The organism is Pseudomonas sp. LLC-1 (assembly GCF_002992185.1).
Classification (GTDB): Bacteria; Pseudomonadota; Gammaproteobacteria; order Pseudomonadales; family Pseudomonadaceae; genus Aquipseudomonas; species Aquipseudomonas monteilii.
In genome coordinates this window covers 54,589-167,495 of the sequence record NZ_LUVY01000004.1, presented here as the reverse complement: position 1 = coordinate 167,495, position 112,907 = coordinate 54,589, and the positions used below count along the sequence as shown (strand labels likewise).

Here is a 112,907-nt window from a genome sequence, read left to right as displayed (position 1 = left end):
CGCATGGCTTGAGTGCGATTCGGTCGGTGTGGGAGCTGGCTTGCCGGCGATGGGCTGCGCAGCAGCCCTGATTGGCTTAACTGACTGGCATTAACCCGCTACCCCGCTTTTGACCGGCTAACCAAAAAATTGCCAGCAAACGAAGTCTTTTGTGGGAGCGGGTTCACCCGCGAAGAGGCCAGCACAGGCAAAAACCGCCCGCTAAACCCCATGCATCCGCAGCGCCCGCTGCGCACACTCCCGCCAACTCAATTTGCGTTTCTCAACCAACCCCGGCAACTCCACTTCCCCCGCCAGCACCACTGGCATATCCCGCATCCTCACCCAAGGCTCACTCTGCCAATACAGCAAAGTCGCGCTCCGCCCACCAGGCCAGCACATCTGCCCCAGCCGCGGCGCATCGTCTACCCCGTCAGCCTGAGCATCACGCAGCACCGCCACCACCTCATGCGTCAACCACCAGCGCAAATGGCGGTTCTCCGGCACATGGTGATGCGCCAACAAGGTATAGGCCCCGGACTCACTGACCATGGTGGTCTGCTGGTACTTGCCATAGCGCAGCAGCGGCACAGTGCGGTACTGGTCCGGGTCGAGCTTGCGCATGCAGTGTTCGTCGAAGAAGTGACCGCTCAGCCGGCCGAGTTCGTGGGCGCAGAACCAGGCTTGGGTTTCGAGCCAGAGGGTGTGGAGAGGGCGGTTATAGCGGGTGAAGAGCGTAGGTTTATTGAGACTGTCCATGTTTGGCCATCCTGATTTGGAGAGCCGTTTCTAACGGGAACGGGATTCCGCTGCGTGAGCGTTCTTAAGCGCCAACAGACGTTATCGCGATGCTAAAAAAGTGACAATGAAAAACCTTGTAGGAAGGGTCCTGTTCGCCTTTCCCCTGCCAATAAAAAAGGCTGCCAATTGGCAGCCTTCTCGATACTCAGCCCGGACAATCAGTCCCAGCTCAGTGCCCCGCCGGTCTGATACTCAATCACGCGCGTCTCAAAGAAGTTCTTCTCCTTCTTCAAGTCCATGATCTCGCTCATCCATGGGAACGGGTTGGTAGTCCCCGGATACTCTTCTTTCAAACCAATCTGAGTCAAACGACGGTTAGCAATGAACTTGAGGTAATCCTCCATCATCGCCGCGTTCATGCCCAGCACGCCGCGTGGCATGGTGTCACGGGCGTATTCGATCTCCAGCTGGGTCCCTTGCAGGATCATCTGGGTCGCTTCTTCCTTCATCGCCGCGTCCCACAGGTGTGGGTTCTCGATCTTGATCTGGTTGATCACGTCGATACCGAAGTTCAGGTGCATCGACTCGTCACGCAGGATGTACTGGAACTGCTCGGCCACGCCGGTCATCTTGTTGCGGCGGCCCATGGACAGGATCTGGGTGAAGCCGCAGTAGAAGAAGATGCCTTCCAGTACGCAGTAGTAGGCGATCAGGTTGCGCAGCAGCTCTTTGTCGGTTTCGACGGTGCCGGTGTTGAATTCCGGGTCGGAGATGGCGCGGGTGTACTTCAGGCCCCAGGCGGCTTTTTTAGCGACCGACGGGATCTCGTGGTACATGTTGAAGATCTCGCCTTCATCCATGCCCAGCGACTCGATGCAGTACTGGTAGGCGTGGGTGTGGATCGCCTCTTCGAAGGCCTGGCGCAGGATGTACTGGCGGCACTCCGGGTTGGTGATCAGGCGGTACACGGCCAGGGCCAGGTTGTTGGCAACCAGCGAGTCGGCGGTGGAGAAGAAGCCCAGGTTGCGCATGACGATGCGGCGCTCGTCTTCGGTCAGGCCGTCCTGGCTCTTCCACAGGGCGATGTCGGCGGTCATGTTGACCTCTTGCGGCATCCAGTGGTTGGCGCAGCCGTCCAGGTACTTCTGCCAGGCCCAGTCGTACTTGAACGGTACCAGCTGGTTCAGGTCGGCGCGGCAGTTGATCATGCGCTTTTCGTCTACCGCAACGCGGGCAGAGGAACCTTCCAGCTCGGCCAGGCCTTCGGCAATGTCGAGGGCGTCGAGGGCGGCCTTGGCACGTTTGACGGCTTCGGAGTCAGAGGCGGTGGCCGCGCGGGCTTCCAGGGCGGCGGCACCACCGGCGCTGTCGAGCTTGTCGAGGGTGGCGGCGGCAGCGGCCTGCGCAGGGGTGTTGCCTTTGGCGGCTACTTCGCCGTCTTCCTTGTCGAATTCGTCCCAGCTCAGCATGGTGATTGGCTCCTGCTTGAGGGTCGCCCGGGGGCAACCGGTTGGATTTTAAGAATGTGATGCCTGACGCACGGCCAATGGGCAAATGATCAGCTCGAGAGGCTGACTCTCGTTTACATCTGAATGTGTTCTGGCTTGTACCTGGCCAGGCCTCGGGGAGGGGCCAGGACAATTGAATGGTGCTCTTTTCAGAGGGCGCAAAGTATACCGGAATTCACCTTCGATCGGGGCGCGTGTGTTGCCGGCGAGGGTAACTTTTTCGACCGGTTTTGCGTGCGTCCGTTCACGAAAAGGCTGTGTTCTGCTACGGGGGGAGAGTGTAGCGCCAACCTATATGTTGTGCCAGTTTAAATTTCGAGACACATCATATGGTGTTTTTGTCAAAGGGCGTGTTAGCCGAACGGGCCTCAGCGCGGGCTTGCCGGCGATGAGGCCCGGCAACACTAGCTGCGGTGGGTATGCAGCGTTTCGACAATGTGCGTCTTGGGCTGCTTGCGTGCTGCTTCGACCGAGGTGAAGCGGCCGGTTTCTGCGTTACGGCCAATCTTGCGAGTTGCCACTTTTTTCCGCGCCATGGGCTTGCGTCCTTTTTAGAGAGGTCCAGTCCTTTTACCGAACCGCATACGCAGCGGGAAAAGGGCAGGGCTTCTCAGTGACGCAGATACAAAAATGCCGCGCGGGGCGCCCTTGGGCACCCCGCGCGGCATTCAGGCCTTACTGGCAGGCTTCGCAGTCAGGCTCGTCGATCGCGCAGGCCTTCGGCACTGGCGCTGGGCCGGCTGCCTGGACCGGGGCGCTGTCGCCACCGCTGGAAACGGCGTTGAGCTTACCGGTGTTGATGGTCGACTTCTCGGTGCTGGTCGCGGCCAGGGCACGGAGGTAGTAGGTGGTTTTCAGGCCACGGTACCAGGCCATGCGGTAGGTCACGTCCAGCTTCTTGCCCGAGGCGCCAGCGATGTACAGGTTCAGCGACTGAGCCTGGTCGATCCACTTCTGGCGACGCGAGGCAGCATCGACAATCCACTTGGTTTCCACTTCGAACGCAGTGGCGTACAGGTCTTTCAGCTCTTGCGGAATACGCTCGATCTGCTGCACCGAACCGTCGTAGTACTTCAGGTCGTTGATCATGACCGAGTCCCACAGGCCACGGGCCTTCAGGTCGCGGACCAGGTACGGGTTGATCACGGTGAACTCGCCCGACAGGTTCGATTTCACGTACAGGTTCTGATAGGTCGGCTCGATCGACTGCGACACGCCGGTGATGTTGGCGATGGTCGCGGTTGGCGCGATGGCCATGATGTTCGAGTTACGAATACCTTTTTGTACGCGGGCACGTACCGGAGCCCAGTCCAGGGTCTCGTTCAGGTCGACGTCGATGTACTTCTGGCCACGGGCTTCGATCAGGATCTGTTGCGAATCCAGTGGCAGGATGCCCTTGGACCACAGCGAACCCTGGAAGGTCTCGTACGCACCGCGCTCATCGGCCAGGTCGCAAGAAGCCTGGATGGCGAAGTAGCTGACCGCTTCCATCGACTTGTCGGCGAACTCGACCGCAGCATCGGAACCGTAGGCAATGTGCTGCAGGTACAGAGCGTCCTGGAAGCCCATGATGCCCAGGCCGACCGGGCGGTGCTTGAGGTTCGAGTTACGCGCTTGTGGCACCGAGTAGTAGTTGATGTCGATCACGTTGTCGAGCATGCGCACGGCGGTGTTCACGGTGCGTTGCAGCTTGGCGGTGTCCAGCTTGCCGTCGACGATGTGGTTCGGCAGGTTGATCGAGCCCAGGTTGCAGACCGCGATCTCGTCCTTGTTGGTGTTCAGGGTGATCTCGGTGCACAGGTTCGAGCTGTGGACCACGCCCACGTGCTGCTGCGGCGAACGCAGGTTGCACGGGTCCTTGAAGGTCAGCCACGGGTGGCCGGTCTCGAACAGCATCGACAGCATCTTGCGCCACAGGTCTTTGGCCTGAATGGTCTTGAACACCTTGATCTTGTTGTACTCGGTCAGGGCTTCGTAGTACTCGTAGCGCTCTTCGAAGGCCTTGCCGGTCAGGTCGTGCAGGTCTGGCACTTCCGAAGGCGAGAACAGGGTCCACTTGCCGTCATCGAAGACGCGCTTCATGAACAGGTCAGGGATCCAGTTGGCGGTGTTCATGTCGTGGGTACGACGGCGGTCATCACCGGTGTTTTTACGCAGCTCGATGAATTCTTCGATGTCCAGGTGCCAGGTTTCCAGGTAGGCACACACGGCGCCCTTGCGCTTGCCACCCTGGTTCACGGCAACGGCGGTGTCGTTGACCACTTTCAGGAACGGTACAACACCCTGGGACTTGCCGTTGGTGCCCTTGATGTAGGAGCCCAGTGCACGTACAGGGGTCCAGTCGTTGCCCAGGCCACCGGCGAATTTCGACAGCATGGCGTTGTCGTGGATCGCGTGGTAGATGCCCGACAGGTCGTCCGGCACGGTGGTCAGGTAGCAGCTGGACAGCTGCGGGCGCAGGGTGCCGGCGTTGAACAGGGTCGGGGTCGAGGCCATGTAGTCGAAGGACGACAACAGGTTGTAGAACTCGATCGCGCGGGCCTCCTTGTCTTTCTCTTCCAGCGCCAGGCCCATGGCCACACGCATGAAGAACACCTGCGGCAGCTCGAAGCGCACGCCATCCTTGTGGATGAAGTAGCGGTCGTACAGGGTCTGCAGGCCCAGGTAGGTGAACTGCTGGTCGCGCTCGTGGTTGATCGCCTTGCCCAGTTTTTCCAGGTCGAAGTCAGCCAGGGCAGGGTTCAGCAGCTCGAACTCGATACCTTTGGCGACGTAGGCCGGCAGGGCCTTGGCGTACAGGTCGGCCATTTCGTGGTGGGTGGCGCTGTCGGCTACATTCAGGAAGCCCAGGCCTTCGGCGCGCAGGGTGTCCATCAGCAGGCGGGCGGTGACGAACGAGTAGTTCGGCTCGCGCTCTACCAGGGTACGGGCGGTCATCACCAGGGCGGTGTTGACGTCCTTGATGGCCACGCCGTCGTACAGGTTCTTCAGGGTTTCGCGCTGGATCAGGTCGCCATCGACTTCGGCCAGGCCTTCGCAGGCTTCGCTGATGATGGTGTTCAGGCGGGCCATGTCGAGCGGCGCCAGGCTGCCGTCGGCCAGGGTGATGCGGATGGACGGGTGCGGCTCGACCACGGCATCGGTGTTGGCGCGGGTGGCACGCTCCTTGGCGCGCTGGTCGCGGTAGATCACGTAGTCACGGGCGACTTTCTGCTCGCCGGCGCGCATCAGGGCCAGTTCGACCTGGTCCTGGATTTCTTCGATGTGGATGGTGCCACCCGATGGCATGCGACGTTTGAACGTGGCGGTAACCTGCTCGGTCAGGCGCGCGACGGTGTCGTGGATGCGCGACGAAGCGGCAGCGGTGCCGCCTTCAACTGCGAGGAACGCCTTGGTGATGGCCACGGTGATCTTGTCGTCGGTGTAAGGGACGACAGTGCCGTTGCGCTTGATCACGCGCAGTTGGCCAGGGGCGGTGGCGGCCAGATCCTGGTTGGAATCGGCAGCTTGCGGCACCTTGGCTTGCGGGTTCTCGCGAGTTGTGTCGGTTTGCATGGGTGGGTGTCTCCACAGTTTCTATAGTGTTCAGGCGCCTTTTGGGCGCCCACCGTTCCGTCCACTTGCTCGATGCCCCGGCGGGGATGCGCAATGCATGCGCATCCGCCCGCGCGGGCGTACCGACTTCGGGACAGACTCAGGAATAAGGGCAATAGCTCGCCGCTCCCTGGCCGAAGTCAAAGGTTCTGGGCTGAGCCCAAAATCTGTTGCTGATGAGTGTCAGGCCTGGCCTGCAACACCCATACCCGAACAAGGCCCTGGAAGGGCTTGCCTCGGTCGCCTCCGCAGGAGCGGTTTGGCTGCTGAAATCACTTGAAGTTCCGCCCGGAAAATCGCTCGATTTTGCGGGTTGACTTTTGTGTGTGATTTTGCAAGAACCCCAACATCTAGTGGTTCGCTGCGATCGGGATACAAGATAATGCGGTATTGGGGCCTTTGCAAGGCGAGCGCCTGTGGATAACTTGTGCGTACTTTGTGTGTGAATGGTGGGTATTCGCTGTAGGCCTTGTGCCAAGTGGTTTGCAGTATTTTTCTGCGCCTTGCTGCCCCGGGGCAGTTTTTTTCGGGCGCGAACCCTATCACAAAAAACGGTTCAGTCGAGGGGGCTGTGAGTGGCTTGGCAGTGCCGGGGGCGGGACGTAGTATCCGAGGCAGATGTTGCCTTTTGGTTAAAGGGGTATGTTGCCTGTGCCGGCCTCTTCGCGGGCACAGGCAAAAGAAAACAACAAGCGAAGGCCTAAGCCATGGACCATCCCACCCCCCGCATCCTCATTGTCGAAGACGACCAGCGCCTGGCCGAGCTCACCGCCGAATACTTGCAAGCCAACGGCTACGAGGTCGCGGTGGAGGGCGACGGCGCCCGCGCCGCACGGCGCATCGTCGACAGCCAGCCCGACGTGGTCATCCTTGACCTTATGCTGCCCGGCGAGGACGGCCTGAGCATCTGCCGCCGTGTGCGCAGCCAGTATCCCGGCCCGATCCTGATGCTCACTGCCCGCAGCGACGAACTCGACCAGGTCCAGGGCCTGGACCTGGGGGCCGACGACTACGTGTGCAAGCCGGTACGCCCACGCCTGCTGCTGGCGCGTATCCAGGCCCTGCTGCGCCGCAGCGAGGCCGTGGACAACAAGCGCCAGGACCTGGCCTTCGGCGCCCTGCGTATCGACAACCGCTTGCGCGAGGCGCGCTTGGGCGAAACGCTGATCGAGCTGACCGGCGCCGAATTCGACCTCCTCTGGCTGCTGGCCAGCAACGCCGGCCGCGTGCTGACCCGCGAGCAGATCTTCACCGCGCTGCGCGGTGTGGGCTACGACGGCCAGGACCGCTCCATCGACATCCGCATTTCAAAAATCCGCCCCAAGATCGGCGATGATCCGCTCCAGCCCCGCTTGATCAAGACCCTGCGCAGCAAGGGCTACCTGTTTGTCGGCGAGGCGCCATGAACAACTCGATCTTCCTGCGTATCTACGGCGGCATGCTGGCTGTGCTGGTGCTGGTGGCCCTGCTTGGCATACTCAGCCTGCATCTGGTCAACGAAGTGCGCGCCGCCCAGCACCGCGAAGGCCTGGCCCAGGGCACCTTCAGCCTGATGGCCGACAACCTCGCACAGCAGAATGACACCGAACGCAAACGCTCGCTGCTGATCTGGGAGCGCCTGCTGGGTGTGCCGCTGGCGTTGCAGCCCATGACTGCGCGCACCCTCGACGGCGGCCAGCGGGCGCGCCTGTACCGTGGCCTGGTGGTGGTCGAAAAGACCGGCCCGCATGCGGCACAAGTGCTTCGCAAGGTTGGCCAGGAAGACCTGATGCTGGTCGCGCAGATCAAACAGATAAGCGAGCAGTTGGCGCGCGCCACCCTTTATCTGCTGGCCGATGAACTGGTGCGTTACCCGATCACCGAACAGCAGCAGCGGTTGGCGCAGATCAAGCAGGAAAAGGGCTTCGGTTTTGGCGTCGCCCTGCAGCGCATCGAGCGGGTAAGCCTGGACGATGACCAGCGGCGCCGGGTCGAGGAGGGCGACACCGTGATGGCGCTGGGCAGGGATGGCGACTCGATCCGTGTGTTTGCCGGGCTGTCAGGTTCGCCCTGGGTGCTGGAAATCGGCCCGTTGTACCAGCTCAACCCGTATCCGCCGCAGTTGCTGATATTGATCGCCTTCCTTGGCCTGTGCCTGATCGGCCTGGTGGTCTACCTGCTGGTACGCCAGCTGGAGCGCCGTGTGTCGGGCCTGGAAGTTGCCGCCACTCGCATTGCTCAAGGCAGCCTGGACACCCGCGTGCCTGCCGGTGACGCCGACTCGGTCGGGCGCCTGGCCGCTGCCTTCAACGGCATGGCCGAGCACCTGCAGCGCTCGCTGACCATGCAGCGTGAGCTGGTGCGGGCGGTGTCCCACGAGCTGCGCACGCCGGTTGCGCGCCTGCGTTTTGGCCTGGAGATGATTGAAAGCGCCACCACCGAACAGGCACGGGCCAAGCACCTGGCGGGCATGGACGGGGATATCCAGGACCTCGACAAGCTGGTTGACGAGATGCTGACCTATGCCCGCCTGGAGCAGGGTGCGCCGGCCTTGAAGTTCCAGCGGGTAGACCTGGATGCCTTGCTCGACCGTGTGATCGAAGAGCTGGCACCGTTGCGTGCCGAGGTGCGGGTGGTGCGTGGCGACTGCCAGGGCGCGGATGCCGACGGCGCCTGGGTCGAGGCCGAGCCGCGTTACCTGCACCGGGCCCTGCAGAACCTGGTCGGCAATGCCATGCGCCATGCCGAGCGCGAAGTGCGCCTGAGCTACCAGCTGGGGCAGCAACGCTGCCGCATTGATGTGGAAGATGACGGCCCAGGTATACCCGAGGGCTTCTGGGACCGCATTTTCACCCCGTTCACCCGCCTCGACGACAGCCGTACACGGGCCTCGGGTGGGCATGGCCTGGGCCTGTCGATCGTGCGGCGGATCATCTACTGGCACGCAGGCCGGGCCACGGTGGGGCGCAGCGAGGCGCTGGGCGGCGCCTGCTTCAGCCTGAACTGGCCGCGCCAGCAGGCCCCTTTGTAAAGGTCAGACGCTGACCAGGCTGAGCAGGTGGCCGTCCTGCAGGCTGAACTGGCCCTGCAATTCTGCGCCGTGCTGCCATTGTGGCGACAGGTCGGTGAGCAGGCGCAGACGCGCCAGGCCATCGGCGCACCATTCCAGCACTTCGGCGTGCTCGAAATAGAAGCGTTGGCGGGTCAGCGGGTAGAGGGTCTTGAACAGGCTTTCTTTCAGCGAGAAGGTCAGGGTGACCGTCAGGCCGAGCTGGCGACGGTCCAGGCGTTCGAGTTCGGGCGGGGTAAGGATTTCGCCCATCAGCCGTTCGGCGCGTTCGTCATCCAGCAGGGACTCCTGATCCAGCCCAAGGCCTTGGCAGCTGCCCTGGGCCGCGACCACGGCGGCGGCCCAGCCTTTGCCATGGGTGATCGAACCGAGGATACCTGCCGGCCAGATCGGTGAGCGGTCCTCGTGGGTGCCGGGCACGTAATTGCGGCCATCCAGGCGTTGCAGTGCAGCACGGGCGCATACGCGGCCGGCCAGGTACTCGGCCTGGCGCTTGGCCACCGAGCGTTGCAGGCTGGCACTGGGCACGATGCCGGCGCGCTGGAAGTCATCGGGGCCCAGGAGGGCGGGGTCAAAGGCGCAACTGACCAGCACCGCGCCGGGGAGCGGGCGGGGCAAGGGCCAGTGGTGCTGGAGTGGGGAACAGCAGGTGGGGAGTGTGTTCATGGCGAGTATTGTGCCAGCAGAGTAGGCACTGTCACATCCCTGTGGGAGCGGCCTTGTGTCGCGAAAGGGGCGCGCAGCGTCCCCAGAATCTCAGCCATCCTGCAAAATTGCCGGGGCCGCTACGCGCCCCTTTCGCGACACAAGGCCGCTCCCACATCGGGCCCGTGCAAGCGGCTATTTGAACACCTTCTTGAAGAACGCCTGCATATCCGCCCAAGAGCTTTCATCCGCCGCTTTGTTATAGCCAATGTCCGGCCCGCCATGCTCGCCGTGGCTCAGCCGGTCGGCATCCGGGTTGGTAAACCCGTGCTTGGCCCCCTCAATACTGACGAATTCATAGTTGACCTTGGCCGCCTCCATTTCTGCCTTGAACGCATCCACCTGCTGCTGGGTGACCATGCTGTCCGCCGCCCCGTGCTCGACCAGGATATCGGCCCGCACCACGCCCGGTTTTGCCGGTGTCTGGGTGGCCAGCGCGCCATGGAAGCTCACCACGCCGTCCAGCTTCTCGCCCCGGCGCGCGGCATCGAGCACCACCTTGCCGCCGAAGCAGTAACCGACAGCGCCCAGTTGATGCTTGTTGGTGTTCGGTTGCAGCTTCAACAGTTCAAGGCCGGCGTCGAAGCGTGCTGCCGCCGCTGCCGGGTCTTTCATTGCGGCAGCCATGAACGCCTGGGCGTCCTGCGGGTGTTCGGTGTGCTTGCCGTCGCCATACATGTCGATGGCCAGCGCGTTGTACCCCAGCGCCGCCAGGTCGCGGGCGCGGCGTTTGGCGTAGTCGTTCAGCCCCCACCATTCATGCACCACGACAATGCCGGGGCGCTTGCCCTCGATGGCGTCGTCGTAGGCGTAATAGCCGACCAGGCGGTTGCCATCGGCGTCCTGGTAAGGGATTTCACGGGTTTGTACCGCCGCTTGGGCTAAGGCGGCGCTGCACATCAGGGTCAGGGCCAGCAGGGCACGCATGGTTACTACTCCTTGTCTTGCAGACAGTTCGTTCAGCCGGTGTTCAGCCAGGGTTCAGTCGCGGTTCAGGGTGCCCTGCTTACTCTAGCTTCCAGACCGAAACAGCGCACCCAACTGGAGTATCCAGCCATGAAAACCTTCAACACCCTGCTTGCCGCCATGGCCGTCTGCGCCGCTGGCATCACCACCGCCCAGGCCGCCGACGACAACTTCGCCAGCCTGACCTACGGCCAGACCAGCGACAAGGTTCGCAAGTCCGGCCTGCTGCAGCGCAACACCGACCACCTCAACGCCGATGGCATCATCGGCAAAGACGACACCTGGGGCGTGCGTCTGGGCAAGATCAATGACCAAGGCCGCTACTACATGACCTATGACAACGTCTCGGGCGACCACAGCGGCCTCAAGCTGCGCCAGGAAAACCTGCTGGGCAGCTATGACCTGTTCCTGCCGGTGGGCGATACCACCAAGCTGTTTGGTGGTGGCAGCCTGGGCGTGACCAAGCTGACCCAGGACTCGCCAGGTGCCAGCCGCGATACCGACTACGGTTATGCCTATGGCCTGCAGGCGGGTGTGATCCAGGACATTACCGACAAAGCCTCGGTTGAACTGGGCTACCGTTACCTGCGCACCAATGCCGCGACCGAAGTGGGCGAGCGTGGCGGGCCGAAGGACGGCACCCTGCGCCTGACCAGCAGTGCGCAGACCTACCTGGCTGCAAGCTACAAGTTCTGACGGGCGAGCCGCGTTATCCTGTACCGGCCTCTTCGCGGCTTTAGCCGCGAAGAGGCCGGTACAGGCAATAAATTAAGGAGCTGCACATGAAACTGCTGGTGGTCGAGGACGAAGCCCTGCTTCGCCATCACCTCTACACCCGACTGGGCGAAAGCGGCCATGTGGTCGAGGCCGTCGCCGACGCCGAAGAGGCCCTGTACCAGGCCGGGCAATACCACTTCGACCTGGCCATCATCGACCTGGGCCTGCCCGGCATCAGTGGCCTGGAGCTGATCACGCGCCTGCGCAGCCAGGACAAGACCTTCCCCATCCTCATCCTCACCGCCCGTGGCAACTGGCAGGACAAGGTCGAAGGCCTGGCGGCCGGTGCTGACGACTACCTGGTCAAGCCGTTCCAGTTCGAAGAGCTGGAGGCTCGCCTGAATGCCCTGTTGCGCCGCTCCAGCGGCTTCACCCAGTCGACCATCGCCGCCGGCCCGCTGGTGCTCGACCTCAACCGCAAACAGGCCACCCTCGACGACCACCCACTGGCGCTGACGGCCTACGAATACCGCATTCTCGAATACCTCATGCGCCATCATCAGCAGGTCGTGGCCAAGGAGCGCCTGATGGAGCAGCTGTACCCGGGGGACGAGGAGCGCGACCCCAATGTCATCGAGGTGCTGGTCGGCCGCCTGCGCCGCAAGCTTGAGGGCGAGCACGGCTTCAAACCCATCGACACCGTGCGCGGCCTGGGCTATCTGTTCACCGAGCGCTGCCGATGATCCGCTCCCTGCGGGTACGCCTGATGTTGGCCGCCGCCGTGCTGGCGCTGCTGTTCATGCTGGCGCTGCTGCCGGCCTTGCAGAAAGCCTTCAGCCTGGCCCTGCAGGAGTCGATCGAGCAGCGGCTGGCCTCGGATGTGACCACACTGATTTCCGCCGCGCGCATCGAGCATGGCCAACTGCAGATGCCGACGCTGTTGCCGGACGAGCGTTACAACCTGCCGTATACCGGCCTGCTGGGCTACATCTTCGACCGCGACGGCAACCTGGTCTGGCAGTCGCGGGCCACTGCCGACCGGCACATCAATTACAGCCCGCGCTACGACGGGCGGGGTAACGAGTTTGCCCGCATTCACCAGTCCGATGGCGAAGAGTTCTTCGTTTACGACGTCGAGATCAAGCTGCTGGGCGGCCAAAGCGCCGCTTACAGCATTGTCGCCCTGCAGCCGGTGAGCGAATACAAGGCCACCCTCAATGGCCTGCGAGAAAAGCTCTACCTGGGCTTTGGTGCTGCCTTGTTGGCATTGATGGTGCTGTTATGGGCGGGCTTGACCTGGGGGCTGCGTTCGTTGCGGCGGCTCAGCCACGAGCTGGATGAGGTGGAATCGGGCGCACGCGACGGCCTGAGCGGCGAGCACCCTCGCGAGTTGCTGCGCTTGACCCGTTCGCTCAACCGCCTGCTACGCAGTGAGCGCGAGCAACGCACACGCTATCGCGATTCGCTGGATGACCTGGCCCACAGCCTGAAGACGCCGCTGGCGGTGTTGCAAGGTGTGGGCGAGAGCCTGCAGCAGCGCAGCGGCGAGCGCGAGCAGGCGCGGGTGCTGCAAAGCCAGATCGAGCGCATGAGCCAACAGATCGACTACCAGCTGCAACGCGCCAGCCTGCGCAAGAGCGGCCTGGTGCGCCACAGCGTGAGGCTGCTGCCGTTGCTCGACAGTTTGTGCAGCACGCTGGCCAAGGTTTACCGGGACAAACAGGTGAACGTGGCCCTGGAGGTGCCTGATGCGGCGCAGGTGCCGATGGAGCAGGGCGCCTTGCTGGAGATGCTCGGCAACCTGCTGGAAAATGCCTACCGGCTGAGCCTGGGCCAGGTGCGGGTAAGCCTGGAGCAGGCGCCCGGGCAGTTGACCTTGTGTATCGAGGACGATGGGCCGGGGGTGCCGGCCGATCAGCGTGAGCGCATCCTGGAGCGGGGGGAGCGGCTGGACAGCCAGCACCCGGGGCAGGGTATCGGGCTGGCGGTGGTCAAGGACATTGTCGACAGCTATGACGCCGTGTTGAGCCTTGGCGATTCCCCGTTGGGTGGCGCGGCGTTCAGGATCACCTTCAATTTGGAATGAACCGTCGCCTGTACTGGCCTCTTCGCGGGCTTGCCCGCTCCCACAGGTACTGCGCACGAGCTGAATGCAGTGCGGTCCCTGTGGGAGCGGGCGAGCCCGCGAAAGGGCCGGCATAGGAAAACTGCAATGGGCGGATTCCCGCCAACGCCCCTGTACAAATCCCGCCACCGGGCGGAAATCCGCCAGCCTTCCTCAGGCAAATCGCCCCGTCGTTGGGCATTTATCCCTAGCAAATACGGCCTTTGCACCCTTCATGGGCATTTTGGCACCACCCTTGCTATTGATCCCTTCAGAGGCCTGCCCAGGCAGCTCGAACACAACGACAAATCCCTCCGGGTGCAGGAGGGTTAGCGATTCAGGTGCCCCATCACCCTGGGAAGGGTGGGCCGGCACACTTGAGGAAAATGAGCCATGACGACACGTCAGCCGCTGTACAAATCCCTGTATGTCCAGGTGTTGGTCGCCATCACCATCGGTATTCTGCTCGGCCACTACTACCCGGAAACGGGCGTCGCCCTCAAACCTTTGGGTGACGGCTTCGTCAAACTGATCAAGATGGTCATCGCCCCGATCATCTTCTGCACCGTGGTCAGCGGCATCGCCGGCATGCAGAGCATGAAGTCGGTCGGCAAGACCGGCGGCTACGCGCTGCTGTACTTTGAAATCGTCTCCACCATCGCCCTGATCATCGGCCTCGTCGTCGTCAACGTGGTCAAGCCAGGCGCTGGCATGCACATCGACGTCAGCACCCTGAACGCCAGCAGCGTGGCTGCCTACGCCGCCGCCGGCGCGCAGCAGACCACCGTCGGCTTCCTGCTCAACGTCATCCCCAACACCGTGGTCGGCGCCTTCGCCAACGGCGACATCCTGCAAGTGCTGATGTTCTCGGTGCTGTTCGGCTTCGCCTTGCACCGCCTGGGCAGCTATGGCAAGCCGGTGCTGGACATGATCGACCGCTTTGCCCATGTCATGTTCAACATCATCAACATGATCATGAAGCTGGCCCCGATCGGTGCCTTCGGCGCCATGGCCTTCACCATTGGCCAGTACGGCGTTGGCTCGCTGGTGCAACTGGGCTACCTGATGGCCTGCTTCTACATCACCTGCCTGCTGTTCGTGCTGGTGGTGCTGGGCGGTATCTGCCGCGCCCACGGCTTCAGCGTGCTCAAGCTGATCCGCTACATCCGTGAAGAGCTGCTGATCGTGCTGGGTACTTCTTCGTCGGAATCGGCACTGCCACGCATGCTGGCCAAGATGGAGCGCCTGGGTGCCAAGAAGTCGGTTGTCGGCCTGGTGATCCCGACCGGTTACTCGTTCAACCTGGATGGCACCTCGATCTACCTGACCATGGCCGCGGTGTTCATCGCCCAGGCCACCGACACCACCATGGACATCACTCACCAGATCACCTTGCTGCTGGTGCTGCTGGTGGCCTCCAAAGGTGCTGCCGGCGTTACCGGTTCGGGCTTCATCGTGCTGGCCGCCACCCTGTCGGCTGTTGGCCACTTGCCAGTTGCCGGCCTGGCGCTGATCCTCGGCATCGACCGCTTCATGTCTGAAGCCCGCGCCCTGACCAACTTGGTAGGTAACGCCGTTGCTACCGTGGTGGTTGCCAAGTGGGTCAAGGAAATGGACAACGACAAGCTCGCTTCGGAGCTGGCTTCCGGTGGTGCTCCGCTGGTCGATACCCGTCCTACCGATGACCTGGGCGTGGCCGAAGGCCCGGCTCGCTGATCGCGGGATGGTTAAATGAAAAAGGCGACCCTTGAGGTCGCCTTTTTCATGTTCGTGCCGCGTTCAGGCCAGCACCACTTCCAGCACCCGGATCACCTCCGGCTGCGGGTAATGCCACCTCACTTGCACATCCCAGAACTTCACCCCATACACCCGCTCGGCCGGTGGTATCTGATAGGCCGGTCGTGGGTCCTGGGCCAGGCACTGCTCGATCAGCTCTACCAGTGGCTCAGCCAGGCGTAGTGCGTGCTCGCGAGCCTGGGGCAGGGCGTTTTCCCCCCACTGCACGGCAATCGCAGCGGGTGCTTCACTGGCCATCTGGTTGCTGGCGCCCGCGATGCTGTCGGCGTAGGGCACATAGGGCTTGATGTCCAGTACCGGCGTGCCATCGAGCAGGTCGATCCCGGACAGCAACAGGCGGCCAGGCTCTACCCCCTCCAGGCGCACCACTGACTGGCCGATGCCGTTGGGCCTGTGGGTGGCGCGGGTGGCGAACACGCCCATGCTCTTGTTGCCGCCCAGGCGCGGTGGCCGCACTTTCAGGCGGGGTTTGTCTTCCAGGGCCTGGTGGAACAGGAACAGCAGCCAGACATGGCTGACCTGCTCCAGGCCTTCGACCGCATCACCCTGGTCGAACGGCGGCAGCAGTTCGAGCACGCCGCGCGCCGCAGGCGCCAGCTGCGGCTGGCGCGGGATGGCGAACTTCTCCTTGAAGCAGGAGCGCACAATACCGACCGGGGCAACCGTGTGCTGCATGGCCACTCAGCCGCGCACGCGCAGGGTCAGGCCCTTGAGGAAGTTGCGCAGCAGCTGGTCACCGCACGGGCGGTAGTTGTCGTGGCCGGCCTTGCGGAACAGCGCGCTGAGCTCCGGCTTGCTGACCGGGAAGTTGACCGACTTGAGGATCGCGTGCAGGTCGTCTTCCTTGAGCTCGAAGGCCACCCGCAGCTTCTTGAGGATGAGGTTGTTGGTCACCGGCAGCTCGACCGGCTGCGGTGGGCGGCTGTCATCCTTGCCACGGCGGTGAATCACCAGGCCGTCGAGGAAGTGCGCCATCACCCGTTCAGGGCAACGTACGAAACCTTCCTCTTCTTCTTTCTTCAGGTAGGTGGCCAGCACCAGAGGATGCACTTCGAGGCCGGAAAGCCCGATGATTTCGGCCATCTTGGCGTCGTTCACCTTGAGCATGTAGCGCAGGCTGCGCAGGACATCGTTGTGGTTCATTGCTGCAGAATCCTGTTCAGGTGCCACGCGTGTGCGTGGCGTATTGCTTAGAAACGTTCGGTAGTGGCCAGGTAGCGCCATTGGCCTAGCGGCAGTTTGCCCATCGATACGCCACCCAGGCGAATACGGCGCATGCTTACCAGCTCCAGGCGCAGGTAGGCGCACAGCTCGGAAATTTGCCCGGGCTGCGGGTTTTTCAGCACCATGCGCAGGTGGGTCTCGTTTTGCCAACTGGCTTTGGTCTTAGGCAGTTCGCGATCATTGCGCGTGGCCCCGCGCGCCAGGCGTTCCAGCGCCTGGGGCGTGGTTTCGCCGCGCACTTCGACGATGAACTCCTGCTCCAGGCGGCGCAGGTCGGCGTTGATCTTGCGCGTTACCCGCCAGTCCTGGGTGAATACCTGCAGGCCGGTGGCGCCGCGCTCCAGCGGCGCCACGCAGTCCTGCCGGGCAAAATGCCCGTGCAGGGCGCGCACGCCTTCGCGGTGAGCCTCGCTGAGGTTGCCCATGTTCATGCTGGCGCGGGCGGTTTCACTGTCGATACCGGCGGGTTGGTTCATCAGCAAGGTCACCGGTTCCAGCGTTTCGGCGCGGGCGCCCGGCAACAGTTCGACGCGCTGTTGCTCAACCTTGAACTGCGGCTGCTCGACGACCACGCCATCGACCGTCACCCAGCCACCTTCGATATACAACTCGGCCTCGCGACGGGAGCAACCCAGCTGCTCGATAAGGCGTTTGGACAGGCGGACGGGTTCAGACATGACGGTAATTCGCAAAGGCAGGGAAAGACCCGCATTGTACCTGCCTGCGCGGCGCAGGGGCTGGGAATCTGTGTCATTTACGCCGTTTTGCGCAGGCGCATGTGCAGCAGCGGGTAGGGCTGGCCCAGGCCATCGGTGTCTGAACGGCCGAACACTTCGAAACCTTCATGCATGTAGAAGCCCAAGGCTTGCGGGTTCTGTTCGTTGACGTCCAGGCGTTCGGCGTTCAGTTCGTCGATCGCATAGTGCAGCAGGCGCTTGCCAACCCCTTGGCCGCGGTAGTCAGGTGCGACGAAGAGCATGTCCACGCGCCCGTTGGCGACCCCGGCGAAGCCACAGATACGTTGCCGGTCCTTGCAGCAGACCAGCATCACCGCATCCAGGTAGCGGTGCAGCACGTGGTCGCGCAGCAGCACGATGTAGCCCTCTGGCAGGAAGTGATGGGTGGCGCGTACCGAGTCCTCCCACACCTGTACCAGCTCGCTGTAGTCGCTCAAGCGCGGCGTTTGCAACGTCAGTGGCGCAGGCATGCCGGTGGTCCTCCATGGCGATAGGGAAAACATAGCAGCCCAACCACCGGTCGGCTTGTCTGTGTAGCGCTTGAACGGCGGGGGGTAGAGGTCTATTAATTAAGCGTGGGAAAAAATCCCACGCAAAGAAAAACTAAAACTGACAACAAGACTTTTACTGATTTTGCGTTCTCGTGGCGACGACCTGGAGACGGACTATGCAAATCCACCTGCTGTTCAAGAAGGCCTTACTGGCGGTTGCCGTAGCTGGCGTGCTTTCGACGTCCATTGTGTTGATCCCTGACACGATTTCTCACGGCTCCAGCGCCTATGCCAAAGATGGTGGCGGTGGCGGTGGTGGTGGTGGTCACGGCGGCGGTGGAGGCGGCGGTCACGGTGGTGGTGGAAGTGGCGGTGGCGGCGGAGGCCACGGCGGTGGTGGAAGTGGTGGCGGAGGCGGAGGCGGAGGCCACGGCGGTGGAAGTGGTGGTGGCGGAAGTGGCGGTGGTGGCGGCCACGGTGGTGGCAGCGGAAGTGGCGGTGGTGGCCATGGCAGTGGCGGAGACGGTGGCGGCCATGCCGGCAACAGTGGCAGCGGCCACGACGGTAATTCAAACGCTGGTCGCAGCAGCAACCATGCTGAAGCGGGTGACGATCATGGCAATCACGTGGGTGGTGAGCCCGGTGACGATCACGGCAATCACGTTGGCGGTGAGCCCGGTGACGATCATGGCAACCATGTTGGCGGTGAGCCCGGGGATGATCATGGTAATCATGTCGGCGGCGAGCCTGGCGATGATCACGGCAATCACGTGGGTGGTGAACCTGGTGACGATCGCGGCAACCATGTGGGTGGCGAACCGGGTGATGACAACAGCAGGAGCTGACAGGCGTTGATCAGCCCAACTTCTCCCCCTTCGATGTTAAGCGCACTGCGGCGTGTCATGCGTCCGCTGGTGCGCTTGATGTTGCGCAAGGGGGTGACCTACACGATGTTCGCCGACCTTCTCAAGGACGTGTTCGTCGACGTAGCCCATCGCGAGTTTCGCCTGGACGGCACCCCGCCCACCGACAGCCGTATCAGCCTGCTCACAGGCGTACACCGCAAGGACGTCCGGCGGATTCGCAGTGAAGGCGGCACAGCGCTCGCAGCCCTGCCGGCAAACATCACCCTGGGTGCACAGCTGGTCAATGTATGGACCACCAGCCCGCCGTTCTGCTCGGCACCTGGCCAGGCGCTGGCACTGCCGCGTTTGGCCAGTGTCGGCGGCGACTGTTCATTCGATGCCCTGGTGGCCAAGGTCAGCACCGATATCCGTGGCCGGGTTGTGCTGGATGAGTGGTTACGCCTTGGCATCGTCCGGCTCGACGAGCAGGATCGTGTGCACCTGGAGGCCCAGGCATTCGTGCCGCAGACGGGTTTCGATGAAAAAGCCGCCTACTTTGGCCACAACCTGCATGACCATGCCTGCGCAGCGGTGCACAACCTCAGTGGCGAAGGTCAGCCGTTCTTTGAGCGCAGCGTTCACTATGATGCCTTGAGCCTGGCCAGCGTCGAACACGTGCGTGAAGTGGTTTCCACGGATGGCATGCAGACGCTGCTTGCTTTCAGCCGGCTTGCAGCAGAGCTGGAGGGCGCTGATGAGCCCGCCGTCGAGCAACGTCAGCGCATCACCGTAGGGCTTTATTTCTACACTGAAGCTACCCAACCCGATTTGTCGAAGACGCCCGGCCCATGACTTCTCTTGCGCGCTGCCTCAGTGCCATCACGCTCGCCCTGGTTTTCGGGTTGAACCTGATGGCGCCTGCCGAGGTGGCCGCAGCGCCGGTGTGTGTCAGCCGTGATGAAGTGGGGATGGCCGGTGCCGCAGGCATGCAGTTTCCGGGAGGGACGGGCGGCACCGGTGTGCGCAGTGAAAACGGTGGCGTTGGCGGCACTGGCGCACCGCATCCGCAGCGCCCCGGTGGCACAGGCGGTACGGGTGCAGTGGCCGAGGGTGTGGACGGCACCTACTTCGATCACAGCAGTGGCGGTGTTGGCGGTACCGGTGCGCCAATCCTGCGCCCGGGCGGTACTGGTGGTACCGGCATTGTCGGCACCATCACCGGGTTTGCCTCGATCTGCGTCAATGGCATGGAAGTGCACTATGGCAAAGACGTACCGGTGAGTCAGAACGGTGCACCGGCCAGCAGTGCTCACCTGGCCATCGGGCAGGTTGTGGCGGTGGAGGCCATTGCCACCCAGCGCGGCCTGCAGGCTGGGCGTATCTCGATCCTCAACGCCTACGAAGGGCCGCTGACGGCGCTCCCCAGCGCTTCGGCCCCGCTGCGGGTGATGGGGCAGCCGGTGCGCCTTGCCGCAGGCGCGCGGGTGGCGGAAGGGCTGCGCCCGGGCGAGCCGGTCCGGGTCAGCGGCTTGCGCGATGCCAGGGGCGAAGTGGTGGCGACCCGTATCGAACGGGCCCCGGGGCTGCGAGAGGCCAGTGCCATTGGGGCGATTGATCGCCCTGGTAGCCTTCAAGGGCTGCAACTGGGTACCCGCGTAGCCCCGGCACGGGAACTGCTGGTGCGCGGCCAGTGGACCGGGCGTCAACTGGAAGTGGCGCAAACCCGCCCTGACCCTAGCCTGCCGTTTGCTGGCCGTGTGCAGCAGGCGGTGGTCGAAGGGCTGGTGCAGCGCGCGCAGGCTCGGCAACTGGTGGTTGCAGGCATCAATGTGACGCTGGGGCAGGGCACCGTGATCGTTGGTAAACCGGCGGCGGCGTTGGCGCTCGATCAGCGTGTGCGGGTGAGTGGTGTACTCAATGGCGCTCACGAATTGCGGGCAACGCGTGTGGAGTTCCAGGATGACCGCGCCGACAACCCGGACAGAGGCCATTCGGGGCGTGGCAGCGAGCACGGCAGCAGTGATTCCGGCAGTTCAGGCAACAGTGGCCATGGCACACGCGAAGCGACCGCTGTTGGCACCGAAGGCCGTGAGGATCACAGCGGTGGCAGCGACATTGAGGACGCCAGCGGGCACGGCAAGTCAGACAGCGTGGACAAGTCTGGCAAGACAGAGCATGTCGAAACGGTGGAGCAGCCTGAAAGCAGCAACAGCGGCCGTTCTGACCGGGTAGAGCGGGTCGAAGTCGAAAAGGTAGAAAAGGCCGAGAAGGTTGAGAAGGTTGAGAAGGTTGAGAAGGTTGAGAAGGTTGAGAAGGTCGAAAAAGTAGAGAAAGTCGAAAAGGTGGAGAAAGTCGAGAAGCCTGAAAAGGTCGAGAAGGTTGAAAAAGTCGAGAAGGTAGAGAAGGTCGAAAAGCCCGAAAAAGTAGAGAAAGTCGAAAAGGTGGAGAAAGTCGAAAAGCCTGAAAAGGTCGAGAAGGTTGAAAAAGTCGAGAAAGTCGAAAAGCCGGAGAAGATAGAGACCGCCGAAAAAGTCGAGCATCCGGAGCGTTCCGGGCGTTAGGCAACTAGGCTGGGTATGTCCGCTCACACTTCCCGACGGGATTCCGAGGTGCCGATGAGACCGACCCTCCCGCTTCTCGCCTGCCTGCTGTCATGCACCAGCGCATCAACCTTGGCTGACACCTTCAGCGCGGCCATCGGCATGGACTATTCAAGCGGCGACTATGGCACGGGTACCACGTCGGAAATCTGGTACGTGCCCGTGGTCGGCAAGTATGAAACCGGCCCCATGACCTACAAGGTCACCGTGCCCTGGTTACGCATCACCAACCCGGAAGTCGGCCCGAATGGTGACCCCTTGCCCGGCGGTTGCCGGGATGTGGAGAGCGGGCTGGGCGACACGGTTGCCAGTGCCGGGTACGCCCTGCTCGATGGCAGTGACGGCGGCCTGATGCTGGACCTGATCGGCAAGGTCAAATTCCCCACTGCCGATGAAGACCAGTGCCTGGGTACCGGCGAATACGACTACACCGCCCAGGTCGACATCACCAAGGGCTTTGGCCCGGTCACCGGCTTCGCGACACTGGGCTGGAAGAAATTCGGCGACCCACCCGACAGCGATTTCGACGACCCGGTATTCGCCAGCCTCGGCTTTGCCATACCTGTGGCTACTGGCACGTCGGCGGGCGCGTCCTACGACTGGCGGCAGAAGGTGGTCTCGACAGGGTCGCAGATCAAGGAACTGACCTTGTTCCTGACCCACAAGCTCAACCCGCAATGGAAAGTGCAACTGTATGCGGTCAAAGGCTTTTCGGACGCCAGCCCGGATGCAGAGGGGGGGCTGATGCTGTTTCACACGTTCTGACAAAAAAGCCCCTGCGCCGGATTACCGGGGCAGGGGCTTTTCAGTGTTTCAGCCGCTTTAGATAGGCTCGGCCCACATGTCGTACTCGTCGGCATCCACCACACGGCAGCGCACTTTGTCGCCTGGCTTGAAGCCATGATCGCCGTCGATGAACACGCTGCCGTCGATTTCCGGGGCATCGAAGAAGCTGCGGCCAACCGAACCTTGCTCCTCGACTTCGTCGATCAGCACGTCGATTTCCTTGCCGATGCGCAGTTGCAGGCGGGCGGCGCTGATGGCCTGCTGGTGGGCCATGAAGCGGTCCCAGCGGTCCTGCTTGATGTCGTCCGGCACTTCTTCCAGGCCCAGGTCGTTGGCCGGTGCGCCTTCTACCGGCGAGTACTGGAAGCAGCCCACGCGGTCCAGCTGGGCTTCGGTCAGCCAGTCCAGCAGGTACTGGAAGTCTTCCTCGGTTTCGCCCGGGAAGCCGACGATGAAGGTGGAACGGATCACCAGCTCGGGGCACTGTTCGCGCCAGTTCTTGATGCGCGCCAGGGTGCGGTCTTCGAAGGCCGGGCGCTTCATCGACTTGAGCACTTTCGGGCTGGCGTGCTGGAACGGGATGTCCAGGTACGGCAGGATCTTGCCGGCGGCCATCAGCGGGATCACGTCGTCGACGTTCGGGTACGGGTACACGTAGTGCAGGCGTACCCAGGCGCCCAGGCTGCTCAGTGCTTCGCACAATTCGAGCATGCGGGTCTTGACCGGGCGGCCGTTCCAGAAGTCGGTCTTGTACTTGACGTCGACGCCATAGGCGCTGGTGTCCTGGGAAATCACCAGGATCTCCTTCACCCCGGCCTTGACCAGGCGCTCGGCCTCGCTCAGCACTTCACCTACCGGGCGGCTGACCAGCTTGCCACGCATCGACGGGATGATGCAGAAGCTGCAGCTGTGGTTGCAGCCTTCGGAAATTTTCAGGTACGCGTAGTGGCGCGGGGTCAGCTTGACGCCCTGAGGCGGCACCAGGTCGATCAGCGGGTTGTGGTCCTGGCGTGGCGGTACCACTTCGTGCACGGCGTTGACCACCTGCTCGTACTGCTGCGGGCCGGTGACCGACAGCACGCTCGGGTGCACATCACGGATGCTGCCTTCTTCGACACCCATGCAGCCGGTGACGATGACCTTGCCGTTTTCCTTGATCGCTTCGCCGATCACTTCCAGCGATTCTGCCTTGGCGCTGTCGATGAAGCCGCAGGTGTTGACCACCACCACGTCGGCGTCCTCGTAGGTGGGCACGACTTCATAGCCTTCCATGCGCAGCTGGGTCAGGATGCGCTCGGAATCGACCAGGGCTTTAGGGCAACCCAGGCTTACGAAACCTACCTTGGGGGTGGCGGGCGTGGTGGACATGACTAACCTCGGTATTGAATGCAGGTCGCCCGGCCGGAATCGGGGGCGATCTTGACGGGCGCTTTGGGCGCCTCTGATCAAAAAGTGCGCAATTCTAGCGAGCGTAACGTCGCTTGACCAGCAGAAATACGACGAACGCTGCGCTATGCAAGCCAACCGGACTGTGCACGACTGGTAAAACCTCGAAACACAGCCAGGCAATGCCTCCCCTTGAACCGATGAGCTCCTGTCATCACCCTCTTTCACGCCTATGAAACCTTTTCTTGAGCTTATTCAATTCTTATGGTTTTCTTATAAGACTGGCGTGGATATGAATACGATCAACTGGTCACGCAAAGCAGTGAAGCAACTCAGGAAAATCGACAAGGTTGATCAACCCAAGGTCTACGACGCCGTTCAGGCGTTGGCGCACATGCCGCACGCTCAAAGCGTCAAGGCGCTGGTCAACCACCATTATGGTTACCGGCTAAGGGTAGGTAACTACCGGGTTCTGTTCGACTGGGATGGAGGCGTGAAAATTGTCAGCATCGAGGAGGTCAAGAAGCGCGATGAGCACACCTACTAATGTACAGATCATCAATGGCGCCGACGGTCGTCCTGCCTTCGTCGTGTTGCCCTATGCCGATTACATCGCCAGCCGTCCCCAACCGGACCTGGTGCCCAACGAGGTGGTTGGCTATATGGTGAAGGACGGCATGACCGCCATCGCCGCCTGGCGTCGGCATCTGGACCTTACTCAGGCTGAAGTTGCCCAGCGCCTGGGGATCTCGCAGTCAGCCTATGCCCAGCAAGAAACAGCAGAGCGCCCGCGTAAGGCTACTCGCGAAAAGATTGCCGCTGCCTTGGGCATACCCATGCAGTGTCTGGACCTTTAGTGTTGGCCGCCATCTTGCTCTGACAGAGGCGGACCAGCAGAAAATCGACGAACGCTGCGCTATGCTTCGCGCCATTGCGTCCGGGGTGTCAGTGTTACTTCGGCGCAGGTGAGAATTCTACTGGCCTATAAGGCCGTCTGCGGGAGTGGTCGATGGTTCAGGCAAGCAGTCACGCCGAGGGCGGGCACGAGGGGAAGCAGGGCGCGGCGCGGTCGCTGGGCCTGCTCGTGGCGGCGGTCGGGGTGGTTTATGGCGATATCGGCACCAGCCCGTTGTACACCCTGAAGGAAGTCTTCACCGGCGGTTACGGGGTGCCGGTCAACCACGATGGCGTGTTGGGGATCCTGTCGTTGATCCTGTGGTCGCTGTTGTGGGTGGTGTCGTTCAAGTACGTGATGTTCATCCTGCGCGCCGACAACCAGGGCGAGGGCGGCACCATGGCCCTGACCGCACTGGCACGGCGGGCCACGGCGGCCTACCCGCGGTTGCGCACGCTGATGGTGATCTGCGGCCTGATCGGCGCTTCGCTGTTCTATGGCGACAGCATGATCACCCCGGCGGTGTCGGTGCTGTCGGCGGTAGAGGGCATGGGCCTGGCGTTTGACGGTATCGACCACTGGGTGGTGCCGATTTCGCTGGTGGTGCTGGTGGCATTGTTCCTGGTGCAGAAGCACGGTACCGAGAAGATCGGCAAGCTGTTTGGCCCGATCATGGTCACCTGGTTCGTGGTACTGGGGGCGCTGGGTGTGCATGGCATCTCGCAGAGCCCGGAAGTGCTCAAGGCCTTCAACCCGGGTTGGGCGATCAACTTCTTCGTGGTGCACCCCGGCATGGGCGTGGCCATTCTCGGCGCAGTGGTGCTGGCGTTGACCGGCGCCGAGGCGCTGTACGCTGACATGGGCCACTTTGGCCGCAAGCCGATCGCCCGGGCCTGGTTCATCCTGGTGCTGCCCGCGTTGGTGCTGAACTATTTCGGCCAGGGGGCACTGCTGCTGCAAAACCCGGACGCAGCCCGCAACCCGTTCTACCTGCTGGCACCGGGCTGGGCATTGCTGCCGTTGGTCGGGTTGGCGACCATGGCCACGGTGATCGCCTCGCAAGCGGTAATCTCGGGGGCGTTCTCCCTGACCCGCCAGGCCATCCAGCTGGGCTACATTCCACGTATGCAGATCCAGCACACCTCCAGCGACGAGCAGGGGCAGATCTACATTGGGGCGGTGAACTGGACGCTGATGGTCGGCGTGGTGCTGCTGGTGATCGGTTTCGAGTCGTCCGGCGCCCTGGCGGCGGCCTACGGTGTGGCGGTGACCGGCACCATGCTGATGACCACTATTCTGGTGTCGGCCGTCATGTTGCTGCTGTGGAAATGGCCGCCTGTGCTGGCGGTACCGATCCTGGTGGGCTTCTTGTTCGTCGACGGGCTGTTCTTCGCTGCCAACGTGCCGAAAATCGTCCAGGGCGGTGCCTTCCCGGTGTTGGCGGGTGGTGTGCTGTTCCTGTTGATGAGTACCTGGAAGCGCGGCAAGCAGATTCTGGTCGAGCGTATCGACGAAGGCGCGCTGCCGCTGCAGCTGTTCATCAGCAGTATCCGTATTCAGCCGCCACATCGGGTCGAAGGCACGGCGGTGTTCCTCACCGCACGGGCCGACGCAGTGCCTCATGCGCTGTTGCACAACATGCTGCACAACCAGGTGCTGCACAGCCAGGTGGTACTGCTGACGGTCGTCAGCGAAGACCGGCCGCGCGTGCCGGAGCAGGAGCGCTTCGAGGTGGAGGCATACGGTGATGGGTTCTTCCGTGTGCTGCTGCACTTTGGCTTCATGGACGAACCGGACGTGCCGGCGGCATTGAAACTGTGCCACCTGGACGACCTGGATTTCACCCCGATGCGCACCACCTACTTCCTCAGCCGCGAAACGGTGATTGCTTCACGGCTGGAGGGGATGTCGCGCTGGCGGGGCAACCTGTTTGCGTTCCTGTTGAAGAATGCCAACGGTAACCTGCGCTTCTTCAACCTGCCGCTGAACCGGGTGATCGAGCTGGGGACCCAGGTCGAGATCTGATTGCCAAGGGGCTGCTTTGCAGCCCATCGCCGGCAAGCCAGGCTCCCACAGGGACCGCGCAATGCTGAAGGTCTGCGCAGTACTTGTGGGAGCCTGGCTTGCCAGCGATGGGCCGCAGAGCGGCCCCAGTCATTGTCAGTTCTGTTCGGCGACGCTCGATTTACCTTGGCGGGTCTCGATCTCACCAATCAAGCGCTTGGCCAGCGCCGGGTAGTTCTCGTCGAAATGGTGCCCGCCAGGCAGCTTCAGGCGCTCACCCACCGCCGTCTTTTCCGTGCAACCGCTTTCATCGGTCTCTTCAACGCCATACACACACACCACCTTGGACGCCGGCAGCCTGGCCATCTCTGGCCCGGTAGGCGCTTCCTGGCCTTCTTTGCCCAACCAGCCCTCGACCTCGATCTCGAAGCTGCCACTGCGGGCAAACGCCAGCAGCATCACGGCATCGATACGCTGTTGGTCCTCTGCCGGCAGGCGGTTATAGATGGCTGGCAGCACATCGGCGCCGAACGAATAGCCTGTCAGCACGAAGCGCTTGGTGCCCCATTTCTGCCGGTAATGCTGCATCAGCTCGGACAGATCGGCGGCGCTTTGCTCCGGAGTCTTGTGCTGCCAGTAGTAGCGCAGCGTGTCGATGCCTACCACCGGGTAGCCCAGCTTGGCCATTTCCCCGGCCACATCACGGTCCAGGTCGCGCCAGCCACCATCACCGGAGAGGAACAGGGTGACCGTGTCGGTCGTCTGCCCGGCCGGTACCTCGACCACTGGAATAGCCAAGGCGTTGCCGTCACGGCCAACCAGGGCCTGGGTCAACTGGGCCTTGAGCACCTGGGGCAAGTGGATGTCGTAGTCGCTGATGCTGGTTTCGGCGTTGGCCTGGTCACGTACGAAAGCGGCGCTGGCGTCATCCGGGTTGTCGTTCCAGGCGACGTTCCAGTGGCCATGAGGTGCCGCCTTGGGCAGCGGGGCCTGACAGCCGGGTTGCTCCAGGCTGAAGTCCACTGAAATGGCCCGCGCCTTGTCATCGCTCTGGCTTGCCAGCCAACGCCAGGCCTGGGCGGCGCCAGGGCCTATGCCGGCGACCAGCGTCGGCTTTTCCGACAGCTCTGCCAGGGCCTGGTCCATGGCCTGCTGCTGTTTGCTACAGTCGTTCGGCGGCAGCACCACCTGCACCAGCTGGGCTTCGCCGGCCTGGCTCAGGTCCAGCAGTTGCTTGTCGGTCAATGCCTGGTCCTGCGGTACGCCAATGGCCACCCTGGCCTTGGGGTGCACGCCAGGTGTTACCCGGGTGATGTGGGTGTCATTGATGCTCAGTTGCTCCAGGCGCGCCTCGGGGGCCGGGCGCGTCCACAGCCAGAACGCCAGCGCGCCACCCAGGGCAGCCAGCAGCAGGGGAACCAGCAGGTACAGCCAATAGCGTCGGGTCATCAACGTTTCACCAATCCAGTCAGGCCGCCTGCAATCAGGGCGGCGGTGTCGGCCAGTGCTACCAGCGGGTCGAGCCCGGCCGGCACGGCCATGTAGCGGGGTTCCCAGTCCGGTTGGAATTTGTCCTTGAAGCGGCGAAGCCCCTGGAAGTTGTACAACTGCTCGCCCCGGCGGAACACCATCGAACCCAGGCGCTGGGTCAAGGGCGCACCTCGCCGCGGTTGCAAGCCGGAAAGCGGCACCATGCCAAGGCTGAAGCGGGCGTAGTCATGGCTTTTGTAGTGCAGGATCAAGCCGATCATCATGAACTCCATGGTCAGCTTGGGGGCCTCGGGGTGCGCACGCATCAGGTCGAGGCTTGCCAGTTCGTTGCCATGGGTTTCCAGCAGGTTGGCGAAGGCTACCGGGCGGCCCTGAAAGCGAATCAGCGCGATGCGGAAGTGTTGCAGGTAGTCCGGGCTGAAGCGCCCCAACGAAAAGCCTTTCTCGCGCACGTTCTTGCCGCCGAGCCAGGCATCGGAAATTTCCTTCAGCTCTGCCAGCGGGGCGTGGCCGGGTTCATGGATTTCCAGGCTCAGGCCGTCGCGACCACCGCGATTCCAGGTGTAGCGCAGGTCTTTCATCTCCTTGCCCTTGGCTTCCAGATCGAAGCGGCGCAGGTCGACACGGGCTTCTTCACCCAGCTTCAGCGCTGTCAGGCCAATATCCATGTAGAACGGCAGGTTCTCGGCACGTACCTGGTAGAACACCGGGCGAGCGTGGTGCAGGTCGCACAGGTCGCGGAACTGCCAGATCATCTCGGCGCGTTCCTGGGCCGGGCCGATGGGGTCGTACAGGGCCACCAGGCTGCGGCCACGCCGCGTGTACATGAGGAAGGCATTGTCACGCGGGTGGAACAGCAACGCTTTGTCGCCCGTCAGGGCCAGGCCGCCGTCGGGCTGGTCGGACGCCAGCAAGATACGGTTGGCGCGCTGCAGTTCCGCTTCGTCGGGCAGGTGGATCACAGGAGGGGCGGTGCGCAGCAGCCAGGTCAGCGCCACGGCAGCCAGCAGCAAGGCGCTGCCCATGGCGGCGCGCAGGCCGCGTGGGGCATCGGCATCGAGGGTGAACTGCCACCACAGCTGATGGCTGTAGGGCACATCCTGGTAGGCGAACAGCAGCAGCCATACCGAAGCGCCGACTGCACAGGCACTGGCCACCAGGAACACCGGCGAGAAGGGCAACTCCAGCAGGCGGCTGGGGCGGTAGAACGAGCGACGGAACAGGGCAAGCAGGGTAGCGGTGAAGGTCAGCAGGCACGCTTCTTCCCAGTCAAACCCCTTGAGCAGCGACAGCAGGGCGCCCACCAACAACAGCACGGTAGTCAGCAACCAGGCGGCGGACAGGCGCCGACGCAGGCCCTGGGCCAGCAGCAGGCACAGCACGCCGATCAGGCTGGCGCCGAAGTGGGAGGCATCGATAAGCCGGTGCGGCACCAGGAAGCCCATGTGTTCCAGACGCGTGTCGATTTCGGGTGTGGCGCCCGAGAACAGCAGCACCACACCGGACAGGAATACCAGAATCGACAGGATCGGTGCGGCCAGCCCGGAAGCTGCCTTGATGGCCTGCTGGGCGAACAGCAGGCGCCGGGCTTCGTTGGCCAGCAACAGTACGCAGGCCAGCAGCAATGGCAGTACCACGTAGATCAGCCGGTACAGCAGCAGGGCGGCCGCCAGCGGTGCAGCACCGAGCTGGTCGGCAAAGGCTGCCAGCAGGATCGCTTCGAACACCCCGACGCCGCCCGGCACATGGCTGAGTACGCCAGCGGCCAACGCCAGCAGGTACACCAGCACGAATGCCCCGAAAGGTGGTGCTTCGGGCAGCAGCAGATACAGGACAGTGGCGGCTGCTGCCACATCCAGCGCGGTGATCAGCAGTTGCAGGGCCGCCAACCGTGTGCCTGGCAGGCGTAGCGTGCGGCGGCCCACCTGTACCAGCAGGTTGTTCGCCAGCGGTTGCTCGGCCAGGCGCCGGCGGTACAAGCCGAACACCAGCAGGCCAGATGCCACCAGCACGGCGGTGGCGATGCCTGCCAGCAGGCCCGGCGTCAACCCCAATGCAGCCGAGGCTGCCGGCAGGTCGCTCAAGGTCGCCAAGGCTGCCAGGGGAGGCAGCGCGCAGCCCAGCGACAAGCTGGCAAACACCGTCATGCGGGCGACTTCGCCAGCCCCCAGCCCTTGGCGTGCATAGAGCCGGTAGCGCACCGATCCGCCTGACAGCATCGACAGCCCGATGGCATTGCCGATGGCAAAGGCGCTGAAGCCGCCCAGCACCAGGCTGTGCACTGGCAACTTCACCCCGGCATAGCGGCTGGCCGACCACTCGTAACCCAGCAGGATCACGAAGCCCACCACCGTCGCCACAAAGGCGCCCAGCAACGACTGGGTCGGCACACTGAGCATGGCGTCGTGCAAGGCATAGATATCCAGCTCGCTCAGCAGGTGGCGGCAGGCAATCAAAGCCATGGTGAACAGCACCAAGGTCACTGCCAGGCCGATGGGCTGGCGGTAGCGGCTCAGGCGTTCGAGCAAGGGCAGGCGTTGCACGGCACCGGGCAGTGCCGAGGCGAGCGGCACCGGAGGTTCGGGGTTATGGGAAGTCATGAGTTGCCCCGGGCATGCTGCGCGAGGTAGAGGGAAGGTGCGGCCAAGTGAAAGTCCCTTAGGAAAACGTATCCAATATTACTCCGGCCTCTGGCGCTTTCAGCGGCCTGGCAGGGTTAAAGATAGTTCATCCGGGGGACGATGCCTCAAGCCTGCGGGATGGCTGGAGGGGCGGGGAAAATGAAGCGATGAAATGCAGGGGCGTAGAAACAACAAACCCCGCGCTGCTGTTAAACAGGCGGGGTTTGTTCTGACGAATATGGTTGCGGGAGCCGGATTTGAACCGACGACCTTCGGGTTATGAGCCCGACGAGCTACCAGGCTGCTCCATCCCGCGTCAGAGGGGCGCATTCTACAGTCTGCCAATTGAATGTCAAGCATTCGGCTTCGGTTTGAGCGTTTTTATTCGCTGTGCTTTTTAGCGAGCAAAGAAAAAGGCCACTGTGTTAACAGTGGCCTTTTCTTGAATCTGGTTGCGGGAGCCGGATTTGAACCGACGACCTTCGGGTTATGAGCCCGACGAGCTACCAGGCTGCTCCATCCCGCGTCAGTGGGGCGAATTCTACAGTTTGTAATGTGTATGTCAAGCGCTACGCTTTGATTTTTCGAGCTTTTTTGAAATTGCCTTTCAGCAGGCAAAGAAAAAGGCCACTGCGTTAACAGTGGCCTTTTCTCGAATCTGGTTGCGGGAGCCGGATTTGAACCGACGACCTTCGGGTTATGAGCCCGACGAGCTACCAGGCTGCTCCATCCCGCGCCTGTGAGATCGAATTCTACGGATTTACTTCCTGCTGTCAAGCAAATATTCAGGAAAAACCTTTTTTGTTCAAACCCTTAGCACTCGTCGGCAAGATGCAGCTCAGGCGCGGCGCGGCTTTCAGGCCAATTGTCGAATGCTGGCGCGGGTAGCTGTTTCAGGGCAGGGCGCATGCGATACTATCTGTATGAATTTACAGTGCTGACGGTCATCCATGTCCTTGCGCAAGATCATCCACGTCGACTGCGATTGCTTCTACGCTGCAATCGAGATGCGTGACGACCCGCGTCTGGCCGGGCGCCCCATGGCGGTGGGAGGTTCACCCGACCACCGTGGGGTGATCGCCACCTGTAACTATGAGGCGCGTGCCTATGGTGTGCGCTCGGCCATGTCGTCGCGCCATGCACTTAAACTGTGCCCCGACTTGCTGATCGTCAAGCCGCGCTTCGAGGCTTACCGGGAGGCCTCGCGCGAAATCCATAGCATTTTCCGCGACTACACCGAGTTGATCGAGCCGTTGTCGCTGGACGAAGCCTATCTGGACGTGAGCGATAGCCAGTGGTACTCGGGCAGCGCCACGCGTATTGCCGAGGATATTCGCCGGCGGGTCGCCCGTACCTTGCATATCACCGTATCGGCGGGGGTGGCGCCAAACAAGTTCCTGGCCAAGATTGCCAGCGACTGGCGCAAGCCCAATGGCCTGTTCGTGATTACCCCGGGTGAAGTGGAGGCTTTCGTGGCAGCCTTGCCGGTGGCCAGGCTGCACGGGGTGGGCAAGGTAACGGCAGACAAACTGGCACGGCTGGGTATCGAAACCTGTCTGGAACTGCGCGAATGGTCGCGCCTTGCGCTGGTGCGCGAGTTTGGCAGTTTTGGCGAGCGCTTGTGGGGGCTTGCGCGGGGGATCGACGAGCGTGCGGTGCACAACGACAGCCGTCGACAGTCGGTGAGTGTGGAAAACACCTACGACACCGACCTTCCAGACTTGGCCAGCTGCCTGGCGCGGCTGCCCGAGCTGCTGGAAAGCCTGAATGAGCGCATCGCCCGCATGGACAGCAGTTACCGGCCGGACAAACCCTTCGTCAAGGTCAAGTTCCACGACTTCAGCCAGACAACCATGGAGCAGGCCGGGGCGGGCAGAGACCTGGAAAGCTATCGACAGTTGCTGGGGCAGGCCTTCGCCCGTGGAGGCAAGCCGGTACGCTTGCTGGGGGTGGGGGTGAGGTTGCGCGATTTGCGCGGGGCGCATGAGCAGTTGGAACTGTTCCCGCCCAAATGAAAGGGGCCGCGACGCGGCCCCAGTGTGTTATTGCGCGCCCGGATCAGCCACCAAACGGCCAGTGGCCTTGGTCAGCGACTGCAGAAACTCCTGCTGCAGCTCCGGATCGTTGCGGGTCAGCTCGATCAGGCTTTGTTCCATTTCACTGGCTTCTTCTTCAAGGCCCAGCTCGGACAGGCGCTTGACCCGGTGGACCCATTGGCCGACATCGTCATCTTCGAGGTCATCGAAGATCAGCTCATGGGCTTCGAGCAGCTTGTTGCGCAGGGTGGCGCTGACCAGCAGGCTGGCATCGCCACGCACCGCGTTGTCCTCGTCGAGTACCTGCAGGTGCAGGGTGCCGATGTGGTTGAGGTTCTGCTCCGAGAACGGGCTGTCGAGCAGGTTCAGGCGCAGCACGCCGTTCCTGTCGGTAGTCAGTTCGTGGGTCATCTTGCCAGCCTTGACCTCGACCAGGCGTTCGCTCCAGGGCACGCTGGTCGATTCTTCGCGTTTGCCTTTCTGCACCTCGCTGATCCCGGCCAGGTTCTGCTGGGCGCGGCCGTTGGACGGCACGTTCATGAACGGGTTGAGCCCGTCCACGCCGTAGCTGAGCCAGTCGTGAGTGATGCTTTCCGGCAGGTTGCCCAAGGCGAAGACGTTGACCACGTTGGCCCCGACGCCCGCCACCACGGCCACTGCACCCAGCGGGATCTCGTAGATCTCCCGCCAGGGCTGGTACGGCGTGTAGCGGTCGTAACGACGGGTAACTTCGAACTCGGTGACTTCGAAGCGCTTCTGCTCATGCACACGCACACGTCGTTGCGGAAGCTCCATCACCTTCGGCTCGCCGACATCGATCTGCAGGGTGTGCTCGAGCAATTTGCGCTCGACGCGCTCCTCATGGTCGCTGCGCTGGGACATCTGGTTGGCGCAGCCGCTGACGAGCAGGGCACCGCACAGTGCGGCGCCCCCCAGGGTAAAGGTACTTCGCTTGAACATGATCACTCGTGCATTGGTTATCAGCGGCGAACGCGGGCCTGCAGGAAGCTCAGCACTTCATTGAGCGGCAACGCCTGGGCGTCCTGCTCGGTGCGGTGCTTGTACTCAAGGTTGCCTTCGGCCAGGCCGCGATCGCTGACGACGATGCGGTGCGGGATGCCGATCAGCTCCATGTCGGCAAACTTGATGCCTGGGCTGGTTTTCTTGTCGCGGTCGTCCAGCAGCACTTCAAAGCCGGCGGCGGTCAGTTCGGCATACAGCTTGTCGGTTGCCTCGCGGACCACGTCGGTTTCGTAGCGCAGCGGTACCAGGGCGATCTGGAACGGAGCCAGGGCGTCGTTCCAGATGATGCCTTTGTCGTCATAGCTCTGCTCGATGGCAGCGGCGACCACGCGGGACACGCCGATGCCGTAGCAGCCCATGGACAGGGTTACCGGCTTGCCGTTCTCGCCCAGTACCTGGCACTTCAGCGCTTCGCTGTACTTGGTGCCCAGCTGGAAGATGTGGCCCACTTCGATGCCGCGCTTGATCACCAGGGTACCCTGGCCGTCCGGGCTTGGGTCGCCTTCGACCACGTTGCGCAGGTCGGCAACTTGTGGAACTGGCAGGTCGCGCTCCCAGTTGACGCCGAAGTAGTGCTTGTCGTCGATGTTGGCGCCGATGCCGAAGTCGCTCATCAGGGCAACCGAACGGTCGATGATGCATTCCAGCGGCAGGTTCAGCGGGCCGAGCGAGCCGGCACCGGCGCCAATGGCGTCGCGCAGTTCGGCTTCGGTGGCCATGACCAGCGGGTCGGCAACCTGTTCCAGCTTGGTGGCCTTGATTTCGTTCAGCTCGTGGTCACCACGAACGACCAGGGCAATCAGCTTGCCTTCTTCGGCGCCACGCACGATCAGGGTCTTGACGGTTTTTTCGATGGCCAGGCCGAAGTTTTCCACCAGCTGGGCGATGGTTTTGGCGTTTGGCGTGTCGACCAGGCGCAGCTCCTCGGTAGGGGCAGGGCGCACGGTTTCACGCGGGATGGCCTCGGCCTTCTCGATGTTGGCGGCGTAGTCGGAGCTGTCGCTGAAGATCACGTCGTCTTCGCCGGACTCGGCCAGTACGTGGAATTCGTGCGAATAGCTGCCACCGATCGAGCCGGTGTCGGCCTGCACTGGGCGGAAGTCCAGGCCCAGGCGGGTGAACACGTTGCTGTACGCCTGGTGCATGCGGTCGTAGGTTTCCTGCAGGGAAGCCTGGTCGGCATGGAACGAGTAGGCGTCCTTCATGATGAACTCGCGGCCACGCATCAGGCCGAAGCGCGGGCGGATCTCGTCACGGAATTTGGTCTGGATCTGGTACATGTTGAGCGGCAGCTGTTTATAGCTGGACAGCTCGTTACGGGCCAGGTCGGTGATGACTTCTTCGTGGGTCGGGCCAACGCAGAAATCACGCTGGTGGCGGTCCTTCAGGCGCAGCAGCTCAGGGCCGTACTGTTCCCAGCGGCCGGACTCCTGCCACAACTCGGCGGGCTGAATGCTTGGCATCAGCACTTCCAGGGCGCCGGCGGCGTTCATTTCCTCGCGTACCACGGCCTCGACCTTGCGCATTACCCGCAGGCCCATCGGCAGCCAGGTGTACAGGCCGGAGGCCAGTTTGCGGATCATGCCGGCGCGCAGCATGAGCTGATGGCTGATGACCACTGCGTCGGCAGGGGTTTCTTTCTGGGTGGCGAGCAAATATTGACTGGTGCGCATGGTTAGCCGTGTCGATTGCCTAAGACGTTGAAATAGCCCCGCATTGTACGGGGGTGAAACGAAGGCGTACAGGATGCCCCAGGGCGTGACGCTTGTCAGCCAAGAAAAAGCCCGGCGTGATCGCCGGGCTTTTTCAGGTGCGGGGCACTGCAAGCCAGGGCTTACAGGATGCTCAGCGGGTACTCCACGATCAGGCGCAGTTCGTCGATCGAGCTCGAACCGTAGTAAACGCCGTCTGCGGAACGGTAGGTGGCCTGACGTACGCGGAAGCTCAGGTCTTTGGCCGGGCCGCTTTGCAGCACGTACTTGACGTCTACGTCGCGTTCCCATTCCTTACCGTTGTTGGTGCTTTCGGTAGTGGCACCGGAACCGCGCACATAGCGGGTCATGAAGGTCAGGCCAGGTACGCCGTATTCGGCGAAGTTCAGGTCGTAGCGAGCCTGCCAGGACTTCTCGTCTTCGGCGTTGAAGTCGGAGCGGGCAACGGAGTTGGCCAGGAAGATGGTGCCGCCACCGTCGACGCCGTAGGCGTAGTCGCCGTCGCCGCTGACTTTCTGGTAAGCCAGGGTGAAGGTGTGGGCGCCAATGTTGTAGGCGGCCGAGAGGCTGGCTGCGATGTTGTCCAGTTCGTTGCTGCCGTCAGCCTTGCTGACGAAGGCGCCGGTCAGGTTGTCGCCGATGGACTTGGTGTCATAGATGTTGAAGTCGAACACCAGGCCTTGCTTGTCGCTGATCGGCAGCGCCCAGTTGATGTTGCCGTACCACTTGCGGAAGTGATCTTCGACGCGCGAGTAGTAGACGCTGGTGCTGAGGTTTTCGTTGATGGCATAGGTGCCACCGAAGACGTTGGCCTCGGTCAGGCGCAGGCTGTCGTGGTAAGTCTGCGCCTGCGCGTTCAGGGCAGTGAAGTGACCGGCGTGCAGGGTCAGGCCATCGATTTCGTTGCTGGTGATCAGGCCACCTTCAGCAACTTCAGGCAGCAGTCGGCTGTCGTCGGTGGCGAATACCGGCAGGGCGGTGAATTGGTCACCGAACTTCAGCACGGTGTTGGAGACGCGCAGTTTTACCGCACCGCCGCCTTCGGAGTAATCATCTTGCGAACGGCCGTCGGAACCGGTCGGGAACAGGCCGGTGCCGGCGCGGCCTTTGCCGCTGTCCAGTTTCAGGCCCAGCATGCCGATGGCGTCAACGCCGAAGCCCACGGTGCCTTGGGTGAAGCCCGACTCGAAGGTACCCAGGAAGCCCAGGCCGGTTTCTTCGACGCGGCTCTTGCCGCTGTCGTTGTTACGGAAGTCACGGCTGAAGTACAGCATGCGGGTTTTTACGTTCAGCTTGCTGTCTTCGAGGAAACCTTTGGACTCGTCTTGTGCCGAGGCCATTGCCAACTGCGAGGTCCCTGCCGCAACGGCCAGGGCGATCATGCTCCACTTCATCACGCGCATCGTGATTTGCTCCTTTGGTTTTTAGGAAGAGTACCGCTGCATCCATGTGTTTTAGTTATATGGAGCAGCTCTTTCTTGTTATGTCGGCGAAAATGTATAGCACGCTGACTGTTGTTGGCGATATGGCTATAAGCACTCTTTTCGGAACTTTTTCACCCTGTCGCTTTTAGGTATTTCCATGTCGCAAATCACGCCCCGGTTTAAGGGCCGTACAACGCCAGCGCTGTTCCTGTCACCGTAACAAACCTGTAACTACCGGTTCCGGTTAGGGGAACTCCCTGGTAACCAATGCCGCTGTTGTTATTTGTCGCGTTCACCTGCCATTGCAGATGTCGTGCCGACTTGGCGTGAAGGGAATGCAACAAGCGTGCTCAAAATTCGCAACACTTCATGAAATTTTCACAAAACCTGCTACCGAGGGTCGGAAAGTCCCGTAAACACGGGGTGAGGCCGGCTCGCGCACAGGTTGGAGTCGAGAATCATTAAAATTTAAAAAGCTGTCATTAAAGTCAATGTGTTACCGCAACTTGTTCATCCAGAGTCGTTTGTGGGGTGACAGGTGTGGAGAGTGTGGACAGAAGGCCTCATTTTGGTGCGAAAAGTAGCGCTGTGTTACCGGGAGTGTGCAAGGTATCCTTGCAGGCCTGATTTCCGCTTGAAGCGGGTTGGTTTTGCCTGAAGGAGATATGCCGTGTTCGTCCTCGATTCGCGTTTGCAGCAGGATTCCCTGGTGCTGGGGGAGTTTGCACTGTGCCAGTTGCTGCTGAGCAAGGATGCCAACTACCCATGGTTCATCCTGGTGCCCAAGCGCGCCGGCATCAGCGAACTGTTCGAGCTGGAAGCGGCGGAGCAGCAGCAGTTGTGGCAGGAAACAACGCTGTTGGCTGAGGCGCTGAAAGCCAGCTACAGCGCCGACAAGATGAACGTGGCCACCTTGGGTAACGTGGTCAGCCAGTTGCATATGCACGTGATTGTGCGCCAGCGTGACGACGCTGCCTGGCCGGCACCGGTGTGGGGCAAGTGCCCGGCGGTGGCCTACAGCGACGATCAGTTGAATGCCATTCGCCAACGCCTGCGTGGGCTGCAACTTGCTGGTTATCAGGAGGCCTGAGATGTCGCTGGAGTTACGTATTGTCGAACTGGAAACCCGCCAGGCGTTCCAGGATGACACTATCCAGGCGTTGAATGACGTGGTGGTCGAGCAGGCGCGGGTGATCGAGCGGCTGCAGTCGCAGATGGCCGAGCTGATCAAGCGTTATGAAGAGATGGTCGGCCAGTACGGCAGCGAAGGGGAGGAGGCGCCACCGCCTCATTATTGATGCGTCGCAGAGGCATATTCACCGGCATGCCGGTAAATATGCCTCTGGATGAAGCGGCAATCAGCGGCGGGTGACCGCAACCACATCTTCGGCCTGCAGGCCTTTGTCGCGGTGCATTACCGAAAACTCAACGCGCTGGCCTTCGACCAGAATGCGATGGCCTTCGCCGCGAATGGCGCGAAAGTGCACGAAGATGTCATCACCCGAATCGCGGGAAATGAAGCCAAAGCCTTTCGACGTGTTGAACCACTTGACGGTGCCGGTATCGCGGTTGCCGGCATCCTGAGCGGCATGCTGGCTGTTGCGTGCCCTGCGCGGGCTGCGGGCAAAACCCACGGCCAGGTGCAGCGCCACTGCCAGTGCCGCGCAGACCAGTGCCGCGAGGTTGCCCATTTCCGGGCGGGCCAGCAATGTCAGGGTTTGCAGCACCACCGCCACCACCAGCAGGGCGCAGGCAAGGTGCTGCAACTGCTGCCGCGCGCCGCGGTAGTACAGGGGCACGACCGGGGCCAGGACCAGATTGAGCAGGCCGAGGAGTGTCAGGTAGACCGCGTCAGGTTGTTGCAGGAAGGGTGTCGCGTCGGTTTTCAGGCTGGGTATGAGCGATAGCAGCAAGGCTGCCACGCCCGTCACCAGATGGACGATCTTGAACATGGGGTTGGCTCACAGTTGATAAGGCCGATCACAGGAAGAGCGGGCAGCACGGTGCGCATGAGGTGTAGAGCGCGAACACGTGGCAGGCCAGCCTATGCACCCGGCAATGACAGTCCGCACGGGTGGCACGGTGCCTATTTAACAGTAAAGCCGTAGGCTACTCAAACCGCAGGCCGCCCGGCGGGCAATGTGTTGCGCCATGTCACATGCGGCAGGGGGGAAGTGTTGCTACAGTGGTCCACGTCCGCTTGAGTCTCAAGCCTTATGGAAAGGGGAGCTTCATGGCAATCGATATCGGTATCAGCGAAGAAGATCGCAAGTCCATCGTCGATGGGCTGTCCCGCCTGTTGTCGGATACTTACGTGTTGTATCTGAAAACCCATAACTTTCACTGGAACGTCACCGGCCCGTCGTTCCGCACCCTGCACCTGATGTTCGAAGAGCAGTACAACGAGCTGGCGCTGGCGGTCGACTCCATCGCCGAGCGTATCCGGGCCTTGGGCTTCCCGGCGCCGGGGTCGTATGCATTCTATGCGCGGCACTCGTCTATCAAGGAGGAGGAAGGTGTACCCCCGGCGGACGAGATGATCCGCCAGCTGGTGCAGGGGCAGGAGGCCGTGGTGCGCACGGCGCGCAGCATTTTCCCCGTGGTGGACAAGGTCAGTGACGAGCCGACCGCCGACTTGCTGACCCAGCGCATGCAGGTGCACGAAAAAACGGCCTGGATGCTGCGGGTGCTGCTCGACGGCAAATAAAAGTTGCCCAAGACTCACGCATGACCCTGTAGGAGCGGCTTTAGCCGCGAAGCAGGCACCGCGGTGCATGGCACCGGCCTTGCCGGTGTTCGCGGCTAAAGCCGCTCCTACAGTGATCGCGTCAGCTTTCAGATTTTGTGCAGGAAGATTTTGCCGCTGCTCTAAACCCGCCTATCAGCGCTTCATACGTCACCTGGTACCTGTGACGAGGAAGTGTGGCGCATGATGCAAGCGAACAAGCGTATGGCGGGGCAGGGGAGCTGGCCGGCAAAGCAGTGCATGGATCCGTTCAAGGCTGATTTCGACATGTTGCAGATCCAGCCGGTGTCGCGCTCGGTGCGGTTGAACGGGTTTTCCACCTGCTTGCGCCTGGAGGCCGTCTACTGGGGCATCCTGGAGCGTATCGCCGCCGCCAACCGCTGTTCGGTCAGTGCGGTGTTGTCCTACGTGGATCGCGAAGTGCACTTGCGCCAGGGTGGGGTGCGTAACTTCAGTGGGCTGATCCGGGTCATCTGCGTCGCCTGGCTGCAAAACCCGCCAAGTGTGCGCTGATCGCCGGGCGGGCTGCGCAGTGCCTGTTAACCATATATAATCCCGCTTTTTGCTGCCCCGGCAGCCAGCGTTGTGGTTGACGAGAGACACCCATGCCCCTTTATGACTATCAATGTGCATCCTGCGAGCACCGCATGGAAGTGCTGCAGAAGATCAGCGCCGCGCCGCTGACCGATTGCCCGGCCTGTCAGGCGCCAGCGCTGAAAAAGCTGCTGTCGGTGCCAGGCTTCCGCCTGAGCGGTAATGGTTGGTACGAAACCGACTTCAAGACCGGGGCAAAAAAGAATCTGGCAGGCGGCGACAAGGCCGACTGAGTTGAATGCTGTGACCGGGTCTTGCAGTATTAGCCCTCCGGGCGGCCAAGGCCTCCACCGAATACACGAATCACGAGAAGCGAAACCACCATCATGATGCGCAGCCATTATTGCGGCCAACTGAACGAGAGCCTGGACGGCCAGGAAGTCACCCTTTGCGGCTGGGTCCATCGTCGCCGCGACCACGGCGGGGTGATCTTCCTCGACATCCGTGACCGCGAAGGCATGGCCCAGGTCGTGTTCGACCCTGATCGCGCCGAAACCTTCGCCGCCGCCGACCGCGTGCGCAGCGAATACGTCGTGCAGATCACCGGCAAGGTGCGCAAGCGCCCTGACGGTGCGGTGAACGCCAACATGGCCTCCGGCGCCATCGAGATCCTCGGCTACCAGCTGAACGTGCTCAACGAAGCGGAAACCCCGCCGTTCCCGCTGAACGAGTACTCCGACGTTGGCGAGGAAACCCGCCTGCGCTACCGCTTCATCGACTTGCGTCGCCCGGAAATGGCCGACAAGCTGCGCCTGCGTTCGCGCATCACCAGCAGCATCCGCCGCTTCCTCGACGAAAACGGCTTCCTCGACGTCGAAACCCCGATCCTCACCCGTGCCACGCCGGAAGGTGCGCGTGACTACCTGGTGCCAAGCCGTACCCACGCCGGTAGCTTCTTCGCCCTGCCGCAGTCGCCCCAGCTGTTCAAGCAGCTGCTGATGGTGGCCGGCTTCGACCGCTACTACCAGATCGCCAAGTGCTTCCGTGACGAAGACCTGCGTGCCGACCGTCAGCCGGAGTTTACCCAGATCGACATCGAGACCAGCTTCCTCGATGAAAGCGAGATCATGGGCCTGACCGAAAGCATGATCCGCAAGCTGTTCAAGGAAGTGCTGGACCTGGAGTTCGGCGAATTCCCGCACATGACCTTCGAAGAAGCCATGCGCCGCTACGGTTCCGACAAGCCGGACCTGCGTAACCCGCTGGAACTGGTTGACGTTGCCGACCAGCTGAAAGACGTCGACTTCAAGGTCTTCGCCGGCCCGGCCAACGATCCGAAGTGCCGTGTGACCGCCTTGCGCCTGCCTGGCGGTGCCAGCATGCCGCGCAGCAAGATCGACGAGTACACCAAGTTCGTTGGCATCTACGGTGCCAAGGGCCTGGCCTACATCAAGGTCAACGAGCGCGCCAAGGGCGTCGAAGGCCTGCAGTCGCCGATCGTCAAGAACATCCCTGAGGCCAACCTCAACACCATCCTCGACCGCGTCGGCGCCGTAGACGGCGACATCGTGTTCTTCGGTGCCGACAAGTTCAAGGTGGTCAGCGAAGCCTTGGGCGCGCTGCGTATCCGCCTGGGTCACGACTTCGAGCTGCTGACCTGCGAGTGGGCGCCGATGTGGGTCGTCGACTTCCCGATGTTCGAAGAAAACGAAGACGGCAGCTTCACCGCGCTGCACCACCCGTTCACCGCGCCGAAGTGCACCCCGGAAGAGCTCGAGGCCAACCCGGCCAAAGCCCTGTCGCGTGCCTACGATATGGTTCTGAACGGTACCGAGCTGGGTGGCGGTTCGATCCGTATTCACCGCAAAGAGATGCAACAGGCGGTATTCCGCCTGCTGGGTATCGAGGCAGAAGAACAGGAAGAGAAGTTCGGCTTCCTGCTCGACGCCCTGAAGTTCGGTGCACCGCCTCACGGTGGTCTGGCCTTCGGCCTGGACCGCTTGGTCATGCTGATGACCGGCGCCCAGTCGATCCGTGAAGTGATCGCCTTCCCGAAAACCCAGAGCGCTGCATGCGTCATGACCCAGGCCCCTGGCATGGTCGACGCCAAGGCCCTGCGCGAGCTGCACATCCGACTGCGCGAACAGACCAAGGTCGAGTAAGCAGTCCCGGGCGCATCCACATGGATGCGCCTTTGCGTTTCGGCGCAGGTATTTTTCCGTCCCGCCCCGTACAGGGGCGGGGCTGTTTGTGAAACAAAGGATTCGGAGTCGTTATGGCTGGTCATTCCAAGTGGGCGAACATCAAGCACCGCAAAGAGCGCCAGGATGCCAAGAGAGGCAAGATCTTCACCAAGTGGATCCGCGAGCTGACCGTTGCGGCCAAGCAAGGCGGTGCTGACCCGGCATCCAACCCGCGCCTGCGCCTGGCGCTGGACAAGGCCTTGGGCGCCAACATGAGCCGCGACATCATCGATCGCGCCGTGGCCCGTGGTGCCGGCACCAACGAAAGCGACAACGTCGAAGAGCTCAGCTATGAAGGTTACGGCCCGGGCGGCGTGGCGATCATGGTCGAAGCCATGACCGACAACCGCAACCGTACTGCCGCCGCCGTGCGTCATGCCTTCACCAAGTGTGGTGGCAACCTGGGTACCGACGGTTCGGTGGCCTACCTGTTCGAGCGCAAAGGCCAGATCAGCTTTGCGCCGGGCGTGGACGAAGACGCGTTGATGGAAGCAGCGATGGAGGCTGATGCCGACGACGTTGTAGCCAACGACGACGGCTCGTTCGACGTGTTCACTTCGTTCAACAGCTTCTATGCCGTGCGCAACGCCCTGGAAGAGGCGGGTTTCAAGGCCGCTGACGCCGAAATCGTCATGCAGCCGACCACCAGCGCCGAGCTTGACCAGGAGGGTGCCGAAAAGGTGCTCAAGCTGATCGACATGCTCGAAGACCTGGATGACGTGCAGAACGTCTACTCCAATGCCCAGATTTCCGATGAGATCATGGAAAACCTCGGCTAAGGATTTTCTGAACCTTCGAGTCAGGGCTGCAATTGGGGCTGCTGCGCAGCCCATCGCCGGCAAGCCAGCTCCCACAGGTACAGCGCATTTCTATAGGCTTGTGCTGTATCTGTGGGAGCTGGCTTGCCGGCGATGGGTCGCGCAGCGGCCCCAATGGTCTTGAAACGTTAGTATTTTTCGACAGGCACTATGACTCTGATTCTTGGTATCGACCCCGGCTCGCGCATCACTGGCTATGGCGTGGTACGCCAGACCGCCCGTGGGTGCGAGTACGTGGCGTCGGGCTGTATCCGCACCGGCAGCGGCGAGCTGCACGAGCGGCTGCAGATTGTTTTTCGTGGTGTCAGTGAAATCATCGCCCAGCACGGCCCGGTGACCATGGGCATCGAGCGGGTGTTCATGGCCCGTAACGCCGACTCGGCGCTCAAGCTCGGCCAGGCCCGCGGTGCGGCCATCGTCGCGGCCGCCGAAGCCGGCCTGGAAATCGCCGAATACAGCGCCACCCAGGTCAAGCAGGCAGTAGCCGGCACGGGCGGGGCCAACAAGGAACAGGTGATGATGATGGTCATGCACCTGCTGAAATTGACGCAGAAGCCGCAGATCGACGCCTCCGACGCGCTGGCCATTGCCTTGTGCCATGCCCATACCCGTTCAAGCCTGGTGCCGCACGGCCTGAGCACGGCACGGCGACGTGGCGGGCGCTTGCGTCTGTAGGCGCTTCATGCGCTGATACACATTTTGTTCGGGTGATGCGTTCACCCGCTGCATTTGCTGATAGGGTTGAGCGGTCTTTGACCGGCTCCCCGAGAGGAAGGATCGGAACGTGATTGGACGTTTGCGCGGCACCTTGGCGGAAAAACAGCCGCCGCACCTGATTATCGACGTCAACGGCGTGGGGTACGAACTGGAAGTTCCCATGACCACGCTGTACCGTCTGCCCAAGGTGGGCGAAAGCGTCACCGTGCACACTCATCTGGTGGTGCGCGAAGATGCGCACTTGCTATACGGCTTTGCCGAAAAACGCGAGCGCGAGCTGTTTCGGGAGCTTATCCGCCTCAACGGCGTGGGCCCGAAGCTGGCGTTGGCGCTGATGTCCGGCCTGGAAGTCGACGAGCTGGTGCGTTGCGTGCAAGCCCAGGATACTTCGGCCTTGGTGCGCGTGCCTGGTGTCGGCAAAAAAACCGCCGAACGTTTGCTGGTCGAGCTCAAAGACCGCTTCAAGGCCTGGGAAACCTCGCCCGCCATGTTTACCCTGGTGTCCGATGGGCCGTTGCCGGTCGCCAGCGAGTCCACTGCCGAGGCCGATGCGGTCAGCGCACTGGTCTCGCTGGGCTACAAGCCGCAGGAAGCCAGCAAGGCAATCGCCGCGATCAAGGACAAGGCCGGCCTGAGCAGTGAAGAGCTGATCCGCCGCAGCCTGAAAGGGATGATTACCAAGTGATCGAAGCCGACCGCCTGATCGCCGCCAGTGGCCGCGACCGTGAAGAAGTCCAGGACCGGGCGATTCGTCCGCTGCGCCTTGACGAGTACATCGGCCAGCCGGTCGTGCGCGAGCAGATGGCCCTGTTCATCCAGGCCGCCCGTGGGCGCAACGAGTCGCTCGACCACACGCTGATCTTCGGGCCGCCCGGGTTGGGCAAGACCACGTTGGCCAACATCATCGCCCAGGAAATGGGCGTTTCGGTCAAAAGCACCTCGGGCCCGATCCTTGAGCGTCCAGGTGACCTGGCGGCCATGCTGACCAACCTCGAACCGCACGACGTCCTGTTCATCGACGAGATCCACCGGTTGTCACCGGTTGTCGAGGAGGTGCTGTACCCGGCCATGGAGGACTTCCAGCTCGACATCATGATCGGCGAAGGCCCGGCCGCCCGTTCGATCAAGCTCGACCTGCCACCGTTCACCCTGGTGGGTGCCACCACCCGTGCCGGCATGCTCACCAACCCGCTGCGGGACCGCTTCGGTATCGTCCAGCGCCTGGAGTTCTACAGCGACAAGGACCTGGCCACCATCGTCAGCCGTTCGGCCAACATCCTTGGCCTGGTCATCGAAGATCAGGGCGCCTACGAAATTGCCCGCCGTGCCCGTGGCACGCCGCGTATCGCCAACCGCCTGCTGCGCCGCGTGCGCGACTACGCCGAGGTGCGCGGCAAGGGCCAGATCACCAAGGCCGTGGCCGACATGGCGCTGAACCTGCTGGACGTCGACGAGCGCGGTTTCGACCATTCCGACCGCCGTCTGCTGTTGACCATGATCGAGAAGTTCGATGGTGGCCCGGTAGGCGTGGACAACCTGGCGGCGGCGATCAGCGAAGAGCGCCACACCATCGAGGATGTGCTTGAGCCGTACCTGATCCAGCAAGGCTATATCATGCGCACGCCACGCGGCCGCGTGGTTACCCGGCATGCCTACCTGCACTTTGGCCTGAATATTCCCGGGCGCCTGGGGGAGGGCGGTGATTTTTCAGAACCAGGCGATGAATGACAGATCGAATGCGACTTTTCGTGGTCCTACCGCTGGCATGCCCAGGGTGCGCTGGCAATAAGACATTAATGAAGAAAAAACAGTTGCCACAGCGGATTGGCAAGCTGAGGAGTAAGCACTAGAGTATGCGCGCGCAAAATCAGCTCGAACCGTTCGCACACCGTTGTCGCGTCTATTACGAAGACACCGATGCGGGCGGCGTGGTGTATTACGTCAACTACCTGAAATTCATGGAGCGCGCGCGCACCGAACGCCTGCGGCACCTGGGCTTTTCCCAGTCGCAACTGGCCGAAGACAACCTGCTGTTCGTGGTCCATTCCAGCGAAGCGCGCTATCACGCGCCGGCGCGGCTGGATGACGAATTGCGGGTAACCGCGCAAGTACTTGAACTCAATCGCGCCAGCCTGCGTTTCGTGCAGCAGGTCTGGCGGGAAAAGGATGAAACGCTGCTTTGCGAAGGGCAGTTCCTGGTGGCCGCCGTGCGCGCCGACACTTTCAAACCCCGAGCCATACCCCCCCAGCTGCGCGACGCCTTTGCGGCGGACGGCTCGGGTAATCAATCGAATGCAGGAGAATAAGCGTGGAAGCTAATGTCGTCGACCATACCTCCATGTGGAGTCTGGTCAGCAATGCCAGCGTGGTGGTACAGCTGGTAATGCTGACCCTGGTGGCCGCCTCGGTCACTTCATGGATCATGATCTTCCAGCGCAGCACCATGCTGCGCGCCGGTCGTCGTGCGCTGGATGCCTTCGAGGAGCGCTTCTGGTCGGGCATCGACCTGTCCAAGCTGTACCGCCAGGCAGGCAGCAACCCAGACCCGGACTCCGGTGTAGAGCAGGTATTCCGTGCCGGCTTCAAGGAGTTCTCGCGCCTGCGCCAGCAGCCGGGCGTTGACCCGGATGCGGTCATGGAAGGCGTTGGCCGTGCCATGCGCGTGGCCATTTCGCGCGAGGAAGAAAAACTCGAACAGAGCCTGCCATTCCTGGCCACTGTTGGTTCGACCAGCCCGTACATCGGCCTGTTCGGTACCGTATGGGGCATCATGAACTCCTTCCGTGGCCTGGCCAGCGCCCAGCAGGCCACCCTGGCCACCGTTGCCCCGGGTATCGCCGAAGCGCTGATCGCCACCGCCATTGGCCTGTTTGCGGCAATCCCGGCGGTCATCGCCTACAACCGTTTCGCCGCGCGCAGTGAAGTGCTGATCGGTCGTTACTACACCTTCGCCGACGAGTTCCAGGCGATCCTGCACCGCAAAGTGCACACCAGCGAAGAGTAATCAGGTAGAAGCCCATGGCCCGAGTTCGCCACAAACGCAAGCCCGTCGCCGAGATGAACGTGGTGCCCTACATCGACGTGATGCTGGTGCTGCTGGTCATCTTCATGGTGACGGCGCCCATGCTCAACCAGGGCGTGAAGGTCGACCTGCCCAAGGTTTCCAGCGAAGCCTTGCCGCAGGACAACAACGTCCAGATCCTCACCATCTCCATCAAGGCCGATAAAACCTATTACTGGAACCTCGGCAGCGAAGTCGATACCGACAAGCAGATGGACAAGGCCATGACCTTGCCCGCCATGACCGACGCCGTGACCAAGATCATTGCTGCCGGCCGTGACCAGGGCAAGCAGACCCAGGTGTTCATTCGTGGCGACAAGGCTGTCGACTATGGCGCGGTCATGGGTGCCATGGGCGGGTTGCAGAAGGCCGGTGTCGGTAACGTTGGCCTGATTACCGAGGCGCCCTGATGCAACAGCGAGAGCCATCCGCCTCGGAAAGCTACTTCTGGCCCAGTGTCTGGGCCATCGGCCTGCATGTGTTGGTGTTCGCCCTGCTGTTCGTCAGTTTTGCCATGACGCCTGAGCTGCCGCCATCCAAGCCGATTGTTCAGGCTACCCTGTACCAGCTCAAGTCCAAGAGCCAGGCGACTACCCAGACCAATCAGAAGATTGCCGGGGAAGCGAAGAAAACGGCTTCGCGCCAGACCGAGGTCGAGCAGCTGGAGCAGAAGAAGGTCGAGCAGGAAGCCGTGAAGGCCGCGGAACAAAAGAAAGCCGACGCTGCTCAAAAGGCCGAAGAGGCCCGCGAAGCCGCCGAGGCGAAAAAAGCCGAGGACGCTGCCAAGGCCGCCGAAGCCGCCAAGGCTGCCGAGGCCAAGAAAGCCGCCGAAGCCAAGAAGGCCGACGAGGCGAAGAAGGCCGCCGAGAAGCAGCAAGCCGACATCGCCAAGAAGAAGGCCGAGGAAGAAGCCAAGAAAAAAGCCGAAGAAGAGGCCAAGAAAGAGGCCGCTGAAGAGGCGAAGAAACAAGCCGCCGAGGACGCCAAGAAAAAGGCAGCCGAGGAGGCCAAGAAGAAAGCAGCCGAGGACGCCAAGAAGAAAGCGGCGGCCGAGGACGCGAAGAAGAAGGCAGCTGAAGAGGCCAAGAAAAAGGCCGCTGCAGACGCCCAGAAGAAAAAGGCACAGGAAGCGGCCCGCAAGGCGGCAGAAGACAAGAAAGCCCAGGCCCTGGCCGAGCTGTTGTCCGACACCACCGAGCGGCAGCAGGCGCTGGCCGACGAGCAGGGTGACCAGGTGGCCGGCGACTTCGACGACCTGATCCGCATGCGCGCGGCCGAAGGCTGGGCGCGTCCGCCTTCCGCGCGCAAGGGCATGACGGTGGTCCTGCAGATCAACATGTTGCCGGACGGTACCATCACCAGTGTCAGCGTGGCCCGTTCCAGTGGTGACGGCCCGTACGACAGTTCGGCGGTGGCTGCGGTGAAGAACATTGGTCGTTTGACCGAGATGCAGGGTATGAAGCCGAGCGATTTCAACCAATATCGTTCGTTCAAGATGACATTTACACCTGAGGATCTAGCGTTGTGATTAAACGTCTTAGAGGACTGCTGGTCATGCTGTGCTGCGTGGCAGGCATGGCCGTGGCAGAGGAAAAGAACATCCTGGTCACCAGCGGCAGCGACCGGGCAACGCCCATCGCGGTAGTGCCGTTCGGTCTGCAGGGCGGCAGCGTGTTGCCAGAAGACATTGCCGATATCATCGGTAACGACCTGCGCAACTCTGGCTACTACTCGCCAATTCCGCGGCAGAACATGATCAGCCAGCCGTCGCAGGCCAGCGAAGTGATCTTCCGTGACTGGAAAGCGCTGGGTGCACAGTACGTGATGGTGGGCAGCATCGTGCCGGCAGGCGGTCGCCTGCAGGTGCAGTACGCGCTGTTCAACGTCGCTACCGAGCAGCAAGTGCTGACCGGCAGCGTCGCGGGTAGCACCGACCAGTTGCGCGACATGGCGCACTACATTGCCGACCAGTCGTTCGAGAAACTCACCGGCATCAAGGGTGCGTTCTCCACCCGCATGCTGTACGTGACGGCCGAGCGTTTCTCCACCAACAACACCCGCTATACCCTGCAGCGTTCGGACTACGACGGTGCGCGTGCAGTTACCCTGCTGCAATCGCGTGAGCCGATCCTGTCGCCGCGCTTTGCACCGGATGGCAAGCGTATCGCCTATGTGTCGTTCGAGCAGAAGCGCCCGCGCATCTTCATCCAGAACATCGATACCGGCCGCCGCGAGCAGGTGACCAACTTCGAAGGCCTGAACGGTGCGCCAGCCTGGTCGCCGGACGGTTCGCGCCTGGCGTTCGTATTGTCGAAAGACGGCAACCCGGACATCTACGTGATGAACGTGGCTTCGCGCCAGATCAGCCGTGTTACCGCAGGCCCAGGTATCAATACCGAACCATTCTGGGGTAAAGACGGCAACACGCTTTACTTCACTTCCGACCGTGGCGGCAAACCGCAGATCTACAAACAGTCGGTCGGTGGCGGTGGTGCCGAGCGCGTAACCTTCGTGGGTAACTACAACGCCAACCCGAAACTTTCGGCGGACGAAAAAACCCTGGTGATGATCCATCGCCAACAGGGCTTTACCAACTTTAAAGTGGCGGCACAGGACTTGCAGCGCGGAAGTGTAAAGATTCTGTCTGAAACAAGTCTTGATGAGTCTCCCACTGTTGCGCCTAACGGCACCATGCTAATCTACGCCACCCGCCAGCAGGGCCGGGGAGTCTTGATGCTCGTGTCGCTTAATGGCCGCGTGAGGCTCCCACTTCCTACCGCTCAAGGCGAAGTCAGAGAACCGTCCTGGTCCCCTTACCTGAACTGATTGCGGCGTAATACGTTTTGCTTAACACACTGGGGTTTCATTAGGAGTTTCACGATGGAAATGCTGAAGTTTGGTAAATTTGCTGCGCTGGCTCTGGCCATGGCCGTAGCTGTAGGTTGCTCCTCGAAGGGCGGTGACAACGCAGGCGAAGGCGCTGCTGTAGACCCGAACGCTGGCTACGGTGCCAACACTGGCGCAGTTGACGGCTCCCTGAGCGAAGAAGCTGCCCTGCGCGCAATCACCACCTTCTACTTCGAATACGACAGCTCGGACCTGAAGCCAGAAGCCATGCGCGCTCTGGACGTTCACGCCAAGGACCTGAAGTCCAACGGCAACCGCGTTGTTCTGGAAGGCAACACCGACGAGCGCGGCACCCGCGAGTACAACATGGCTCTGGGTGAGCGTCGTGCGAAAGCCGTTCAGCGCTACCTGGTTCTGCAGGGCGTTTCCCCTGCTCAGCTGGAACTGGTTTCCTACGGCGAAGAGCGTCCAGTTGCCACCGGCAACGACGAGCAGTCCTGGGCTCAGAACCGTCGCGTAGAACTGCGTAAGTAAGTTCTTATGCGTATGTGCCGCCGTGTAGTAACCGTCCTCGCACTCAGCCTGCCGCTCGCGGCCTGGGCTGAGGTCCCTGTAGTAGATGACAACGCAGGCAGTTATCCGCCTGCGGGTTATGGCACGAGCGGCGCCTATGCCGGGTCGGGGGCTTCGGCCCCTGCCTCTGCACAGGGCCAGCTGTTCATGCAGCTGCAACAGATGCAGGACCAGCTTTCCCGCCAGCAAGGCATCATCGAAGAGCTGCAAAACGATGTGTCGCGCATGAAGCAGGAAAACCTGGAGCGATACCAGGACCTGGACCGTCGCATCAACAGTGGCGCTGCGCCTGCCGCAACCCCTGACAATTCCTCCGGTGGTGGTGCTTCCAATGCCGCCCCCGATGCAGCAGCAGGTGCTGCTGCGCAACAACCGGCCGCCAGTAGCGAGCCTGGTGATCCGGCGAAAGAAAAGCTCTACTACGATGCCGCTTTCGACCTGATCAAGCAGAAAGACTTCGACAAGGCCAGCCAGGCGTTCAATGCCTTCCTGCGCAAGTACCCCAACAGCCAGTACGCCGGCAATGCCCAGTACTGGTTGGGTGAAGTGAACCTGGCCAAGGGCGACCTGCAAGGTGCCAGCCAGGCCTTTGCCCAGGTCAGCCAGAAGTACCCGAAACACAGCAAAGTGCCGGATTCGCTCTATAAGCTGGCCGATGTCGAGCGCCGCATGGGCCACACCGACAAGGTCAAAGGCATCCTGCAACAGGTCATCACCCAGTACCCCGGCACCTCCGCCGCGCAACTGGCTCAGCGTGACCTGCAGAAGCTCTAAGCGCTGTAGCTGTACCTTTCGAAAGAAACCCGCGCCAGTCGCGGGTTTTTTCGTTAGAATCACTGCCCTTTTTTCGTAAACACGCTGCCGCGGATAACGCTATGTCGAGTCCGCGACAGTGCCTGACGGAGGCGGACAGCCTGTTTAGCTGTCACGCCCGTGGCGAGCATGCAAGACACACTACGCATCACCGAAGTCTTTTACTCTTTGCAGGGTGAAACGCGAACGGCTGGGCTGCCCACGGTTTTCGTGCGCCTCACCGGTTGCCCCCTGCGTTGCCAGTACTGCGACAGTGCCTATGCCTTCACCGGCGGCACCATTCGCACCCTCGATTCAATCCTTGAGCAGGTTGCCGGCTTCAAGCCCCGGTACGTCTGCGTCACCGGTGGCGAGCCACTGGCTCAGCCCAACGCTTTGCCGTTGCTACAGCGCCTGTGTGACGCCGGTTACGAAGTATCATTAGAGACCAGTGGCGCACTCGATATCTCTGGCACCGACACCCGCGTCAGTCGCGTGGTCGACCTGAAGACCCCGGGTTCCGAAGAGTCGCACCGTAACCGTTACGAGAACATCGAGCACCTGACCCGCAACGACCAGGTCAAGTTTGTCATCTGTTCCCGTGAGGACTACGACTGGGCCGTGTCCAAGCTGATCCAGTACAACCTGGCCGAGCGTGCTGGCGAGGTGTTGTTCTCGCCAAGCCATCATCAGGTAAAAGCCAGTGACCTGGCGGACTGGATCGTTGCCGACAACCTGCCCGTGCGCTTCCAGTTGCAGCTGCACAAGCTGCTGTGGAACGACGAACCCGGACGTTGATTGAGGAGCAAGTACACATGACAGAAAAGCGCGCAGTAATCCTGTTGTCCGGCGGCCTGGACTCCGCCACTGTGGTCGCCTTGGCCAAAGCAGAAGGCTATAGCTGCTACACCATGAGCTTCGACTACGGCCAGCGCCACCGCGCCGAGCTGAACGCTGCCGCACGCGTGGCCCGCGACCTGGGTGCGGTCGAGCACAAGGTGATTGGCCTTAACCTCGACGGTATTGGTGGTTCGGCGTTGACCGACAGCAGCATTGACGTGCCGGAAGCCCCCAGTGAAGGTATCCCGGTCACCTACGTGCCGGCCCGCAACACGGTGTTTCTGTCACTGGCGCTGGGTTGGGCCGAAGTGCTGGAGGCGCGGGATATCTTTATCGGCGTCAATGCCGTGGATTACTCCGGTTACCCGGATTGCCGCCCCGAGTTCGTCGAGGCCTTCGAGCGTATGGCCAACCTGGCGACCAAGGCGGGTGTAGAGGGGCAGGGCTTCCGCATTCAGGCGCCGCTGCAGAACATGAGCAAGGCGCAGATCGTGCAGGCTGGTATCGCCCGCGGTGTGGACTACAGTTTGACTGTTTCCTGCTATCAGGCCGACGATGACGGCCGTGCCTGTGGCAAATGTGACAGCTGCCGCCTGCGTGCAGACGGCTTCAAGGCAGCCGGTGTCGAAGACCCGACACGGTATGTTTGACAAAAAACCTTTGATGGAGTGTTGATTTCCCGTTAGAAATCAGTATTATACGCGCCATCCAACGGGTCGTTAGCTCAGTTGGTAGAGCAGTTGGCTTTTAACCAATTGGTCGTAGGTTCGAATCCTACACGACCCACCATACTCAGTACGTCAAAGCCCGCTACCGGCAACGGTCGCGGGCTTTTTCGTTTCTGCCGGGTGTCACGGATCCTTCGCATTTTGCATCGTGGCGCCAGGGTGCCGCCTGGCAGTGCAAGGCCTGCCTCATACATTCATTTGAATAGTCAAAAAAACGTCTTTTTTGTATCTCACGCATTTTTCTTATGGTTTTTAATCAAAATATTGACATTGGCACTTTGATCCTAGAGAGTACGCCCCCGTTGTCGCCTGGAAGCGGCATCGCACTGGAATAACGGATTGATGTCGATTCCATTCTGCCGTTTCCCCAGTCCCCGAGCGAAGACGTGCGCCCTGATGCGCCTGTCGGCGCATTCGTCTGCACGCCCGCTGTGGCTGCGATGCCACTCAACCTTTGCAAGGACTAGATCGTTGAGCCTTTCGTCTTACCGTTTGCAGTTCGCCGTTCTGAGTACTGTTCTGACTGCTCCGCTTTTCGCGTGCGCCACACCGGCCAGTGATGCCTTGCAAGCACTGGCTGCCCAGGATTGGGTGGCGCGCAGCGTCTCGCTCAAGGACCTCGGCATTACCAACCCGGTAGTGCTCGACCAGGCTGATAACCGCCAGGTGTTCTTCCTGCCAGTGCCCAAGGGCGTAGCGATCCGCGATGCGCATATCGCGCTCGAGGGCGAGTTCATCAAAGGTGAAGAGCAGCCGGCCACACTGCGCCTGGCGGTGGATGGCCTGTCTCGTGTGGCCGAACGCATCAATCAGGCGCGCGGCACGCTGTCCCGCACGTTGCCGGTAGACAGTGGCAAACACGCCAGTGGCTTCGTCAATTTTGCCCTGGACTGGAGCTCGCCGGTTTCTGAAGACTTCTGTGCGCCACCGCGCGCTACTGCCAATGTGTTGACGTTGTCGCCAGAAACACGGCTCGATTACCGCTATTCGATGTCGGCATTGGCCAGCCTGACCGATGCATGGGGCAGCCTGTCTGCCGAGCCGTCTATCCTGGTTGCCGCTGGCGCGCTTGAACGTGCCAGTTTCGACAGTGCCTGGCGCTTGGGTGTAGCCCTAGAGCGCAGTGCGCGCCGTGCCCAGGTGCGGGCGCTGCCCCAAGTGGGCGATAGCGTGCAGTTGGCAGGTGTTGAAGTGCCGGCCGCATTGACCACGGTGCCGGCGTTTGCCGCATTGGCCGGGCAGCAGCGCCACACGCTGGCCAACCCGGCGGAGCTGGGGGCATTGCTGATGCTCGATACGCCAGCGACGCGCGCTGAATTGGCCATTGCCGACAGCGCACTGATCGCTCAGCTCAACACAGCCCTGGATGCATTGGGCCATCAGTTGCAGGGTGACCCGGAGGCATTAGCCGCGCTGGGCCAGTGGCGCCAGCAACGGGCAAGCCTGGCGCTGGAGCCCGTACCCGGTCAGCAGTTGCAATTGCGTAGCCTTGGCCGTCAGGTGTTGGTGGCTATTGCGGCTGATGCGGGGGCCAAGGCGGCGGGTGTGCTCGATGCACACTGGCGTAACGTGCTGGTATCGCACCAGGCCGAGGTGAAGGCCGTAGGTGAGGCGCTGCGCAACGAGCACGGTCATCTGCGCCTGAGCAGCCTGGGTGGCAACTTCGGTACCTTCGATGTGGTCAGCCGCGGCGAGTGGACGGCCACATTCCCACTGAGTGCAGTATCGGTCAACGGCCTGATACCGGGCGAACTCAACCTGGATGTTGCTGCCGCACCCGGCGCCTCGAGCACCCGGCCGGTGGCATCGGTCATCTGGAACAATGTGTTGCTGAGCGCGGCGCAACTGGATGCCGACGGCCACCCTGAGCGGCTCAAGGCGCGTATTCCCGGCTACGCCCTGGGGGTGACCAATACCGTGCAAGTACGCTTCCAGCGCCAGCCGAGTTCACCCGATTGTGCCGAGGTACCGCAGGCCTATCCAGTCAACGTGCTACCTAGCAGCTACCTGATTTCGGCAGATGCCGAGCCTGATGGCACCTTCGTCGGCTTGCTGCCGCTGCTGGCCAACAAGCCACAAGTGTTTGTCGACAAGGCCGCGTTGCAGGCGCCGGTTGCAAGCCTGGGTAAGTTGATCCGTCTGGCCAGTGCCGCCGCGCTATCGCCGGTCAACGCCGAGCTGGTGTTGGCTACAGGCAAGGCTGATGCAGCCCCGTCGCGGCCTTTCCTGGCGCTGGATGTTCCGCTGACGGGGGCCCGGCCTTTGCTGGGTGTAGCCGAGTTGCAGCGCCTGCAGGCTCAGGGTAATCAGGCCCTTGCGCTTGACCTGCAAGGGCCGCAGGGCCTGGGCACAGTGTCGGTGGTCAGCGCCAATGGCCAGAGCGGCGTGCTATGGAACAGCCTGGGTAATCCCGACATGGTGCCGCAAGTGCCGTTCCTGCTGTCCCAGGGCAATGCCGTTGTAGTGGGCGAGCAGGGCCCGCTCACCTGGGTCGACACCACAGACCCTGAGCTTAACCTTGCAGGCACGCCGTTCCATCAGTGGCGCAAGCAACTGGTATGGGCGTTGCCGACGTTGTCTGGCGTGGTACTGCTGCTGTTGCTGCTGGGCGTGATTGCCCGCCGGCTGCGCTTGAAGAACAAAGGCAAGTAAGGCGCGGCGAGCATGTCTTCCCTCTATTGGCCATACCTGCTGGCGGACTACTACCGCGTGCTGGAAATCGTCACTGCCTGTGTTGGCGTGCTGATCCTGCTATCGAGCCTCGATGACCTGTTTATCGACCTTTGGTACTGGGTGCGTCAGGCGTATCGCAAGCTGCTCATCCGTCGTAAACGCTACCAGGCGCTGACGGTAGAGCAGTTGCGTGGCAAGCCTGAACAGCCGCTGGCGATCATGATCCCGGCGTGGCTGGAATACGACGTGATCGCTCCGATGCTGGAGAACATGGTCGGTTCACTGGACTACAAGAACTACTACATCTTCGTGGGGACTTACTGCAACGACCAGCGCACGATCGATGAGGTTGAACGCATGCGTCGGCGCTACAAGCAGCTGGTGCGGGTAGAGGTGCCTCACGAAGGCCCAACCTGCAAGGCCGACTGCCTGAACTGGATCATCCAGGCCATTTTTGCGCAGGACGCGCGCATGCCTGAGCCCTTTGCCGGGGTGATCCTGCACGACAGCGAAGACGTACTGCACCGCCTGGAGTTGCATTACTTCAACTATCTGTTGCCGCGCATCGACTTCATTCAGTTGCCGGTCACCTCGCTGGAACGTGACTGGTACGAACTGGTGGCGGGTACCTACATGGACGAATTTGCCGAATGGCACACCAAGGACCTGGTGGTGCGCGAGAGCATGTCGCGCATGGTGCCGTCAGCCGGCGTGGGCACCTGTTTTTCGCGCAGGGCGCTGCTGGAGCTTTCCGCCGAGACCAACAACCAGCCGTTCAACACCGACACCCTCACCGAGGACTACGACATCGGTGCGCGACTTGCGCGGCGCGGCATGAAGCAGATTTTCGGCAAGTTCCCGGTCGACTATGTGGCCCGGCGCAGCACCTGGTTCGGCATGGGCAAGGAAAAGATGGTGGCCGTGCATATGCCGTTGGGCGTGCGCGAGTACTTCCCGGATACCTTCCGCACCGCCTACCGGCAAAAAGCCCGCTGGACCCTGGGCATCGGCCTGCAAGGCTGGAGCCAGGTAGGCTGGGCAGGCTCGCTGGCAACCAAGTATCTGCTGTTTCGCGATCGCAAGGGTTTGATCACGTCGTTCATCGCCATCCTTGCCTATGTGTTGCTGGCCCAGCATCTGCTGTTCCTGGCTATCAGCGTCACCGGCCACTGGAGCCTGTTCTTCCCGTCGGCATTCGGCCCCAACAGCTGGCTGCTCGACCTGATGTGGGCCAACACCGTGGCATTGAGCCTGCGCATTCTGCAGCGTGCGTACTTTGTCGGGCGTCTGTACGGCTGGGAGCATGCCTTGCTGTCAGGGCCACGCATGATCATTGGCAACTTCATCAATGCCATGGCGGCGGCCCGGGCGTGGCGTCTGTACCTGGGCTACCTGTTCCTGGGCAAGCCGTTGGTCTGGGACAAGACCATGCATGACTTTCCGTCCGCCGACCAGTTGCAGCAGCAGCGGCTGCGCCTTGGCGAGTTGCTGGTGTCGTGGCGCGCCATTGATGAAGGCACGTTGGCCAAGGCACTGGACGCGCAGGCCGAGGCACACAAACCGTTGGGTGAAATCCTGCTCGACTACGGCTTCCTGGATGCCGAAACGCTCAACGAAGCGATCCTGTTCCAGCAAGAGAACGACGATGTCACCCCCGCTCCCGCAGCCGCTTCGGCGGTGAAGAAGAAACAGGTTGCCGCACTGTCATGATGCTCATTCGTCCCGCCACTTTGTTGATCGGCGTGGTGCTTGGCTGCGCCAGCCTGCCTGCCGCCCTGGCTGCCGAGGCACCCCTGCAAGGCGTAGCCTGGGAACAGGCTGACCTGGCCTACCGCAGTTACCAACAGGGGCGCTACCGTGATGCGCTTCAGCAGGTGGACACCGCGCTCAAGCTGCGCCCCGAAGTGGCCCGGCTGAACCTGCTCAAGGTCTACACCTTGCAGAAGCTGGGCCGGCGCAATGAAGCACGGCAGGCTGCGCAAGGTGCGCTCAAGCGTGGCGTGCGCGACCCGGGCCTGCTGGCGGCAGTGAGTAACCTGCAAGGTCAGTCGACTGCCAGTGGCCCTGCGCCCACGGCGGCCTATCAGCGCGGCTTTCCACTGGCGACCAAGGCCTATGCGGCCTACAACGCCGGCGACATGGCAAGCGCCGAGCGCGATGCCGAACGCGCGTTCCGCACCGACCCAAGCCAAGGGGCTTGGGCGTTGCTCTGGCTCGATAGCCTGGAGGCTCGGCAGCGTTGGCCCGAGGCGGTTGCGGCGGCAGCGACTGCGATCAGCCTTGGCGCGCCCAACGCTGCCGATCTCGAAGCGCGCCGGCAAACCCTGAACCGCCGTATGGCCGTACGCCCTGCAGAGCAGGCCTATCAGGCGCTGATAGGTAATCGGCCGGGTGATGCCGTGCCGCTGGCCCGAGAGGCAGTGCACCTGGCGCCTGATATTGCCAGCCATCGTCTGTTATTGGTCACCGTTCTGCTGCTCGATAATCAGCCAGGCGCTGCGGAACAGGCGGCCAGCGAAGCGATCGAGGTCGACGACGAAAGCACGGTGATGATCGTGATGCGCGGCTATCTGCGTCAGTTGCAGGGTAATGCGCCGGCGGCGGATGCCGACTTCGACAGTGCGCTGTCACAGGACTGGCTGGATGAAGAGCAGCTGCGCAATGTGCGCCTGATCGCCACCGATGCCGCGCTTGCGGGGGGTGACAAGGCCCGAGCAGCCACGTTGTTGGCACCGCTGGATGCGCAGGATGAAGCCGTTGCCCGACGCCATGAGGCGCTGTCCGCCCTGCGTGAGCCGGCGGGTGCATTGAGCCTGGCCAATTACCCGGCGCCACGCCAGTCGTGCCAGGACACCCCCTACGGCACCCAGTGCGAACTGCTGCCGGCCGACGGCGGTGGCGCGGCGGGGCCGGCTGGCGAGGCCTATGCCGCCTACGCCAGGCAGGATTACCAGACGGCCATTCGCCAGGCGCGCCGTGCCACAGAGCAGGAGCCGGACAACCTGGCGTTCCAGCGCCTGTTGACCACCGCTCTGGCCGCGGGCAACGAGCAGCAGGCTGCTGAAGCCGAACAGCGCCTGAGCGATGCCATTGCCAACACGCCCACCGATGGCGACCTGCTGATGCAGCGTGGTTACCTGCGCATGCGCACTGCCCAGCCAGCGCGCGCCCGTGAAGACTTCCGCGCCGCCCGCGACAGCGGCAAGGCGCCGAAAACCGCCATCCTCGACGAGGCCTATGCCCTCTCGGCAATGGGGGACAAACCGGCGGCGGTGCAGCAGCTCAAGCACGCCATCGACATGGACGACTACGGCACCCTCGACCTCGACGCCGAGCAGCGGCACAACACCCGCAGTGCCATCAGCGGTTTCGATCGTGAATGGGGCGCTACCGTCACCACGAGCTACCGTGGTGCCAGGCCGACCACCACCATTGCCAACGCCGGGCAGAGTTCGGCGGGGGATTCGGTGTTCAGCACCGCAGAACTGTACTGGCGGCCGAGCCAGTTCAATGACCAGCGTGGTGTGTTGGAGGTGTACGGGCGCCTGAGCAATACCCTCTGGGATGAGGGAGGGCGCTTCAAGTCGCAGGGCGCGATCGATCCTTGCAGCAAAGCGTCCGTGGACGATGACGGTGTCAGTGATTCGCAGTCTGTCAGTGGTTTCCCCAGCACGATCGGGTCGTTGGGTGTGCGTTACATGCTCGCTGATACGGGCTTCACCTTTGGCCTGGAACGTCGCTTTCTGCTGGGTTCGGCAACCCGCGAAGGGACTGCAAACCCGGCAAAGAACAGCGTGCGTTGCGAGATCCAGGAAGCCATCGCGACAGAAAACCAGAACCGTGCACCGACCGAGCGTATCAACGGTGCGCTGATGGCATACAAGCTCAAAGACAGTGCCGGCGGCTGGTTGGCCTATGCGACTTACGGCTTCTACCGGGGCACGGAGCTGCGCATGGAGCGCAGTTGGTGGACGGTGGATGCCTATTCGCAGCTGGGTTATTCGCTGGAAGACAATGCCGCCACCTTCAGCCTGTATGACGTCGATAGCGAAGGCTCGCGTACGGACAAGCTGGCAGAGGCCTCGGGCCGCCTCAAACGCCAGCAATTGTTCCTCAGCAATGAAATTCGCCTTGGTCGCAGCTTCCGGTTACCCGGGCTGTCGTCGAACCTGGTTGTTTTTCCGCACGTTGTGGGCGCTGCCGACGTGATTTGGCAAAAGGATGAAGCCAGGCAACTGAAGGGAAAAAGTGGCCTGTTCGCCGATCAGCTTGATGGCGGCAGCTACTCCCTGACCCGTGATCAGGGCACCTGGTCGATGGGCGTGGGGCCAGGCGTGGCCCTGCGTTACTACTTCCGTGAAGACCATTACCACGCGCCACGCTCCTACCTCGACTGGACAGCCCAGTACCGCTTCGCCATCGGCGGCGGTGCCCGCGAGCGGGCCGAAGGGCTGTTCATGAACCTGACCCTGTCGTATTGAGGACCCTGCACATGTCTTCTCTGTTCAACCGTTCCATCAAACACCTCGCCACCGGCCTGTTGCTGGCCGGCCTGGCATTGCCCGCTGCTTACGCCGACGATTCGTCGATCGTGCTGCGCGGTAACGACGGCTGGCTGTTCCCGGGTTGGGGCAGCCTTACCGAAGTCGACAGCCGTGGCATCGAAGCCTCTACCGCGCTGATCAAGGAAGCCCGGCAGGCCCTGGCCGCGCGTGGCGTTCAACTGCATGTGCTGGTGCTGCCTGACAAGACCCGCTTCTACCAGGACAAGCTGCCAGCCGGCAAAGCGCTGAGTACACCAGTGCAGCAACGTTACCAGACCATTCTTGCCAGCCTGCACAAGGCTGGCATCAGTGCTGTCGACGATGAAGCCGTGCTGCGCCAGGTCAAAGACAGTGGCCAGGAGGTGTTCTACCGCACCGACCAGCACTGGACCCAGGCAGCTGCGGATGCCACGGCACAGGCCACTGCTGCGCAGGTTCGCCAGGATACGCCGGCGCTGAAGGGGAATGCCGGCAGTGGCATGGCGCTGGGCAGCGAATTCAAGGAACGCCGTTACGGCGACCTGGCCGAACGCTTCCTTACCCCCGAGCAACGCAAGCAGACTGGCCGCGAAACCTTTACCGTGCGCCGCCAGGCCGCCACTGGCGGCCTGCTGGATGACGCCCCGGCGCCGCTGCATGTGACTGGCCACAGCATGGTGCAGCCGTACTTCGGCTTCCCGCAGAAGCTGTCCAACAGCATCGACCGCCCGGTATCGGTGAACTGGAAACCGGGCAATGTCGGCCAATGGATCATGTTGCTGGAGTACCTGGAGTCTGCCGACTTCAAGCGCAACCAGCCGCAGGTGCTGGTGTGGCAGATGTTCGAGCCTACCTACGCGCAGGGCCCCCAGGCCAGCGGCCTGTGGGACAACGCGTCGATCATGAGCGCTGACAGTTGGCGCCAACGCCTGCGCGCTGCCACCGGACAATGACCCATGGCTGAACAGGCTTCCACCGTGACCAAGTCGCACCGTGGCTACACCGCTGCGGTCGTCACCCTGCTGCTTGTTGCCCAGGCCTGCGGCCTGTGGATGCTGTTCAACAGCGAGCTCGATGCCGCGCAACTGCGCCCGCAGGCCTGGCTTGACGGCAGTGCCGGCAAGGCGTTGGGCGATGCGCTGCAACCGCAACTGCAACAGGATGCCGACACCCTCAGCGCTGCCGTACGCTATCGGCTGCTGGGTGACCTTGGCGACCAGGTGGTGCAGGGCTGCCCCGGCTGGTTGTTCTACCGCGACGGGTTACGCGCTCAGCCAGGGGTGAACGGGGCCTATGAAGCACGCCTGCAATTGATGCGGCACTGGTTTGCGCAGTTGCGGGGGCAGGGCTTGCAGGTGTTGCTGGTGGCTGTGCCGGATAAATCGCGTGTCGAAACCCAGGCCCTCTGTGGCCTTCGCCAGGCACCCTCGTTGCAGGCACGGCTGGGGCATTGGCAAGCCGCCCTGGCCGGTCTGGGTGTGCCTTATGTCGACCTCGCCCACGCGTTGGCCGCAGGCCCACACGCCGCGCCGAGGTTCTTCCGTACGGATGTGCACCTCAATGCCCACGGTGCTCAATTGGCCGCCGATGCGGTGGCCGCAGGGGCCTTGCCGCTGCTGGCCGGCAAGCGCGACCAGTTGTTTGCCGGCAGCCCACCTGGCCCCGCGCAGCCGCGCATGGGCGACCTGATTGTGCTCGCCGGCCTGGAGCATGCGGCCACGGCCTGGCGCCCGGCGCTGGAACGTGAGCGCCCCGAGCACATTCAGGTGCAGCGCAGCGGTGGCCTGCTCGACGAGACGCCGCCAGTAGAAGTGCTACTGGCCGGCAGCTCCAACGGCAGGCGCAGTGCCTTTGCCGAACGCCTGGGACGCAACCTTGGGCAGCAGGTGTGGAACCAGAGCCTGGACGGTGGCCAGTTCAGTGGTGCGTTGCTGGCTGCGCTGGCCCGCCGTGAACGTTGGCCAGGTAGCCTGAAGCTGGTGATCTGGGAGTTTTCCGAAAGCGCCCTGTCGTTGCCCTTGACTGCCGATGAACGAACCGCGCTGGCAGCGCTCGCCGAAGGACAGGCCGCCCATGCTCTTTAACTCGTATCTGTTCTTGTTGCTGTTTTTGCCACTGACGCTGGCGGCGCACTACCTGATCGCGGCGCGCAGCTTGCGTGGTGCGGCGCTGTGGCTGTGCGTGACGTCGATTGTCTTCTACGGCTGGTGGAACCCGCAGTTCGTGCTGCTGCTGATCGGATCGATCGCCTTCAACTACCTGGTCAGCCTGGCCATTCTTGGCTGTGCAGGAAGGTCACGTCTGCAATTGCTGGTGACCACGCTGGGTGTTGCTGCCGACCTGGCGCTGCTGTTCCATTACAAGTATTTCGTCACGCTGGTGAACTTCGCCCAGGACTGGGGGCTTGCCGGCACTCGCATGGACGACATCATCCTGCCGTTGGGCATTTCGTTCTTCACCTTTACCCAGATCGGCTACCTGCTCGACTGCCGTGCCGGTATCGTCAAGGAACGCAGCCTGCTCAGCTATGTGCTGTTCGTGACCTTTTTCCCGCACCTGATTGCCGGGCCGATCCTGCACCACAAGGAAATGATGCCGCAGTTCGCCCAGCCGGATAACTACCGTTTCCGTGCCGAGAACCTCAGCGTCGGCAGCATGCTGTTCGTCATTGGCCTGGCCAAGAAAGTGTTGTTGGCCGACCCGATTGCACCCTATGCCGACGCCGGTTTTGCCGAGCCAGGTACGCTTGGCTTGTGGGCCGCGTGGGGGACCGGCATCGCCTACGCGCTGCAGCTGTATTTTGACTTTTCCGGTTATTCGGATATGGCCCTGGGCCTGGCCAAGATGTTCGGCATTCGCTTCCCGTTGAATTTCAACTCGCCTTACAAGGCCAGCAACATCATCGACTTCTGGGCCCGCTGGCACATGACCCTGACCCGTTACCTGACGGCCTACCTGTATTACCCGGTGGCCATGGCTGTGTCGGAGTGGCGTGGCAAGCGTGGCCTGCCAGTGGGGACTCAAGGGGCGGCGACCGCTGGCGGCTTTGCAGCGGCAATCATCCTGCCGACCACCTTCACCATGGGCCTGGCTGGCATCTGGCACGGGGCGGGCCTGCAGTTCCTGATCTTCGGGCTGCTGCATGCCGCCTACCTGTCGATCAACCACGCCTGGCGCATCTTTGTGGTCGGCCGCGCGCCCAAGGGCAAGCAGCACCCGCTGAAAGTGGCGGCCTGTGTATTGCTGACCTTCGCGGCGGTGATTGTCGCCCAGGCATTTTTCCGCGCCGAATCAACGCACGATGCTGTGCTGCTGGTCGAGGGCATGTTCGGCTTGCGTGGCCTGGGCAGCCTGCCCGACATCCTGTACCCGGCCGGTATCGCCTGGGGCGACGCCTGGCGGCTGCTGGTCGGCCGCCACCTGGAGGCGCTGCATGTACTGGCGGTGCTGGCCGTGGCCTGGTGCCTGCCCAATTCGCAACAGATCATGGGCGGCTTCTCGCCATCCCTGGCCCGCGCGCAACTCGACGGCCCGGCGGCCTTGCGCTGGGCACCCAGCCTGAAATGGCTGGTGATCATGTTGCTGCTGCTAGCGCTGTGCCTGATGAACCTGCACAAGGAAGCGCGCTTCCTGTACTTCCAATTCTGACCGGAGTGAACGACATGAATGATATGACCCTCAAGCAACAACTGGCCGACATCATCGAGAACGTGATCGGTACTGCCGTGGCGCACGACGACCTGCTGATCGAGTCTGGCCTGGTCGACTCGATGACTGCCGTGGACATCGTCATGGCGGTGAAGACCCACTTTGGTTGCAAGGTACCGGCGACTGAAATCGATGAGCACCTGGAGTCGGTCGATACCCTGGCCCTGTTCGTTCAGAACAACCGCTGAGCCTGCCTGGGCACACAAGGAGGAGGGCGCCTGATGCACTTCGATTTCGACCACTGTGTGTTTGCCGACTGCAGTCAGGGCACCGACGCCCCAGCCTTGCGTGACGCCCGTCGGGTACTGGACTGGGCGGGGCTGCAGGCCGCTGTCGAAGCCTGGGTAGTGCGTGCCGGTGAGGCTGGCATCAGCCCGGGTACGGCGCTGGTGCTCAGCGGCCACAAGCAGATCGAGTTCGTGGTGGCCATGCTCGGCTGCCTGCGCATGGGCGTTACCTATGTGCCGCTGGACAGCATCAACCCGCCCCAGCGCTTGCAGCGCATTATCGAGCTAGTCGGCGCCGGGCACTGCTACGATGCGCAGGCCGACCAGTTTCTGGCTGGGCTTGCGGTGGCCACGCCGCTGCCGGAAGAGGGCCTGGCCTACATCATGTTCACCTCGGGCAGCACTGGTGACCCCAAGGGCGTGCAGATCGGCCGTGACAGCCTGGCGCTGTTCGCGGGCTGGATCCGCGATTGCCTGGCCTTGGGCGCAAAGCCGACGTTCATGAACCAGATGCTGTTCAGTTTCGACTTTTCGTTGTTCGACCTGTGTGGTGCGCTGGCGCTGGGTGGCCAGTGTGTGTTGTGCCCGCGCGACGTGATTGGCGACCCCGACGGCTTTATTGGCTACCTGGCCGACAGCCAGGTGCAGGTGTGGGCGTCGACCCCGTCATTCGTGCGTCAGCAACTGCTCAACGACCGTTTCGACAGCCAGCATCTGCCGGCCTTGCAGGTGTTCGTGTTTGGCGCCGAGTCGCTGACACCGACCTTGGCCAACGCGTTGTGGCAGCGTTTCCCTGGCGCCCGCATCATCAATTCCTATGGCCCCACCGAAGCGACGTGCTCCACCACCTGGATCGAGATCGTGCCGCCGCTTGAACCAGGTGCCCAGCCGCTGTCGATAGGCCGGGCCAAGCCCTACGCCGAAGTGTTCCTCGAAGACGGCGAGCTGTGCATTGCCGGTGACCATGTGATGCGTGGTTATCTGAACCGCCCGGACCTGACCCAGGCGGTGCTGTTCCGGCACAATGGCAAGCGTGCCTATCGCAGCGGTGACCTGGCTGAAATCGATGCGCGGGGCAAGGTGTACTTCCATGGCCGGCGTGATGACCAGATCAAGTTGCATGGCTACCGTATCGAGTTGGGCGAGGTGGATGCCGGCCTGGCCAGGCTGCCAGGTGTGAATGCTGCCGCTACGGTTGCCTTGCGCCGCCCCGACGGCACCCTGATGCGCATGGTCGGCTTTATCGAGCTGGCCGACCAATTGCCGGCGTCTACCCTGGGCCCGCTGCCGTCAGTGCTGGCTGACTGGAAGCAGCGGCTGGCCAGTTTCCTGCCTGGCTATATGATCCCTTCCGAACTGCTGGCCTGTGGTCGCTTCCCGACAACGTTGAGCGACAAAGTCGACCGCAAGCACCTGGCTGCGCTGTACCAGCAGGCCCGTGTGAAACGCTCCAAGGAGACTGTATGAAAGCCCGTATTTTGCTGCTTGCCACGTTGCTGGCGGGTGGTGCATTGCCGTGCGCGGCCCAGGCCGAGGGCAAACTGGCCCAGCTTTATGCGCCGCGCCCGCCAGCCGGCTCAGCGTTCGTGCGGGTGTTGCAGCCTGCCGACAACGCAATCGACGTGCAGGTTGGGCAGAACCCGTCCCAGCAGGTGGGGGCGGGCAAGTTGGCCAGCGGCTACAACGTGGTCAAAGGGGGAGAGCCCTTTACCGTGCGCATGGCGGGTAAAGCAGTTGGCACCTTGACCGTGGCCGCCGACACCTACCAAAGCCTGGTGCTGCACCAAGGCACGTTGCTGGTGCTGGACGATGGTGCCGCCAGCGAGGATGCCTTGAAGGCCGAGTTACGTTTCTACAACCTGGCCGGCAATTGCCCTGCCGGCCAGTTGCAGGTCCAGGGTGGCCCCACCCTGTTCACCGAGGTGGCTGCACGTTCCAGCAAGGCACGGGCGATAAACCCGGTCAGTGCGAGCCTGACTGCAGGTTGCGGCGCAACCCAGGCCAAGGCACTGGCGTTGCCGCCACTGCAGCCAGGCGATCACTACGCGCTGTTTCTCACGGGCGATGCCAGCCAGCCGGTACTGCGCGGCGAGCTCGGCAGCACCGCGCCCTTCACCCGGTAAGCGACCATGCGCACATTCTTACGTGATGACCACCTGCTGTTTCGTGACCAGGTTCGGCGTTTTATCGACGCGCGAATCCAGCCGTTCTATGCCGACTGGGAGCGTGATGGCCTGACCCCGGCAGCCTTGTGGCGCGAGGCTGGTGAGCAGGGCCTGTTGTGTTGCGCGCTGCCACCCCCGTATGGCCCAGGCGGAGACTTTGGCCATGCCTTGGTCGTGATCGAGGCGTTGGCGCGGGCCAACTGCCTGGGGATCGGGTTTTCGATCCATTCCGACATGGTTGCGCCTTACCTGTACAACCTTGGCACACCGGCACAGAAGGACCGTTGGCTGCCGGCCATGGCGGCGGGCGAGCTGATCGGTGCCATTGCCATGACCGAGCCCGGTGCAGGCAGCGACCTCAAAGCGGTACGTTGCCGAGCTCGGCGCGAGGGTGACCACTTTGTGCTCAGCGGCCAGAAGACCTTCATCACCAACGGCGTCAATGCAGGGCTGGTCATCGTGGTGGCCAGCACCGAACCCGATCTGGGCGCTCGTGGGCTGTCACTGTTCTGCGTCGAAGCCGGCTTGCCAGGCTTCAGCAAGGGGCCGGCCATGAGCAAGATCGGCCAGCATGCACAGGACACCTGCGAACTGTTCTTTGACGAATTGCGTGTGCCAGCCGACTGCCTGCTGGGTGAAGAAAATGCCGCGTTCGAGTACATGAGCCGCGAATTGGCGCGTGAGCGCCTGGCCATTGCCTTGCGCGCTGCCGCCCATGCTGAAGGCATGCTCGAACAGACACTGGCGTACACCCGCGCACGCAAGGTGTTTGGCAAGCGCGTCAGCGATCACCAGCACAACCGCTTCATCCTGGCCGATGCCCACGCGCGGCTGACCATGTTGCGGGTATTCCTCGATGATTGTGCCCGTCAGTTGATCGAAGGCAGCCTGGACCCGGTGCTGGCAGCGATGGCCAAGCTCAATGCCAGCGAGCTTCAAGGCGAGGTGCTTGACCAGTTGCTGCAACTGCACGGTGGCTACGGTTACAGCAGCGAATACGGAATAGGCCGCGCTTGGGCCGATGCCAGGGCGCTGCGGATTTTCGGCGGCACCAGCGAGATCATGCGCGAGATCATTGGCCGCAGCCTGCCTTGAGTGGCCCGTCAGGGGCTAGCCGCGTAGCCAGTCCTGATGCAGGCGGCGGGCCTGCGGCTCGTCGCCCAGTGCCCACGGGTCGAGGGCGAATGCCACCACGTGCTCGGCGCCCGTGGTGCGTGCCCACTCCAGTTGGCGACGCACCCGGGTGTAGTCGGCCGAGCGTGCCTTGAAGTCGCTGCCGTCGTTCTTTTCCGAGGGCAGCTGTTCAAACAACTCCACCACCACATCGAACGGCACCTGCCGGCGGCGCAGCTCCAGCAGTAGCGGCTCGATGGCCTGCAGGTTGGCCCAACCGGCTACGCCGACGCCGTCCTGCACCACCGGGCGCAGCGCGGTGCTGTCGAGCAGCGTGCGCCACAGCTGTACCAGCGAGCCTTGGCTCGGCAGCACGCTGTAGTAGGTGGAAATGGCTGGCACCTGATCACTGTGCTGGCGGGTCAGGTTCGACATGTCGCCCAGCCAGAGCGCCAGACGTTGCTGGCTCTCGGCGCTGGCCCAGTGGTACTGCTCCAGCTCGTAGGGGATGTACCAGCCGGCAAAAGCTCGATGCTGCGGCCATGGGGCACTGGCCAGGTAATGCCGGGCGTCGGCCAGGGACTTGGCGAAGAACTGGCCTTGCCCTTGCGCATCTGCCGACAGCGCCTGCCACCAGGCGTTGTCGTAGGGCAGGCCGACCTGCACCTGCATGCCTTGGTCATGTGCGATATCGAACACGGTGCGCAGCGTGTCCTCGGGCATCATCCACGGTGAGTCGCCGCCGATCAGGCCGACCCACTGCAGCGTCACGCTTTGGCAACCCATGTCAGCCATGGCCGCCAGGCGCTGGCGCCATTGCCCCGGGGTCAGGTCGTTGTGGCTTTGCCACAGTTGCAGGAAGCTGCCCTGCAAACCGGTGCTGCGGCTGCAGCCTGGCAGGCTGGCCACGATGGGCGCGGTGGCCAGCAGGCAGAGCAGGCTGCGGCGGCTGAGGGTGAAGGTGGAAATGGCGAACATCCTTATAGGCAGCATTTGAAGCGCAAGGCCACAGACTACCTGAATTGCGCCCAGCTTACTCAGCCCACTCCGGATCCCCGGTGAACACCACCGTCAGCCAGCGGTCCGGCCCTTCGCCACCGACGGCATCACCAATCTCGTTGCGCCATGCGTCCCATTCATCGATGGTCTTCGCCGCCATGGCCTTTGGCACGATGAAGTACAGCTCGATCTCCCGCGAGCGCCCGACCTTGGCCACATAGGCGCGGTATGACTGCAGCCCGTGGCGGGCAACGAAGGCCTTGGCCACCTCATCCACATGCAGCTTGAGGTCGCCGGGGGTGACCAGAAATATTTCTGACAGTGCCTGACGCACCACCGACATCGGCAACGGCACGATTACCAGGCACACCAGCGCCAGTACGGCCGGGTCGATGTACGGTGATACCCACTCCAGCGACGTGCCCTGCACCGCGTAACCAAAGCAGAACGCAATCAGCAGCGCGGCGGTGATGCTGGCCGACATCACCCAGCCCTTGACGTCCATGCGCACGAAGTCTGATTTCAGCTTGCGGTTGGCGCGGGCTTCGACCACGGCGATGGTCACGCAGGTGATCACGGTCAGCACCGCATAGATCATGGCAATGCCGAATTCGAGGTGACGGCCGCCTTGCAGCAGGCTGCTGACGGCGTTGATCAGTGCGTAGATGGCCACGCCGCTGAGCAGAATGCCGTTCAGAGCCAGCACCATGGGTTCCAGGTGCCAGAAACCCATGGTGAAGCGTTCGCGCAGCTTGCGCGACATCTGCACGCTGGTGGTGTGCGAAGTGATCAGTTTGACCACCACAAGCGACAGGCCACTCATGCTGGCGTCGACCAGCGAATAGACGCCGTCGAAGACGATGGAGTAGGAGCCGGAGGCCACGCCGAAGGCGATACCGATGCTGGCGATGAACAGGGTGACGGCAATCGAGGTGCGTAACAGGCCCTGTTCGCTGGTGATGTCGAAAAAGGTGGATCGGGTTGCGGTTTGCATGAATTGTGCTCAGTAAAAACGATAATGCTGTGGAGTCTGTGGTTGCCTCTTCGCGGGCTTGCCCGCTCCCACAGGTCCGCTGCTGACTTCAAGGTCTGTGCAAATCCTGTGGGAGCGGGCGAGCCCGCGAAGAAGGCGCATTGGCCCTCACAGACTAGACGCGGAATTGCTCCATCAGCGCCTGTTGTTGATTGGCCAACCGGTTCAGCGCCTGGCTGATGCGTGCCGATTCGTCGGCCTGGCCCGCCAGCGACTCGGTCACATCCCGAATACCGGCTACGTTGCGGTTCACTTCCTCAGCCACGGCGCTCTGTTCTTCCGCGGCCGAGGCAATCTGCAGGTTCATGTCGCTGATTACGGTCACCGCCTCGCCAATGCGCTGCAGTGCCGGCAGTGCCTGTTCCATGCGCGCTGCGCTGTCCTGTGCCTGGCGCTGGCCGTCGTGCATGGCGCCCACGACATCCTGGGTGCCTTGCTGCAAGCCTTCGATGACCTGGCGAATCTCCTCCACCGACACCTGCGTGCGCTGGGCCAGCCCGCGTACTTCATCGGCGACCACGGCAAAACCGCGCCCGGCCTCGCCAGCACGGGCCGCTTCGATGGCGGCATTCAGCGCCAGCAGGTTGGTCTGCTCGGCGATGGTGCGGATCACTTCCAGCACCGAGCCGATCTGCCCGCTGCGGTCTTCCAGGGCACGCGCCTCGTCCATGGCGGTGTCCATGCCGGCAGCCAGGCGGTCGATGCCCTGGCGGGTGCTGTCGATCAGCTGCAGGCCTTCGCGGCTGGCCTGGTCGGCGGCGCGCGCGGCCTGAGCCGCCTGCGAGGCGTTGTGGGCGACATCCAGGGCGGTGGCGCTCATCTCGTTGGCAGCCGTGGCCACCTGCTCGATTTCCCGGTGCTGCTGTTGCATGCCGTTGCTGGTCTGGCTGGCGATGGCGGCTGACTGGTCGGCGGTGCTGCGGGCTTCCTGCAACGAGCCTTTGACCTGGGCGATGATCGGCTGCAGCTTGTCGAGGAAGCGATTGAACCACCCCGTGAGCTGGCCCAGTTCGTCGTCGCGGGCGTATTCCAGGCGGCGGGTCAGGTCGCCTTCGCCGCTGGCGATGTCTTTCAGGCGCGCAGCCACGGCCAGGATGGGCCGGGTAACGCCGCGTGCGGTCAGCCATACCAGCAGCAAACCCACCACCGCCGCGCCAAGGCCGATCAGCAGGCTGGTGAGGTTGGCGCTCTGGTTGTGTGCGTCCAGGCGTTGATTGAGGGCCACGGCGGGTGCCTGCAGCACGCTTTCTGGCAACTCCAGCAAAACCTGCCACGGCGCGGCGTCAGGGATTGGCGTGAAGGGGTGGGCCACGCGCAGCAGGCCGTCGGCTACCGCCTTGTCCATGGGCTGGCCGAGCGCGCTGTCGTCGCGGCTGTTGCCTGCCAGCAGGCCGGCAGCGCTGGCGATACTCACCTGGCCCTGGCCATCGAACAGTTCGCGGCGGCCATCCACGCTCAGTTGCTGGAGGTTGGCAAGGCCAATGTCCAGGCCTACCACGCCGATCACCTTGCCGTGCTCCAGCAGCGGCAGGGCGATGCTGGTCATCAGCACCTGGCGGCCGTTGACGTCGTCCAGATACGGCTCGAGCATGCACGTTTTGGCGGTGTCCTGCGGGCAGGTCAGCCAGCGGTTCTTCGCCGCGCCGTTGCTGCCGATGCTGGCATCGCCGAGCATCGATTCCGGCATGGCCTCACGTTCCAGTGCGCCGGGGCTGGGCTGTGACCAGTACAGCGAGAAGCGCCCGCTGTCGTTGCTGCCTGCGGCATCCTGGCCGACGAACTGGCTGTCCTGCTGGTCCAGCGCGTTGGGCTGGAACACGAGGTACAGGCCTATCACGTCCGGGTTGCCGGCCAGGCTGGCACGCGCCTGGCGGGTCAGCTCGGCGCGCAGGTCGCTGCCGCCACGGGCCTTCAGGACTTGTACCAGGCGGGCAAAGCCATTGCCGTACTGGTAAGCGTCCATGAAGTAGCGCTGGATACGCAGGGCCTGGGTTTCGGCGTGGGCCTGCAGGCGCTGGCGGGCGCTGCTGTCGAGCATGGCGGTGTTGGCCTGGTTGACCAGCGCGGCACTGCGTTGTGCCTGGGTCAGCGAAGTGGCCACCAGCAAGGCGACGATGGCCAGCAGGCACAAGCCGGCGAGCAGGGTGATCTTCCATTGGATGGAGAGGCGACGCAGCGGCATGAGGGCTTTCCTTTTCGAGCAAGTACAACGCCCGCGGTCAGGCGCGGGCGTTGTTGGCAGCGTGGGTCATTCGGCGACGTAGTTGGGCGGTGCCGACCGGAAGGCTTTGGTCAGCCAGCCCAGGTAGATCAGCCCGAGCGCAGCCCAGATGCCGCCAAACATCAGCGAGTGCGCATTCAGGTCCAGCCACAGCGAGACGATGATGCAGAAGCCGACGGTAGGCAGTACCAGGTACTTCAGCTGGTTGGCCAGGCCTTTGCGGTTGCCTTCGCGCAGGTAGCAGTGGTTGATCACCGACAGGTTGACGAAGCTGAACGCGACCAGGGCGCCGAAGTTGATGATCGAGGTGGCGGTCACCAGGTCGAAGAAGATTGCCGACAGCGAAATCAGCCCCACTACCGCAATGTTCAGCACGGGTGTCTTGTAGCGTGAATGCAGGCGGGCGAAGACGCTGGCCGGGATCACGTTGTCGCGGCCCATCACGTACAGCAGGCGCGACACGCTGGTTTGCGAGGCCAGGCCAGAGGCGATGGTGTTGATCACGGTGCAGGCGATGAAAATCGACTGGAACAGTTTGCCACCCACGTACAGGGCGATTTCCGGCAGGGCCGCTTCATGGTCGTGGAAGCGCGCCATGGTCGGGAAATAAGCCTGGATGAAGTACGACACGGTGATGAACACCACGCCGCCGATCAGCGCAGTGAGGAAAATGGCACGAGGGATGGTCTTGCTCGGGTCGCGGGTTTCCTCGGACAGGCAGGTAACCGCGTCAAACCCCAGGAACGAGAAGCACAGGATGGTCGCGCCAGCGGCCAAGGCGCTGAACTGGGTCTGGCTGTCGCCGAAGGGAACCAGGCTCCAGGCGGTACCCAGCCCTTCACCTTGGTCCAGGCCGCGCACGCACAGGTAGATGAACACCGCGATGATCGCTACCTGCACGCCCACGAACAACAGGTTGAAGTGTGCCACCAGGTTCACGCTGCGCATGTTGATCAGGCTGATCAGGGTGACGAAGCCGGCCACCCACATCCACTCTGGTACTTCCGGGAACATGGCCGAGAGGTAAAGCTTGGCCAGCAACGCGTTGACCATCGGCAGCAGCAGGTAATCCAGCAGCGACGACCAGCCGACCAGGAAGCCTACATGCGGGTTGATGGCGCGTTGGGTGTAGGTGTAGGCCGAGCCCGACTGCGGGAAGCGCTTTACCAGGGTGCCGTAGCTCACGGCGGTGAACAGGATGCCGGCCAGCGCCAGGATGTAGGCGCTGGGTACGTGGCCGGCGGTAATCCCGCTGACGATGCCGAAGGTGTCGAACACGGTCATCGGCGTCAGGTAGGCCAGGCCGATGATGATCACATGCCAGAGACGCAGGGTTTTGCGAAGTTGGCCGTTGCCGGTAGCGCTGTGGTCATGCTGCATGCTGGCATGGCTCCTGCTGCTGGGCGTAAACGACGGGCACGGTGTATTGCGCATGCGGCAAGGGCGAGCGGGTGGGCTCCATGTTGTTCACCTTTTATGTTGGAGCAGCGGAAGGCGCGGGGGGACGCGCAAAGTGGTGAAAATAAAAAACGATGGGTAGGTGGGTGTCAAGTTAAACATGACAAGATGTTACTGAATTGAAACATTTATCGATTTAAAGGCTGTTTTGTTCGGTTTTTGCGCGGTTTTTTGCGGTTTTGATCAATTTGAATGTTCGTAAAAATTAACGATATGGCGTCGTCCTTGGGCTGGGTGTCAGACGCTTCCCAAAAATGCCATTTCTCGATCCGCACCCGCCTGTGTCACCTGTTGCAGTGGTAATCTTCGCTGCGTGGCCTTTGGTCGCCCAACAAGCCCTTACGGACAGCATTCGGTTCTATTCATGAAGAAATCAGTTGGCATCCTTTCCGGCCTGGCTATCGCCATTGCCGTCGCAACCACCGCTGGCGCCTGGTACACCGGCAAGCAGCTGCCGGCCGAGCTGGACAATGCCCTTGCCCGCAGTAACGCCGAGCTGAAGAAAGCCCTGGTGACCACCGGTGGCAGCATGAGCATCGAGCGGGTGTCGCTGGAGCAGCATTTCTTCAGCAGTACCGCCCAGTACCGCCTGAAAGCACGTGACATCAACGTGGGTGACGGCGAGGTGTTGAGTTTCGACGTGGGCGTGACCGACCAGATCGAGCACGGCCCGTTCCCCTGGTCGCGGGTCAAGGCGTTCAAGCTGATGCCGGTGCTGGCGGTCAGCAACAGTAGTTTGCAAAAGGACGAAGCCACCGCACCGTGGTTTGCCGCAGCGGGTGAGCAGGCGCCGGTCAGTGCCCAAACCAGCCTTGGCTACGGCGGTAATGTGGTCAGCCAGGTGCGGCTGGCGCCGGTCAAGCTCGACGAAGCGGACGGCAACAGCCTCGACTTCTCGGGCATGCAGCTGGAGGTCAGTGGCGACAAGGAAGGCAAGGCATCCAGATTCCACGGCCAGGCCGACCGCTTTGTGATGAAACTGGTGCATGACGACCAGCCGCCTGCCACGTTCGAGCTCAAAGGCCTGAAGCTTGGCGGTAACCTGGCAGCCACCGCGCACGACGCCATCTATGTCGGTAATGCCGACCTGGCACTGGCTGAAACCAAGGTCACCCTCGGGCCCAAACAGCAGGTACTGCTGATCAAGGGCTTTGAGCAAAATGCCCTGCAAACCCTTGATGGCCCGGATACCGTGGGCGGTCGCGTGGAGTACAAGGTTGGCGACATCACCTGGGATGGCCGTGCAGTGGGTAAGGCACAGATGGCGGTGAGCATTACCTCGGTCAACGCACCGGCGCTGCAGGCATTGTCGAAGTGGTACCAGGCGCATCTGGCGGAGTTCGAGGCCGCGGCAGCCGCCGGCCAGCCGGTGCCGCAAATCCAGATGGACGACGCCGAGAAGGCCCGTTTCCAGGGTGACTTGCAGAAGCTGCTCGCCGCCAGGCCCAAGGTGGCGATTGAAAACCTGTCGTTCAAGACCGCCAACGGCGAGAGCCGCTTCAACCTGTCGATGGACTTTGCCGCCCCGTCCAGCTTCGACCTGCCGCCGGACCAGCTGAGCAAGCAGATGATCACCGAGGTGAAGAGCAAGCTGTCGTTGTCCAAGCCGATGATGGGTGACCTGGCGACCTTGCAGGCGCTGCTGGAGGGTCAGACTGACGCTCAGGCGATTGCCATGCAGTCCAGCCAGGCGGGGGAGATGGTTGGCATGATGGCGCTGCAGAGTGGCATGGCGACTGTCGAAGGTAATGATGTGGTGAGCAGCCTGCACTATGCCGATGGCATGGTTGACTTCAACGGCAGGAAAATGACCGTGGAAGAGTTCGCCATGCTGATGGCGGCGCACCTGGCAGCGTTGTCGCCGCAGGGTTGATTGGTTCTGCCTGTGCTGGCCTTGTCGTCGGCACAGGCAATACAAAAACCACTTTAGAAATCGCTGGATTGTCTGTAGCCTTCGGCCTCCGATAATAATCCGTGCCCGCAGAGGGCCGTGGCGGGCAGTATGCCGTCCGGCACCCTTAGCCGATCTGCCAGGGCCGGGTGATACACTCGATTTGACGCGCACGCGCGCCTGCAGGTCCAGCGATCATGACCCAGATTTCCGAACGCCTGTTGGTTCAGGCCCACCTCGACGCCAAGCAGCCCAACCCGCTGACAGCCGAGCAGGAGGCCGAATACCGTGCGGCCATCGCTGCCGAGCTCAAGGCCCAGAACGCAGTGCTGGTTGCCCACTATTACTGCGACCCGGTTATCCAGGCGCTGGCTGAAGAAACCGGCGGCTGCGTGTCCGACTCGCTGGAAATGGCCCGCTTCGGCAAGAACCATCCGGCCGAGACCGTGATCGTGGCTGGCGTGCGTTTCATGGGCGAAACGGCAAAAATCCTCACCCCGGAAAAGCGCGTGCTGATGCCGACCCTGGAGGCGACCTGCTCGCTCGACCTTGGTTGCCCGGTCGAAGAGTTCTCGGCCTTCTGCGACCAGCACCCTGAACGCACCGTGGTGGTTTACGCCAACACGTCCGCTGCCGTAAAGGCCCGTGCCGACTGGGTCGTGACCTCAAGCTGCGCGCTGGAAATTGTCGAAAGCCTGATGGATAACGGCGAGACCATCATCTGGGGGCCGGACCAGCATCTGGGCCGTTATATCCAGAAGCAGACCGGTGCCGACATGCTGCTGTGGGACGGTGCCTGCATCGTTCACGAAGAATTCAAATCGCGTCAGCTGGCCGACATGAAGGCGCTGTACCCGGACGCCGCGATCCTGGTGCACCCTGAGTCGCCGGAAGCGGTGATCGAACTGGCCGACGCAGTGGGTTCTACCAGCCAGCTGATCAAGGCAGCGCAGACCCTGCCGAACAAGACCTTCATCGTCGCCACCGATCGCGGCATCTTCTACAAGATGCAGCAGCTGTGCCCGGACAAGGAATTCGTCGAAGCGCCTACAGCCGGCAATGGCGCGGCCTGCCGCAGCTGCGCGCACTGCCCGTGGATGGCGATGAATACCCTGGAGCGCGTGCTGCACTGCTTGCGTAATGGCGGTGACGAGATTTTTGTCGACCCGGCGCTGGTGCCCAAGGCGATCAAGCCGCTGAACCGCATGCTGGACTTTACCCAGGCGGCGCGCCTGAAACTGTCCGGTAACGCTTAAGATTTCTGGGGCCGCTTTGCGGCCCAATCGCGACGCAAGGCCGCTCCCACAATGGTCGGCGTACGCAGGACCCTGTGGGAGCGGCCTTGCGTCGCGATTGGGGCGCAAAGCGCCCCCAGAATATCAGCGCCCCATCATTTCCCGAACCATGCGCTGCTGCTCCATGATCTCGCGTTGGCGCTGGTCAATCTGCGAAGCCAGCGGGAAGTTGCTGCCCGACCGGCGCTTGGCGTAGTCCAGTTGCTGGATCGCCTGGTCAAAGTCCCCCACCAGGGTGAAATACTCGGCCCGTGCGCGGTGCAGGCCAATGGTATTGCCCGACAAGCCCCGCACTTCAGCCATGTCGTACCACACGTCCGGGTCATCCGGCCGGCTCTTGACCAGTTCGTTCAGCACCTTCTCCGCTTCGGCAGGCTTGTTCTGCTTCACCAGCAAATCGGCGCGGACCTGTTTCAGCGGGTAGTTGCCCGGGTACAGCCCCTGCATCCGCTCGGCCCGCTGCTGGGCGTCGGCCAGGCGGTTGTTGGTGATGTCCAGGTCGATTTGCGCCAGGTTGTAGGTGATGTCGTTGGGTGCCTTGGCCAGTAGCGGCTTGAGCATTTCACGTGCTTCGTTCAGTTGCCCGCCTTTGATCTGAGCCAAGGCCAGGCCGTAACGCGCGGCGTCCAGTTTCGGGTCTTCGTCCAGCTGGGCACGGAAGCGCTTGGCCGCAAGCCCCGGTGTACCTTCGTAGGTCAGCGCCACCCGGGCGCGAATCAGCTGGTAGCGCATGCTGTCTTCAATGCCGCCCTTGGGCGCCTGGTCGGCCCGGTTGCGGGTATCGGCGATACGGGATTCGGTCACCGGGTGGGTCAGCAGGAATTCAGGCGGCTTGGCGTCATAGCGGTACTGGCGTGCCAGGCGCTCGAACATGGTCGGCATGTTGCGCGGGTCGTAGCCGGCCTTTTCCAGGTTCTGGATACCGATACGGTCGGCTTCCTGTTCGTTCTGGCGCGAGAAGCGGCGCTGTTCCTGGATCGCCGCCGCCTGGGTACCGGCAATCATGCCGATGCCCGCATCGCCGGCGCCACCGGCGGCCAGCACGATACCGGCCAGCAACGCCGCCATCATCGGCAGCTGCATGCGCTGCTGCGCCTCGACGCCTCGGGCGAAGTGGCGCTGCGACAAGTGCGCCAGTTCGTGCGCCAGTACCGAGGCGTACTCGCCTTCGGTCTGGGCGTTGAGGAACAGCCCGCCGTTGACCCCGACAATGCCACCCGGGGCGGCAAAGGCGTTCAGCTCGCGGCTGTCGATCAGGATGAATTCCAGGCGTCGGTCCTGCAGCTGGCTGGTTTCGGCCAGTTTGTACACGCTGGTTTCGACATAGTCCTTGAGCTGTGGGTCGTTCAGCTGATTGACCTGGCCACGCAGCAGGCTCAGCCAGGCGCGGCCCAGCTGGTGCTCCTGTTGCGGCGAAACGATCGCGGAACTGGCGTCACCCAGTGATGGCAGGTCGTCAGCATGGCCGGGAAGGGCCATCAGGCAGGCCAGCGTCAGCAGGGTAGGGCGCAGTAGATTCATGCATGAAGCTCGCGTCGGTCAAAGATACCTACTGTAGCGGGCTCACACGTTGGCGACCAGTGGCGCTATCCTAGCCGACCCTGTCAGCAAGCAGTCTGGCAACGCCTTTGGAGACCCTGCGATGAGTGACACCCTGACCTGCGATGCCGAACTGGACGCCAGCGGGCTGAATTGCCCTTTGCCGCTGCTCAAAGCCAAGATGGAGCTCAACCGCCTTGCCAGTGGCGCGGTACTCAAGGTGATCGCCACGGATGCCGGGTCGCAGCGTGACTTCCGCACTTTCGCCCAGTTGGCCGGTCATACCCTGCTGCGGGAAACGGCCGAGGCCGGCACCTACACTTACTGGCTGCGCAAGGCCTGAGTCTTTACCAAGGATCGTCAATGTTCAAAGTGCTTCGCGACTGGATGCAGCGCTACTTCTCCGATGAAGAAGCAGTGGTGCTGGCGGTCCTTCTGTTTCTGGCTTTCACGGCCGTTCTCACCTTGGGCGGCATGCTCGCGCCCGTGCTGGCGGGTATGGTGCTGGCGTTCTTGATGCAGGGCCTGGTCAACGCCTTGGAGCGCGTGCGGGTACCGACGCGGCTGGCTGTAATGTTGGTGTTCGCCCTGTTCATGGGCGCGCTGGCGCTGTTCATGCTGGTGCTGGTGCCGCTGCTGTGGCACCAGCTTATTACCCTGTTCAACGAGCTGCCGGGCATGCTCGGCAAGTGGCAGTCGCTGTTGCTGCTGCTGCCCGAGCGCTACCCGCATCTGGTATCGGACGAGCAGGTGCTGCATGCCATCGAGTCGGTGCGTGGCGAAATCGGCAAGTTTGGCCAGTGGGCGCTGACCTTCTCGCTGTCGAGCCTGCCGTTGCTGGTCAATGCCATGATCTACCTGGTGCTGGTGCCGATCCTGGTGTTCTTCTTCCTAAAGGACCGCGAACTGATCGGGCGCTGGGTGAGCGGCTATCTGCCGCGCCAGCGCACCCTGCTGAACCGGGTGGGCAGCGAGATGAACCGGCAGATCGCCAACTACATCCGTGGCAAGGGTATCGAAATTCTGATCTGCGGCATTGCCACCTACATTGCCTTCATCAGCCTGGGGCTCAACTACGCCGCACTGCTGGCGCTGCTGGTGGGGCTGTCGGTGGTGGTGCCCTACGTGGGGGCGGTGGTGGTGACGGTGCCGGTGACGCTGATTGCGCTGTTCCAGTGGGGCTGGGGCGACCAGTTCATCTACCTGATGACGGTGTACGCGATCATCCAGGCGCTGGATGGCAACGTGCTGGTACCGCTGCTGTTCTCCGAGGCGGTAAGCCTGCACCCGGTGGCGATCATTTGCGCGGTACTGCTGTTCGGCGGGTTGTGGGGGTTCTGGGGGATTTTCTTCGCCATCCCACTGGCGACCCTGATCAAGGCCGTGCTGGATGCCTGGCCGCGGCAGGAGCCTAGCGTTTCACCGATGCTTTGATGTGATTGGGGCCGCGTTGCGGCCCCAAACGATCTCAAGCCTTGTTCAGCGCTTGTGCTGCTGCCAACACGGCATCCACATGCCCAGGCACCTTCACCCCACGCCATTCCTGGCGCAGTACACCCTTCTTGTCGATCAGGAAGGTGCTGCGGTCAACGCCCATGTATTCCTTGCCGTACAGCTTCTTCAGCTTGATCACGTCGAACAGCTGGCACAGGGCTTCGTCCTTGTCGCTGATCAGCTCGAACGGGAAGCCTTGCTTGGCCTTGAAGTTCTCGTGCGACTTGATGCCATCGCGCGACACGCCGAACACCACGGTGTTGGCGGCGGCAAAGGCGTCATGCTGGTCGCGGAACCCCTGGCCTTCGGTGGTGCAGCCCGGCGTGCTGTCCTTCGGGTAGAAGTAAACCACCACTTGCTGGCCCTTGAGTTCGGCCAGGCTGACGGTTTGCCCGCTGGTGGCCTGGGCCTGGAAGTCGGCAACAGGTTGGTCGAGTGCTACAGCCATGGTGGTTTCCTTACATGGGGTTCTGTGGGCGCCAAGGTTCGATCAGCGCGTCCAGGTTCAGGGCATCGGCAAAGTCCAGGAACTGGTCACGCAACCAGCTGATTTGCGTGCCGGCCGGCAGGATCACGGTGAACTGGGCGTTGAGCATGCTGCTGCCGGTTTGCGGGGCCAGGTAGGTGTCGCAGGTCATGGCTTCCAGCTCGACGCGGTGGTCGAGGAAGAACTGGCACAGCTCGTTGATGATGTCCGGGCGGTAGGCGGCGCTGACGTAGGCCACGTACGGCAGGGCCTGCGGGCGCACTTCCTGGTCGGCGCTGCGCACCACGTCCAGGGTCAGGCCATGTTTTTTGCCCAGGCCCGGCAGGGTGGACTCCAGGCGCGCCAGGGCGTCCCAGCTGCCGCCCACTTGCAGCACCAGGGCGCTGGTCTCGCCGTGGCGGCTCAGGCGCGAGGTGACCACCGCGCAGCGGTTTTCGAAAGCGGCGCGGCTGAGGACGTTGGCCAGTTCCATGGGGTTCGGGCCCAAGGCACTGATGACAAGGAATTGTTCGCGGACGGTGGGGGTGGACATGCAGCGTTCCTAAAGCGATGAGCGGTCGGTACAGGACGGGCGAAAGCCTCCTGTCGGCAGGGCCCGGGGCTCGCATGCGAGGTCGTGGACGCTGGCGGGGAGCAAGGTCGACGGCCCGGCGGGCCGCGCTGCACCGATCAAAGGATCAAGGGTAGCGAAATAAGGCGCCGAGGGGAATGCTCCGCCTGCCTGCTTCGCTTGTGCAAGGCCGATGCCCCCAGTACCATTACGGCTCTCTTTTTCCGGCAGGAGCAGTTACATGATTGCGGGCAGTATGGTGGCATTGGTCACACCCATGGATGCACAAGGGCGTGTGGACTGGGGCAGCCTCGACAAACTTGTAGACTTCCACCTGGAAAACGGCACCCATGCGATCGTCGCTGTCGGCACCACTGGTGAGTCCGCCACGCTGGATGTCGAAGAACACATCCTGGTCATCAAGCACGTGGTCGAGCGCGTCAAGCGCAGCAGCCGCCGCGTTCCGGTCATTGCCGGTACCGGTGCCAACGCCACTGCCGAAGCCGTGCACCTGACCCAGAACGCCAAGAGCGCCGGTGCCGATGCCTGCCTGCTGGTGGTGCCGTACTACAACAAGCCGACGCAAGAAGGCCTGTACCAGCACTTCAAGCACATTGCCGAAGCCGTCGACATTCCGCAGATCCTCTACAACGTACCCGGCCGCACCTCCTGCGACATGCAGGCCGAGACCGTGATCCGCCTGTCGACCGTGCCGAACATCATCGGCATCAAGGAAGCCACCGGCGACCTGGTCCGCGCCAAGGCCATCCTCGATGGCGTCAGCAAAGACTTCATCGTCCTGTCCGGCGATGACCCGACTGCCGTCGAGCTGATCCTGATGGGCGGCAAGGGCAACATTTCTGTTACCGCCAACGTCGCTCCGCGCGAAATGGCCGATCTGTGCGAGGCCGCCCTTGAGGGCAATGCCGAGAAGGCCCGCGCAATCAACGAAAAACTCATGCCGCTGCACAAAGACCTGTTCTGCGAAGCCAACCCGATCCCGGTGAAGTGGGCGCTCGTCGAAATGGGCCTGATGCAAAAGGGCATTCGCCTGCCACTGACCTGGCTGAGCGAAGGCTGCCACGAAAAAGTCCGTACTGCCTTGCGCCAGTCCGGCGTACTGGTTTAAGAGGAAGTACACCGCATGAAGCGACTGGCTGGTCTTTCCGCCCTTGCCCTGATTATCTCCAGCACCAGTGGGTGTGGCTGGCTGTGGGGCGAGGATGGCTATTTCCGCGACCGCGGCAGCGACTACCTGCAGGCGCACCCGACCGCGCCAATGCAGCTGCCGCCGGACGCCAGCAACGTCAAGCGCCTTGACCCGCTGCTGCCCATTCCGCGTAACGTCGCCGACGATCACGTCACGGGCGAGTTCGAAGTGCCGCGCCCGCAACCCCTGACCGGCGGTGCCGCCCAGGTCACCGACTACAGCCTGCAACGCAGCGGCAGCAGCCGTTGGGTGCTGGCGCAGCATTCGCCGGCCGAAGTGTGGCCAGTGGCCCGCCAGTTCTTCGAGGACAACGGCTTCCGCATTGCTGAAGAGCGCCCGCAGACCGGTGAGTTCAACACCACCTGGCAGCGTTTCGACGAGCTGTCGGCATCGCTTGGCCAGCGCCTGGCGAGCACCGCCAGCAGCGGTGACAGTGAAGTGCGCGTGCGCGTCCGCATGGAGCCGGGCGTGCAGCGCAACACCTCCGAGGTGTATGTGGTCAGCGTCGAGCGCCCGGCCGGCAGCACCGCCGAGCCTGCTTTCCCGTCCACTTCCAGCAACACGGGTGCCGATGCCCTGCTGGTCGACGAAATGCTTGCCAGCATGAACCGCAGCGCCGAGAAAGGCGGTTCGGTGTCGCTGCTGGCCGCGCGCGATTTCGACGCGCCAAGCCGCGTCAGCCTGAGCGAAGACGGCAGCGGCAACCCGGTGCTGTACCTGGGTTCCGACCTGGACCGTGCCTGGTCTGGCGTAGGCCGTGCCCTGGAGCAGGGTGGCGAGTGGCGTGTTGAAGACATCAACCGCAGCCTGGGCCTGTACTACATCAACCTGTCGGAAAAACCGGACGACAAGCAGAACCAGCCTGGCTTCTTCGGCCGTATGTTCGGCAGCGAGCCGACCAAGGAAGAGCGTGAAGCCCGTGCCGAGCGCTACCAGGTTCGCCTGAGCAAGGTGGGTGATAGCGTGCAGGTCACGGTCGAGAAAAACATCAACACCGTGGCCCCGGCCGATGTTGCCCGCCGCGTGCTGAGCGCCATTCAGGACCACCTGGGCTAAGTGCGCTTCGCGGTACTCGGAAGCGGCAGCCAAGGGAACGGCACGCTGATCGCCAGTGGTGACACGTTCATCCTGGTCGATTGCGGCTTTTCCCTGCGCGAAACCGAGCGGCGCCTGGCGCTGCTCGGTGTGTCGGCGGCTCAGCTCAGTGCGGTGCTGGTGACCCACGAACATGCCGACCACGTGCATGGGGTGGGCTTGCTGTCACGGCGCTACAATGTACCGGTCTACCTCAGCCAAGGCACATTGCGCGGCATGCGCAAGCCGGTGGAGGTGGCCGGTTTTCTCGCTTGTGGCCAAAGCCTGCGTATCGGCAGCCTGGAAGTGACCGCCGCGCGGGTTGAGCACGATGCCTACGAGCCGCTGCAATACGTGATCAGCGACGGCCAGCGGCGCTTCGGCATGCTGACTGACCTGGGCTCTTATGACGCGCTATTGCTGGAGCGTTACCAGGGCCTGGATGCATTGCTGATCGAGGCTAACCACTGCCGCGACCTGCTGGCACGCGGTCACTACCCGGCCTTCTTGAAGCAGCGGGTGGGTGGCATGCAAGGGCATTTGAACAATCACCAGGCCGCGCGCCTGGTGCACGAGTTGGGCTGGAACAACCTGCAGCACCTGGTGCTGGCCCACCTCAGCAGCAAGAACAACCTGCCACACTTGGCCCGCCAGTGCTTCGTCGACACCCTTGGGTGCGACCCGGACTGGCTCCAGGTGGCGAATCAGGAACACGGGCTCGACTGGCGCGAAATCGCCTAGCCCAACACCTCAAGCAAGCGGAGCCCAATCATGGAAAAACGCGACGAACTCTACCGCGGCAAGGCCAAATCGGTTTACAAGACCGACGACGCCGACCGCTTGATCCTGCTGTTCCGTAACGACACTTCGGCGTTCGACGGCAAGCGCATCGAACAACTCGACCGCAAAGGCATGGTGAACAACAAGTTCAACGCCTTCATCATGCAGAAGCTGGAAGAAGCCGGCGTGCCGACCCAGTTCGACAAGCTGCTGGGCGACAACGAGTGCCTGGTGAAGAAGCTGGACATGATCCCGGTCGAATGCGTAGTGCGTAACTACGCCGCCGGCAGCCTGGTCAAGCGCCTGGGCGTGGAGGAGGGCATCAAGCTGGAGCCGTCCACCTTCGAGCTGTTCCTGAAGAACGACGAGAAGGGCGACCCCTTCATCAACGAATCCCACGTTGTCGCGTTCGGCTGGGGCACCGCCGAGCAGCTGGTTGAAATGAAAAAGCTGTCGCTGAAAGTCAACGAAGTGCTGAGCAAGCTGTTCGATGACGCCGGCCTGCTGCTGGTCGACTTCAAGCTGGAGTTCGGTGTCTTCCACGGCCAGATCGTGCTGGGCGACGAGTTCAGCCCGGACGGCTGCCGCCTGTGGGACAAAGAAACCCGCAAGAAGATGGACAAGGACCGCTTCCGCCAGGGCCTGGGCGACGTGATCGAAGCCTACGAAGAAGTTGCCAAGCGCCTGGGCGTGCCGCTGTAAGCGGCGCATTCACGCAAGCGCCTGATACCACGCGATTTTTTTGAAAAAAAGATTTGCGTTTTCAAAAAACGCTGGTAAGATGCGCGGCATTGGAGAGATGCCGGAGTGGTCGAACGGGACGGATTCGAAATCCGTTGTACTGGCAACAGTACCTAGGGTTCAAATCCCTATCTCTCCGCCATACATCGAGAAGCCCCGCAGATTTAGGTCTGCGGGGCTTTTTCGTTCTGGGGCAGAAAAATGATCTGCTACTTCACGCGTGTTGCGTTTGTAGCTTCTCCCTGCGCGTGTTTCAGAGCCTGAGCATCGTCGGTCTTCAAGGCTTCGCGCGGGAATACACTGACCGTTTCGGGGCTATCGAGAAAACGAGATGCTTCGAAGCGTTTCGTGTTGCTTAGATCCAGATTGAGAATCGGCATATCGTCGCTCATTTCTTCATCATCCCCAATTCAGCATCATCCAGCAGCGCCTTGGCCATTGCACTGAGGTAATACGAAGCCCAGATCAGTTTCTGGTCGCCGTCCATCAGGCCGGTGATGATCAGGTCGCGGACGTAGCCCATCAGTTCGGATGCCTGTTCGCGGGCGTCCTGGCAAGGGATGCCGGGCTCGATGCGGAACAGCGGGTGGGTGCTGTTTTCGCCTTGGTAGAAGCAGGTTTTGCCGACTGTGGTGGGTTCTTTGGTGTTGTCGGTGGGCATTGTTTTTTACTCCCTGAAATCTTGGTTGTCTGGGCTGGCCTCTTCGCGGGCATGCCCGCTCCCACAGGTACTGTGCAGTGCTTGAGGGCAGTGATTACCCTGTGGGAGCGGGCGAGCCCGCGAAGAGGCCGGGCCTGCTAATGCAAGGTGTACGGCTCGCTAGGTACATGCGGCCGCATCTGCAATTGCATCAATGCCGACTCGACCAGCCCCTGTACCGCCTCCATTTCATGGATCACGGCCTGCATCACGATCGAACTCGGGGCAGTGGGTTTGAGTTGCACGGATTGGCGGGCCACTGACAGTGCGCAGAGGACGTACTCTGAGGACTGGACCAGGGTGTCTTGCAGTGCCTGGGTGGCATCGAGGGAGTAGGGTGGATCGGGTACCATCTTGCGCATGTAAGCTCCTTGGGTAGTGGAGCCGCCTGGCAACGCTGTCAAACGAATGGAGGCAGCTATACATGGGTTGACAGACCGGTACCCAAGGACCCGGCGCACACGAATGTGCCCCATGCACAGCTGCCATTAAGCGCTGCAACGGAAACTTGAGTAGTCGGCCTGTCAAAGCCGGTCGTTGGTTGGTAACGACAAGCCGAGACTAGATCGCGACATAATCCGTCGCAAGCGTTTGAGCAGTTTGGCAGTATGTTTGGGAAACGGCCTACAAGGAAGGGGATTATTCCGAGCTTTTTGGTGTAGGGCAGGGCCGCTTACGAAATTCGGCAGATTCCGATGGATCTTGTCCAATGGACGTTTCGAGACTGCTTCGTCTTGATCGGAGGGTGGAAAACGGTTGCCGGACGTACCAGCTTCGCCCACAATCCTTCGCGAGGGCTCAATAAGAGCAGGGCTGATCCGGTTCATGGCGATATTGGCGGGTCAGTGTGGATTGTGCGAGTCGCCACTCGTACGGTAGCGGTAACCGGCAACAGTGGTTAGCTTCCGACCCCTTCCGAATGTGTTTCTGGACGTGCTAAGCAAGCGCTTCGACTACCAGCCCTCATGATTTCCCGAAAGGCACCTATGGTGCCTTTTTTGCTTTCGGCGTGACGGCCCTCGTGGCGTCGCCCCCGCTTTGGCAGCGGAGCGATTTTAGTGGGAGCGTGGCAGCCCTGAGGTAGAGCAGTTTTCCGCAACATTTTGTCTTGAACTGCCATTGGCACCTTGCGCTACAATGCGCTCCTCTAATACGCCACTCACGCCCAGGCCAAACGCCGTAATGATTACGCGCGCTGGGCGATGACCTTTTTCTGACATGGATTCGTTGGATGCTTCGCGCCGTACTGGTCTCCCTCTACGCCCTTCGCTGGACGGCTGAATTGTCGTCTGCGGCCAGTGCTGCGCCCTCTCTGAAATCCCCGCACAACGTCGAATGCTGCCGCCAGACCCTGGCTGCGGTACGCGGCTGTGCGCCCCACCGAAAATGGAGTGCTCCACTTGCGTAAGAAATTCGTCGCATCCCTCTTGGCGGTCGCCATCGCCTCTACCACGGCCTGTGCACAGCTCGGGATCAGCAAAGAGCAAGCGGGCACCGTGATCGGTGGCCTGGCCGGTGTGGCCATCGGCTCGACCATGGGCAGCGGCAACGGCAAGATTGCCGCGGCCCTGATTGCAGGTGGCATCGGTGCCTACGTGGGCAACCGCATCGGCCACATGCTGGATGAGAAGGACCAGCAGGCCCTGGCGCTGCGCACCCAGGAAGTGTTGAGCCAACAGCAGACCACCGCCAGCGCCCAGCCGGTGACCTGGACATCCGACCACTCGGGCGCCACCGCGCAAATCGTGCCGGGCAAGGAATACACCCAGACCAAGAAGGTTGAGGTCAAGCGCGCGCCGAAGATCCAGGCGGTGCCGTCGATGAAGCTGATCAACGAACCCTACGTGACCATCAGCGACAACCTGAACGTGCGCGCCGCGCCTAACCAGAACGGTGAAAAAGTCGGCAGCCTGAAGAACCACACCGAGTTCACCGCCGTCGGCTCCACGGGTGACTGGATCCTGGTCGGCCGCAAAGGCGTGACTGTTGGCTATGTGCACAAGAACTACGTCGAACCGAAGGCGCAGGCAGTTGCCAAGCGCGTCACCCCGGCGGTGAACCTGGACGAGCTTGATGTAGCCGCCAGCAAGGAAACCCAAGGCTTCGACCTGGATTCGGTGCAGTCGCTGCCGACCGAAACCGTCGCTGCCGAAGCGGCCTGCCGCCCGGTCACGGTCAACCTGAAGTCGCAAAGCGGCAAGACCGAGCAAGAGCAGAACACCTTCTGCAAACAAGCCAACGGCACCTGGGAACTGATCTGAGGAACTCCATGAAAAAGCACGCGCTCGCGCTGGCTGTGATCGGCGCTTGTGGTCTGGTACCGCAGGCGTTCGCCCATGAGCTGGCCTTCTCGAAGAAAGAAAACATCAAGGTCGAAGTACCTGGGGACGCCACCACCTGGTGCAAACCCGAGGTCGAGCTGACCATCACCCGTCCGGCCTGGGACAACCAGGAGCTGCTATCGGGCTTGCTGACCAAGCTGCCGTTCGTGTTCGCCAAGGACTGCTCGACCGCCAAGGTGAGCTGGAAAGCCGTGGACGCCAAAGGCAACCTATACGCCAGCGGTTCGGGCAATGCCACCAACCTGGGCCTGGTGACCCTGGCGGCTGCTCCGGCTGCTGCTCCTGCAGTTCCGGCGCCGGTCGCTGCTGCCCCGGCCCCGGCCCCAGCTGCACCTGTTGCACCTGCGCCGGCAGAAGCTCCGGCGGCCGTTGCTCCAACCCCCGCCCCAGCTGCCGAGCCTGCACCTGCGGTAGTGGAAGCAGCCCCGGCCCCGGCACCAGCTGTTGCCGCAGAACCCGCGCCAGCACCGGCTGCTGAAACCCCAGCCCCAGCGCAAGCGCCAGTCGCTCCGCCAGTGCCGGCCCCGGCCGCCGCGGTCGCTGCTGCCCCCACCTCGGACTTCGGCCGCACCGTGGTCCTGGAAAACCGCAAACTGATGCAGGTAACGGACGGTGCGGGCTGCAAATGGGTGCTCAGCCGCGACATCATCAGCAACGGTGACACCCTCTCGTTCGGCACCACCCCAGCAATGCCGTGCCCGGCGTCCGGTTTTGGCGAAGGCAACTTCGAAAAAATCAGCTGGAAGGCCGTGGGCACCTACCGTGGCGATAACTGGACCCGCGTGTACGCTCACCCGAGTGGCCTGATTTTCAACAAGGTCTTCGAGCCTGCGGTCAAGGACAAGGCCGTTTCCTACCTCACGGCAGAAGCTGACCAGGCCGCATTCCTGGTGGGTGAGATCCCCAGCCGGCAGATGAAGGTGTACCTCACCTTCACCCGCAGCAGCTACGGCGTGCTGCGCCCGTTCGGCAGCGACCCTTACTACGTGGCAGTAACCCCGGACGAGTCGTTCGCCCTGGACGCAGCCAAGTACAAGGAAGCTGCGCTGGAAATCTTTGACCTGATCAAGACCACCTCGCCGACCACCACCGATGTGGCCAATCTGCTCATCGTCAAAGATATTTCGGCGATCACGAACAACATGTGGGGTAACGACGCGCAAAAGATCACCCGCAACCGCATCGGCATCAATCGCCAAGGCCTGTTCTTCGATGTGCGCGATGGCGCGAACTGGGCTGTTCAGCGTGAGGAGCAGCGCGTGCGTGAGGCGCGCCGGCGTCAACAGGAACTGGCCAGCGTCCACACCCGCGTACTGGAGCGTTACCAGCAGTTGCAAGACGGCATGAGCGAGTTCAAAGGGCGCGAAACCGAAGCCCTGGCACAGATGGCCGGCATCAAGGTGCGCTTCGCTTCGCCGCTGGAACAGCAAAACCCGGCAACTTCGGCCCGCGTGGCGCCGATGATGGTCCACGTCACCGGCAAGCAGGGCGACTTCTACGCCATCGACTTCCCAAGCAAGGGCCGCCTGGTAGCGGACGAGGAATACAGCGAAGGCTGGTACGTGGCCCAAGTGGCCAACGCCACGCCGTACTACCCGCTGGACGATGGCCGCGCCGTGCCCACTTACCGTGCCTACAACGCGGGCGAGCCCCAGGCGTGCAAGCAGGACAAGTGTGCCGACCTCGTGTCGTTCGGCGCCGTGCTGGCCAAGGAATTCCCTAACGCCGGTATCGATTTCAGCTGGACCCCCGAGGTCTCCCAAAAGTACGTGAACGACTGGAACAACGCTTCCGCCATGGTCCAGTGAGGCAAACACCATGATCAAACAGATGAACAAGAAGCAGCTGCTGATTGGCGGTGTGGCCGCAGCGGTGCTGGTGCTCGGCGGTGGTTACGCGATGCTGTCCAGCTCGGGCAAGAAGGCTGCGATGGCCTACTACGACGACTTCAAGGAGCGCTACTTCCTTGAGGACGTGCTGTCTGAAGGTGATATTTCCTACTCGGCGTTCTCTGGCAACCTGACTGTCGCCGACCCCGAGATCCGCGTGGCGGCCGCGCAGACCAACGGTGCCCAGCAGTTCATGCGCGGCCTTTCGGGCCTGATGGAGTCGGTTCGCGGTAGCTCGGCGGAAGAGGGCCTGGCCGGTTGGGCCAAGTACCAGCTCAATGCCAGCGGCAACGTTGCAGGCGTCTACCTGAAGGCCGATGCGCTGAAGCTGGCGCACGAGGGTGACAGCAAGGACGGCACGATCCACATCCAGCTGCTTGGGATGCAGATGGGCAACCCTTTCGTGGCCAGCAAGGGTGCCGAAGTGGTGCTGGTGTCCGATGTCAGCGACGAGATCCAGCCGCGTGCCGAACTGGCCGCCAATGGCCGTGCCACCCAGTCGAACTTCGACTGGGGTAGCAACATGGCGGTGCGTCAGCCAATGACCGGCGCATTCCTGGTCAGCAGCACCGGCGATTTTGGCACTACGATTGACGTGGACTTCACCCTCAAGCGTTCCAGCGACGGTGAAGGCTCGATGGCGTTCGTCGTGACCCACCGTAACGATGGCTCCAAGGTGGGTGAGATCGTGCGCAAGGCCGACTTCCAGTCGCTGCCGGAGCTCGACGATGTCGAAACCCAGCTCAAGAGTGCGTTGAGTGCCATGCTGATTGGCGCGTACAGCTCGTACAGCGGCCAGGCGGTATTGGCCGAGGCGGTGAGTGCTTTTGCGCGCAAGGCCAAGGTGGAGAACTACAGCGTGAGCTACAGCGGCTTCAAACCGCTGAAAGAGGCTTACAGCGACTACCAGCAGAATGTACCGAAGGCGAAGTTCGCCGCCTTCTGTGAACAGGTCGGGTTGTCGACGTGGAGCAGTGATTTCGGTGCCAAGGGCAAGAACCACAGCGACTCGGAGTGTGCCATCGGGCAGAAGCTGGTCGAGGATGGCAAGTTTGAAGAGCAGTACACCTTCAAGGAAGGCAAGAGCCTGTTTGCGGCGTTGTTCGTGAGCAAGGCGTATGAGCTGGAAACCAATTGACCGGTTGATCGCTGATAAACAAAGCCCCCGGCAACGATGAGTTGCCGGGGGCTTTTTCAATTCTGCGAGTCAGAGGTTTCAGCGCATCGCCGCTAGCTTGATGCCGAACCCTACCAGGCAAGCCCCCGCCAGCCGCTCGAACATATTGGTAATGCGCGGGTTGGCGCGCATGCGTTCGGCCAGCCGGTGGGTCAGCACCACGGCGATCAACCCGTACAGGAACGTGATCACCGCCACCGTTGCCGCCATGAAGCCGAACGTCACCAACCCCTGATGCTTCACCGGGTCGATGAACAGTGGGAAAAACGCCATGTAGAACATGATCGCCTTGGGGTTGAGCAGGGTGATCAGCATGGTCTGGCGCAGGTATTGGCCGTTGTCCATGCGGCTGGTGCGCGGCGCGTCACCCGGTTTGCTCAACAGCATGCGCAGGCCCAGGTAGGCGAGGTACGCGGCGCCGGCCCATTGCACGATGTGGAAGGCCGCAGGGTAGGTGGCCAGCAAGGTGGCGACGCCAGCTACCGCCAGCCACAACAGGACCTGGTCACCAACGATCACCCCACAGGTCGCGGCCAGGCCTGCCTTGATGCCGCCCTTGCCGGTGGCAGTGATCAGGGCAAAATTGCCCGGGCCCGGGATGGCCAGAAGAATGATGAAGGCGATGACGAATGCGCCGTAGTCGGTGACGCCGAGCATGGTGAACTCCTGTAGAGCAGTGCAAAGGCAGAGTCATGACTATCGTCGCCAACCGCGTGCTTTACAACCTGTTGTTGCACATTCGCAATCCATCATTGCCAAGCGCGACTTGGATCCAATGCCTGTTTTCTGTATCATCCCGCCGCCATCAGACGATGGTCGAAGATGATTCATTTAAAGGACTTAGTAATGAAAAAGCTGTTCAAGGCCACCGTAGCCGTTGCTGTAGTTTCGGGTGTTGCCCTGCTGTCGGGTTGCACTGGCCAGGTTTACAACCAGCCGAAAAACTGCACCTACGACTACCTGTTCCACCCTTCGGTTTCCATCTCCAAGATCATCGGTGGCTGCGGCCCGATCGATAAACTGCCTCAGCAGCAGTAATCTTGGCGGTACCCTGATCGCGACGCTTGCGGCGTGATCCAAGGCCCCCGGTCATGTACATGGCCGGGGGTTTTTGTTGGTGGGCCACTTACCAGCGCAGCGACACTGTTCCCAGCAGGGTGCGCTCTTCACCCCAGTAGCAACGACCGGCGTTGTTGCAGCCTGCCACATACTCTTTGTCGAACAGGTTGCGGGCATTGACCTCGACCGACCAGTTCTCGTCGATGTCATAGCCGACCTTGGCATCCACCAGCGTGACATCGCCGGTATCCAGCTTGCCGTACAGGCTTGCCGGGGTGTAAGCGAAGGTGCTGTCGAAGTGGCGCACGCCGCCGCCGATCTGCAGGCCTTTGAGCAGGCCGTCCCGGAAGCGGTAAGTGCTCCATATCGATGCCTGGTTGCGTGGCACGCCGGTCATCTGGTGGTCTTCATACAGCGACCCGGCAAAATCCTTGGTAATGCGCGAATCGGTGTAGGTATACGCGGCAGTAACGTTGAGGTTTTCGCTCAGGTCGCTGTTCAACTCAAGCTCTAATCCCTTGGCTCGGCTGGCGCCGATCTGGCGGTAGTCGCCGGACTCGTAGATCACGTCGTCCTTCTTGCGCAGGTCGTACACCGACGCGGTGAAGGCGGTATTCCACCCTTTGGGTTCGTACTTGATACCCACCTCGTACTGCTCGCTGGTGGTCGGGTCCAGCGGGCCGTTCTTGCTTTCGGTTTGCTGCGTCGGGGCAAAGGCGGTGGAGTAGCTGAAATATGGCGACAGGCCGTTTTCGAACTGGTACATCACCCCGGTCTGCCAGGTGAACTTGCTGTCCCAGCTGTCCATGTCGACTGGCGGGTTGCCGACCTTGTTGCGGAACTGACTGTTGACCCGGTCCAGGCGCCCACCCAGCAGCAATACCCAGTTGTCGACCTTGGTTTGCAGCTGGCTGTAAAGCCCGTACATGGTCTGTTCAAGCAGGGCGTTCTGCACATGCACGGGCGTGCTTGGCTTGCCGTTCCACACCGGGTCGAACACGTTGATGGTGCCACCGTTGCCCGCGTCCCAGTCCTGGTTGAACGAGGTGCGGTCCAGGCTTGCCCCCATCAGGAAGGTGTGGTCGAACGCACCTTGGGTGAAGTGGCCTTCGAACTGGTTGTCCAGCGAGTAGGCGATGGACTTGTTGTAGCGGTCGTAGGCCGTGTTGCTCAGGGTGGTACCGAAGCCGCCGTTATTCAGGCTGCCTGGCCACATTTCCTGGCGGTCGATACGCGATTGCATGTAGCGCGAGTTCTGGCGGAACTGCCAGGTGTCGTTGAAACGGTGGCTGAACTCGTAGCCCAGGCTCCAGGTTTCGCGTTCGAAGTTGTCCCAGTCCGGGTTGCCGGACAACTGGTCCTTGTCGATCTTGCCGTTGGGGTTGTGCAGCAGGGTACCGGCGGCCGGGTAACCAAGCTCCATCAAGGTGCGGTCGCGCTGGTAGGTGGCCAGCACCGTCAGGCTGTTGAAATCGTCGAAGTTCAGGGTCAGGGACGGCGCTAGGTAAAGGCGATCATCAGGTTGATGGTCAACCTGGGTATCGGACTTGCGGCCCATCATCACCAGCCGGCCAAGCACATTGCCCTCATCGGTGAGCGGGCCGGACACATCCACGCCCAACTGGCGGCGGTTATGCGAGCCGTAGCTCAGTTGCACTTCGCCGCGCGCTTCGGCAGTAGGCCGCTTGCTGACCAGGTTGACCACGCCACCGGGGGCGTTTTCGCCATACAGGATCGACGTCGGGCCACGGAACACTTCTACCCGCTCCAGGCCGTAAGGTTCACTGCTGGTGTCGTAGCGGTTGCCCTGCACCCGCAGGCCATCGCGCAACAGGCCGTAGCCATAGTCAGTGGCGTTGAAGCCACGGATGAAGAACAGGTCACCCGCCTGGCCATCACCGCCAGCAAAGGGTGGGGAGAAAATGCCTGGGACGTAGCCCAGCACCTCGGTGAGGGTTTGCGATTGCTGGTCGTCCATGCGTTGGCGGGTGACTACCGAAACCGAGCGCGGGGTGTCAGCCAGGGCGCTGCTGGTCTTGCTGGCGGTGGCGCTGGATACCGCGCGGTAGCCGCTATCGCCCTGGCCGTTGCTGGCGAGCAGGGCTGCGGCGTTGATCGAGGTGGCGTCCAGTTGCAGCGCCGTGCCATCGGCAAGGGGTTGCAGCACGTAGCCGGCGCTACCTTGCGGCACGGCTTGCAGGCCGCTGCCTTGCAGCAGCCGGGCCAGGCCTTGGGCGACGCTGTAGCGGCCTTGCAGCCCAGGGCTGGTCTTGCCGGCGGCCAGTTCGTTACTGCCGGCCAGGTAGATGCCGGCCTGGCTGCTGAACTGGTTGAGTGCGCTGGTGAGCGAGCCGGGGGCGATGTTGAAGCTGGCTTCGGCGCTGGCCGCCTGTTCGGCGTGGGCCAGGCTTGCTGACAGCATCAGCGGTGTGGCGGCACACAGTGAAAGCGGGGCGGCAAGCGCCAGGCGAAGCGCGGGGTGGAAGGGCGTCGGCATGCGGGTCTCTGGAGTCGGTAAGGTGAGTTGGACGGGCTATGCCGGGTTAACCGATCGAGATTGGAAAAAGGGAACTGGCTTGGCATTAATTTTCATAACTGATGAACACCGCGTCGCCTGCTTCGCGGGCTCGCCCGCTCCCACAGGTACTGCGCCGGCTTCGAGTTCACGCTGTCTCTGTGGGAGCGGGCATGCCCGCGAAGAATCCAGCGCGGTGCAAGGCGTTGGTTTCAAAGGTGTTCAGGTATCAAGCCGGCTCAACTGTGACCCACCACGGCGTCAGCCGCTGCACCCGCACTGGCAGTGCCGCTTGCAGCAATTCCAGCGCACGATCGGTATCGTTGAGCGGAAACGCCCCCATCACTGACAAATTCGCCACCTCCGGGTGCCAGCCCAGATGCCCATGGCGATAGCGCCCGAGCGTTTGCAGCAAATGCGCCAAGGGCATGTCTTCGGCATTCAGGCGGTGGTGAATCCACGACTCACCTGCGCTTTGTGCCGGGCGGGTGCTGCCGATACCTTCGGCACTGAAGTCCACCTGCTGGCCAGCCTGCACGATGCAGCGCTCACCGCTGAGCGCGGTGCACACCTCCACGGCGCCTGCATACACGTCCAGCCGGGTGTTCTCGCCCTGCTGGCACACCGCAAAGCGGGTTCCCAGCGCCTGCATGCGCCCTTGCGCGGTGTCGACGAAGAAGGGGCGACGCGGGTCGTGGGCGGTTTCCACCAGCAGTTCGCCAAAACGCAGTTTCAGTACCCGGCTGAAGGTGGAGAACTCCATGTCCACGGCACTCTGTGCGCCCAGCCACAGCTGGCTGCCATCGGCCAGGCGCGTCTCGCGGATTTCCCCAATGCCCGTGGCCATATCGGCGCCCAAACCCGACAAGGGTGCACCATGCCAGGCCCGCCAGCCCAGTAGCGAGCTGGCACCCAGCACCAGCAGCGACTTGAGCCCGGTGCGCCGGCTGAAGCGGTGTGCGTCGTGCTCACGCAGTGCCCGGCCCGCCGCCGCACCTTCGCCCAGCAAGGGGGTAAAACGCTGGCCGACACGCTGCACATAGTGCCAGGCCGCCTGATGGTCACTGTGCTGGCCCAGCCAGTGTTGCCACTGTGCGCGTAGGTGAGGGCTGACGTTATCGTCCTGCAACTGCACATACCACTGCGCGGCTTGTTGCAGGCTGGCATGGCTGAGCTTTTGTGCGGATGAGGTCATGGCGTCACTCCACCAGCAACCCGTCGAGCTCGGCTTCAAGAATGGCGCAATGCAGAAACGCCTGGGCCAGGTACTTCTTGATCATGCGTTCGCTCACGCCGATGTGCGCGGCAATATCGCGGTAGGCCAGGCCATCGATCTGCGCCAGCAGGAATGCCTGGCGCACCTTGCCGGGCAAACGCAGCAACATCGCGTCCACCTCGTGCAGGGTTTCGACAATGATTGCGCGCTGTTCGGGGGAGGGCTGCAATGCCTCGGGCTGCAAGGCCAGCTGCTGCAACCAGGCCTGTTCCAGCTTCTGCCGCCGCCAGTGGTCCACGCACAGGCCGCGGGCGATGGTGGCCAGGTACGAGCGCTCGCCGCGTTCACCGTCGAACTGCCTCGGGCGGTTGAGGATGCGCACGAACGTGTCCTGCACCAGGTCGGCAGCATCGCAACGGCTGCCCAGCCGACGGTACAGAAAACCCAGCAACCAGCGTGAATGGCTGTGGTACAGGGTATGGAGCGAGGTGTTCAACTCTGGGATCGAAACCACGGCGGCATCCGGCGCGAGCGCATACTGGTGTAAATGAGAAGTGATCGCGATAGTAGGGGTGCCAGAAAAATACTGCAATCGTCGTAATGCTTGCTGTTATCCCCTGGGACAACCCGTCACCTTGACGCGAGGGCGGGCAATTTGTTTGTGCTGGCATTTCATATACAATCAGAAAAACGATTCAGCGTTGTCGGTCAATTCGACAAAAGGCCGGGTCGTTTTCTGGTTCTCTGGCTGCTGAACAATGATCAACAACAAGCCTGCGCTGAAGAACACGCTTTACCTGGGCCAGCCACAGGCCCGCCCTCTGTTCTCCTGACTGGAATTGATCAATGTTCAAGAAAGCTGGCAAGACCTTGCTGGGTCTGGCTGTCGCTGCAAGCTTCATGCAAGCGCACGCCGCAGAAACCAAGAAAGTAGACGTGCTGCTGGTCGGCGGCGGCATCATGAGCTCCACCCTGGCCGTGTGGCTGCATGAGCTGGAGCCAAGCTGGTCGATGGAAATGGTCGAGCGCCTGGACGGCGTGGCCGAAGAAAGCTCCAACGGCTGGAACAACGCCGGTACCGGCCACTCCGCGCTGGCCGAGCTGAACTACACCCCGGAAGACAAAGACGGCAACGTCAACATCTCCAAGGCCATCGAAATCAACGAAGCCTTCCAGATTTCCCGCCAGTTCTGGTCGTGGCAGGTACGCCAGGGCGTGTTGAAGAACCCACACTCGTTCATCAACACCACCCCGCACATGAGCTTCGTGTGGGGCGATGACAACATCAAGTTCCTGAAGAAGCGCTACGACGCGCTGCAGGCCAGCCCGCTGTTCCGCCCGATGCAGTACTCCGAGGACCACGCGCAGATCGCCAAGTGGGTCCCGTTGATGATGGAAGGGCGCGACCCGAACCAGAAGCTGGCCGTGACCTGGACGCCGATCGGCACCGACGTGAACTTCGGCGAGATCACCCGCCAGTTCGTTGGCCACCTGCAAACCCAGAAAGGCTTCGACCTGAAGCTGTCCAGCGAAGTGCAGGACATCACCCGCAACAAGGACGGCTCCTGGCACGTCGAGTACAAGAACCTGAAGGACGGTACCGAGTCGGCCACCGACGCCAAGTTCCTGTTCATCGGTGCCGGCGGCGGCGCACTGAAGCTGCTGCAGAAGTCGGGCATTCCTGAAGCCAAGGAATACGCAGGCTTCCCGGTGGGCGGCTCGTTCCTGGTGACCGAGAACCCGACCGTGGCCATGCAGCACATGGCCAAGGCCTACGGCATCGCCTCGACTGGCGCACCACCCATGTCGGTACCGCACCTGGACACCCGCGTGCTGGACGGCAAGCGCGTGATCCTGTTTGGCCCGTTCGCCACCTTCTCGACCAAGTTCCTGAAGAACGGTTCGTACCTGGACCTGCTGAGCAGCACCACCACCCACAACGTGTGGCCGATGACCAAGGTCGGTATCGAGCAGTACCCGCTGGTCGAGTACCTTGCTGGCCAGCTGATGCTGTCGGATGACGACCGCTTCGAAGCCCTGCGCACCTACTTCCCGAACGCCAAGAAGGAAGACTGGCGCCTGTGGCAGGCCGGCCAGCGTGTGCAGATCATCAAGCGTGATGCCGAGAAGGGCGGCGTGCTGAAGCTGGGTACTGAAGTGGTAGCGTCCGAAGACCGCACCATCGCGGGCCTGCTGGGTGCATCGCCAGGTGCTTCGACTGCCGCGCCGATCATGCTGAACGTGCTGGAAACCGTGTTCAAGGAGAAGGTCGCTACCCCTGAGTGGCAGGCCAAGATCAAGGAAATCGTGCCAAGCTACGGCACCAAGCTGAACGATTCGGCGGCGGCCACCCAGAAAGAGTGGAACTACACCGCTGAAGTGCTGCAACTGGAGAAACCGCCGGTGATCGACGCCAGCGTCGACTTCGGTGGCGATGTGAGCAAGCCGGTTGAGAGCAAGCCGGAGAACGACATGGCGCTGTAACGGGCCATTGTTGTGACAGGAAAGCCACGGGGGAGACCTCGTGGCTTTTTTGTTGCCGGCGTAGGAGAACCACTGATCGGAAACCCGATGAGAGACCAATAAAAACATATTTTGATGCTTAAATTAATCTTGTCAGTCGATCCCCTCCAGGAGGGTGCCGTCATGAACATCAAGATTGCCGCCTTACTGCTGCTCGCCCTGTGCGCCCAACCGGCATGGAGCCAGAGCGACTCCACATCAACCCCCGCCGCCAAACCCGCAGAATCCGCTGCATTGACCACCCGCATGGCCCTGCGAGACCTCTGGGTCGAGCACATTTTCTGGGTGCGTAACTACGCCGTCGCCAACCAGGCCGGCAACGCCAAACAAGCTGAAGTCGCCGCCAATGAAGTGGTCAGCGACGCTACCCGCATCGCCAACAGCATCGCGCCGCTGTACGGCCAGCCCGCCGCAGACCAGTTGTTCAAACTGCTGGCCGGCCACTGGGGCGCTATCAAGCACTACAGCGATGCCACCGTGGGCAAGGACAAGCAGGGCCAACAAGCCGCCGTCGATGAGCTGACCCGCAATGCCAAGGCCATCGCCGCGTTCCTGGCCAAGGCCAACCCCAACCTGCCCGAACCGACCCTGCTGACGTTGCTCAGCGCCCATGGCGGGCACCATGTGGCGCAGATCGACCAGTTGGCGGCCGGTGACTACGCAGGTGAGGCACGTACCTGGGGGATGATGCGCGAGCATATCCTGGCCCTGTCCGACGCCCTGGCTGCGGCGTTGGTCAAACAGTTCCCGGACAAGTTCTGATGCTTGAAGGCCTGGGCCGCACCCAACAGGACCTGCTCCACGCGTTGCTGCACCAGCCGGCCGGCATGAGCATCGACGACCTGGCGCAGGCCCTGGCCATCACCCGCACGGCCGTGCGCCAGCACCTGGCCGCGCTGGAGCGTGATGGCCTGGTCAAGCGCGGCGCTACCCGGCCTACCGGGCGTCGGCCGGAACAGCTGCACGAGCTGACCGATCTCGCCCGCGAACAGTTTCCCCGCCAGTACCCCTTGCTGGCCAACCTGCTGATTGGTGAAGTGGCTGGTTTGCTTGGGCCGGAAGCACTGCAGGCGCTGATGCGCCAACTGGGGCGCAGGCTGGCGGCGGATCTGGAGCACGAGGTAGTGGATCAAGCGCGCATCGTCGATCACATGAACACTGCCGGGTATGAGGCGCAGGTGTTCTTTCGCTCGTCAGGTGAGCCCGAGATCGTCGCGCACAATTGTGTGTTCCATCATCTGGCCAAGGCGCACCCGGTGGTGTGTGAGCTGGACCTGGCGTTGATCGGGGCCCTGGGTGGGGCTGAGGTTAGCCATGAGGAGTGCATGCTCAGGGGCGGGCAGGTGTGCCGGTTTGCCTTGGGCCAGAAGAAAGATTGATGCAGCCTGTACCCGCCGGCACAGGGAGCATCAGCTCTGCCGCAGGATGCACTCCAGCAACCCGGGAAACCGCTCACCCAGCATTTCGCTACGCAGCGAATTCATATGGGTTGTCCCCACATTGCGGGTATGCACCAACCCCGCATCGCGCAACACGCGGAAGTGGTGGGACATGCTGGACTTTGGCCGGCCGCCATCCAGCTCGCCGCAACTGGCTTCGGTAACCCCGGCCAGGTGACGGACGATTTCCAGGCGTACGGGATCGCTTAGCGCATAGAGCAGGCGTTCGAGGATCAGGTCTTCAGCGGTGGGGTGTTTGTAGGCTCGCATGGCTCACATGATAACGGGGGTTTCATTAATTGCCATAGTTCGATTATGATCGAACAACAGTATTCAGATGAACCCGGAGTTTCCCATGTCCGCACTGTTCGAACCCTACACCCTAAAAGACGTCACCCTGCGCAACCGCATCGCCATTCCGCCCATGTGCCAGTACATGGCCGAGGATGGCCTGATCAACGACTGGCACCAGGTGCATTACGCCAGCATGGCCCGTGGCGGTGCCGGCCTGCTGGTGGTCGAAGCCACGGCGGTGGCACCGGAAGGGCGCATTACCCCCGGTTGCGCCGGTATCTGGAGCGATGCCCACGCCCAGGCTTTCGTGCCGGTGGTGCAGGCCATCAAGGCGGCCGGTTCGGTGCCGGGCATCCAGATTGCCCACGCCGGCCGCAAGGCCAGCGCCAACCGCCCGTGGGAGGGTGACGACCACATTGGTGCTGATGACGCACGTGGCTGGGAAACCATCGCCCCGTCCGCCATTGCCTTTGGCGCGCACCTGCCAAACGTGCCGCGCGCAATGACCCTGGACGACATCGCCCGGGTCAAGCAGGACTTCGTCGATGCCGCCCGCCGTGCGCGTGATGCCGGCTTTGAGTGGATCGAACTGCACTTTGCCCACGGCTATCTGGGCCAGAGCTTCTTCTCCGAGCACGCCAACAAGCGTACCGATGCCTACGGCGGCAGCTTCGACAACCGCAGCCGTTTCCTGCTGGAAACCCTGGCTGCGGTGCGTGAAGTGTGGCCGGAGAACCTGCCGCTGACCGCGCGTTTTGGTGTGCTGGAGTACGATGGCCGCGATGAGCAGACCCTGGAAGAGTCGATCGAGCTGGCGCGCCGCTTCAAGGCCGGTGGCCTGGACCTGCTGAGCGTGAGCGTCGGTTTCACCATCCCTGAAACCAACATTCCGTGGGGACCTGCATTCATGGGGCCGATTGCCGAACGTGTGCGCCGTGAGGCGAAGCTGCCGGTGACCTCGGCGTGGGGCTTTGGTACGCCGCAACTGGCTGAAGCCGCGTTGCAGGCCAACCAGCTGGACCTGGTGTCGGTAGGGCGTGCGCATTTGGCTGATCCGCACTGGGCGTACTTTGCGGCCAAGGAGCTGGGGGTGGAGAAAGCCTCCTGGACCTTGCCAGCCCCATATGCGCATTGGCTTGAGCGTTATCGCTGAGGCTTAGAGGGGCCGCACAGCGGCCCCCGAATCTAAAACCGATCTAGCCGGTAGGCCCCCATCTCAGGCCCACTGGCCTGCTCAGCCAACCTTCCCACCCACTCCGCCGTCACCGCTGCCTGGGTCAGCCCCAAATGCTGATGCCCAAACGCCAACAGCACCCGCCCGTCACACACCCTGTCGATCACCGGCAACGAGTCTGGCAACGAAGGCCTGAAGCCCATCCACGGCGTAGCCCCTTCGGCACTCAAGTCTTGCCGGAACAACCCCTTGCTCAAATGGTGCAACTGCCAGGCGCGCTGCATGCTCGGCGGTGCCTCCAGCCCGGCGAATTCCACCGTGCCGGCCAGGCGCAAGCCGTCGGCCATGGGCGTCATGATGAACTTGCGTTCCAGCGAAGTGACTGCAAACGGCAGGCGCTGATGTTCGCTCGGCAGCATCAGGTGGTAACCGCGCTCCGTGTCCAGCGGCACCCTTTTGCCCGTCAGTGCGGCGGTCAGTTTCGCAGAGTGCGCACCACAGCTGATCAGCACTTGACGGGAATTGAACGTGCCATGGTCGCTGACCAGGGTGACCCCGCCACTGTGCAACCGGCCACCCTCGACCTGCGCCTGGGCAAACCGTACGCCACTGGCTTTGGCCGCTTCGAACAGCTCGCACACCACCCTGTATGGATCGATGAAATGACCGGTCTTGGGAAAGAACAGCCCGCCCAGCAATGACGGGTTCAACTGAGGTGCCGCTTCGTGGACGGCCTCGGCCGACCAGAAGTCCACCGGCACCGCCTGCTGTTGCATGCGTGCGCGCAAGGCCTCCAGCGCCTGGCGTGATTCAGGCTTCTCGAACACCAGCAGTGAGCCATCTTCCTGGAACAGCTCGCTGCACCCGATTGAGCCCAGTAGGCGCTGCCAGGCACCCAGGCTGCCTTCGTTCAGTGTGCGGATGCCGGTCACGCTGCGCTGGAACGGTGCCGGGCGCAGATTGAGCAGCAGGCGGGTGAACCAGGGCATGGCCCTGGGCAGGTACTTCCAGTCCAGGCGCAGGGGGCCCATCGGGTCCAGCAGCATGCGCGGCAGGCGCTTGAGGATGGACAGGTCGGCAATCGGGAACACCTGCTCGGTCGCCAGGTGCCCGGCATTGCCATAGGATGCGCCCTGGCCGGGCGCCTGACGGTCGACCAGCAGCACTCGGCGGCCCTGACGGGCCAGTTGCAGGGCGCAAGCGACGCCGACAATGCCGGCGCCAACCACCGCGATATCGGTTTCAGCGGTTTCGAGCATGCTCAGCCTTCCCGTTTACCGTCAAGCAGGCGCCGCAGCTGCAGCGGGTTGCCGTGCTGCAACGCAGACGGCAGCAAGGCTTCGGGGAGGTCCTGGTAGCACACCGGGCGCAGGAAGCGCAGGATCGCCGCCGTGCCCACCGAGGTGGTGCGGGCATCGGAGGTGGCCGGGAACGGTCCGCCGTGGACCATCGCATCGCACACCTCTACGCCCGTCGGCCAGCCATTGACCAGAATGCGCCCGGCCTTGCGTTCAAGGGTTGGCAGCAGGGCGCGGGCGCTGGCGATGTCGGCATCGTCCAGTTGCAACGTAGCAGTCAACTGGCCTTCCAGATGCTCGGCCACCTGGCGTACCTGTTCATCGCTCGCGCAGGCCACGATCAACGATGCAGCACCGAACACTTCGGCCTGCAACGCCGGGTCTGCCAGGAAGGCTTCGGCCTGGGTCACGAACAACTGGGCCTGGCATTGGTTGGGGCCTTGCCCGGCCTGACCACTGGCTGCCGCCTCGGCATTGGCGTTTTCCGCCAGGGCACCGACACCGGCCTGGTAAGCACTGAAGATGCCCGGGGTGAGCATGGTCTGCGCGGCGGCCTGTTGTACGTGTTCGCTGGCGGCAGCGATGAAGCGCTGCAACGCGTGCCCTTGCCGGGCGATCACCAGGCCGGGGTTGGTGCAGAACTGGCCAGCACCTTGGGTCAACGACGTAACGAAGCCTTGCGCCAGCGATTCGGCGCGGGCCTCTAGAGCGCCCTTGAAGAGGAATACCGGGTTGATCGAGCTCATTTCGGCGTACACCGGGATCGGCTCCGGGCGTGCCTGAGCGGCCTGGCACAGTGCGACACCACCGCTGCGCGACCCGGTAAAACCTACTGCCTTGATACGCGGGTCGCTGACCAGGGCGATGCCCACTTCTCGGCCAGAGCCATACAGCAGCGAGAACACGCCGGCCGGCAAACCGCACAGCTTCACCGCTTGCGCCACGGCCTGGCCGACCAGTTCGCTGGTGCCAGGGTGGGCGCTGTGGGCCTTGACCACCACCGGGCAGCCAGCGGCCAATGCCGACGCGGTGTCGCCGCCGGCCACCGAGAACGCCAGCGGAAAATTGCTGGCGCCGAACACGGCCACCGGCCCCAGGGCCACCTGGCGCTGACGCAGGTCGGCGCGGGGCAGGGGCTGGCGTTCGGGCTGGGCATTGTCGACCCGCACATCCAGCCATTCACCAGCCCGCACCACCCGGGCGAAGGTGCGCAACTGGGTGCAGGTGCGGCCACGTTCGCCCTGAATGCGCGCTTTGGGCAGGCCGGTTTCGGCCACGGCGCGGTCGATCAGGGCATCGCCGAGGGCTTCGATCTGCGCGGCGATGGTTTCGAGAAATTGTGCCCGTTGTTCGAGCGAGGTTTCGCGGTAGGCGTCGAACGCCGCCCAGGCCAGGGCGCAGGCCTGGGCCACGTGTTCGCCGGTGCCGCCGAGGTAGGCCGGCTCCAGCGTTTGGCCGGTAGCCGGGTTGATGGCGCGGATGGCTTCGCGGCTGCCGGTTACCGGTGTCTGGCCGATCAGCAGGTTGCCTGTGAGGGGCATATAGCCTCCTTGGAATCAAATACGGGTATCAAGGGAAACCGCAGCCCCTGTAGGAGCGGCCTTGCCGGGGCGCCGGACCGGTCGGAAAGGGCTGCGAAGCAGCCCCAGCAATTTGTGCATCTGCGCGGAAATCCCGGGGCTGCTTCGCCGCCCTTTCGCGACACAAGGCCGCTCCCACAAGAGTCCGCGCAGGACTAAAGTCAGGCGACGTTCTGCTCAGCCGACCAGTTGGCATACCAGCTACGGAACAGCGCGTACTGCTGCTCGGCATAGTTGCGCTGGGCATCGGTCAGCACATCGGTCTCGTTGAAGTGCAGGCTGTACTCGCTGTCACCGTTCAGCACCATCAGGTGCTTGTAGTACAGCACCAGGTCGCAACCCTCATCGAACGACGACAGCACCGCCAGTGCCGCTTCCAGCTCACGCGCCAGGCGACGGGCCTTCGCATCGCCCTTGGCCGCCTGCTTGCTCAGGCTTACCAGGTGCAGCACTTCACGCGGCAGGGCGTTGCCGATGCCGGTGATGGCACCGGTGGCGTTGCAGTTGACGAAGCCGTGCACCACCTGGGTATCCACGCCGACCATCAGGGTCACATCGTCGTCCTTGGAGGTGATGTGCTCGGCGGCGTAGCGCAGGTCGGCGCCACCGCCGAATTCCTTGAAGCCGATCAGGTTGGAGAATTCGCTGCGCAGTTCGAAGAACAGGTCGGCGCGGGTGGCGAAGCCGTAGTAGGGGCTGTTGTAGATGACTGCCGGCAGTTTCTGCGCGGCGGCGAGGATGGCCGAGAAGTGGTGTTTCTGGGCGATCAGCGAGGCACCACGGCTAAGCACGCGGGGGATGACCATAAGGCCGGCGGCACCGACCTTGGCAGCATGGGCGGCGTGGGAAACCGCTTCGCGGGTGTTCACCGCACCGGTGCCGACGATGGTCGGAATGCCGGCGGCCACCAGGCGCGCCACGCCTTCCTGGCGCTCGGCTTCGGTCAGCAGCGGCCAATCACCCATCGAGCCGCAGTACACCACGGCGCTCATGCCGGCTTCGATCAGCTCTCGGCCCTTGCGCACCAGGGCGTCGAAGTCCGGCTTGCGGTCGGCGGTGCATGGGGTCATCAGGGCGGGCATGGTGCCGGTGAAGATGTTGTCAGTCATTGTTGTCACTCCTCGCAATGTTCAGTCGGAAAAAGCCGGGGTCAGATGCCCCAGGCGAACGGGTCTTGTTCGTCAATCAGCAGGGTGCTGTCGGCGGTCATGTAGGCGCGGCCGGTGATGAACGGGCGAATGTGTTCGCCGTCGCGCTCGTAGCGGCCGTGGAACTGGCTGCCGGTGATGCTGGCCTGCACCCAGGTCTGGCCTTCGGCAAGCTTGCCGTCGGCGGCCAGGCAGGCCAGCTTGGCGCTGGTGCCGGTGCCGCAGGGCGAACGGTCGTAGGCCTTGCCTGGGCACATCACGAAGTTGCGGCTGTCGGCGTTGGCGTCGTTGGCGAACAACTCGACGTGGTCGATGGGGGCGCCGTTTTCACCGGTGATACCCTGGGCTTCGAGGGCCTTGAGCATGGCCCAGGTGTACTCGGTGAGCGCTTCCCGGTTGCCCAGCTCGATGCGCTGGCCGTGTTCGGAAACCAGGAAGAACCAGTTGCCGCCCCAGGCAATGTCGCCGTGCACGACGCCGTGCCCGGGCACATCCACCGCCACCTGCTGGCGGTAGCGGTAAGAGGGCACGTTGCCGACGGTGATGGCCCCGTCGTCATGCAGGGTGGCGCTGACCTGGCCGACCGGGGTGTCGATCTTGTGCACGCCGGGCGCGATCAGGCCCAGGTGCTGCAACGAGGCGACCAGGCCGATGGTGCCGTGGCCGCACATGTTCAGATAGCCGGCGTTGTTGAAGAAAATCACCCCGCAGGTGGCGTCGGCCGACACCGGTGGGCAGTACAGCGCGCCCACCAGCACATCGTTGCCGCGAGGCTCCAGCAGGCAGGCACGGCGCCAGTGGTCGTGCAGCTCCCGCAGTTCGTCGCGCTGTTCGGCCATGCTGCGGCCATGCAGTTGCGGGAAGCCCTTCATCACCAGGCGGGTCGGTTCGCCGCCAGTGTGGGAGTCGATGACGTGAATCTGTTTCATGGGCTTGTCCCTTGCGTAAAAGATCAGGAGGCGACGGCGGCAGGGCGGCCGGCATAGGTGTCAGCGGTGGTTTCGCTTTCGTCCTCGCCTTCCAGGCGCACCAGGTGTGCAGGCACGCCAGTGGCCGCTCCCCAGTAGTAGATGCCCAGGGCACAAGCCGCCACGGCTACGGTGTCGAGCGGGTGGCCGATGACCCCCAGGCCGCCGAAGCTGCCCAGCCACGACAGCAGGATGGTTACTGCGTAGAAGCCGATCAGCCATGCCGACGAGCGCACTTGCTGGGCCAGCGACAGGTGCTGGGTGGGCACGAAGCGGCCGCACAGCAGGTACAGCACGAACATCACGATTTGCAGGGCCAGTAGCCACGACACGGTATTCCAGCCGGACCAGTACACGATCAGCGCGGCGATGATGAACGACAGCGGCCCGATCACGCCCATGCCCTTGACCCGGAACGGGCGCGGCATGTCTGGCGCATTGCGGCGCAGGGCGGCGACGGTGACCGGGGCCACGGCGTAGCTCAGTACCAGGGCAGCGGATACCACGTTGATCAGTGCTTCCCACGACGGGAACGGCAGGGTCCAGAACACCGACAGGGCAAACGTCAGCCACAGGGCCGGGCGCGGGATGCCGGACTCGGCGTCGATGCGGGTGAAGTACTTGAAGAAGGTGCCGGTCTGCGCCCAGCCATAGATCACACGCGGGGTGGCGTTCATGTAGATGTTGCCGCAGCCGCTGGGCGAGATCACCGCGTCGGCCACCACCAGGTAGGCCAGCCAGCCCACACCCAGGGCAAGGGCGATGTCACGGTAGGGCAGGGCCAGTTCCTTGGTGACCGCAGCCCAGCCGTTGGTGAGCATTTCGGTCGGTACGCTGCCGAGGAAGGCCAGTTGCAGCAGGGCGTAGATGGCGGTGGACAGCAGCACCGAAAGAATCAGCGCAATCGGGATGGTGCGCTGCGGGTTCTTCACTTCGCTGGCCACCGAAATGATCGGCGTCAGGCCCAGGTAGGCGAAGATGATGCCGCCCGCCGACACGGCCATTTCCACCCCGGACAGGCCGAACGGGGCAAAACCGTGGACCTCGAAGTTTTCTGGCTTGAAGAAGGTGAATAGTACGCCGATCACCAGCAGCGGCACGATGAACTTGAACACGCTGACCAGGTTGTTGGCCTTGGCGAAGGTTTTCACACTGCGGTAATTGAGGAAGAAGAACAGCCCCAGCAAGGCGAATTGCACCAGCCAGCCGAGTACGGTCGGGTCGCTTGAGCCGGCCTTGGTCAGCCCGGGGAACCACGCGGCGGCGTACTGGCGCGAGGCGACCACTTCGATGGCGATCAGGCTGGAAAAGGCGATCAGGGTGATGAAACCCATCAGGTAGCCCAGCAGCGGGCCGTGCGAGTAAACCGGGTAGCGCACCACGCCACCGGCGCGGGGCAGGGCGGCGCCCAGTTCGCAGTAGACGATGCCCAGCAGCAGTACGGCGAACCCGCCGAGGAACCAGGACAGGATGCCGGCCGGGCCGGCGATGGCCGAGACGTGGCTGGCGGCGAACAGCCAGCCGGAGCCGAAGATGGCCCCCAGGCCGATGAAGGTGAGGTCCAGCAATGACAACTGTTTCTTGAATTTGCCTGACATGGGTTCGCCTTTTTGTTGGTTATTGGATAGGCAGGTCTGATGTCACGAGATGCGGCTTTTTGGGCCGCGCTCTTGTAGGACTTGGGCGGCTTGCGTGGGGCATAGAGTGAACCGGTCGGCCCGGCGGTTCTTGATGGTTTTCTGCAGAGGGAATGACGAAATCGGCACAGTTGTAAAAAATGCTGGCGGTTGGCATGGGGTGGTAGATAGGCTGTAGGCCATACCGCACAAGGGGTGTGGAGATGCATGGGTAGGGCCGGCACAGCCAGCAGAGAACCGAAGATGACCGACAATCCCTTGGCAACCCTGTACCAGTCTCTCGACCAGCACCGCCCCGCGAGCCTTGAGGCCCTGTTGGCCAGCGTTTCCCTGCTGCTGCCGATTCTCGACGCCATCCCCAACGCCGCCATCTTCATCAAAGACCCGGCCGCGCGCTACGTGCTGGCCAACCACACCCTGGTCCAGCGCTGTGGCCTCAAGCGCTTGCAGCCGTTGCTGGGCAAGACCAGTGCCGAAGTGTTCCCGGCGCAGCTGGGCCCCGGTTACACCGAGCAGGACCGCCGCGTACTCAAGGAAGGTCTGGTGCTGGAAGACCAGCTGGAGCTGCATCTGTACGGCAGCCGCGAGCCCGGCTGGTGCCTGACCCACAAGCGCCCGCTGTACAACCAGGCGGGCGAGATCATCGGCCTGGTGGGCATTTCGGTCGACCTGCAATCAGCCGCCGACACTCACCCGGCCTACCAGCGCCTGGCCGCAGTGGACGAGCACATCCGCCAGCACTTTCACCAGCCGATCAGCATGGGCGAGCTGACCCGCATCGCCGGCATTTCCGTGGCTCAGCTGGAGCGCTACTGCAAGCGGGTATTTCACCTCACACCTCGACAGATGATCCACAAGGCGCGCCTGGAGCACGCCCACCGCCTGCTGCATTCGGACCTGCCGATCACCGACGTGGCGATGCGCTGCGGCTACACCGACCACAGCGCCTTCAGCCGTCAGTTCAAGCAACTGACCGGCTTTACCCCTCGCCAGTATCGCCAGGCAACCAGCGATCAGGTGGCTTGAAACAGCGCCCGCGCCTCGGCAAAACACTGCTCGGCAATGGCTGAGCGCGGCTCGCTGCGGCGCAGCAACAGGCCGACCGGGCTGTGGATGGCTGCGTCGGCCACCGGCAGAATGCGCAGGTGCTCGCTGAGGTCTTCGAGGCCGCAGTCCAACGGCATGATCGCGCAGCACATGCCGGTGTTGATGGCCTGGATCAGCTGGAAGGTCGAGTCGCTTTCCAGTACCGCATGCGGTTCCAGGCCACGGCTGCGGAAGCTCAGGTCCAGCGACTGTCGGTAGTGCATACCCTTGCTCAACAGGCCCAGCGGTATGTCGCTGAGCGCGTCCCAGCGCAGGGTGTCGCTGTCAAACTGGAAGTGCCGGGTGTCGTGCAGCAGGCCCATGGTGGTGGTGCCCAGCTCCAGTACTTCGAAGAAGCTGGTGTTGACCTGGTCCAGGTAGCAGATACCCAGGTCGAGCTGGTTGCGGCTCAGTCCGTCGATGACTTGCTCCGAGCTCAGCGAGCTGAGCTGGAAGTGCAGTTCGGGGTATTTTTCGCGCAGCGGCAGCAGCAGGTGGATGGGGTTGAAGCTGGCCAGCGGCACTGTGCCCAGCCGCAGGCTGCCGACCACCTGGCCCCGGCAACTGGCGGCCTCGGCCTGCAGGCCGTCGTGGGCGGCGAGCAGGGTGCGGGCCCAGGCCAGAATACGCTCGCCGGCCTCGGTGAAACCTTCGAAGCGCTGGCCGCGCTTGACCAGCACTAGGTCCAGCTCGTCCTCCAGGTTGCGCAGGCGCATGGACAGCGTCGGCTGAGTGATATGGCACAGCGCCGCCGCCTGGCCGAAGTGGCGCGTCTGGTCGAGGGCGATAAGGAACTTGAGCTGCTTGATGTCCATGAAAGTGCCTGGCGTATGGTTGTGCAGACCATAACCCACGTCTGCGATAGATGTCATTGATCGGCCGGTAAGCCATAACGATTGGACGCCCCCGAGCCACGCCTCTAGCGTGGTGACAATGCCATTCAAGGAGCTTTTACCGTGCGCGTCCAACCCGATGCGGTCTTCGTACCGCTCAACATCGCCGTGCTGACCGTCAGCGACACCCGTACCTACGACAACGATACCTCCGGCGAGCTGCTGGCCAGCCGTTCGGTGGAGGTCGGCCACCGGCTGGTGGCGCGGGAGTTGCTCAAGGACGACCTGTACAAGATCCGCGCCCAGGTCGCCACCTGGATTGCCGACGAGCAGGTGCAGGTGGTGCTGATAACCGGCGGTACCGGATTTACCGGGCGTGACAGCACACCGGAGGCGGTCGAGTGCCTGCTGGACAAGCGCATCGATGGCTTTGGCGAGCTGTTCCGGGCGCTGTCGATTCTGGATATCGGCAGTTCTACCGTGCAGAGCCGAGCGCTGGCCGGGTTGTCCAACCGCACGTTGGTGTGCTGCTTGCCGGGTTCCACCGGCGCCTGCCGTACGGCGTGGGAAGGAATTCTGGCGGAGCAGCTGGATGCCCGGCACCGGCCGTGCAATTTCGTTAAACACCTGTTGCCGATCGAGGCTTGTGCCAGCCGGGGGTGATTAGAAGCTCGCAGGCCGGCGCGGTCAATGTGGGAGCGGCCTTGCGTCGCGAAAGGGCCGCAAAGCGGCCCCGGCAATCTTTGCATCATGGTTGAGATCCTGGGGCTGCTACCGCAGCCCTTTCGCGACGCAAGGCCGCTCCCACATCCACCGTGCATGCTGCCTCAGCTCAACACATACCCCACCGGCAACAACGCTGGCGGCAACTGCGTCTCCCCCAGCCCCGCGAGCACATCCCGCTCCACCGTCCGCACCATGGCATCGGTCGGCAGGTCGTTCTCATCCCGCCCGAACGGGTCCTCCAGTTCGTTGCCAATCGCATCCAGCCCGAAGAACGTGTACCCCACGATGGTGGTGAACAGCGGTGCCAGCCAGCCCAGCGGCTCGGCCAGGGCAAACGGCAGCAGCAGGCAGAAGATGTAGATGGTGCGGTGCAGCAACAGCGTGTAGGGGAAGGGCAAAGGTGTGAACTTGATCCGCTCACAGGTGGCCTGCACCTCGGTCAGGCCTACCAGCCGCTGTTCCAGCAGGCTGTAGCGCCAATCGCTGATGTGCTGTTGTTCCGCCAGCCGCGAGCAATGCTGGCCAATGTCGCGCAGGATGCCGTCGCACACGTTATGCGGGCTGATCGCCTCCGGCCGGGCCAGCCAGGGCCGGGCGGCTGCCAGGTCGTCCTCGTTACGCAGGCGGGCATTCAGCGCATGGGCATAGCCACACAGGCTGCGCAGCAGCTCTGCGCGCAGCGCCTCGTCAGCAATCACCACGCTTTCGCGCACGAACGAGCGGGTTTCGATAATCAGCTTGCCCCAGGCCTTACGGCCCTCCCACCAGCGGTCGTAGCAGGCGTTGTTGCGAAAGCTCATGAAGATCGACAGCGACAGGCCCAGCAAGGTAAACGGCGTGGCACTGACCGGGTAGAAAAACGCGGGGAAATGGCGCTCGACCAGCACGATCAGCGCGGCCAGCAGGGTCACCATCAGGCAGCGCAGGGCGATGCGCTTGACGATCGACCCCTTGAGGGTGAACAGCACACGCAGTACATCGGGGTTTGGGTGGACAATCATGGAAATCCAGAGACGGCCGTTCAGCCGCCGGTCATGTTCATGAAGCGCAGGATCTGCACATCGCCACCCACTTCGAAGTGGTGGCGGTAGGGCTTGAGGTGCAGGGAGTCGCGGATGGCCTTTTCCAGGCGCTCGCGGCTGCCTGGGTGAGCACGCAGCACGTGCTTCAGGTCTACCGAGTGTTCGTTGCCCAGGCACAGCAACAGGCGGCCTTCGACCGTCAGGCGCACGCGGTTGCAGGTGGCGCAAAAGTTGTGGCTGTGCGGCGAGATGAAACCGACCCGGGTGTTGGCGGCTTCGGCCAGGCGCCAGTAGCGGGCAGGGCCCTGTGATGATTCGGTGGACTCCACCAGGGTGAACTGTTCTGCCAGGCGCTCGCGTACTTCGTCGCTGGAGCAGAACGACTCGCCACGTTCGTGTTCACTGATTACCCCCAGCGGCATTTCTTCGATGAAGGTGATGTCCAGCTCGCGATCGATGGCAAAGCGCACCAGGTCGACCAGTTCGTGGTCGTTGCGGCCTTTGAGTACCACACAGTTGAGCTTGATGCGCTTGAAGCCGGCCTGGCGTGCGGCGTCGATCCCGGCGATGACCTGGTGCAGGTCGCCGGTACGGGTCAGCTGCTTGAAGCGCTCGGCATCCAGGCTGTCGAGGCTGATGTTCAGGCGCGACAGCCCGGCGTCGAACAGAGGCTGCGCCAGGCGCCCGAGTTGCGAGCCGTTGCTGGTCATGCACAGCTCGCGCAGGCCGGGCAGGGCGGCAATCCGCCCGCACAGCTCGACGATACCCTGGCGTACCAGCGGCTCGCCGCCGGTCAGGCGGATCTTGCGGGTGCCCAGGGCGACGAAGCGCTCGGCCACCTGGAACAGTTCTTCGAGGCTGAGGATCTGCTGGCGCGGCAAAAACTGCATGTCTTCGGCCATGCAGTACACGCAACGGAAGTCACAGCGGTCGGTGACCGACATCCGCAGGTAGTCGATTTTCCGGTTGAAGCCGTCGATCAGGGCCCGGCTGTTCTGTTCCACTTTCGCGCTCGAATGGGGTGGGTTCACTCCAAGCTATAACCTGGCCGCAGGGCCGTCAAATTGCTTTGCCCGACTGGTTGATCGATGGTTTCTATCACGGCTGCAGGCCCAATGCCTCAAAGCTTCCAGCCCATGATCGAAACCGCTTATCACGCCGTAAGATCTTTCGATTGGACGCCCCACCCCCACGCTCAATAGGCTGGAAAAAAGCATCGAAGCGTGAGGATTCATCGCATGAGCCAGGACGAACATATCAGGGACTACAAGGGCGCAGCCGCCGGCTGGGGAGCGCTCAAGAGCGTGACCAAAAGCTGGCTGGGCAGCGAAAACGCCTTCAAGAACCTGCGGGCCATGCTCAAGACCAACCAGAACGGCGGCTTCGACTGCCCCGGCTGTGCCTGGGGTGAGTCGCCGGAAAGCGACATGGTCAAGTTCTGCGAAAACGGCGCCAAGGCGGTCAACTGGGAAGCCACCGGCCGCTCGGTTGACCCGGCGTTCTTCGCCAAATACAGCGTCAGCGCGCTGAAGGACCAGACTGACTACTGGCTCGAATACCAGGGCCGCCTCACGCACCCGATGCGCTACGACGCTGCCACCGACCACTATGTCGAAACCACCTGGCAAGAGGCCTTCGAGCTGGTCGCCAGACACCTGCGTGCACTGCAGTCGCCCGATGAGGCCGAGTTCTACACGTCGGGCCGGGCCAGTAACGAGGCGGCGTTCCTGTATCAGCTGTTCGTGCGCGCCTATGGCACCAACAACTTCCCCGACTGCTCGAACATGTGCCACGAAGCCAGCGGGGCAGGCATGTCGGAAACCCTTGGGGTGGGCAAAGGCACTGTCGTGTTTCACGACCTGGAGCTGGCTGACGCGATCTTCGTCATCGGTCAGAACCCAGGCACCAACCACCCGCGCATGCTCGAGCCGCTGCGTGAGGCGGTCAAGCGCGGGGCTCAGGTGGTGTGCTTCAACCCGCTGAAAGAGCGTGGCCTGGAGCGCTTCCAGCACCCGCAGCACCCGTTCGAAATGCTCAGCAACGGCTCCGAGCCGACGTCCAGCGCCTACTTCCGCCCGGCCTTGGGCGGCGACATGGCGGCCATGCGCGGCATTGCCAAATTCCTGTTGCAGTGGGAGCGCGAAGCCCAGGCCAACGGTGAGCCGGCGGTGTTCGACCATGCCTTCATCGCCGAACACACCAGCGGCGTCGATGACTATTTGGCGGCAGTGGACGCCACCTCGTGGGAGCACATTGTCAAGCAGTCGGGCTTGACCCTGGCCGAGATCGAACTGGCCGCACGCATGTACCGCAAGGCAGAGCGGGTGATCATGTGCTGGGCCATGGGCGTCACCCAGCACCGCCATTCGGTGCCTACCGTGCAGGAAATCGTCAACCTGCAACTGCTGCGCGGCAACGTCGGCAAACCCGGCGCTGGCTTGTCGCCGGTACGTGGCCACAGCAACGTGCAGGGCGACCGCACCATGGGCATCGACGAAAAGCCCAGGCCGGCGCTGCTCGATGCCATCGAAAAACGCTTCCAGTTCCGTGTGCCGCGTGCCCATGGGCACAACGCGGTGCTGGCGATCAAGGCCATGGAAGAGGGGCGGGCCAAGGTGTTCGTCGCCCTGGGCGGCAACTTTGCCCAAGCCACCCCGGACACCCCGCGCACCCACGCGGCGCTGCAGAACTGCGCGTTGACCGTGCAGATTTCCACCAAACTCAACCGCTCGCACCTGGTCACCGGCCGCGATGCGTTGATCCTGC

The 112,907-nt window shown here is 62.6% G+C and carries 100 protein-coding genes, 5 tRNA genes and 3 pseudogenes (1 of these 108 running past the window's edge); 64 read left to right on the top strand and 44 right to left on the bottom strand.

Annotated features, from left to right (window positions below; genetic code table 11):
- Positions 1-201 precede the first annotated feature (201 nt).
- The 4 genes from A0O30_RS02890 to A0O30_RS02880 all read right to left on the bottom strand — a co-directional run bounded on the left by A0O30_RS02890 (position 202) and on the right by A0O30_RS02880 (position 5,783).
- On the bottom strand, positions 202-738 hold the full coding sequence (locus A0O30_RS02890; protein WP_105945510.1) for a Bro-N domain-containing protein: 537 nt from the start codon (positions 736-738) through the stop codon (positions 202-204).
- A gap of 200 nt (positions 739-938) precedes the next feature.
- Positions 939-2,189 carry a ribonucleotide-diphosphate reductase subunit beta gene (locus A0O30_RS02885; RefSeq protein WP_105945509.1) on the bottom strand — a complete coding sequence of 417 codons (1,251 nt, stop codon included), beginning with the start codon at positions 2,187-2,189 and terminating at the stop codon, positions 939-941.
- Between the two features lie 443 nt (positions 2,190-2,632).
- Positions 2,633-2,764: a hypothetical protein gene (locus A0O30_RS27930; RefSeq protein ID WP_256589582.1), complete on the bottom strand. Its 132-nt coding sequence runs from the start codon at positions 2,762-2,764 to the stop codon at positions 2,633-2,635.
- Between the two features lie 139 nt (positions 2,765-2,903).
- On the bottom strand, positions 2,904-5,783 hold the full coding sequence (locus tag A0O30_RS02880; protein ID WP_016712029.1) for a ribonucleoside-diphosphate reductase subunit alpha: 2,880 nt from the start codon (positions 5,781-5,783) through the stop codon (positions 2,904-2,906).
- A gap of 746 nt (positions 5,784-6,529) precedes the next feature.
- On the opposite strand from A0O30_RS02880, the gene A0O30_RS02875 reads away from it, so the two are divergent.
- Both A0O30_RS02875 and A0O30_RS02870 read left to right on the top strand, forming a co-directional pair.
- Positions 6,530-7,228 (top strand): response regulator transcription factor, encoded by a 699-nt coding sequence (locus A0O30_RS02875; protein ID WP_105945508.1) that lies wholly within the window; start codon positions 6,530-6,532, stop codon positions 7,226-7,228.
- Positions 7,225-8,832 (top strand): ATP-binding protein, encoded by a 1,608-nt coding sequence (locus A0O30_RS02870; RefSeq protein WP_027615350.1) that lies wholly within the window; start codon positions 7,225-7,227, stop codon positions 8,830-8,832. The genes A0O30_RS02875 and A0O30_RS02870 overlap by 4 nt, the downstream gene beginning before the upstream one ends.
- Before the next feature lie 3 nt (positions 8,833-8,835).
- Here the strand turns inward: A0O30_RS02870 and A0O30_RS02865 are convergent, their stop codons facing one another.
- Complete coding sequence (locus tag A0O30_RS02865) at positions 8,836-9,537, bottom strand: 4'-phosphopantetheinyl transferase (RefSeq protein WP_105945507.1); 702 nt, start codon at positions 9,535-9,537, stop codon at positions 8,836-8,838.
- Positions 9,538-9,711: 174 nt separating this feature from the next.
- Positions 9,712-10,503, bottom strand: a complete 792-nt coding sequence (locus A0O30_RS02855; protein WP_016712025.1) for a dienelactone hydrolase family protein — start codon at positions 10,501-10,503, stop codon at positions 9,712-9,714.
- 129 nt (positions 10,504-10,632) lie between these two features.
- Between A0O30_RS02855 and A0O30_RS02850 the strand changes: the two genes are divergently transcribed.
- From A0O30_RS02850 to A0O30_RS02830, 4 genes are all read left to right on the top strand, one after another.
- On the top strand, positions 10,633-11,238 hold the full coding sequence (locus A0O30_RS02850; protein WP_016712024.1) for an outer membrane beta-barrel protein: 606 nt from the start codon (positions 10,633-10,635) through the stop codon (positions 11,236-11,238).
- Between the two features lie 86 nt (positions 11,239-11,324).
- Positions 11,325-12,002: a response regulator gene (locus A0O30_RS02845; RefSeq protein WP_105945505.1), complete on the top strand. Its 678-nt coding sequence runs from the start codon at positions 11,325-11,327 to the stop codon at positions 12,000-12,002.
- Complete coding sequence (locus A0O30_RS02840) at positions 11,999-13,345, top strand: ATP-binding protein (protein ID WP_105945504.1); 1,347 nt, start codon at positions 11,999-12,001, stop codon at positions 13,343-13,345. Before A0O30_RS02845 ends, A0O30_RS02840 begins: the two co-directional genes overlap by 4 nt.
- 411 nt (positions 13,346-13,756) lie before the next feature.
- Positions 13,757-15,079 carry a dicarboxylate/amino acid:cation symporter gene (locus tag A0O30_RS02830; protein ID WP_019098118.1) on the top strand — a complete coding sequence of 441 codons (1,323 nt, stop codon included), beginning with the start codon at positions 13,757-13,759 and terminating at the stop codon, positions 15,077-15,079.
- Positions 15,080-15,142: 63 nt separating this feature from the next.
- On the opposite strand, the gene tsaA is transcribed toward A0O30_RS02830, so the two are convergent.
- From tsaA to A0O30_RS02810, 4 genes are all read right to left on the bottom strand, one after another.
- Complete coding sequence (gene tsaA / locus A0O30_RS02825) at positions 15,143-15,835, bottom strand: tRNA (N6-threonylcarbamoyladenosine(37)-N6)-methyltransferase TrmO (RefSeq protein WP_016712020.1); 693 nt, start codon at positions 15,833-15,835, stop codon at positions 15,143-15,145.
- A gap of 6 nt (positions 15,836-15,841) precedes the next feature.
- The gene (locus A0O30_RS02820; protein ID WP_019098116.1) at positions 15,842-16,303 is read right to left on the bottom strand and encodes a DUF1456 family protein; all 462 of its coding nucleotides are present in this window, start codon (positions 16,301-16,303) and stop codon (positions 15,842-15,844) included.
- Between the two features lie 47 nt (positions 16,304-16,350).
- Positions 16,351-17,061 carry an rRNA pseudouridine synthase gene (locus A0O30_RS02815; RefSeq protein WP_105945502.1) on the bottom strand — a complete coding sequence of 237 codons (711 nt, stop codon included), beginning with the start codon at positions 17,059-17,061 and terminating at the stop codon, positions 16,351-16,353.
- Positions 17,062-17,138: 77 nt separating this feature from the next.
- Positions 17,139-17,591, bottom strand: coding sequence for a GNAT family N-acetyltransferase (locus tag A0O30_RS02810; protein ID WP_105945501.1), 453 nt, complete (start codon positions 17,589-17,591; stop codon positions 17,139-17,141).
- Positions 17,592-17,900: 309 nt separating this feature from the next.
- Between A0O30_RS02810 and A0O30_RS27625 the strand changes: the two genes are divergently transcribed.
- Genes A0O30_RS27625 through A0O30_RS02790 form a run of 4 tightly spaced genes read left to right on the top strand, consistent with a single transcriptional unit; the run spans position 17,901 to position 21,822 of the window.
- The gene (locus A0O30_RS27625; protein ID WP_177410244.1) at positions 17,901-18,467 is read left to right on the top strand and encodes a hypothetical protein; all 567 of its coding nucleotides are present in this window, start codon (positions 17,901-17,903) and stop codon (positions 18,465-18,467) included.
- Between the two features lie 47 nt (positions 18,468-18,514).
- Positions 18,515-19,309, top strand: coding sequence for a DUF6502 family protein (locus A0O30_RS02800; RefSeq protein ID WP_105945533.1), 795 nt, complete (start codon positions 18,515-18,517; stop codon positions 19,307-19,309).
- Positions 19,306-21,018: a DUF5666 domain-containing protein gene (locus A0O30_RS02795; RefSeq protein ID WP_105945500.1), complete on the top strand. Its 1,713-nt coding sequence runs from the start codon at positions 19,306-19,308 to the stop codon at positions 21,016-21,018. Before A0O30_RS02800 ends, A0O30_RS02795 begins: the two co-directional genes overlap by 4 nt.
- A 54-nt stretch (positions 21,019-21,072) precedes the next feature.
- A complete protein-coding gene (locus A0O30_RS02790; protein WP_105945499.1) occupies positions 21,073-21,822 on the top strand; it encodes a hypothetical protein in 750 nt (249 codons plus the stop codon).
- 57 nt (positions 21,823-21,879) lie between these two features.
- Here A0O30_RS02790 and rimO read toward each other — a convergent pair whose 3' ends face one another.
- Complete coding sequence (gene rimO / locus A0O30_RS02785; RefSeq protein WP_060498611.1) at positions 21,880-23,211, bottom strand: 30S ribosomal protein S12 methylthiotransferase RimO; 1,332 nt, start codon at positions 23,209-23,211, stop codon at positions 21,880-21,882.
- 310 nt (positions 23,212-23,521) lie between these two features.
- On the opposite strand from rimO, the gene A0O30_RS02775 reads away from it, so the two are divergent.
- The 3 genes from A0O30_RS02775 to A0O30_RS02765 all read left to right on the top strand — a co-directional run bounded on the left by A0O30_RS02775 (position 23,522) and on the right by A0O30_RS02765 (position 26,149).
- Entirely contained in the window at positions 23,522-23,776 is a 255-nt protein-coding gene (locus A0O30_RS02775; protein ID WP_105945532.1) for a type II toxin-antitoxin system RelE/ParE family toxin, read from the top strand.
- Entirely contained in the window at positions 23,760-24,086 is a 327-nt protein-coding gene (locus A0O30_RS02770) for a helix-turn-helix domain-containing protein (protein ID WP_060498613.1), read from the top strand. The genes A0O30_RS02775 and A0O30_RS02770 overlap by 17 nt, the downstream gene beginning before the upstream one ends.
- 152 nt (positions 24,087-24,238) lie before the next feature.
- A complete protein-coding gene (locus A0O30_RS02765) occupies positions 24,239-26,149 on the top strand; it encodes a potassium transporter Kup (protein ID WP_105945498.1) in 1,911 nt (636 codons plus the stop codon).
- 135 nt (positions 26,150-26,284) lie between these two features.
- Here A0O30_RS02765 and A0O30_RS02760 read toward each other — a convergent pair whose 3' ends face one another.
- The 5 genes from A0O30_RS02760 to A0O30_RS02740 form a co-directional block, all read right to left on the bottom strand.
- Positions 26,285-27,577: a virulence factor family protein gene (locus A0O30_RS02760; protein WP_105945497.1), complete on the bottom strand. Its 1,293-nt coding sequence runs from the start codon at positions 27,575-27,577 to the stop codon at positions 26,285-26,287.
- Positions 27,577-30,219 (bottom strand): bifunctional lysylphosphatidylglycerol flippase/synthetase MprF, encoded by a 2,643-nt coding sequence (gene mprF, locus A0O30_RS02755; protein WP_105945496.1) that lies wholly within the window; start codon positions 30,217-30,219, stop codon positions 27,577-27,579. The genes A0O30_RS02760 and mprF overlap by 1 nt, the downstream gene beginning before the upstream one ends.
- A 260-nt stretch (positions 30,220-30,479) precedes the next feature.
- Positions 30,480-30,556, bottom strand: a tRNA-Met gene (locus A0O30_RS02750).
- Between the two features lie 133 nt (positions 30,557-30,689).
- Positions 30,690-30,766, bottom strand: a tRNA-Met gene (locus A0O30_RS02745).
- Positions 30,767-30,899: 133 nt separating this feature from the next.
- Positions 30,900-30,976, bottom strand: a tRNA-Met gene (locus A0O30_RS02740).
- 220 nt (positions 30,977-31,196) lie between these two features.
- On the opposite strand from A0O30_RS02740, the gene dinB reads away from it, so the two are divergent.
- Positions 31,197-32,255: a DNA polymerase IV gene (gene dinB / locus A0O30_RS02735; RefSeq protein ID WP_164525228.1), complete on the top strand. Its 1,059-nt coding sequence runs from the start codon at positions 31,197-31,199 to the stop codon at positions 32,253-32,255.
- Positions 32,256-32,282: 27 nt separating this feature from the next.
- Here dinB and A0O30_RS02730 read toward each other — a convergent pair whose 3' ends face one another.
- The 3 genes from A0O30_RS02730 to A0O30_RS02720 all read right to left on the bottom strand — a co-directional run bounded on the left by A0O30_RS02730 (position 32,283) and on the right by A0O30_RS02720 (position 36,414).
- A complete protein-coding gene (locus tag A0O30_RS02730) occupies positions 32,283-33,236 on the bottom strand; it encodes a hypothetical protein (protein WP_105945495.1) in 954 nt (317 codons plus the stop codon).
- 20 nt (positions 33,237-33,256) lie between these two features.
- The gene (locus A0O30_RS02725) at positions 33,257-34,972 is read right to left on the bottom strand and encodes a proline--tRNA ligase (RefSeq protein ID WP_105945494.1); all 1,716 of its coding nucleotides are present in this window, start codon (positions 34,970-34,972) and stop codon (positions 33,257-33,259) included.
- 161 nt (positions 34,973-35,133) lie between these two features.
- Positions 35,134-36,414, bottom strand: coding sequence for an OprD family porin (locus A0O30_RS02720; protein ID WP_105945493.1), 1,281 nt, complete (start codon positions 36,412-36,414; stop codon positions 35,134-35,136).
- A gap of 691 nt (positions 36,415-37,105) precedes the next feature.
- Between A0O30_RS02720 and A0O30_RS02715 the strand changes: the two genes are divergently transcribed.
- Positions 37,106-37,525 (top strand): HIT domain-containing protein, encoded by a 420-nt coding sequence (locus tag A0O30_RS02715; protein ID WP_105945492.1) that lies wholly within the window; start codon positions 37,106-37,108, stop codon positions 37,523-37,525.
- Position 37,526: 1 nt separating this feature from the next.
- On the top strand, positions 37,527-37,733 hold the full coding sequence (locus A0O30_RS02710) for a SlyX family protein (RefSeq protein WP_016712002.1): 207 nt from the start codon (positions 37,527-37,529) through the stop codon (positions 37,731-37,733).
- A 60-nt stretch (positions 37,734-37,793) separates the two neighbouring features.
- On the opposite strand, the gene A0O30_RS28110 is transcribed toward A0O30_RS02710, so the two are convergent.
- Positions 37,794-38,387: a cold-shock protein gene (locus A0O30_RS28110; protein WP_019098462.1), complete on the bottom strand. Its 594-nt coding sequence runs from the start codon at positions 38,385-38,387 to the stop codon at positions 37,794-37,796.
- Positions 38,388-38,668: 281 nt separating this feature from the next.
- On the opposite strand from A0O30_RS28110, the gene A0O30_RS02700 reads away from it, so the two are divergent.
- The 28 genes and pseudogenes from A0O30_RS02700 (at position 38,669) to A0O30_RS02560 (ending at position 66,725) form a co-directional block, all read left to right on the top strand.
- Positions 38,669-39,142 (top strand): Dps family protein, encoded by a 474-nt coding sequence (locus A0O30_RS02700; protein WP_003254783.1) that lies wholly within the window; start codon positions 38,669-38,671, stop codon positions 39,140-39,142.
- A gap of 222 nt (positions 39,143-39,364) precedes the next feature.
- Positions 39,365-39,694, top strand: a complete 330-nt coding sequence (locus tag A0O30_RS02690) for a ribbon-helix-helix domain-containing protein (protein WP_105945491.1) — start codon at positions 39,365-39,367, stop codon at positions 39,692-39,694.
- Positions 39,695-39,786: 92 nt separating this feature from the next.
- On the top strand, positions 39,787-40,008 hold the full coding sequence (locus tag A0O30_RS02685) for an FmdB family zinc ribbon protein (RefSeq protein ID WP_003254776.1): 222 nt from the start codon (positions 39,787-39,789) through the stop codon (positions 40,006-40,008).
- Positions 40,009-40,101: 93 nt separating this feature from the next.
- Positions 40,102-41,877, top strand: coding sequence for an aspartate--tRNA ligase (gene aspS / locus A0O30_RS02680; RefSeq protein WP_105945490.1), 1,776 nt, complete (start codon positions 40,102-40,104; stop codon positions 41,875-41,877).
- Positions 41,878-41,990: 113 nt separating this feature from the next.
- A complete protein-coding gene (locus A0O30_RS02675) occupies positions 41,991-42,737 on the top strand; it encodes a YebC/PmpR family DNA-binding transcriptional regulator (RefSeq protein WP_016711997.1) in 747 nt (248 codons plus the stop codon).
- Positions 42,738-42,926: 189 nt separating this feature from the next.
- The gene (ruvC, locus tag A0O30_RS02670; protein ID WP_003254769.1) at positions 42,927-43,451 is read left to right on the top strand and encodes a crossover junction endodeoxyribonuclease RuvC; all 525 of its coding nucleotides are present in this window, start codon (positions 42,927-42,929) and stop codon (positions 43,449-43,451) included.
- A 109-nt stretch (positions 43,452-43,560) separates the two neighbouring features.
- Positions 43,561-44,178 carry a Holliday junction branch migration protein RuvA gene (ruvA, locus tag A0O30_RS02665; RefSeq protein ID WP_016711996.1) on the top strand — a complete coding sequence of 206 codons (618 nt, stop codon included), beginning with the start codon at positions 43,561-43,563 and terminating at the stop codon, positions 44,176-44,178.
- Positions 44,175-45,221, top strand: coding sequence for a Holliday junction branch migration DNA helicase RuvB (gene ruvB, locus A0O30_RS02660; RefSeq protein WP_019098466.1), 1,047 nt, complete (start codon positions 44,175-44,177; stop codon positions 45,219-45,221). Before ruvA ends, ruvB begins: the two co-directional genes overlap by 4 nt.
- Positions 45,222-45,346: 125 nt before the next feature.
- On the top strand, positions 45,347-45,799 hold the full coding sequence (ybgC, locus tag A0O30_RS02655; protein ID WP_016711994.1) for a tol-pal system-associated acyl-CoA thioesterase: 453 nt from the start codon (positions 45,347-45,349) through the stop codon (positions 45,797-45,799).
- 2 nt (positions 45,800-45,801) lie between these two features.
- On the top strand, positions 45,802-46,497 hold the full coding sequence (tolQ, locus tag A0O30_RS02650) for a protein TolQ (RefSeq protein WP_010952367.1): 696 nt from the start codon (positions 45,802-45,804) through the stop codon (positions 46,495-46,497).
- A 14-nt stretch (positions 46,498-46,511) separates the two neighbouring features.
- Positions 46,512-46,964, top strand: coding sequence for a protein TolR (gene tolR / locus A0O30_RS02645; protein ID WP_003254760.1), 453 nt, complete (start codon positions 46,512-46,514; stop codon positions 46,962-46,964).
- Positions 46,964-48,082 (top strand): cell envelope integrity protein TolA, encoded by a 1,119-nt coding sequence (gene tolA / locus A0O30_RS02640; RefSeq protein WP_016711993.1) that lies wholly within the window; start codon positions 46,964-46,966, stop codon positions 48,080-48,082. Before tolR ends, tolA begins: the two co-directional genes overlap by 1 nt.
- Before the next feature lie 26 nt (positions 48,083-48,108).
- Entirely contained in the window at positions 48,109-49,380 is a 1,272-nt protein-coding gene (tolB, locus tag A0O30_RS02635; protein WP_019098470.1) for a Tol-Pal system beta propeller repeat protein TolB, read from the top strand.
- A 54-nt stretch (positions 49,381-49,434) separates the two neighbouring features.
- Positions 49,435-49,935, top strand: coding sequence for a peptidoglycan-associated lipoprotein Pal (pal, locus tag A0O30_RS02630; protein ID WP_012273762.1), 501 nt, complete (start codon positions 49,435-49,437; stop codon positions 49,933-49,935).
- 6 nt (positions 49,936-49,941) lie between these two features.
- On the top strand, positions 49,942-50,748 hold the full coding sequence (gene ybgF, locus A0O30_RS02625) for a tol-pal system protein YbgF (protein ID WP_105945489.1): 807 nt from the start codon (positions 49,942-49,944) through the stop codon (positions 50,746-50,748).
- A gap of 168 nt (positions 50,749-50,916) precedes the next feature.
- A complete protein-coding gene (gene queE / locus A0O30_RS02620) occupies positions 50,917-51,564 on the top strand; it encodes a 7-carboxy-7-deazaguanine synthase QueE (RefSeq protein WP_105945488.1) in 648 nt (215 codons plus the stop codon).
- 17 nt (positions 51,565-51,581) lie between these two features.
- Positions 51,582-52,256: a 7-cyano-7-deazaguanine synthase QueC gene (gene queC, locus A0O30_RS02615; RefSeq protein ID WP_198749417.1), complete on the top strand. Its 675-nt coding sequence runs from the start codon at positions 51,582-51,584 to the stop codon at positions 52,254-52,256.
- Between the two features lie 63 nt (positions 52,257-52,319).
- Positions 52,320-52,395, top strand: a tRNA-Lys gene (locus A0O30_RS02610).
- A gap of 410 nt (positions 52,396-52,805) precedes the next feature.
- Complete coding sequence (locus A0O30_RS02605; protein WP_105945486.1) at positions 52,806-54,986, top strand: hypothetical protein; 2,181 nt, start codon at positions 52,806-52,808, stop codon at positions 54,984-54,986.
- Between the two features lie 12 nt (positions 54,987-54,998).
- Positions 54,999-56,645 (top strand): annotated as a pseudogene (locus A0O30_RS02600) (glycosyl transferase family protein); the annotation flags it as partial.
- A gap of 68 nt (positions 56,646-56,713) precedes the next feature.
- Positions 56,714-59,488 (top strand): hypothetical protein, encoded by a 2,775-nt coding sequence (locus A0O30_RS02595; RefSeq protein ID WP_218274913.1) that lies wholly within the window; start codon positions 56,714-56,716, stop codon positions 59,486-59,488.
- 11 nt (positions 59,489-59,499) lie between these two features.
- Positions 59,500-60,483: a twin-arginine translocation pathway signal gene (locus A0O30_RS02590; RefSeq protein ID WP_105945484.1), complete on the top strand. Its 984-nt coding sequence runs from the start codon at positions 59,500-59,502 to the stop codon at positions 60,481-60,483.
- 3 nt (positions 60,484-60,486) lie between these two features.
- Positions 60,487-61,614, top strand: coding sequence for a cell division protein FtsQ (locus A0O30_RS02585; protein ID WP_105945483.1), 1,128 nt, complete (start codon positions 60,487-60,489; stop codon positions 61,612-61,614).
- The gene (locus tag A0O30_RS02580) at positions 61,604-63,178 is read left to right on the top strand and encodes an MBOAT family protein (RefSeq protein WP_105945482.1); all 1,575 of its coding nucleotides are present in this window, start codon (positions 61,604-61,606) and stop codon (positions 63,176-63,178) included. Before A0O30_RS02585 ends, A0O30_RS02580 begins: the two co-directional genes overlap by 11 nt.
- Before the next feature lie 14 nt (positions 63,179-63,192).
- A complete protein-coding gene (locus A0O30_RS02575) occupies positions 63,193-63,426 on the top strand; it encodes an acyl carrier protein (RefSeq protein ID WP_105945481.1) in 234 nt (77 codons plus the stop codon).
- 33 nt (positions 63,427-63,459) lie between these two features.
- On the top strand, positions 63,460-64,932 hold the full coding sequence (locus tag A0O30_RS02570) for an AMP-binding protein (RefSeq protein WP_105945480.1): 1,473 nt from the start codon (positions 63,460-63,462) through the stop codon (positions 64,930-64,932).
- Positions 64,929-65,588 carry an alginate O-acetyltransferase AlgF gene (locus tag A0O30_RS02565; protein WP_105945479.1) on the top strand — a complete coding sequence of 220 codons (660 nt, stop codon included), beginning with the start codon at positions 64,929-64,931 and terminating at the stop codon, positions 65,586-65,588. Before A0O30_RS02570 ends, A0O30_RS02565 begins: the two co-directional genes overlap by 4 nt.
- A 6-nt stretch (positions 65,589-65,594) precedes the next feature.
- On the top strand, positions 65,595-66,725 hold the full coding sequence (locus A0O30_RS02560) for an acyl-CoA dehydrogenase family protein (RefSeq protein WP_105945478.1): 1,131 nt from the start codon (positions 65,595-65,597) through the stop codon (positions 66,723-66,725).
- Between the two features lie 15 nt (positions 66,726-66,740).
- Here A0O30_RS02560 and A0O30_RS02555 read toward each other — a convergent pair whose 3' ends face one another.
- The 5 genes and pseudogenes from A0O30_RS02555 to A0O30_RS02535 all read right to left on the bottom strand — a co-directional run bounded on the left by A0O30_RS02555 (position 66,741) and on the right by A0O30_RS02535 (position 72,376).
- Complete coding sequence (locus tag A0O30_RS02555; RefSeq protein WP_105945477.1) at positions 66,741-67,721, bottom strand: DUF4434 domain-containing protein; 981 nt, start codon at positions 67,719-67,721, stop codon at positions 66,741-66,743.
- A 55-nt stretch (positions 67,722-67,776) separates the two neighbouring features.
- Positions 67,777-68,736, bottom strand: coding sequence for a cation diffusion facilitator family transporter (locus tag A0O30_RS02550; protein WP_060498628.1), 960 nt, complete (start codon positions 68,734-68,736; stop codon positions 67,777-67,779).
- Positions 68,737-68,890: 154 nt separating this feature from the next.
- Positions 68,891-69,646: a methyl-accepting chemotaxis protein gene (locus tag A0O30_RS28140; RefSeq protein ID WP_371920889.1), complete on the bottom strand. Its 756-nt coding sequence runs from the start codon at positions 69,644-69,646 to the stop codon at positions 68,891-68,893.
- 102 nt (positions 69,647-69,748) lie between these two features.
- Positions 69,749-70,738 (bottom strand): annotated as a pseudogene (locus A0O30_RS28135) (HAMP domain-containing protein); the annotation flags it as partial.
- A gap of 285 nt (positions 70,739-71,023) precedes the next feature.
- Positions 71,024-72,376 (bottom strand): APC family permease, encoded by a 1,353-nt coding sequence (locus A0O30_RS02535; protein WP_105945474.1) that lies wholly within the window; start codon positions 72,374-72,376, stop codon positions 71,024-71,026.
- Positions 72,377-72,818: 442 nt separating this feature from the next.
- On the opposite strand from A0O30_RS02535, the gene A0O30_RS02530 reads away from it, so the two are divergent.
- Complete coding sequence (locus A0O30_RS02530) at positions 72,819-74,327, top strand: YdgA family protein (protein WP_105945473.1); 1,509 nt, start codon at positions 72,819-72,821, stop codon at positions 74,325-74,327.
- Positions 74,328-74,542: 215 nt separating this feature from the next.
- Complete coding sequence (nadA, locus tag A0O30_RS02525) at positions 74,543-75,601, top strand: quinolinate synthase NadA (protein ID WP_016711984.1); 1,059 nt, start codon at positions 74,543-74,545, stop codon at positions 75,599-75,601.
- Between the two features lie 123 nt (positions 75,602-75,724).
- Here the strand turns inward: nadA and A0O30_RS02520 are convergent, their stop codons facing one another.
- Positions 75,725-77,161: a M48 family metalloprotease gene (locus A0O30_RS02520; protein ID WP_016711983.1), complete on the bottom strand. Its 1,437-nt coding sequence runs from the start codon at positions 77,159-77,161 to the stop codon at positions 75,725-75,727.
- 121 nt (positions 77,162-77,282) lie between these two features.
- On the opposite strand from A0O30_RS02520, the gene A0O30_RS02515 reads away from it, so the two are divergent.
- Both A0O30_RS02515 and A0O30_RS02510 read left to right on the top strand, forming a co-directional pair.
- Positions 77,283-77,522 carry a sulfurtransferase TusA family protein gene (locus A0O30_RS02515; protein ID WP_008097503.1) on the top strand — a complete coding sequence of 80 codons (240 nt, stop codon included), beginning with the start codon at positions 77,283-77,285 and terminating at the stop codon, positions 77,520-77,522.
- Positions 77,523-77,542: 20 nt separating this feature from the next.
- Positions 77,543-78,613, top strand: coding sequence for an AI-2E family transporter (locus A0O30_RS02510; RefSeq protein WP_019098477.1), 1,071 nt, complete (start codon positions 77,543-77,545; stop codon positions 78,611-78,613).
- 34 nt (positions 78,614-78,647) lie between these two features.
- On the opposite strand, the gene A0O30_RS02505 is transcribed toward A0O30_RS02510, so the two are convergent.
- Together A0O30_RS02505 and A0O30_RS02500 are read right to left on the bottom strand one after the other, a co-directional pair.
- Positions 78,648-79,121, bottom strand: coding sequence for a peroxiredoxin (locus A0O30_RS02505; RefSeq protein ID WP_016711981.1), 474 nt, complete (start codon positions 79,119-79,121; stop codon positions 78,648-78,650).
- 10 nt (positions 79,122-79,131) lie between these two features.
- The gene (locus A0O30_RS02500; protein ID WP_003254741.1) at positions 79,132-79,692 is read right to left on the bottom strand and encodes a glycine cleavage system protein R; all 561 of its coding nucleotides are present in this window, start codon (positions 79,690-79,692) and stop codon (positions 79,132-79,134) included.
- Between the two features lie 259 nt (positions 79,693-79,951).
- Here A0O30_RS02500 and dapA point away from each other — a divergent pair, with 259 nt between their 5' ends.
- From dapA to A0O30_RS02475, 5 genes are all read left to right on the top strand, one after another.
- Positions 79,952-80,839: a 4-hydroxy-tetrahydrodipicolinate synthase gene (gene dapA / locus A0O30_RS02495; protein ID WP_019098479.1), complete on the top strand. Its 888-nt coding sequence runs from the start codon at positions 79,952-79,954 to the stop codon at positions 80,837-80,839.
- Positions 80,840-80,854: 15 nt separating this feature from the next.
- The gene (gene bamC, locus A0O30_RS02490; RefSeq protein WP_105945472.1) at positions 80,855-81,976 is read left to right on the top strand and encodes an outer membrane protein assembly factor BamC; all 1,122 of its coding nucleotides are present in this window, start codon (positions 80,855-80,857) and stop codon (positions 81,974-81,976) included.
- Positions 81,977-82,735, top strand: coding sequence for an MBL fold metallo-hydrolase (locus A0O30_RS02485; RefSeq protein WP_019098480.1), 759 nt, complete (start codon positions 81,977-81,979; stop codon positions 82,733-82,735). It abuts the gene before it with no gap.
- A gap of 30 nt (positions 82,736-82,765) precedes the next feature.
- Entirely contained in the window at positions 82,766-83,476 is a 711-nt protein-coding gene (gene purC / locus A0O30_RS02480) for a phosphoribosylaminoimidazolesuccinocarboxamide synthase (protein ID WP_011535129.1), read from the top strand.
- A gap of 91 nt (positions 83,477-83,567) precedes the next feature.
- Positions 83,568-83,657: transfer RNA gene (locus A0O30_RS02475), tRNA-Ser, on the top strand.
- A 73-nt stretch (positions 83,658-83,730) separates the two neighbouring features.
- Here the strand turns inward: A0O30_RS02475 and A0O30_RS02470 are convergent.
- From A0O30_RS02470 to A0O30_RS02460, 3 genes and pseudogenes are all read right to left on the bottom strand, one after another.
- A pseudogene (locus tag A0O30_RS02470) lies at positions 83,731-83,907 on the bottom strand (putative addiction module antidote protein); the annotation flags it as partial.
- On the bottom strand, positions 83,904-84,176 hold the full coding sequence (locus A0O30_RS02465; protein ID WP_105945470.1) for a DUF3077 domain-containing protein: 273 nt from the start codon (positions 84,174-84,176) through the stop codon (positions 83,904-83,906). The pseudogene A0O30_RS02470 and the gene A0O30_RS02465, both read right to left, overlap by 4 nt.
- 137 nt (positions 84,177-84,313) lie before the next feature.
- Positions 84,314-84,577 (bottom strand): hypothetical protein, encoded by a 264-nt coding sequence (locus tag A0O30_RS02460; RefSeq protein WP_105945469.1) that lies wholly within the window; start codon positions 84,575-84,577, stop codon positions 84,314-84,316.
- A gap of 1,038 nt (positions 84,578-85,615) precedes the next feature.
- On the opposite strand from A0O30_RS02460, the gene A0O30_RS02450 reads away from it, so the two are divergent.
- The 3 genes from A0O30_RS02450 to A0O30_RS02440 are packed head-to-tail and all read left to right on the top strand — an operon-like array spanning position 85,616 to position 89,584.
- Positions 85,616-86,476 carry an SH3 domain-containing protein gene (locus tag A0O30_RS02450; RefSeq protein WP_016711968.1) on the top strand — a complete coding sequence of 287 codons (861 nt, stop codon included), beginning with the start codon at positions 85,616-85,618 and terminating at the stop codon, positions 86,474-86,476.
- Between the two features lie 8 nt (positions 86,477-86,484).
- A complete protein-coding gene (locus tag A0O30_RS02445; RefSeq protein ID WP_105945467.1) occupies positions 86,485-88,365 on the top strand; it encodes a hypothetical protein in 1,881 nt (626 codons plus the stop codon).
- A 10-nt stretch (positions 88,366-88,375) separates the two neighbouring features.
- On the top strand, positions 88,376-89,584 hold the full coding sequence (locus tag A0O30_RS02440; protein ID WP_105945466.1) for a hypothetical protein: 1,209 nt from the start codon (positions 88,376-88,378) through the stop codon (positions 89,582-89,584).
- Positions 89,585-89,662: 78 nt separating this feature from the next.
- Here A0O30_RS02440 and A0O30_RS02435 read toward each other — a convergent pair whose 3' ends face one another.
- Positions 89,663-90,280, bottom strand: coding sequence for a LysE family transporter (locus tag A0O30_RS02435; protein WP_016711965.1), 618 nt, complete (start codon positions 90,278-90,280; stop codon positions 89,663-89,665).
- A gap of 189 nt (positions 90,281-90,469) precedes the next feature.
- On the opposite strand from A0O30_RS02435, the gene A0O30_RS02430 reads away from it, so the two are divergent.
- Positions 90,470-90,661, top strand: coding sequence for a YhfL family protein (locus tag A0O30_RS02430; RefSeq protein WP_003254720.1), 192 nt, complete (start codon positions 90,470-90,472; stop codon positions 90,659-90,661).
- Positions 90,662-90,749: 88 nt separating this feature from the next.
- Here the strand turns inward: A0O30_RS02430 and A0O30_RS02425 are convergent, their stop codons facing one another.
- From A0O30_RS02425 to A0O30_RS02415, 3 genes are all read right to left on the bottom strand, one after another.
- A complete protein-coding gene (locus A0O30_RS02425) occupies positions 90,750-93,179 on the bottom strand; it encodes a TonB-dependent siderophore receptor (protein WP_105945465.1) in 2,430 nt (809 codons plus the stop codon).
- Positions 93,180-93,426: 247 nt separating this feature from the next.
- On the bottom strand, positions 93,427-94,392 hold the full coding sequence (locus A0O30_RS02420; RefSeq protein WP_105945464.1) for a FecR domain-containing protein: 966 nt from the start codon (positions 94,390-94,392) through the stop codon (positions 93,427-93,429).
- A 4-nt stretch (positions 94,393-94,396) separates the two neighbouring features.
- A complete protein-coding gene (locus tag A0O30_RS02415; RefSeq protein ID WP_105945463.1) occupies positions 94,397-94,927 on the bottom strand; it encodes a sigma-70 family RNA polymerase sigma factor in 531 nt (176 codons plus the stop codon).
- Positions 94,928-95,259: 332 nt separating this feature from the next.
- Here A0O30_RS02415 and mqo point away from each other — a divergent pair, with 332 nt between their 5' ends.
- From mqo to A0O30_RS02400, 3 genes are all read left to right on the top strand, one after another.
- The gene (gene mqo, locus A0O30_RS02410; protein WP_105945462.1) at positions 95,260-96,897 is read left to right on the top strand and encodes a malate dehydrogenase (quinone); all 1,638 of its coding nucleotides are present in this window, start codon (positions 95,260-95,262) and stop codon (positions 96,895-96,897) included.
- Positions 96,898-97,059: 162 nt separating this feature from the next.
- Positions 97,060-97,698, top strand: coding sequence for a hypothetical protein (locus A0O30_RS02405; protein WP_105945461.1), 639 nt, complete (start codon positions 97,060-97,062; stop codon positions 97,696-97,698).
- Complete coding sequence (locus A0O30_RS02400; RefSeq protein ID WP_105945460.1) at positions 97,698-98,315, top strand: metalloregulator ArsR/SmtB family transcription factor; 618 nt, start codon at positions 97,698-97,700, stop codon at positions 98,313-98,315. Before A0O30_RS02405 ends, A0O30_RS02400 begins: the two co-directional genes overlap by 1 nt.
- Before the next feature lie 30 nt (positions 98,316-98,345).
- Here the strand turns inward: A0O30_RS02400 and A0O30_RS02395 are convergent, their stop codons facing one another.
- Positions 98,346-98,645, bottom strand: a complete 300-nt coding sequence (locus A0O30_RS02395) for a helix-turn-helix transcriptional regulator (protein WP_025753907.1) — start codon at positions 98,643-98,645, stop codon at positions 98,346-98,348.
- Between the two features lie 85 nt (positions 98,646-98,730).
- Between A0O30_RS02395 and xenA the strand changes: the two genes are divergently transcribed.
- Positions 98,731-99,822: a xenobiotic reductase XenA gene (gene xenA, locus A0O30_RS02390; RefSeq protein WP_105945459.1), complete on the top strand. Its 1,092-nt coding sequence runs from the start codon at positions 98,731-98,733 to the stop codon at positions 99,820-99,822.
- A gap of 32 nt (positions 99,823-99,854) precedes the next feature.
- On the opposite strand, the gene A0O30_RS02385 is transcribed toward xenA, so the two are convergent.
- From A0O30_RS02385 to A0O30_RS02360, 5 genes are all read right to left on the bottom strand, one after another.
- On the bottom strand, positions 99,855-101,102 hold the full coding sequence (locus A0O30_RS02385) for an FAD-binding oxidoreductase (protein ID WP_105945458.1): 1,248 nt from the start codon (positions 101,100-101,102) through the stop codon (positions 99,855-99,857).
- Positions 101,103-101,104: 2 nt separating this feature from the next.
- Positions 101,105-102,682, bottom strand: coding sequence for an aldehyde dehydrogenase (NADP(+)) (locus A0O30_RS02380; protein WP_105945457.1), 1,578 nt, complete (start codon positions 102,680-102,682; stop codon positions 101,105-101,107).
- Between the two features lie 200 nt (positions 102,683-102,882).
- Positions 102,883-103,830 (bottom strand): dihydrodipicolinate synthase family protein, encoded by a 948-nt coding sequence (locus tag A0O30_RS02370; protein ID WP_105945455.1) that lies wholly within the window; start codon positions 103,828-103,830, stop codon positions 102,883-102,885.
- 41 nt (positions 103,831-103,871) lie between these two features.
- Positions 103,872-104,798 carry a 4-hydroxyproline epimerase gene (locus A0O30_RS02365; protein ID WP_105945454.1) on the bottom strand — a complete coding sequence of 309 codons (927 nt, stop codon included), beginning with the start codon at positions 104,796-104,798 and terminating at the stop codon, positions 103,872-103,874.
- Between the two features lie 23 nt (positions 104,799-104,821).
- Entirely contained in the window at positions 104,822-106,435 is a 1,614-nt protein-coding gene (locus A0O30_RS02360; protein WP_105945453.1) for an APC family permease, read from the bottom strand.
- A gap of 282 nt (positions 106,436-106,717) precedes the next feature.
- On the opposite strand from A0O30_RS02360, the gene A0O30_RS02355 reads away from it, so the two are divergent.
- The gene (locus tag A0O30_RS02355; RefSeq protein WP_105945452.1) at positions 106,718-107,500 is read left to right on the top strand and encodes an AraC family transcriptional regulator; all 783 of its coding nucleotides are present in this window, start codon (positions 106,718-106,720) and stop codon (positions 107,498-107,500) included.
- On the opposite strand, the gene A0O30_RS02350 is transcribed toward A0O30_RS02355, so the two are convergent.
- Positions 107,488-108,375 carry a LysR family transcriptional regulator gene (locus tag A0O30_RS02350; protein WP_105945451.1) on the bottom strand — a complete coding sequence of 296 codons (888 nt, stop codon included), beginning with the start codon at positions 108,373-108,375 and terminating at the stop codon, positions 107,488-107,490. The two genes, A0O30_RS02355 and A0O30_RS02350, sit on opposite strands and share 13 nt — an antisense overlap.
- Before the next feature lie 141 nt (positions 108,376-108,516).
- On the opposite strand from A0O30_RS02350, the gene moaB reads away from it, so the two are divergent.
- Positions 108,517-109,056 (top strand): molybdenum cofactor biosynthesis protein B, encoded by a 540-nt coding sequence (moaB, locus tag A0O30_RS02345; RefSeq protein WP_105945450.1) that lies wholly within the window; start codon positions 108,517-108,519, stop codon positions 109,054-109,056.
- A gap of 164 nt (positions 109,057-109,220) precedes the next feature.
- On the opposite strand, the gene A0O30_RS02340 is transcribed toward moaB, so the two are convergent.
- On the bottom strand, positions 109,221-110,120 hold the full coding sequence (locus A0O30_RS02340; protein WP_105945449.1) for a bestrophin family protein: 900 nt from the start codon (positions 110,118-110,120) through the stop codon (positions 109,221-109,223).
- A gap of 20 nt (positions 110,121-110,140) precedes the next feature.
- Positions 110,141-111,145, bottom strand: coding sequence for a GTP 3',8-cyclase MoaA (gene moaA, locus A0O30_RS02335; protein ID WP_105945448.1), 1,005 nt, complete (start codon positions 111,143-111,145; stop codon positions 110,141-110,143).
- A gap of 234 nt (positions 111,146-111,379) precedes the next feature.
- Between moaA and A0O30_RS02330 the strand changes: the two genes are divergently transcribed.
- A protein-coding gene (locus tag A0O30_RS02330) for an FdhF/YdeP family oxidoreductase (protein ID WP_105945447.1) crosses the window boundary here: on the top strand, positions 111,380-112,907 show its 5' portion. 803 nt of this gene lie beyond the right edge of the window; the window shows 1,528 of its 2,331 coding nt (coding positions 1-1,528); its start codon is at positions 111,380-111,382; its stop codon lies off the right edge, out of view.

What these genes read in the sequence shown, in the direction of transcription:
- A0O30_RS02585 (WP_105945483.1), top strand. Translation starts at nt 60,487, where the DNA reads ATGGCTGAACAGGCTTCCACCGTGACCAAGTCGCACCGTGGCTACACC.
- A0O30_RS02690 (WP_105945491.1), top strand. Translation starts at nt 39,365, where the DNA reads ATGATGCAAGCGAACAAGCGTATGGCGGGGCAGGGGAGCTGGCCGGCA.
- A0O30_RS02840 (WP_105945504.1), top strand. Translation starts at nt 11,999, where the DNA reads ATGATCCGCTCCCTGCGGGTACGCCTGATGTTGGCCGCCGCCGTGCTG.
- A0O30_RS02580 (WP_105945482.1), top strand. Translation starts at nt 61,604, where the DNA reads ATGCTCTTTAACTCGTATCTGTTCTTGTTGCTGTTTTTGCCACTGACG.
- A0O30_RS02465 (WP_105945470.1), bottom strand. Translation starts at nt 84,176, where the DNA reads ATGCCCACCGACAACACCAAAGAACCCACCACAGTCGGCAAAACCTGC.
- A0O30_RS02865 (WP_105945507.1), bottom strand. Translation starts at nt 9,537, where the DNA reads ATGAACACACTCCCCACCTGCTGTTCCCCACTCCAGCACCACTGGCCC.
- A0O30_RS02350 (WP_105945451.1), bottom strand. Translation starts at nt 108,375, where the DNA reads ATGGACATCAAGCAGCTCAAGTTCCTTATCGCCCTCGACCAGACGCGC.
- A0O30_RS02880 (WP_016712029.1), bottom strand. Translation starts at nt 5,783, where the DNA reads ATGCAAACCGACACAACTCGCGAGAACCCGCAAGCCAAGGTGCCGCAA.
- A0O30_RS02340 (WP_105945449.1), bottom strand. Translation starts at nt 110,120, where the DNA reads ATGATTGTCCACCCAAACCCCGATGTACTGCGTGTGCTGTTCACCCTC.
- A0O30_RS02770 (WP_060498613.1), top strand. Translation starts at nt 23,760, where the DNA reads ATGAGCACACCTACTAATGTACAGATCATCAATGGCGCCGACGGTCGT.
- A0O30_RS28140 (WP_371920889.1), bottom strand. Translation starts at nt 69,646, where the DNA reads ATGCAACAGCAGCACCGGGAAATCGAGCAGGTGGCCACGGCTGCCAAC.
- A0O30_RS02810 (WP_105945501.1), bottom strand. Translation starts at nt 17,591, where the DNA reads ATGCCTGCGCCACTGACGTTGCAAACGCCGCGCTTGAGCGACTACAGC.
- A0O30_RS02790 (WP_105945499.1), top strand. Translation starts at nt 21,073, where the DNA reads ATGAGACCGACCCTCCCGCTTCTCGCCTGCCTGCTGTCATGCACCAGC.
- A0O30_RS02520 (WP_016711983.1), bottom strand. Translation starts at nt 77,161, where the DNA reads ATGAATCTACTGCGCCCTACCCTGCTGACGCTGGCCTGCCTGATGGCC.
- tolB (WP_019098470.1), top strand. Translation starts at nt 48,109, where the DNA reads ATGCTGTGCTGCGTGGCAGGCATGGCCGTGGCAGAGGAAAAGAACATC.
- pal (WP_012273762.1), top strand. Translation starts at nt 49,435, where the DNA reads ATGGAAATGCTGAAGTTTGGTAAATTTGCTGCGCTGGCTCTGGCCATG.
- A0O30_RS02445 (WP_105945467.1), top strand. Translation starts at nt 86,485, where the DNA reads ATGAAAAAGCACGCGCTCGCGCTGGCTGTGATCGGCGCTTGTGGTCTG.
- purC (WP_011535129.1), top strand. Translation starts at nt 82,766, where the DNA reads ATGGAAAAACGCGACGAACTCTACCGCGGCAAGGCCAAATCGGTTTAC.
- A0O30_RS02725 (WP_105945494.1), bottom strand. Translation starts at nt 34,972, where the DNA reads ATGCGCACCAGTCAATATTTGCTCGCCACCCAGAAAGAAACCCCTGCC.
- bamC (WP_105945472.1), top strand. Translation starts at nt 80,855, where the DNA reads ATGAAGCGACTGGCTGGTCTTTCCGCCCTTGCCCTGATTATCTCCAGC.
- aspS (WP_105945490.1), top strand. Translation starts at nt 40,102, where the DNA reads ATGATGCGCAGCCATTATTGCGGCCAACTGAACGAGAGCCTGGACGGC.
- A0O30_RS02535 (WP_105945474.1), bottom strand. Translation starts at nt 72,376, where the DNA reads ATGCAGCATGACCACAGCGCTACCGGCAACGGCCAACTTCGCAAAACC.
- tolR (WP_003254760.1), top strand. Translation starts at nt 46,512, where the DNA reads ATGGCCCGAGTTCGCCACAAACGCAAGCCCGTCGCCGAGATGAACGTG.
- ruvC (WP_003254769.1), top strand. Translation starts at nt 42,927, where the DNA reads ATGACTCTGATTCTTGGTATCGACCCCGGCTCGCGCATCACTGGCTAT.
- A0O30_RS02575 (WP_105945481.1), top strand. Translation starts at nt 63,193, where the DNA reads ATGAATGATATGACCCTCAAGCAACAACTGGCCGACATCATCGAGAAC.
- A0O30_RS02405 (WP_105945461.1), top strand. Translation starts at nt 97,060, where the DNA reads ATGAACATCAAGATTGCCGCCTTACTGCTGCTCGCCCTGTGCGCCCAA.
- A0O30_RS02675 (WP_016711997.1), top strand. Translation starts at nt 41,991, where the DNA reads ATGGCTGGTCATTCCAAGTGGGCGAACATCAAGCACCGCAAAGAGCGC.
- mqo (WP_105945462.1), top strand. Translation starts at nt 95,260, where the DNA reads ATGTTCAAGAAAGCTGGCAAGACCTTGCTGGGTCTGGCTGTCGCTGCA.
- A0O30_RS02710 (WP_016712002.1), top strand. Translation starts at nt 37,527, where the DNA reads ATGTCGCTGGAGTTACGTATTGTCGAACTGGAAACCCGCCAGGCGTTC.
- A0O30_RS02570 (WP_105945480.1), top strand. Translation starts at nt 63,460, where the DNA reads ATGCACTTCGATTTCGACCACTGTGTGTTTGCCGACTGCAGTCAGGGC.
- A0O30_RS02560 (WP_105945478.1), top strand. Translation starts at nt 65,595, where the DNA reads ATGCGCACATTCTTACGTGATGACCACCTGCTGTTTCGTGACCAGGTT.
- nadA (WP_016711984.1), top strand. Translation starts at nt 74,543, where the DNA reads ATGACCCAGATTTCCGAACGCCTGTTGGTTCAGGCCCACCTCGACGCC.
- A0O30_RS02595 (WP_218274913.1), top strand. Translation starts at nt 56,714, where the DNA reads ATGATGCTCATTCGTCCCGCCACTTTGTTGATCGGCGTGGTGCTTGGC.
- A0O30_RS02800 (WP_105945533.1), top strand. Translation starts at nt 18,515, where the DNA reads ATGCGTCCGCTGGTGCGCTTGATGTTGCGCAAGGGGGTGACCTACACG.
- A0O30_RS28110 (WP_019098462.1), bottom strand. Translation starts at nt 38,387, where the DNA reads ATGTTCAAGATCGTCCATCTGGTGACGGGCGTGGCAGCCTTGCTGCTA.
- A0O30_RS02400 (WP_105945460.1), top strand. Translation starts at nt 97,698, where the DNA reads ATGCTTGAAGGCCTGGGCCGCACCCAACAGGACCTGCTCCACGCGTTG.
- A0O30_RS27930 (WP_256589582.1), bottom strand. Translation starts at nt 2,764, where the DNA reads ATGGCGCGGAAAAAAGTGGCAACTCGCAAGATTGGCCGTAACGCAGAA.
- A0O30_RS02890 (WP_105945510.1), bottom strand. Translation starts at nt 738, where the DNA reads ATGGACAGTCTCAATAAACCTACGCTCTTCACCCGCTATAACCGCCCT.
- A0O30_RS02365 (WP_105945454.1), bottom strand. Translation starts at nt 104,798, where the DNA reads ATGAAACAGATTCACGTCATCGACTCCCACACTGGCGGCGAACCGACC.
- A0O30_RS02795 (WP_105945500.1), top strand. Translation starts at nt 19,306, where the DNA reads ATGACTTCTCTTGCGCGCTGCCTCAGTGCCATCACGCTCGCCCTGGTT.
- mprF (WP_105945496.1), bottom strand. Translation starts at nt 30,219, where the DNA reads ATGACTTCCCATAACCCCGAACCTCCGGTGCCGCTCGCCTCGGCACTG.
- A0O30_RS02875 (WP_105945508.1), top strand. Translation starts at nt 6,530, where the DNA reads ATGGACCATCCCACCCCCCGCATCCTCATTGTCGAAGACGACCAGCGC.
- A0O30_RS02355 (WP_105945452.1), top strand. Translation starts at nt 106,718, where the DNA reads ATGACCGACAATCCCTTGGCAACCCTGTACCAGTCTCTCGACCAGCAC.
- A0O30_RS02500 (WP_003254741.1), bottom strand. Translation starts at nt 79,692, where the DNA reads ATGTCCACCCCCACCGTCCGCGAACAATTCCTTGTCATCAGTGCCTTG.
- ybgF (WP_105945489.1), top strand. Translation starts at nt 49,942, where the DNA reads ATGCGTATGTGCCGCCGTGTAGTAACCGTCCTCGCACTCAGCCTGCCG.
- A0O30_RS02395 (WP_025753907.1), bottom strand. Translation starts at nt 98,645, where the DNA reads ATGCGAGCCTACAAACACCCCACCGCTGAAGACCTGATCCTCGAACGC.
- A0O30_RS02505 (WP_016711981.1), bottom strand. Translation starts at nt 79,121, where the DNA reads ATGGCTGTAGCACTCGACCAACCTGTTGCCGACTTCCAGGCCCAGGCC.
- queE (WP_105945488.1), top strand. Translation starts at nt 50,917, where the DNA reads ATGCAAGACACACTACGCATCACCGAAGTCTTTTACTCTTTGCAGGGT.
- rimO (WP_060498611.1), bottom strand. Translation starts at nt 23,211, where the DNA reads ATGTCCACCACGCCCGCCACCCCCAAGGTAGGTTTCGTAAGCCTGGGT.
- A0O30_RS27625 (WP_177410244.1), top strand. Translation starts at nt 17,901, where the DNA reads ATGCCAAAGATGGTGGCGGTGGCGGTGGTGGTGGTGGTCACGGCGGCG.
- A0O30_RS02685 (WP_003254776.1), top strand. Translation starts at nt 39,787, where the DNA reads ATGCCCCTTTATGACTATCAATGTGCATCCTGCGAGCACCGCATGGAA.
- A0O30_RS02760 (WP_105945497.1), bottom strand. Translation starts at nt 27,577, where the DNA reads ATGACCCGACGCTATTGGCTGTACCTGCTGGTTCCCCTGCTGCTGGCT.
- A0O30_RS02845 (WP_105945505.1), top strand. Translation starts at nt 11,325, where the DNA reads ATGAAACTGCTGGTGGTCGAGGACGAAGCCCTGCTTCGCCATCACCTC.
- xenA (WP_105945459.1), top strand. Translation starts at nt 98,731, where the DNA reads ATGTCCGCACTGTTCGAACCCTACACCCTAAAAGACGTCACCCTGCGC.
- A0O30_RS02590 (WP_105945484.1), top strand. Translation starts at nt 59,500, where the DNA reads ATGTCTTCTCTGTTCAACCGTTCCATCAAACACCTCGCCACCGGCCTG.
- A0O30_RS02830 (WP_019098118.1), top strand. Translation starts at nt 13,757, where the DNA reads ATGACGACACGTCAGCCGCTGTACAAATCCCTGTATGTCCAGGTGTTG.
- A0O30_RS02885 (WP_105945509.1), bottom strand. Translation starts at nt 2,189, where the DNA reads ATGCTGAGCTGGGACGAATTCGACAAGGAAGACGGCGAAGTAGCCGCC.
- tsaA (WP_016712020.1), bottom strand. Translation starts at nt 15,835, where the DNA reads ATGCAGCACACGGTTGCCCCGGTCGGTATTGTGCGCTCCTGCTTCAAG.
- tolA (WP_016711993.1), top strand. Translation starts at nt 46,964, where the DNA reads ATGCAACAGCGAGAGCCATCCGCCTCGGAAAGCTACTTCTGGCCCAGT.
- A0O30_RS02765 (WP_105945498.1), top strand. Translation starts at nt 24,239, where the DNA reads ATGGTTCAGGCAAGCAGTCACGCCGAGGGCGGGCACGAGGGGAAGCAG.
- A0O30_RS02510 (WP_019098477.1), top strand. Translation starts at nt 77,543, where the DNA reads ATGTTCAAAGTGCTTCGCGACTGGATGCAGCGCTACTTCTCCGATGAA.
- A0O30_RS02380 (WP_105945457.1), bottom strand. Translation starts at nt 102,682, where the DNA reads ATGCCCCTCACAGGCAACCTGCTGATCGGCCAGACACCGGTAACCGGC.
- A0O30_RS02730 (WP_105945495.1), bottom strand. Translation starts at nt 33,236, where the DNA reads ATGTTCAAGCGAAGTACCTTTACCCTGGGGGGCGCCGCACTGTGCGGT.
- A0O30_RS02850 (WP_016712024.1), top strand. Translation starts at nt 10,633, where the DNA reads ATGAAAACCTTCAACACCCTGCTTGCCGCCATGGCCGTCTGCGCCGCT.
- A0O30_RS02815 (WP_105945502.1), bottom strand. Translation starts at nt 17,061, where the DNA reads ATGTCTGAACCCGTCCGCCTGTCCAAACGCCTTATCGAGCAGCTGGGT.
- A0O30_RS02820 (WP_019098116.1), bottom strand. Translation starts at nt 16,303, where the DNA reads ATGAACCACAACGATGTCCTGCGCAGCCTGCGCTACATGCTCAAGGTG.
- A0O30_RS02550 (WP_060498628.1), bottom strand. Translation starts at nt 68,736, where the DNA reads ATGCAAACCGCAACCCGATCCACCTTTTTCGACATCACCAGCGAACAG.
- A0O30_RS02385 (WP_105945458.1), bottom strand. Translation starts at nt 101,102, where the DNA reads ATGCTCGAAACCGCTGAAACCGATATCGCGGTGGTTGGCGCCGGCATT.
- A0O30_RS02775 (WP_105945532.1), top strand. Translation starts at nt 23,522, where the DNA reads ATGAATACGATCAACTGGTCACGCAAAGCAGTGAAGCAACTCAGGAAA.
- A0O30_RS02515 (WP_008097503.1), top strand. Translation starts at nt 77,283, where the DNA reads ATGAGTGACACCCTGACCTGCGATGCCGAACTGGACGCCAGCGGGCTG.
- A0O30_RS02700 (WP_003254783.1), top strand. Translation starts at nt 38,669, where the DNA reads ATGGCAATCGATATCGGTATCAGCGAAGAAGATCGCAAGTCCATCGTC.
- A0O30_RS02460 (WP_105945469.1), bottom strand. Translation starts at nt 84,577, where the DNA reads ATGCGCAAGATGGTACCCGATCCACCCTACTCCCTCGATGCCACCCAG.
- A0O30_RS02425 (WP_105945465.1), bottom strand. Translation starts at nt 93,179, where the DNA reads ATGCCGACGCCCTTCCACCCCGCGCTTCGCCTGGCGCTTGCCGCCCCG.
- A0O30_RS02440 (WP_105945466.1), top strand. Translation starts at nt 88,376, where the DNA reads ATGATCAAACAGATGAACAAGAAGCAGCTGCTGATTGGCGGTGTGGCC.
- A0O30_RS02530 (WP_105945473.1), top strand. Translation starts at nt 72,819, where the DNA reads ATGAAGAAATCAGTTGGCATCCTTTCCGGCCTGGCTATCGCCATTGCC.
- A0O30_RS02360 (WP_105945453.1), bottom strand. Translation starts at nt 106,435, where the DNA reads ATGTCAGGCAAATTCAAGAAACAGTTGTCATTGCTGGACCTCACCTTC.
- dapA (WP_019098479.1), top strand. Translation starts at nt 79,952, where the DNA reads ATGATTGCGGGCAGTATGGTGGCATTGGTCACACCCATGGATGCACAA.
- A0O30_RS02435 (WP_016711965.1), bottom strand. Translation starts at nt 90,280, where the DNA reads ATGCTCGGCGTCACCGACTACGGCGCATTCGTCATCGCCTTCATCATT.
- ybgC (WP_016711994.1), top strand. Translation starts at nt 45,347, where the DNA reads ATGCGCGCGCAAAATCAGCTCGAACCGTTCGCACACCGTTGTCGCGTC.
- A0O30_RS02430 (WP_003254720.1), top strand. Translation starts at nt 90,470, where the DNA reads ATGAAAAAGCTGTTCAAGGCCACCGTAGCCGTTGCTGTAGTTTCGGGT.
- A0O30_RS02565 (WP_105945479.1), top strand. Translation starts at nt 64,929, where the DNA reads ATGAAAGCCCGTATTTTGCTGCTTGCCACGTTGCTGGCGGGTGGTGCA.
- queC (WP_198749417.1), top strand. Translation starts at nt 51,582, where the DNA reads ATGACAGAAAAGCGCGCAGTAATCCTGTTGTCCGGCGGCCTGGACTCC.
- A0O30_RS02870 (WP_027615350.1), top strand. Translation starts at nt 7,225, where the DNA reads ATGAACAACTCGATCTTCCTGCGTATCTACGGCGGCATGCTGGCTGTG.
- A0O30_RS02720 (WP_105945493.1), bottom strand. Translation starts at nt 36,414, where the DNA reads ATGCGCGTGATGAAGTGGAGCATGATCGCCCTGGCCGTTGCGGCAGGG.
- A0O30_RS02855 (WP_016712025.1), bottom strand. Translation starts at nt 10,503, where the DNA reads ATGCGTGCCCTGCTGGCCCTGACCCTGATGTGCAGCGCCGCCTTAGCC.
- A0O30_RS02370 (WP_105945455.1), bottom strand. Translation starts at nt 103,830, where the DNA reads ATGACTGACAACATCTTCACCGGCACCATGCCCGCCCTGATGACCCCA.
- A0O30_RS02420 (WP_105945464.1), bottom strand. Translation starts at nt 94,392, where the DNA reads ATGACCTCATCCGCACAAAAGCTCAGCCATGCCAGCCTGCAACAAGCC.
- A0O30_RS02555 (WP_105945477.1), bottom strand. Translation starts at nt 67,721, where the DNA reads ATGTTCGCCATTTCCACCTTCACCCTCAGCCGCCGCAGCCTGCTCTGC.